The 115,343-nt window shown below is 63.9% G+C and carries 84 protein-coding genes, 3 tRNA genes and 2 pseudogenes (1 of these 89 running past the window's edge); 70 read left to right on the forward strand and 19 right to left on the reverse strand.

Going from position 1 to position 115,343, the window contains the following annotated elements:
* From OU11_RS05970 to OU11_RS05995, 6 genes are all read left to right on the forward strand, one after another.
* The coding region (locus OU11_RS05970; RefSeq protein WP_033515270.1) for a CHAP domain-containing protein at positions 1–730 on the forward strand (730 nt) is incomplete at its 5' end.
* 60 nt (positions 731–790) lie between these two features.
* Entirely contained in the window at positions 791–1,495 is a 705-nt protein-coding gene (locus OU11_RS05975; protein ID WP_152597092.1) for a hypothetical protein, read from the forward strand.
* Between the two features lie 55 nt (positions 1,496–1,550).
* Complete coding sequence (locus tag OU11_RS05980) at positions 1,551–2,687, forward strand: acyltransferase family protein (protein ID WP_081963485.1); 1,137 nt, start codon at positions 1,551–1,553, stop codon at positions 2,685–2,687.
* A 62-nt stretch (positions 2,688–2,749) separates the two neighbouring features.
* A complete protein-coding gene (locus tag OU11_RS05985) occupies positions 2,750–4,621 on the forward strand; it encodes a glycosyltransferase family 2 protein (RefSeq protein ID WP_033515274.1) in 1,872 nt (623 codons plus the stop codon).
* 258 nt (positions 4,622–4,879) lie between these two features.
* Positions 4,880–5,707, forward strand: coding sequence for an ABC transporter permease (locus tag OU11_RS05990; protein ID WP_052122728.1), 828 nt, complete (start codon positions 4,880–4,882; stop codon positions 5,705–5,707).
* Positions 5,707–7,032 carry an ABC transporter ATP-binding protein gene (locus tag OU11_RS05995; protein WP_081963486.1) on the forward strand — a complete coding sequence of 442 codons (1,326 nt, stop codon included), beginning with the start codon at positions 5,707–5,709 and terminating at the stop codon, positions 7,030–7,032. The genes OU11_RS05990 and OU11_RS05995 overlap by 1 nt, the downstream gene beginning before the upstream one ends.
* Here OU11_RS05995 and OU11_RS06000 read toward each other — a convergent pair.
* Positions 7,010–9,061, reverse strand: a complete 2,052-nt coding sequence (locus OU11_RS06000; protein WP_052122729.1) for a glycosyltransferase — start codon at positions 9,059–9,061, stop codon at positions 7,010–7,012. The two genes, OU11_RS05995 and OU11_RS06000, sit on opposite strands and share 23 nt — an antisense overlap.
* Positions 9,062–9,210: 149 nt before the next feature.
* On the opposite strand from OU11_RS06000, the gene OU11_RS06005 reads away from it, so the two are divergent.
* Both OU11_RS06005 and OU11_RS06010 read left to right on the forward strand, forming a co-directional pair.
* Entirely contained in the window at positions 9,211–10,647 is a 1,437-nt protein-coding gene (locus tag OU11_RS06005; protein ID WP_033515278.1) for a DUF2142 domain-containing protein, read from the forward strand.
* Positions 10,648–10,922: 275 nt separating this feature from the next.
* Entirely contained in the window at positions 10,923–11,585 is a 663-nt protein-coding gene (locus OU11_RS06010) for an NUDIX hydrolase (protein WP_033515280.1), read from the forward strand.
* A gap of 92 nt (positions 11,586–11,677) precedes the next feature.
* Here OU11_RS06010 and OU11_RS08845 read toward each other — a convergent pair whose 3' ends face one another.
* On the reverse strand, positions 11,678–14,794 hold the full coding sequence (locus tag OU11_RS08845; protein WP_161782766.1) for a family 43 glycosylhydrolase: 3,117 nt from the start codon (positions 14,792–14,794) through the stop codon (positions 11,678–11,680).
* 479 nt (positions 14,795–15,273) lie between these two features.
* On the opposite strand from OU11_RS08845, the gene OU11_RS06020 reads away from it, so the two are divergent.
* Complete coding sequence (locus OU11_RS06020; protein ID WP_033515282.1) at positions 15,274–16,011, forward strand: hypothetical protein; 738 nt, start codon at positions 15,274–15,276, stop codon at positions 16,009–16,011.
* A gap of 127 nt (positions 16,012–16,138) precedes the next feature.
* Here OU11_RS06020 and OU11_RS06025 read toward each other — a convergent pair whose 3' ends face one another.
* Positions 16,139–18,694, reverse strand: a complete 2,556-nt coding sequence (locus OU11_RS06025) for a sulfatase-like hydrolase/transferase (protein WP_223224104.1) — start codon at positions 18,692–18,694, stop codon at positions 16,139–16,141.
* A gap of 124 nt (positions 18,695–18,818) precedes the next feature.
* Between OU11_RS06025 and OU11_RS06030 the strand changes: the two genes are divergently transcribed.
* Positions 18,819–20,336, forward strand: coding sequence for an amidohydrolase family protein (locus OU11_RS06030; protein ID WP_052122732.1), 1,518 nt, complete (start codon positions 18,819–18,821; stop codon positions 20,334–20,336).
* A 173-nt stretch (positions 20,337–20,509) separates the two neighbouring features.
* Here the strand turns inward: OU11_RS06030 and OU11_RS06035 are convergent, their stop codons facing one another.
* Together OU11_RS06035 and OU11_RS06040 are read right to left on the reverse strand one after the other, a co-directional pair.
* Positions 20,510–21,523 (reverse strand): ribose-phosphate diphosphokinase, encoded by a 1,014-nt coding sequence (locus OU11_RS06035; RefSeq protein WP_033515283.1) that lies wholly within the window; start codon positions 21,521–21,523, stop codon positions 20,510–20,512.
* 248 nt (positions 21,524–21,771) lie between these two features.
* The gene (locus OU11_RS06040; RefSeq protein WP_033515285.1) at positions 21,772–25,254 is read right to left on the reverse strand and encodes a zinc-ribbon domain-containing protein; all 3,483 of its coding nucleotides are present in this window, start codon (positions 25,252–25,254) and stop codon (positions 21,772–21,774) included.
* A gap of 342 nt (positions 25,255–25,596) precedes the next feature.
* Here OU11_RS06040 and rpsF point away from each other — a divergent pair, with 342 nt between their 5' ends.
* From rpsF to rplI, 4 genes are read left to right on the forward strand one after another with little or no spacing between them, the layout of a single operon-like run.
* Complete coding sequence (rpsF, locus tag OU11_RS06045) at positions 25,597–25,893, forward strand: 30S ribosomal protein S6 (protein WP_033515287.1); 297 nt, start codon at positions 25,597–25,599, stop codon at positions 25,891–25,893.
* Between the two features lie 50 nt (positions 25,894–25,943).
* Positions 25,944–26,576: a single-stranded DNA-binding protein gene (locus OU11_RS06050; protein ID WP_033515288.1), complete on the forward strand. Its 633-nt coding sequence runs from the start codon at positions 25,944–25,946 to the stop codon at positions 26,574–26,576.
* 59 nt (positions 26,577–26,635) lie between these two features.
* Complete coding sequence (rpsR, locus tag OU11_RS06055; RefSeq protein WP_003810112.1) at positions 26,636–26,884, forward strand: 30S ribosomal protein S18; 249 nt, start codon at positions 26,636–26,638, stop codon at positions 26,882–26,884.
* Positions 26,885–26,906: 22 nt separating this feature from the next.
* Positions 26,907–27,353, forward strand: coding sequence for a 50S ribosomal protein L9 (rplI, locus tag OU11_RS06060; protein WP_033515289.1), 447 nt, complete (start codon positions 26,907–26,909; stop codon positions 27,351–27,353).
* 166 nt (positions 27,354–27,519) lie between these two features.
* On the opposite strand, the gene OU11_RS09325 is transcribed toward rplI, so the two are convergent.
* Positions 27,520–27,831 carry a hypothetical protein gene (locus tag OU11_RS09325; protein WP_052122734.1) on the reverse strand — a complete coding sequence of 104 codons (312 nt, stop codon included), beginning with the start codon at positions 27,829–27,831 and terminating at the stop codon, positions 27,520–27,522.
* Between the two features lie 590 nt (positions 27,832–28,421).
* Positions 28,422–28,495: transfer RNA gene (locus tag OU11_RS06070), tRNA-Lys, on the reverse strand.
* A gap of 225 nt (positions 28,496–28,720) precedes the next feature.
* Here OU11_RS06070 and OU11_RS06075 point away from each other — a divergent pair.
* The 23 genes and pseudogenes from OU11_RS06075 to OU11_RS06180 all read left to right on the forward strand — a co-directional run bounded on the left by OU11_RS06075 (position 28,721) and on the right by OU11_RS06180 (position 59,690).
* The gene (locus tag OU11_RS06075; protein ID WP_033515290.1) at positions 28,721–29,452 is read left to right on the forward strand and encodes an MIP/aquaporin family protein; all 732 of its coding nucleotides are present in this window, start codon (positions 28,721–28,723) and stop codon (positions 29,450–29,452) included.
* A gap of 381 nt (positions 29,453–29,833) precedes the next feature.
* On the forward strand, positions 29,834–31,252 hold the full coding sequence (locus OU11_RS09535; protein WP_262975274.1) for a DUF3152 domain-containing protein: 1,419 nt from the start codon (positions 29,834–29,836) through the stop codon (positions 31,250–31,252).
* A 59-nt stretch (positions 31,253–31,311) separates the two neighbouring features.
* Positions 31,312–32,346 carry a glutamyl-Q tRNA(Asp) synthetase gene (locus tag OU11_RS06085; protein ID WP_033515408.1) on the forward strand — a complete coding sequence of 345 codons (1,035 nt, stop codon included), beginning with the start codon at positions 31,312–31,314 and terminating at the stop codon, positions 32,344–32,346.
* 264 nt (positions 32,347–32,610) lie between these two features.
* A complete protein-coding gene (locus tag OU11_RS06090; protein WP_033515291.1) occupies positions 32,611–36,924 on the forward strand; it encodes a DUF7604 domain-containing protein in 4,314 nt (1,437 codons plus the stop codon).
* A gap of 189 nt (positions 36,925–37,113) precedes the next feature.
* A complete protein-coding gene (locus OU11_RS06095; protein WP_033515292.1) occupies positions 37,114–38,799 on the forward strand; it encodes a SpaH/EbpB family LPXTG-anchored major pilin in 1,686 nt (561 codons plus the stop codon).
* 260 nt (positions 38,800–39,059) lie between these two features.
* Positions 39,060–39,725 carry a hypothetical protein gene (locus OU11_RS08985; RefSeq protein ID WP_152597093.1) on the forward strand — a complete coding sequence of 222 codons (666 nt, stop codon included), beginning with the start codon at positions 39,060–39,062 and terminating at the stop codon, positions 39,723–39,725.
* 108 nt (positions 39,726–39,833) lie between these two features.
* Positions 39,834–40,640: a YggS family pyridoxal phosphate-dependent enzyme gene (locus OU11_RS06105; protein ID WP_033515293.1), complete on the forward strand. Its 807-nt coding sequence runs from the start codon at positions 39,834–39,836 to the stop codon at positions 40,638–40,640.
* Positions 40,641–40,796: 156 nt separating this feature from the next.
* Positions 40,797–41,612 carry a fumarylacetoacetate hydrolase family protein gene (locus OU11_RS06110; RefSeq protein WP_033515294.1) on the forward strand — a complete coding sequence of 272 codons (816 nt, stop codon included), beginning with the start codon at positions 40,797–40,799 and terminating at the stop codon, positions 41,610–41,612.
* Positions 41,613–42,043: 431 nt separating this feature from the next.
* The gene (gene clpB, locus OU11_RS06115; RefSeq protein ID WP_033515295.1) at positions 42,044–44,713 is read left to right on the forward strand and encodes an ATP-dependent chaperone ClpB; all 2,670 of its coding nucleotides are present in this window, start codon (positions 42,044–42,046) and stop codon (positions 44,711–44,713) included.
* 129 nt (positions 44,714–44,842) lie between these two features.
* A complete protein-coding gene (locus OU11_RS06120; protein WP_033515296.1) occupies positions 44,843–46,183 on the forward strand; it encodes a DNA recombination protein RmuC in 1,341 nt (446 codons plus the stop codon).
* A 94-nt stretch (positions 46,184–46,277) separates the two neighbouring features.
* Positions 46,278–46,847 carry a type I phosphoribosyltransferase gene (locus OU11_RS06125; protein WP_373869300.1) on the forward strand — a complete coding sequence of 190 codons (570 nt, stop codon included), beginning with the start codon at positions 46,278–46,280 and terminating at the stop codon, positions 46,845–46,847.
* Positions 46,848–46,983: 136 nt separating this feature from the next.
* Positions 46,984–47,457 (forward strand): annotated as a pseudogene (locus OU11_RS09600) (RNA methyltransferase); the annotation flags it as partial.
* A gap of 81 nt (positions 47,458–47,538) precedes the next feature.
* The gene (locus OU11_RS09605) at positions 47,539–47,823 is read left to right on the forward strand and encodes a TrmH family RNA methyltransferase (protein WP_373869301.1); all 285 of its coding nucleotides are present in this window, start codon (positions 47,539–47,541) and stop codon (positions 47,821–47,823) included.
* A 188-nt stretch (positions 47,824–48,011) separates the two neighbouring features.
* Positions 48,012–48,968, forward strand: a pseudogene (locus tag OU11_RS06135) (ABC transporter ATP-binding protein); the annotation flags it as partial.
* A 221-nt stretch (positions 48,969–49,189) separates the two neighbouring features.
* Positions 49,190–50,341 carry an ABC transporter permease gene (locus OU11_RS06140; RefSeq protein WP_052122736.1) on the forward strand — a complete coding sequence of 384 codons (1,152 nt, stop codon included), beginning with the start codon at positions 49,190–49,192 and terminating at the stop codon, positions 50,339–50,341.
* 113 nt (positions 50,342–50,454) lie between these two features.
* The gene (gene gatC, locus OU11_RS06145; RefSeq protein ID WP_033515301.1) at positions 50,455–50,751 is read left to right on the forward strand and encodes an Asp-tRNA(Asn)/Glu-tRNA(Gln) amidotransferase subunit GatC; all 297 of its coding nucleotides are present in this window, start codon (positions 50,455–50,457) and stop codon (positions 50,749–50,751) included.
* Position 50,752: 1 nt separating this feature from the next.
* Positions 50,753–52,288, forward strand: a complete 1,536-nt coding sequence (gene gatA, locus OU11_RS06150) for an Asp-tRNA(Asn)/Glu-tRNA(Gln) amidotransferase subunit GatA (RefSeq protein ID WP_033515303.1) — start codon at positions 50,753–50,755, stop codon at positions 52,286–52,288.
* Positions 52,289–52,309: 21 nt separating this feature from the next.
* Complete coding sequence (gene gatB, locus OU11_RS06155) at positions 52,310–53,809, forward strand: Asp-tRNA(Asn)/Glu-tRNA(Gln) amidotransferase subunit GatB (protein ID WP_033515305.1); 1,500 nt, start codon at positions 52,310–52,312, stop codon at positions 53,807–53,809.
* Positions 53,810–53,896: 87 nt separating this feature from the next.
* On the forward strand, positions 53,897–54,982 hold the full coding sequence (locus OU11_RS06160; RefSeq protein ID WP_033515307.1) for a GNAT family N-acetyltransferase: 1,086 nt from the start codon (positions 53,897–53,899) through the stop codon (positions 54,980–54,982).
* Entirely contained in the window at positions 54,982–55,293 is a 312-nt protein-coding gene (locus OU11_RS06165) for a DUF2469 domain-containing protein (protein WP_033515309.1), read from the forward strand. Before OU11_RS06160 ends, OU11_RS06165 begins: the two co-directional genes overlap by 1 nt.
* A gap of 206 nt (positions 55,294–55,499) precedes the next feature.
* Complete coding sequence (locus tag OU11_RS06170; protein ID WP_033515311.1) at positions 55,500–57,086, forward strand: NAD(P)/FAD-dependent oxidoreductase; 1,587 nt, start codon at positions 55,500–55,502, stop codon at positions 57,084–57,086.
* Between the two features lie 269 nt (positions 57,087–57,355).
* Positions 57,356–59,191, forward strand: a complete 1,836-nt coding sequence (rho, locus tag OU11_RS06175; RefSeq protein ID WP_033515312.1) for a transcription termination factor Rho — start codon at positions 57,356–57,358, stop codon at positions 59,189–59,191.
* Positions 59,192–59,327: 136 nt separating this feature from the next.
* Positions 59,328–59,690, forward strand: coding sequence for a chorismate mutase (locus OU11_RS06180; protein WP_033515314.1), 363 nt, complete (start codon positions 59,328–59,330; stop codon positions 59,688–59,690).
* A gap of 282 nt (positions 59,691–59,972) precedes the next feature.
* Here OU11_RS06180 and valS read toward each other — a convergent pair whose 3' ends face one another.
* The 4 genes from valS to OU11_RS06200 are packed head-to-tail and all read right to left on the reverse strand — an operon-like array spanning position 59,973 to position 65,675.
* Complete coding sequence (gene valS, locus OU11_RS06185; protein WP_033515316.1) at positions 59,973–62,696, reverse strand: valine--tRNA ligase; 2,724 nt, start codon at positions 62,694–62,696, stop codon at positions 59,973–59,975.
* A gap of 21 nt (positions 62,697–62,717) precedes the next feature.
* Positions 62,718–64,259 carry an ABC transporter substrate-binding protein gene (locus OU11_RS06190; RefSeq protein ID WP_033515318.1) on the reverse strand — a complete coding sequence of 514 codons (1,542 nt, stop codon included), beginning with the start codon at positions 64,257–64,259 and terminating at the stop codon, positions 62,718–62,720.
* Positions 64,260–64,296: 37 nt separating this feature from the next.
* Positions 64,297–64,956 carry an endonuclease III gene (gene nth, locus OU11_RS06195; protein WP_033515319.1) on the reverse strand — a complete coding sequence of 220 codons (660 nt, stop codon included), beginning with the start codon at positions 64,954–64,956 and terminating at the stop codon, positions 64,297–64,299.
* Positions 64,956–65,675, reverse strand: a complete 720-nt coding sequence (locus OU11_RS06200) for a winged helix-turn-helix domain-containing protein (protein WP_033515416.1) — start codon at positions 65,673–65,675, stop codon at positions 64,956–64,958. The genes nth and OU11_RS06200 overlap by 1 nt, the downstream gene beginning before the upstream one ends.
* Before the next feature lie 190 nt (positions 65,676–65,865).
* Here OU11_RS06200 and OU11_RS06205 point away from each other — a divergent pair, with 190 nt between their 5' ends.
* Positions 65,866–66,618 (forward strand): hypothetical protein, encoded by a 753-nt coding sequence (locus OU11_RS06205; protein WP_081963491.1) that lies wholly within the window; start codon positions 65,866–65,868, stop codon positions 66,616–66,618.
* 125 nt (positions 66,619–66,743) lie between these two features.
* Here the strand turns inward: OU11_RS06205 and OU11_RS06210 are convergent, their stop codons facing one another.
* Together OU11_RS06210 and OU11_RS06215 are read right to left on the reverse strand one after the other, a co-directional pair.
* A complete protein-coding gene (locus OU11_RS06210) occupies positions 66,744–67,238 on the reverse strand; it encodes an inorganic diphosphatase (RefSeq protein WP_033507188.1) in 495 nt (164 codons plus the stop codon).
* A gap of 61 nt (positions 67,239–67,299) precedes the next feature.
* Entirely contained in the window at positions 67,300–69,312 is a 2,013-nt protein-coding gene (locus OU11_RS06215; protein ID WP_373869302.1) for an alpha-1,4-glucan--maltose-1-phosphate maltosyltransferase, read from the reverse strand.
* A gap of 389 nt (positions 69,313–69,701) precedes the next feature.
* Here OU11_RS06215 and OU11_RS06220 point away from each other — a divergent pair, with 389 nt between their 5' ends.
* Both OU11_RS06220 and OU11_RS06225 read left to right on the forward strand, forming a co-directional pair.
* Positions 69,702–71,603: a hypothetical protein gene (locus tag OU11_RS06220; protein WP_033515323.1), complete on the forward strand. Its 1,902-nt coding sequence runs from the start codon at positions 69,702–69,704 to the stop codon at positions 71,601–71,603.
* Between the two features lie 37 nt (positions 71,604–71,640).
* Positions 71,641–71,823, forward strand: a complete 183-nt coding sequence (locus OU11_RS06225) for a MerR family transcriptional regulator (protein WP_033515325.1) — start codon at positions 71,641–71,643, stop codon at positions 71,821–71,823.
* Between the two features lie 184 nt (positions 71,824–72,007).
* On the opposite strand, the gene OU11_RS06230 is transcribed toward OU11_RS06225, so the two are convergent.
* A tRNA-Met gene (locus OU11_RS06230) sits at positions 72,008–72,081 on the reverse strand.
* A 152-nt stretch (positions 72,082–72,233) separates the two neighbouring features.
* Here OU11_RS06230 and OU11_RS06235 point away from each other — a divergent pair.
* The 10 genes from OU11_RS06235 to nucS all read left to right on the forward strand — a co-directional run bounded on the left by OU11_RS06235 (position 72,234) and on the right by nucS (position 81,452).
* The gene (locus OU11_RS06235) at positions 72,234–73,283 is read left to right on the forward strand and encodes a homoserine O-succinyltransferase (RefSeq protein ID WP_033515327.1); all 1,050 of its coding nucleotides are present in this window, start codon (positions 72,234–72,236) and stop codon (positions 73,281–73,283) included.
* 233 nt (positions 73,284–73,516) lie between these two features.
* On the forward strand, positions 73,517–74,326 hold the full coding sequence (atpB, locus tag OU11_RS06240; RefSeq protein WP_033515328.1) for a F0F1 ATP synthase subunit A: 810 nt from the start codon (positions 73,517–73,519) through the stop codon (positions 74,324–74,326).
* A gap of 80 nt (positions 74,327–74,406) precedes the next feature.
* Positions 74,407–74,637, forward strand: a complete 231-nt coding sequence (gene atpE / locus OU11_RS06245) for an ATP synthase F0 subunit C (RefSeq protein ID WP_033507200.1) — start codon at positions 74,407–74,409, stop codon at positions 74,635–74,637.
* Between the two features lie 55 nt (positions 74,638–74,692).
* On the forward strand, positions 74,693–75,223 hold the full coding sequence (locus OU11_RS06250; RefSeq protein ID WP_033507202.1) for a F0F1 ATP synthase subunit B: 531 nt from the start codon (positions 74,693–74,695) through the stop codon (positions 75,221–75,223).
* A gap of 44 nt (positions 75,224–75,267) precedes the next feature.
* Entirely contained in the window at positions 75,268–76,101 is an 834-nt protein-coding gene (locus OU11_RS06255) for a F0F1 ATP synthase subunit delta (RefSeq protein WP_033515330.1), read from the forward strand.
* Positions 76,102–76,145: 44 nt separating this feature from the next.
* Positions 76,146–77,822 (forward strand): F0F1 ATP synthase subunit alpha, encoded by a 1,677-nt coding sequence (atpA, locus tag OU11_RS06260; protein WP_033515332.1) that lies wholly within the window; start codon positions 76,146–76,148, stop codon positions 77,820–77,822.
* 2 nt (positions 77,823–77,824) lie between these two features.
* Positions 77,825–78,745, forward strand: a complete 921-nt coding sequence (locus tag OU11_RS06265) for a F0F1 ATP synthase subunit gamma (RefSeq protein ID WP_033515333.1) — start codon at positions 77,825–77,827, stop codon at positions 78,743–78,745.
* Positions 78,746–78,754: 9 nt separating this feature from the next.
* Entirely contained in the window at positions 78,755–80,239 is a 1,485-nt protein-coding gene (atpD, locus tag OU11_RS06270; protein WP_033515335.1) for a F0F1 ATP synthase subunit beta, read from the forward strand.
* Complete coding sequence (locus tag OU11_RS06275) at positions 80,239–80,535, forward strand: F0F1 ATP synthase subunit epsilon (RefSeq protein ID WP_033515337.1); 297 nt, start codon at positions 80,239–80,241, stop codon at positions 80,533–80,535. The genes atpD and OU11_RS06275 overlap by 1 nt, the downstream gene beginning before the upstream one ends.
* A gap of 212 nt (positions 80,536–80,747) precedes the next feature.
* Positions 80,748–81,452 carry an endonuclease NucS gene (nucS, locus tag OU11_RS06280; protein WP_033515339.1) on the forward strand — a complete coding sequence of 235 codons (705 nt, stop codon included), beginning with the start codon at positions 80,748–80,750 and terminating at the stop codon, positions 81,450–81,452.
* Positions 81,453–81,548: 96 nt separating this feature from the next.
* Here nucS and OU11_RS06285 read toward each other — a convergent pair whose 3' ends face one another.
* Positions 81,549–82,523 (reverse strand): FKBP-type peptidyl-prolyl cis-trans isomerase, encoded by a 975-nt coding sequence (locus OU11_RS06285; protein ID WP_193786875.1) that lies wholly within the window; start codon positions 82,521–82,523, stop codon positions 81,549–81,551.
* Positions 82,524–82,604: 81 nt separating this feature from the next.
* Between OU11_RS06285 and OU11_RS06290 the strand changes: the two genes are divergently transcribed.
* From OU11_RS06290 to OU11_RS06300, 3 genes are all read left to right on the forward strand, one after another.
* On the forward strand, positions 82,605–83,816 hold the full coding sequence (locus OU11_RS06290; RefSeq protein WP_052122738.1) for a hypothetical protein: 1,212 nt from the start codon (positions 82,605–82,607) through the stop codon (positions 83,814–83,816).
* Position 83,817: 1 nt separating this feature from the next.
* Positions 83,818–84,822 (forward strand): DUF8094 domain-containing protein, encoded by a 1,005-nt coding sequence (locus OU11_RS06295; RefSeq protein ID WP_033515341.1) that lies wholly within the window; start codon positions 83,818–83,820, stop codon positions 84,820–84,822.
* Between the two features lie 210 nt (positions 84,823–85,032).
* Positions 85,033–85,989 (forward strand): tetratricopeptide repeat protein, encoded by a 957-nt coding sequence (locus OU11_RS06300; protein WP_033515423.1) that lies wholly within the window; start codon positions 85,033–85,035, stop codon positions 85,987–85,989.
* An 88-nt stretch (positions 85,990–86,077) separates the two neighbouring features.
* Here OU11_RS06300 and OU11_RS06305 read toward each other — a convergent pair whose 3' ends face one another.
* On the reverse strand, positions 86,078–86,704 hold the full coding sequence (locus OU11_RS06305; RefSeq protein WP_033515343.1) for a CYTH domain-containing protein: 627 nt from the start codon (positions 86,702–86,704) through the stop codon (positions 86,078–86,080).
* A 114-nt stretch (positions 86,705–86,818) separates the two neighbouring features.
* Here OU11_RS06305 and OU11_RS06310 point away from each other — a divergent pair.
* From OU11_RS06310 to araA, 11 genes are all read left to right on the forward strand, one after another.
* A tRNA-Arg gene (locus tag OU11_RS06310) sits at positions 86,819–86,894 on the forward strand.
* A 371-nt stretch (positions 86,895–87,265) separates the two neighbouring features.
* On the forward strand, positions 87,266–87,652 hold the full coding sequence (locus tag OU11_RS06315; RefSeq protein WP_033515345.1) for a Rid family detoxifying hydrolase: 387 nt from the start codon (positions 87,266–87,268) through the stop codon (positions 87,650–87,652).
* Between the two features lie 99 nt (positions 87,653–87,751).
* Entirely contained in the window at positions 87,752–89,548 is a 1,797-nt protein-coding gene (argS, locus tag OU11_RS06320) for an arginine--tRNA ligase (RefSeq protein ID WP_033515347.1), read from the forward strand.
* Between the two features lie 148 nt (positions 89,549–89,696).
* A complete protein-coding gene (locus OU11_RS06325) occupies positions 89,697–91,259 on the forward strand; it encodes a diaminopimelate decarboxylase family protein (RefSeq protein ID WP_033515349.1) in 1,563 nt (520 codons plus the stop codon).
* A 165-nt stretch (positions 91,260–91,424) separates the two neighbouring features.
* Complete coding sequence (locus OU11_RS06330) at positions 91,425–92,735, forward strand: homoserine dehydrogenase (RefSeq protein ID WP_033515351.1); 1,311 nt, start codon at positions 91,425–91,427, stop codon at positions 92,733–92,735.
* A 110-nt stretch (positions 92,736–92,845) separates the two neighbouring features.
* Positions 92,846–93,907, forward strand: a complete 1,062-nt coding sequence (gene thrB / locus OU11_RS06335) for a homoserine kinase (protein ID WP_033515353.1) — start codon at positions 92,846–92,848, stop codon at positions 93,905–93,907.
* Between the two features lie 266 nt (positions 93,908–94,173).
* The gene (locus OU11_RS06340) at positions 94,174–95,727 is read left to right on the forward strand and encodes a Maf family protein (protein WP_033515355.1); all 1,554 of its coding nucleotides are present in this window, start codon (positions 94,174–94,176) and stop codon (positions 95,725–95,727) included.
* Between the two features lie 35 nt (positions 95,728–95,762).
* Positions 95,763–96,839, forward strand: a complete 1,077-nt coding sequence (locus OU11_RS06345) for a LacI family DNA-binding transcriptional regulator (protein WP_152597105.1) — start codon at positions 95,763–95,765, stop codon at positions 96,837–96,839.
* A gap of 441 nt (positions 96,840–97,280) precedes the next feature.
* On the forward strand, positions 97,281–98,915 hold the full coding sequence (locus tag OU11_RS06350) for a xylulokinase (RefSeq protein ID WP_033515359.1): 1,635 nt from the start codon (positions 97,281–97,283) through the stop codon (positions 98,913–98,915).
* Between the two features lie 40 nt (positions 98,916–98,955).
* Complete coding sequence (locus OU11_RS06355) at positions 98,956–99,648, forward strand: L-ribulose-5-phosphate 4-epimerase (protein ID WP_033515362.1); 693 nt, start codon at positions 98,956–98,958, stop codon at positions 99,646–99,648.
* A 46-nt stretch (positions 99,649–99,694) separates the two neighbouring features.
* Entirely contained in the window at positions 99,695–101,212 is a 1,518-nt protein-coding gene (araA, locus tag OU11_RS06360) for an L-arabinose isomerase (protein ID WP_033515364.1), read from the forward strand.
* A 196-nt stretch (positions 101,213–101,408) separates the two neighbouring features.
* Here araA and OU11_RS06365 read toward each other — a convergent pair whose 3' ends face one another.
* Positions 101,409–103,226 (reverse strand): AMP-dependent synthetase/ligase, encoded by a 1,818-nt coding sequence (locus OU11_RS06365; protein ID WP_033515366.1) that lies wholly within the window; start codon positions 103,224–103,226, stop codon positions 101,409–101,411.
* Between the two features lie 410 nt (positions 103,227–103,636).
* On the opposite strand from OU11_RS06365, the gene OU11_RS06370 reads away from it, so the two are divergent.
* The 6 genes from OU11_RS06370 to rfbB all read left to right on the forward strand — a co-directional run bounded on the left by OU11_RS06370 (position 103,637) and on the right by rfbB (position 113,085).
* Positions 103,637–107,626: a thiol reductant ABC exporter subunit CydD/CydC gene (locus tag OU11_RS06370; RefSeq protein WP_033515368.1), complete on the forward strand. Its 3,990-nt coding sequence runs from the start codon at positions 103,637–103,639 to the stop codon at positions 107,624–107,626.
* 220 nt (positions 107,627–107,846) lie between these two features.
* Positions 107,847–108,710 carry an aldo/keto reductase gene (locus OU11_RS06375; protein ID WP_033515370.1) on the forward strand — a complete coding sequence of 288 codons (864 nt, stop codon included), beginning with the start codon at positions 107,847–107,849 and terminating at the stop codon, positions 108,708–108,710.
* Positions 108,711–108,837: 127 nt separating this feature from the next.
* Positions 108,838–109,626 (forward strand): HNH endonuclease family protein, encoded by a 789-nt coding sequence (locus OU11_RS06380; protein WP_052122739.1) that lies wholly within the window; start codon positions 108,838–108,840, stop codon positions 109,624–109,626.
* 511 nt (positions 109,627–110,137) lie between these two features.
* Positions 110,138–110,755: an arsenate reductase/protein-tyrosine-phosphatase family protein gene (locus OU11_RS06385; protein WP_033515372.1), complete on the forward strand. Its 618-nt coding sequence runs from the start codon at positions 110,138–110,140 to the stop codon at positions 110,753–110,755.
* A 104-nt stretch (positions 110,756–110,859) separates the two neighbouring features.
* The gene (locus OU11_RS06390; RefSeq protein WP_052122740.1) at positions 110,860–111,951 is read left to right on the forward strand and encodes an endonuclease/exonuclease/phosphatase family protein; all 1,092 of its coding nucleotides are present in this window, start codon (positions 110,860–110,862) and stop codon (positions 111,949–111,951) included.
* A gap of 114 nt (positions 111,952–112,065) precedes the next feature.
* Positions 112,066–113,085 carry a dTDP-glucose 4,6-dehydratase gene (gene rfbB, locus OU11_RS06395; RefSeq protein ID WP_033515374.1) on the forward strand — a complete coding sequence of 340 codons (1,020 nt, stop codon included), beginning with the start codon at positions 112,066–112,068 and terminating at the stop codon, positions 113,083–113,085.
* 116 nt (positions 113,086–113,201) lie between these two features.
* On the opposite strand, the gene OU11_RS08860 is transcribed toward rfbB, so the two are convergent.
* The gene (locus OU11_RS08860) at positions 113,202–113,783 is read right to left on the reverse strand and encodes an NUDIX hydrolase (RefSeq protein ID WP_052122741.1); all 582 of its coding nucleotides are present in this window, start codon (positions 113,781–113,783) and stop codon (positions 113,202–113,204) included.
* A 52-nt stretch (positions 113,784–113,835) separates the two neighbouring features.
* Positions 113,836–115,343: the 3' portion of a hypothetical protein gene (locus OU11_RS06405; RefSeq protein WP_033515376.1), read on the reverse strand. The gene runs 142 nt beyond the window's last position; 1,508 of the gene's 1,650 nt are visible here — the last part of the coding sequence; its start codon lies off the right edge, out of view; the stop codon is at positions 113,836–113,838.

Here is a 115,343-nt window from a genome sequence, read left to right on the forward strand (position 1 = left end):
CGACGAGGCTACCGGCGCCATGTCCCACGGGTTCGTCTACCTGACCGGCGGCAAGAAGTGGGTGTACTACGACGAGGTCACCGGCATCATGCAGTACGGCGAACGCTACATCGACGGCGGCTGGTACTACCTCACCCCCGGAACCGGAGCCGTGGATTATGAGTGGGCGTGGATTCCCGGAAAGAACAAGTGGGTGTATTACGATCCGGTGACCGGTCGCATGGTTTATGGTGGCGTGCTAATCGATGGCAAGCCGTATTACCTTGACAAGCAGACGGGTGCGCGTTGGTCTAAGAGCCAGATTGTGAGCAAGTTGGTCGCAACCGCTCGATCGTATTACGGCAAGCATCCGGATTGCCCCGGAGCGTTGGCCGCCAACGGCGGATTGTTGTGCCCGTTCGGACCGTGTATGTCGTACGTGTGGTACGTGTTCCACCAGGCAGGTCTGGATGTGTTCCTTTGCGACGGGGCAAAAACCGGATGGCCGCACCACAACTATGACTGGTATCGGACTCGCGGACGTGTGAATATGAAGGCCCAGGTTGGCGATATCGCTTTCTACAAATTCCCGGAAACGGCATGGTCCAAAAACTATTCGGCCAGCCACGCCGGCATTGTGGTTCGTGTCGATAACGGAGGCGTGTGGGTGGCAGACGCCATCAATGATGGAATCGGTGAACACTACTCGTATTCGTGCATCCTGGGTTATGCGCATCCGTACTACGGCTGATAGGCGATTACTGTGCGCAGGAAAACGACTGTGGCGCTGTGCGCCCTTGTAATCCTTGCTATGGCGATGACCATTGGCGTATTTGTCGCCAACCGGAATCACGGGGTGCCCGTGGATGAATCGGAATCAGCAGGGGAGCAGACATACGTTACGGGACCGGAAATCTCCTCGATTGTTGATGCTTCGCTGAGAAAGTGTGTGGCTGCGGCGGTCGGGGATGCCGATGCCGGAAGCAATCGTGTTCGAGATGTGCGGACGGTGTCGGATCTGGTGTTTCCTGTGCTGGCTTCGGAGCATTCCGATTCCTGCGACGATTTGTCGGATGTTCGCAGTCTTGAGGGAATTCAGCGATTTACTGGTCTGCAAAATTTGGACATCAGTTCGTTGACCGCGCTGGAGGATGGTGCGCCGATTGCCGAACTTCACCAACTGCAGCAGTTGAATCTGGCTGAAACCCAGATAAGCAACGTGGACTTTCTTGACGGTCTGACGCATCTCTCGCAGGTTGCGTTACCTGCTTCGGCTTGCGACATATCGGTTTTGGCCGATGACGAGTCATTGCAGTCCGTGAGTGTTGGATGTACGACAGCCGACATTTCAGTTTTGGATGGTCGTGGCCTTCAACTGGTCGTTCCCGATGGGTTCCCACGAAAGCAGATAGAGCATTCGGCGCAAAGCGGTAACACTGTGACCGTGATGAATGCGGATGGGAGCATGGATATCTACCAACGGAGTGGTGACGGGATCAAAGAAACGCACATGTAGTCAAAAGAGTCAAAGGTCCGTGTGTTTCTTGGAAGTTGAATCAGGAGTGGGAATAATGCAAGCGAAGCGCGTGCGGTATTTTGATATCGCCAAAGGGATCGCCATACTTTGCGTGGTTCTTGGCCATAGCGCTTTGATTGCCCGGGGATGGGTGCCGTCACGGCTGGCGGATTGGCTGACATCGTTTTGCTTCTCGTTTCATATGCCGTTGTTCTTCTTGCTGTCCGGTTATTTCATGCATCCGGGGCGAGCATTCCGATGGCGCAGGGAATCTACGGAGTTGCTGCTGACATATGCGATTACCGCGTGTGCTGTGGTGGCCGGTGGCGCGATGTTCTCCGCACTGCTCGATGTTGAGCTGCAACCGGAGGCGGGATTGCGCGTTGCGAAGAGCTGGGCTGAAGCTGCGTTCTATGGAGCCGGCGATGTCAGCCCGCTTACCCTGTGGCCTGTGGAAAACAGAATCGGTGCGGTATGGTTTCTGCTGGCGTTGTTCTGGGCGCATCTGCTGTTGCACTGGTGTTGGCGTTTCCGTATGCCGATGATCCCCGTCGTCGCTTGCTTCGTCATCGGTTATGTGAGTTCTCGTATGGTGTGGCTTCCGTGGAGCATTCAGGCGGGCATGTGTGCGGTGCTGTTCCTGTATATCGGCCAGCTTGCCCGTGAGCATCGGGTTCTTGATTGGCTCGATTCGCATCGGTGGATGTGGCTGATGTCTGCCGTGCTGTGGGTTGCGGACATTATATGGGCCAGAGGATTGAGCATGGCCATTAACCAGTATGGCCCGCATCCGGCGCTTGCCGTTGTGGGTAGCCTTGCCGGCACGATATGCATCATCGGCTTGTCCCGTCTGGTCGATACGCATGTGGATGCGCTCGGACGTGTTCTGTCCCTGGCCGGTCGTACCAGTCTGGCAATACTGTGCGTGCACCTGGTCGAGGATGATGTGTTCCCGTGGGGACGGGTGCTTGCTGTGCTCCAGAGCTGGAATGCCTGGGTCCCGATGACGATATCGTTTTTCCTGATACGTCTGGCGTTGGATGTGGCATGTGCGGCTGTGCTGTACCGGATTCCGGTAGTGAACCGGTGGTTTTATCCGCAGCTGAGCAGGGTTGCCGGAAACGGGGACACTGATAAGATGCAGGTTCCGATTCAGGGAAACGGCATCTCGGAAGTTGCCAGTTGCCACTAGTTCGTTAGCGAACGTTTGATACAGTATTGACAGGTCAAACGCTTGTTGAAGGAGCCGTTACCATGCCGACTATGAAGTTTGCCAATATTCTGTTGGAAACAAATCCCCGGTCGCTGAAGTATCCCTCGATGTATTGCGACGCAGATCAGCCCGTCATCTATGATGATGAGGCCCGGGAATGGGTGATGTATGGCAAAGGCGTCTATGATTTTGCCACCTACTTCAACTCATTGTCGGTGATGAAGCTGACGGAATACACCATCGCTACGGGTTTTTCCCTTCACCTTGAGCTCAAAGGTGCTTCCTGCACCGTGACGCAGACCATGGGGGATGCGTTTTCCGCACACCCCCAGGTCGTTGAAGGGGTGACGCGTTCGTTGGAGGCCTCGGATGATTGGCAGACAATCGACATGCCTTTGACTATCACGGATGAGATGGTGATTGTTGGATTCACGATCGAGACCCAGGGGCGAGTCGCGATTCGCAACAGCTATTACGCGGTGGATTATGACGGCGAGTTGCGCGATGTGGAACTGGCGCTTGCCACCACCACGTTCAAGAAAGAAAGTTTTATCGAGCGCAACATCGGTCTGATCAAGGAGCAGATTCTGGCTTCCGGCGAGGACATTGCCGATCATTTCACCATGTACGTGATCGACAACGGCCGTACGCTCGATGCCGAAGGCCTGAGCGACGAGCACGTGCATGTTCGTCCGAATGACAACGTCGGTGGTGCCGGCGGTTTTACCCGCGGCATGATTGAGGCGATGGAGCAGACCCCGCAGGCGACCCACATCCTGCTGATGGATGACGATGTGGCCGTATCCCCGGAAAGCATCAAGCGTACGTACAATCTTCTGCGGTTGGTCAATGATAAGTATGCTGATGCCTTCATCAGCGGTGCGATGCTGAATTATGAGATCGGCGAAGATCAGTGGGAGGACATCGGCTTTATGACCCCGGGGGGTACGTTTGCCCCCACCAAGCCGCCGCTGCGCCTGACCAAGTTCGAGGATCTGGTCTATAACGAGATCTTCCAACCCACCAAGGTGATGCGTAAACAAAGGTATGCCGCGTGGTGGTACTGCTGCATCCCGATCGACACCATCAAGCGCGAGGGATTGCCTTTGCCGGTGTTCGTCCGCTGCGACGATGCCGAGTACGGTATTCGGTGCCGTCCTAAGTTCATGTCGATGAATGGTCTGTGCATTTGGCACATGTCATTCCATGCCCGATATAACGCTGCTGTGGAGCGTTACCAGACCACACGTAACACGATGATCGCCCAGGCCACCACGGGCATGGCGCCGAAGTCGAATTTCATGTATGAGCTGCATAACAACATCAGGCTTGAACTGAAGAAATTCGGCTATGCGAATGCGGAGCTGTGTCTGGACGCTTTCGAGGATTTCCTGAAGGGGCCTGAGTTCATCAAGCAGATGGGTGTGGCCGAAAGCTGTTTCATGCGTGCCAATAAGGTCAAGGAACGTCTGGTATCGTTCGAGGAGCTGCAAAAGCAGGCGGATGCCATTCCTGAGTTGAAGGGCTTCGACCTGAAGAAGATCGACCGTCAGCTGGTGGATGGAGACAAGCCTCGTACCCGTCTGCAGCGCCTGAACGATCTGGTCACCGACAACGGCCAGCGGTTCATCAAGACCGAGGGCGAAGGGTACGCTGTGATTCCGGTGCTGGGTTGGGTGTATCCGGCTGGCGTGATCCGCAACAAGAAGTATCTGATCGTCATCGACTGGTATAACCGTACCGGGGCCATCCGCGTCAAGGATTCCAAGCGTTTCGAGGAGATCATGAAGCGGTATCAGCGCGATCTCCGGTACTACAAGAAGCATGTCAAGCGCCTGCGTGCCGAGTATGCGGCCGCTCGCGACGAGCTGACTTCCATCAAGTACTGGAAACACTACCTGAAGATGGACTGAACTACAGTCTGACTGGCTAGTTTCGTGCTGCAAAATCCCGAAGTACACGCTTGACTTCGGGATTTTGCGGCTTTTCGTCTCGAAATGCTTGTGAGAGTGCATATTCTTCGGTAATAGGGCCATCCCGGATAGCACTTGTCAAGTATGAAAGAGCTGTCGAACGTTATCGAAAAGGTGCTGCCGTCTATCGCATTAGTCGGTCGGCTATGTTTCCGTGCGGTGTGATGTCCCCTTGGTAGGATTGGCGTTGTGACGAAAATGGTGAAGGACTTACAAGCCAAGTATGGCTACGCGTGGGTTGTGCTCCGAGGCCTGGTGAAGACGGATTTCCGTCTGCGCTATCAGGGGTCGTTCCTGGGCATCGCGTGGTCGGTGCTTAAGCCGCTGATGATGTTCTGTGTGATGTACATCGTGTTCGGCAAGTTCCTGCGCATGTCCGACGGCACCCCCACCTATCCGGTGGTGCTGTTGCTGGGTATCAGCTCCTGGCAGTTCGTGACCGAGTCCACGAATGTGGGTCTGCGGTCCGTGGTCGACCGTGGTGATTTGCTGCGCAAGATCCACTTCCCGAACTACATCGTGGTGGTGTCCGCCACCATGGGCGCGCTGATCAGCTATGCGATCAACCTGGTCGTCGTGTTCATCTTCGCGTTGTTCGCACGCGTGGAATTCACTTGGCGGGTGGTGCTGCTGCCGCTGAACATCATCGAGCTGTATGCCATCACCTTGGCATTGACGCTGATCATGGCCACCATGTATGTCTATTTCCGTGACATCGCCCATATCTGGGAGGTGCTGCAGCAGCTCATCTTCTATGCGATGCCGATCATCTACCCGTTGAGCTACGTGACGGAACGTGGCGGTATCCTGGCCACGCTGGCAAGGGCCGAGCTGTTGAACCCGATCGCGCAATCGATTCAGGATATCCGTCACAACTTCATCGCCCCGGCCACGCAGCCGACGGTGTGGAACCAGTTCGACAACTGGGGCGCGAGGTTGTTCCCGATTGCGTTGACCATATTCGCCCTGTGGCTGGGTATCTATCTGTTCCGTCGCAACAGCAGCCGTTTCGCGGAGGTGATGTAATGGAGGGGAAGATCGTACGCGATGAGCGCGAGGTCGCTGCCGAGCAGTTTCAACGTAACTACTTGCAGGCGCCGGTGGTGCTGTCCGCCGAGCATGTATCCAAGTCGTTCAAGCTGCCGACCGAACAGGCGACGGGCCTCAAGCAGGCGGTGATCAACTGGACCCGGGGCATCAAAGGCTACAAGATGCAGCAGGTGCTCAAGGACATCAGCTTCGAGGTGCATCAGGGGGAGTTCTTCGGCATCGTCGGCCGTAACGGCGGCGGCAAGTCCACGCTGCTGAAGCTGATCTCGCAGATCTACTATCCGGAGAACGGCTCAATCAACGTCAAAGGCAAGCTGGTACCGTTCATCGAGTTGGGCGTCGGCTTCAACCCTGAGCTCACCGGACGTGAGAACGTGTACCTGAACGGCGCTTTGCTCGGCTTCACCACCGAGCAGATCGACGCCATGTATGACGACATCGTCAGCTTCGCGGAACTCGAGGAGTTCATGGACCAGAAGCTGAAGAACTACTCGTCCGGCATGCAGGTGCGTCTGGCGTTCTCGGTGGCCATCAAGGCCCAGGGCGACATTCTGGTGCTGGACGAGGTGCTGGCCGTGGGTGATGAGGCGTTCCAGCGCAAGTGCAGTGATTTTTTCGCTGAAATCAAGAAGGACCCCAGCAAGACCGTGATTCTGGTGACTCACGATATGGGGTCGGTGAAAAAATACTGCACGCGGGCAATGATGATAGCCGACGGCGAGGTGGTGGCGATCGGCGATCCCGAATCGGTCTCCCAGAAGTACACGCTGGCTAATCTGGAGGCGGAGCAGAAGCTGGAGGAGGAACGGCAGGAGGCGCGCGGCGGTTATGCGAATGGGCTGAACGAGCGTTGCCCGCTGTTGCGTACGGTTCCGGTCGAGCAAAAGGTTTACACCAGCCGGGACGTGTTCCGTTTCTACGTGGAATACGAATTCAACGAGCCGGGTGATTTCTACCTGGCCATCGCGTTGCACGACATCCGCCGTGGTGGCATCACCTACGATACGGGTGCCAAGGTGTTGCGGATGAAGAAGCACGGGCATCAGAAGGTGTACTTCGAGATGCCGCTGAACTTGTTCAACGATGGCGAATTCAGACTGATCACCTCGTTGCGCACTCCCAGTCCCACTGATCCGAATTTTGCCGATCAGGTGGCGGTAGCCATCGAAGGCAATGCATGCACGTTCGTGATCAGGGATCCGGAGTGCCGGGATTCATACGCGTTGTTGAACGATTCCGCATTGCGTATCCATCCGGAACGCGACGACGTGGAAATCGTCACACCGAAGAAGTCCGCCTGAAAATCTCCTCCCACACCTCAACACTGGCCATATCGTACGCACGATAGGCTTGGGCCAGTCGGTCCCAGTCCTTGAGCATTCTGCGGGACAGGCGGAAGCCTTCCCGCAGCGCTTTGCGGTACAGTTTGCCGTTGCGTCGGCGCCAGGCCACGGAGTTGCCGTCCGGGGCTGTGACCAGCGCGGAGCTCACGTCCACAAAGGATCGCCAGAGCACGGCATCCTTGGCGGTGATCGCCGTGGCTGGCCGGGTGTCCTTGGTGCCGTCGCGGCGGGAGAGTACGGCCTTGAGCACGGCTTTGGTGCCGGCCTTGCGGATGGCCTGCGGCGAGTCCGGTTGTGCGTTGAGCTGGAACTCGCGTTCCGGTTCGGGCAGCGAGTCAAGGTCGGTGATGTCGGTGGAATCGTCGAACCCCTCGCGCGCTTTGCGTACTTCGGCCAGTTTGCCGGGCATCGACTGCACGATGTAGTCGGGGCCCCGCATGATGTCGCGCAGCCCCATATGGCGCAGCCGCAACGCCGAGTAGATGAGTTTCAGGCCCACGTTCACATCGCCGTACATCATTTCGAACATGAAGCGACGCGTCGGCTTGCCCGCGTGCAGCAGCGCGCAGATCCAACGGTTGCGCTGGAAGAAGTATTCCTCCCATGTGCGGGCGGGGTCCTTGTCATGCCAGGCCTGATGCCAGACGGCCACGCCGGGCAGGCAGACCGTACGGTAACCGTGCTCGGCCGCCCGGAGCGAGTATTCGGTGTCGTCGAATTTGATGAACACGGGCAGTGACAGGCCGATCTCGCGGATGATGCTCACCGGGATCAGGCACATCCACCAGCCGTTGAAATCGGTGTCCACGCGCCGGTGGCGTTCCGGGGTGTCGCGCAGTGGCGACGCCGCGAAATCGTGGTTGTATTCCAGGTCCATCGTGTTGCCGTACCACCAGGTGTGGCGGTTGAACCGTTCCCCCTGCGTGTACAGGATCGTGCGATTGTCCAGATGCAGCATGCCGCCGCCCACGATGGTGGGCTTGCGGGTGTAGTCGGCGAACTGCATGGCCCGCAGGATGGCTTCGGGCTCGCTGATGGCATCGTCGTCGAGCAGTTGCACGTAGTCGCTGGATGCGGCCTTCAGCGTTTCATACATGCCGCGGGAGTATCCGCCGGACCCGCCGAGATTGGCCTGCCGCAGATAGGTGAGCTGACCGCCGAGCTCGCGGGCGGTGTCCTCGAAGCCGGGCTGGTCGCGCACCAGATCGGTGCCCTGGTCCACGCAGTAGATGGTGTCGAGCCGCTGCCGCAGATCAGTATCCGCGGCGATCGCCTTGAGCTGGTCATGGCAGTACGGTGCGCGGTTGAACGTGGTGATGGTGATGGACAGTGTGGTAGGTGTGGTGCGCGTCGCCGTGCGCGCCCTGACCGGAACCGCCCACTGCGCGTCCGAAACGGTCAGCGGCGTATCGGCACCGGCTTTGGCGTCGAACCAGAAGTAGCCGCCGTCAACCAGACCGGTCATCGGGATGGACGCGGACACGGTGCGCGGCTCGTCAGCGGCGTCCACGTCGAGCGTCGTAACGGGGGAGAACAGTCCGCGGCCCGTGGAACGGAACAGCGTCACGGTGCCACGCCCCTGCACCGTGGCCGTGAACCGCACCCGGTCGACGCCGGTCCATCGCCGCCAATACCCGGCGGGGAACGCGTTGAAGAACGTGCACAGCGAAACATGGCGGGCGGCGTGGACGGTCATCGAGCGGCGGGAGTCCACGGTGAAGACCTCGTCCGTGCCGGTGGCGGGCCGGGCGTCGGCGCTTTCACGCATCAGGCGCTGGAAACCGGACTTGTTCATGGACGGCAGGTCGATGCGATGCAGGTCCACACGCGGGTCGAACACCTGGTCGGTCAGGTGCGGACGCGTCCATTCAATGGCGTACAGCGGCATGGTCAGGTCTTGGTCCCGGGTCGGGAACACAACCCGGTTGACCGTCTCCCATTCATGCTCGGACGTTTCCTGGCCGTGGCGGATGCTCAGTGATGACATGCTCCCAATTATAGGGAGAAGGCCGGTTTGCCATAATAAGTGAGCGCGAAATCGTTGTTCATACGGCAATGAGGGCGAGTGCGCGCTCACCCTTTACGCCAAACAACGAGACGTTCCATATCGCACGCCGGGTGCCATAATGGGTAACTATGGAGATGAAGGGGTTGACAGTAATAATCCGCAGGCTGATGCCGATGGTAACCGCCATAGGGGTGGTTTTAATCGGCGGCTGGTGCATGTTGGCCACGGCACCTGGCCATATCCCGGATATCTGGTCCCATATCTATCGGATAGCAGGTATCGTCAACGGTGACGTGATGGTGCGGCCGGTTGATTCCGTCAGCTACCTGCATGGTGGAATCGGTAACGTCGGCGGACATGTCGACTGGGAATGGATCGAGTACTCCCAACAGCATTATGACGGTTACGATCCTACTGTCGTTCGTTCTGACTCCATCAAAGTGTTCGACGAATCCGGGGCGGACGTACCGTATAACAACACTGCCACCAATAGCCCTGTCGCGTACTTGCCGCAACTGGTCGTATTCGGCGTCGGCAAGATGCAAGGGTTCCCCGCCGACGTCACGTATCATCTTGCCGAATTGTTGATGCTGCTGATATATGCGGGGTGTGCAGCCGCGTCGGTGGCGCTGCTGCCGCGATGGCGGATTATTGTCGGACTGGCGATGTTGTGTCCGCTTCTGATACGCCGATATGCCTTCGCGATTTCCGCCGATTCGTTGACTCAAGCGTTGGCGTTCCTGTTTTCGTGTATGGTTTTTCGGACTTTATATTGCAAGGTTTCGAACCGATATTGCATAGTTGTGGCTTGTGTGTCGGTGCTGCTGGCGATGTGCAAGTTCATTTATGCGCCTATGGTTGCGCTGGCGTTATTAATACCGTACATGCAGCGTGGTCTGAGTGGTGACGATGCTGGAACCGCTTCTGAGGCAGAGACTGCGCGCCGGCTGGCCGTCTGGCGAGATCCGCGACTATGGATTTGCGCGGCGGGCGATGCACTGGCTTTCCTGTGGCTGGCGGTATGGATGCGAACGACGAATTGGTTCGTGACCACTCCCATGATTGTCTCCTATGACCAGATGTCCGAAAAGAAAGCGGAGCTGCTCTCCGGTCCTGCCGGCATCCTGGATATGCTGCATGCGGTGTGGATCGCAATCGTTCATGGCAAAGCGAATCTCGATTCGCGAGCCGATAGTCTGGTTATTACGATGTTTTGGGCATTGTGGGGGCTGGTGGCCATCGTATTGCTGGCGGCAAGCGTCGCGCGCACTATGTCCAAGCGCAGGCTGGTGTTCTGGTGGTGTGCGGTCGTGGTTTCGACGGGGATCATGCTGTTGACTTATGTGGCGTTGTGGCTGCAATACACGCCGGTGGGCGCAGCCGTGGTCGAGGGCATGCAGCACAGGTATTTCTTCCCGCTGGTTATTCTTATGCTGCTGTGTGGCCTCGAATGTTTGCACGGGCTATGGTATCGCCGTCGAGTGTGTGAAAGCGGACTGGCGCGTACGAACGGAAGTGGATCGGTGGACTCGCGTCAGGCAGAGACGTTGCTTGTGCCCCGGTGACGGACGACGAGTGCGACGACCTGGTCGAGTCGAAACGGGGCGGAAGCCCAATGAGGCACGCGTCAAGAAAGTCAGCGGGCTAGCGGAGTCCGGTGCAATAACGGAAAACCTCGGGCGTTTCCTGGCCGTGGCGGATGCTCAGTGATGACATGCTCCCAATTATAGGGAGAAGGCCGGGGCTTGCCATAAGATACTGGATAATCGAACATCGAGCTTGTTCGGTTGGTAGGATGAACGGTATTGACGGTATCGGTACACGCGAAAGGCAGTGGGGCATGAGCGCGGATGTGAACGCTTCGGAGTTGGGGGAGGACACGGAACGGTCGCTGGTGGGCGATATCCGCACCGGTTTGGAGACGGATTTCGTCGTGCGGGGCGAGCAGGTGGTGTTCCAAGGCGACGACGACGCGCAGTTCGCCGTCATTCGCGCGGACGTATCGCCTGCCGATGACGCCGGGACCGGTGATGCGTCGGAGGACGCCCCGGTCTATCCCGTGTATTTCGCGCAGGTGCGCGGCGGTCAGCCCAGTGTGGTGTGCGTGGCGGTTCGCCCGGACGGGCGCATCCTGCTGGTGCGGCATTGGCGCATCGCCACGGATTCCTACGAATGGGAGTTCCCGCGTAGCTTGGGCGAGCCGGACATGATCGCCGGTGCCACCGCGGAATACGAGCTGATGAAGGAGACGGGCATCCGTCCGCTCTCGCATCGGACCCTGCAGATGATCCACGCCGACACCGGCAAACTGCGCGACTCCATCGCCGTGGTGGAGCTCAGGGTCGCGTCGGACAGGGCCGATGCCGCCATGCTCAACGATCCCCGTCTGCAATGGCTGGAGCCCGCCGAATTCGACGAGATGGTGCGCGCCGGCAACATCATGGATGGCGTGACGCTATCCGCCTACCTCATCTGGAGAACGCGGGCGGAAGGCGGCGCGTAGCCTGTGTTGCGCCCGCAAGGGCAGTGTGAAACGAAAACCGGCGGGATGAATTGAACGTTCGCCCCGCCGGCTTCCATGGTCAGCCGATTTCGTCAGCGACGGTTACGACGCGCAAGAGCGCACGCGCCACCGATAACGATTGCGGCAATGGCGGCAATCAGGACGGGTACCGTCGCCGAGCCGGATTGCGCCAACGGCTTGTTTCCGTTCTGGCCGTCCGCCTGCGTGACGTTATCCTGATCGGACGATCCACCCTGATCGGCGGGCTTGTCCTGGTCGGACGGGGCGTTGGGCTCGTTCTGTCCCGGGGCATCGGGGTCAGCAGGATCCGTCGGGCACGGCACGATTTCAGCGGTCGGCGGGTCGATGGCCTTCGCTCCCCAGAACGCGGCGCGTCCGGTCTGATACTGCGCGTCCGGGCCGGCGTCGGGGAACACGTCGCCGCCAACGCCGGTGAAGAACATCGCGTAATCGCCGGTTTCGGTGGTTTGCGTACCCAGAGTGGCCGTGTAGGAGCCGTGCAGGAGGCTGCCTGCGTCAGCGGTGTCGATGGCAAGGGACACCGCGGTGCCGTCCACACTCCACGAACCGGTGGCTGCTCCGCTGATCGTGCCATCGGCGTTCAGCGTGACAGTGAGGGCATGGTAGATCGCGTTGCTGGCGTCGCCGCCGCCAGCGTAGAACGCGGTCGGGCTATGCACCACGATCTCATAGTCGCCGGCCACCTGCTCGGTGGTATAGGAGTCCTGCTGCCGGACGGTACCGGACTTCTCGTACGGCGCCATGACCAACCATCCGTCGGGGGAAACGACCATGGGTTGCACCCGAACCTGATGCTCCTCGAGGTTGCCTTCGGTGCGCACGAAACGCGTGTGGAACACGTTGTAGATGCTGCCGTCGTCATCGGTCAGGATGGCATTGCCTCCTTGGGCGGTCTTGACGCTTTCCGAGCCGGTCTGATCATACGAGCTCAGGATGCGCAGGCCGCGGTTGAAGGCCTTGTCGTCGGACACGTTCTGGGTGTATACCGCCGAGTTGCCGTTCTGGTCCACATACGGTCCAGTGATGTTCTCGGAACGGAACTCGCGCATCTGATAGCCGCCGGTTTGAGTCAGGCCGCCGTACGAGAGGAACATGTACCAGTAGTCGCCCTGCTTGGTGATCGCCACGCCTTCGCCGGAGTTGCCGTAGCCGCCGGCCAGCTTGTGTCCGTAATAGGCGTCGGAGACATTCGGCACGGTCTCGTAGGTGGTGGTGTAGTCGCGCAGGCCGGTGGCCGGGTCGAGCTTGATCATCCAGATGCCACCGAACCAGGAGCCGAGCGCCATCCACATATCGTCGCCGTCGTACTTCACGCTGGCGTCGATGGCGTTGATGCCGGTGTCCTGCAGACTGTCGTAGCGGCTCAGGTCCGCGCCCTCGCCCAACACCTGGTAAACGTCGGTCTGGTCGGCGTTGCTGGCGTTGAAACCGGAGTAGATGACCGGACCAACGTAGGTCCAGTCGCCCTCGATGTCATCGGCGGTGAGCAGCACCATTACGGTTTTCTGGTATTGCGCGCCGCCGCCGTTGATGCTCAGATACATGCACCACTTGTTCATCGTCGGGTTCCATACCACCTCCGGCGCCCACATGTTGCCTGCGAGGTCGGGATTGGTGTCCTGCTTCGGCCAGGCTTCCCAGATATCGCCAAGCACGGTCTGGTAGTCGGTGACAAGGTTGTTGGTGAAGTATTCCCAGTGCTGCAGGTCGGTGCTCTTAGCGAACGCGCGGTGCGAGCCGAAGATGTAGTACTTGCCGTTGGCCTTGATGATGCCGGGGTCGTGGGAGGTCACGCGGGCGTGCGTCGGATCGTCGCCGGTGGCTGCGGGCTGGACCATCACGTCAATGGCTTTGACGATCGGTTCAGGGAACGTGTCGGAGACGATTGTGGCAGTCAACGTGACAACTTGCGCTTCGCCGCAGGACGGGCGGGTCACAACGGTGGTGTAGGAGGCGGACCCTTCGGTGAGCGGTTCGATTGCCAGAAGATCCGGGTTGGAGGAGGCCCAGGAGACCGTGCCGTCCATGTCGTAGGAGTCGACATGGACCGTGGCGGGCAACAGCAGGCTGCCGCGCACGTCGTCGGGGTTGTCTACGACGACGTTGGCGGCCACGATTTCACGCAGCTCATCTTCGGACACGTCGCGGGGCACCGTGACCGTGAACTCGCGGGTCACCGGTTCGGTCGGGGTCTCCATCTCGCCCAACGGAGTAAGGACGGCGGTCAAGGTGACGACGACGTCCTGGGACTGGGGAACGACGTTCGCGGTTCCAGCGTCATTGATGTGGAGCGCATTTTCGTCGGACGATGTCCATGTGACGGTGGCGTTGCGTGTGGTGGTCGGCAAGGTGAAGTCGGCGTTCGCGTAGCCCGGGACTTCGATGGCTGAAGCCTGGGTGCCGAGCAGGTCGGCGACGCCTTCGGCGGGCAGGGTCTCGGCGATCTGCTGCTGGGTCATTGCGCCGTCGTATACGGTGAACGACTTGATGGCACCGTGATAGTACGCGTCGCCCACGCCCGGGTAGCGGGATTCGCCGATGACGTTGTGGGTGTGGTCACCGAACTGTGCGGGATTGGTGGTGACCGGGCTGCTGCCGACCTCGCGTCCATTGATGTACAAGGTCACGGTGTTGGTCGTGCCGTCAATGGTGGCGGTGAAGGTCTGGAACTGCTCCATCGACAGGTTCTCGGAGGCGGAGAAGAATGTCTCTCCCGCGCCGTTTTCCTTGGAGGTGATGGAGGTGTAGAGCGATGTGTGGGTGGATGCGGCCCAGGAGCCTTTGGCGGTCTGGCCTGTGCCTCCGAGGGACCACAGGTAGGTCCATTGACTGCCGGAGCTGTTGAATTCGTCATTGCGCACCACTGTGGAGATGGTGGCGGAGGCGTGGTCCTTGAGGATATCGTCAGGCAGCTTCACGTAGTAGCTGCCATCCATTTGCAGGGCGCCTTCCTCGTAACGCCCTTCCGTCATACCGTTCGCATCGGTGACGACGGCGTCGCCGAATGGCGAGCTCTCTACATCGTTGGTGACGGTGGCGGTGCCGGTAGTGGCTGTGGAGAAGTCGTAGCTGACGATGGGTTGCGGCGTACTCTCTTCCGCGGAAGCCGAGGACGCGCCGAACCCGGCAATGCCGAGCAGTAGCGCGGCAGCGGTCAGCGCGGCCACCGGTTTGGTTCCGATGGTTCCGTGTGAACCGGAAGACGTCAACGTTCTATAACGTTGTAAATTTCGCATATGACCTTCCTTGTCTCTGATATGCGTGGTGTGCGGATGATGGGAGCACGTTGCCGTCACGCCGGTATGGTGTATCGGAGTGTTGACGTGTGTGGCCCCTCATGCTGCGGCATCGCTGCCGTTGTGGTCCACTGTAGCATTGTTTTCAACGTTGTATATATGCGGTGCGTATACCCAAAGAGGGAACCGTTGGTATTGCAAGGAACTCACGGCGTGCCGCATACGGTGGCCAGGCGGGGTGTCGTCGGGTGTCGCGCCGATGGACGTAAGCATTGCTGGTGTCGATGGACAAGCTATCGGGACTGCGGGATAACGTCGAAACGGATGGGTGCCATGTCGGCGGAACGTCTGCGCGGTACCATCGACGTGGAAGGGATAACCGGCATCCGAGGTGATTGAAGGAGCGGACCATGGATTGGACATGGTGTGATGCGGTGAGCGCCATCGGCAACGTCGTCATGGCGTTGACCGCGCTGGCGGCGCTGATTTTTGCGGGTATTCAGTGTCGTGACTCCCTCAGGCAGCAGCGGCGGGACGAGGAATTGGAACGCAAACAGGATGAGCGTGAGGTGGAAGCCCGCGAACGACATGACCGGGAATTGCGGGAATCACGCAACCGTGAGGTGTTCCGCGACAGGCAACGCGAAATTTCCCATGTGGAGGCATTCGCCGTCATGCAACGGCGCTCCGGAGACTCGGGCAAACCACAGTTTCAGTATGGTATCGAGCTCAGTGTGCCCACCGAAGCTTCGATTTTCGACGTGCGGCTTTGGGTCCGGTGGGTCGAGAGCGAGTTCACCCAGGCGCCCCGATGCCGCGCCGGTGCGGGTGACGACGGGAAGGGGAAATGCTATGCGGTTCCGGGCGTATCCCACCCATGGCGCATGGTTCGTCCCGGCAACTGGCTGATCCGTCCCGCCAGCACATACCCCTGGACCCATCCGCAACCGCTGCCATCCGACTCGGATTGGATATCGATCTACAGCACCAAGGATGAGCATCAGGTCATCGAAATCGAATTCACCGACTGCTACGGCAATACATGGCGGCGCCGATACAATGCGGACGCGGCGGAAACCTATGCGGCGGCCTTCGAACTGACATACGCCAATGAAAAAGAACTGAAGAACTTCGTCGTTGGCGAATAAGCACGTATCTGAGGCCATGGTGTGCGCCGGCAGCATCATGGACGGTGTGACGCCGCCCACCTGCCTTATCTGAAGAACACGGGCGGAAGGCTGCACGTAGGATGATGCGGAACGGCGCACGTCCGACTCAAGGTAAGTCGAAGAAATCCGTCTGGTAGAGGTATCCCTTGCCCGCGGTCAGATCGTACTGCACAAGCCGGTAATCCTCGAGCAACTGACTGGCATCGGACGGTAGTGAATCCACGTCCACCACATTGCCTTGCGCGTCCAAGCACGTGGTCGTGCCTTCGCCGAGGCCGCCCGTCTTCATGATGATGCGGCTGAGTGCGGGAACCTCGTCGTGCGCCATCGTCAGGAACGCCAGATAGGGGGAGACCTTGGCGTTCATGTGCTCCGCCGCGGAAGACATGAAGTAATTCGACGATGTGTAATCGGATGTCTGCGCGGGCAGTTTGACGTCATGGGACTTGGATGCAGCGTTCGACCAGATGAAGTAGTCGGTCTCGTGTAGGGTCACGGCGTTGTTCTCATCGGCGTAGGCCGTCTCGTAGATGCCGGGCAGATGATCGCCATAGAAGATCACGGTGACCGGCTCGTCAAGGGCGTCAAGCTGGCTGAGGAATTCGGCGGTGGCTTGGTCCGTGATACTGATGCCTTTCGTATAGTTGTCGATCTGCCAGCGTTCGCCGTCGGGCAGGTTGGAGATGTCGGCCGCGTGGAACTCGTTGTCAAAGTAGTAGTCGCCGTACGGCACGTGATTCTGCATGGTTACCAGTTGGATGAACTGGGGGTCGTCGGACTGCTCTAGGGCGTCCAACACGTTTCGGTAGGAGGCGGCGTCGCTGACCTGCGGGGAATTGTCGATGCGGTCCTGATGGTCGATTTCAGGGTCGCTGTCCAGCGTGTAGAGGTGGGAGAAACCGAACTTCTTGTAATTCGAATCGCGGAAATACATGCTCTTGTAGTACGGGTGGAACGCGACGGACGCTTCGTCGCCGTACCGTTCCGTCCACAATTGATTGAACGAGTACGCCTGCTTCATCTTGGGCAGCAGCTGCTGGTAAGGGACGATCAGGGAGGGATCGAAATTCGCCAGCGTCAGTCCGGTGAGCGCCTGGTATTCGATGTTGGCGGTGCCGCCGCCGTATCCGGGCGAGAGCATGAGCCCGGAGGTCGTTTGGTTTTTCACCTCCCGGATGTTCGGCATCGGATCGATGGTGAAATCGACTCCGGGCACTCGTGTCGGATCGGAGAGAGTTTCCGAGAGCACCATGATGACGGTGCTGTCGGTCAAATCCGTGGTTCGGGTGTCGTTCAATTCGGAGGCCGCGTCACGGTACCGCCGCGCCACGGCATTCATGGCGTCCTCGCTGTAATCCTCAGGCTTGTCCATTGTGGTGGTGTGCGCCAAACGGAGGAAGGCCATGGCTGGACCGTTGTTCTGCGCATCCATGATGCTGTTCCATAACTCGGGACGGTCGGAGAGACTTTGTGCCCACTGCTGGGCCCAGGAATTGGAGATGCCGAGGTTCCACACCAATGAGAACAGCAGTGTGAAACTGGCTGCGGCCGCTGTGACACGGGTGGCTGCCAGCATAATGTTCTTGATGTTCAGGAAGCGCGAGGGGCGCCACGTGCAGGGAATCAACCCGTTGCGGCGATCAAGGAATTGCAGCAGGACGCAGATCACCACGAACCAGATGATGCCGGTGACGGTGTCGGCGATCAGCTGCTGTCCCTCCTCCGGCACGAATGACATGAGTTCCCCGGTGTTGCCGCCGGAGATGAAACTGAGATCGGCGGGAATGATGGGCTCGTTGCGGAACTGGACCTTGAAATGGTTGGCGACGGCGAACGTGACCATCACGCTGCCGAAGATCGCAGTCGCCACCCAGAAACGGTTGAGCAGCGTGACGACCACCAGATAGATCAGGCCCAACAACAGGAAGTTGAGCAGGAACGTCATCTTCTCTTCGATCCACATCTGGCAGACGAATTTCGTCAGCTGACCGATGATGCCGTTGAGCGCACGCGTCGTATCATCGACCTGGGCGTCTTCGGCGTAGGTCGGCTCCTCACAGACGCTCCACTGCAGAAACAGCACGGCCGCGGCCGTCACCAGCACGAAGATGATTGCGTATAACGCGAACGACAGTTTCGGGCGTTTGCGCCATACGGCACGGATGCCACGGCCTGCAGGCGCAAGAGCGTTCAGCGTGGCGCGGATGCCGTGACCGATGGGCGCGAGAGCCTGTAGCGCGGCGCGGGCTTTGCCTTTCAACGTTTCGTCGGGTTCAGGAGTCCTCTCTGGTTGCAGGTCTTCCTCCGGGCTCTCGGGGTCTGCTGGTTCTTCTTTGATTGTTGGCGGTTCCTCGGAGTTTTCGTTGTTGTCTGAAGTCTTTGCCGATTCCGCGTCGTCTTCGGTTCCGGCCGGTTCGTCGGTTATCTCGAGATTCCCCGACTGAACGGTGTCTTCGTGTTCCGTGGACTCTCCGGTGGCTTCCTCTCCGGCGGTTCCCTCTCCGGCGGTTCCCTCTCCGGTGGTTCCCTCGTCGGTGGTTTCCTCGCCGGCGGTTTCATCCATAGTTCCCTCATCCCCCGGATGAGTCTCCTGGGCGTCCTTGTCCGGGATTTCAGTATCGTCGTTGTTGCACATGTCACCGTTGGTTCTGTTGACGTTCATTCCAGCCGCAACATTCTACACTGTCAAGCTGGACCGGTTCGGTCGGCTGCATCCGGCTTCGAGGACGGTGCGGGTAATCCGGTAAGCTGGGGGTATTGCGAATCATCGGAAACAAGGAGCATCGATGCCTGTCACGACGTCCGCCGAATCCGCCACATCAGCCACAGCCCCCACCGCCGTGGACCTGAGCGCCGTCGCCTTCGCCGTCGAAGGTGCGGCCTACAGCAGCGAGAGCGAAACCCACGTCGCATATCGCCCGCAGTCGCTGTATCTCATCGGCGCGGACGGCGTCATCGCGGCCGTCCTCACGCCGGACAACCTGCAATACCACGCCGTCCGCGCCGAATTGGCCCGGCTCAACCGTCTCACCAGTCTCGCCGACGGACAGTATCTGCTCCCCGGCTTCTCCGACCTGCATCTGCACGCCCCGCAGTGGGCGCAGGCCGGTGCCGCCCTGGACGAGCCGCTCGAACGCTGGCTCGGCCGCTACACGTTCCCCACCGAGGCGCGGTTCAAGGACCTCGCATACGCCGACCGTGCCCATCGTCACCTTGTCCAGGCCACGCTCGCACGTGGCACCACCAGCGTCCTGTACTACGACACCATCGATCGGGCCGCCGCCGTCAACCTGGCACATGTGTGCACCGAACTCGGCCAGCGCGGGTTCATCGGCAAGGTCGTCATGGACGATCCGGCCGCCAACCCCGAGTACTATCGCGAGGACACCGCCACGGCATTGGGCGAAACCGAACGGTTCGTCAACGAGGTGCGCGAGTTCGCAGGCGAGTTTTCAGGCGGTGGCTCCGCGGGCGATCCCGTTCGCCTCTCCGGCTCGGACCGTGATCTATCGGGCAGCGCTGGTCGCAGCCTTGACGCGACACCGTCGCTCGTCCAGCCGGTCATCACCCCACGGTTCATCCCCAGCTGTACCGACGAGGCTCTGGAAGGATTGGGGGCGTTGGCCGCGAAGTACCACTGCTTCACCCAGTCGCACTGTTCGGAAAGCGACTGGGAACACCACACCGTGTTCGAACGCTACGGGCGATCGGACACGGAGGCGCTCGACATGTTCGGGTTGCTGACCGACCGCACGGTCATGCACCACTGCGTATACCTGTCCGAATCCGATGCGGACCTGTTCGCGAGGCGAGGCGCGGCCGTGGCCCACTGCCCATTGTCCAACGCGTATTTCGCGAACGCGGTGGCGCCGGTGCGGCGGTATCGGCGGCAGGGCGTCACGGTCGGGCTCGGCACCGACATCTCCGGCGGATACGATCCGAGCGTGCATGCGATGGTTCGTCTGGCGGCGATCGTGTCGCGCAACCTGGAATCCGGCGTCGACGCTTCCCGTGCGGCGGATGAGCGCGGGGGAGTGGCGGACGCGCTGGTCACTCTTGATCGGGCGTTCTATCTGGCCACCGTCGGCGGTGCGGAGGCGTTGGGCGTGCGCGCCGGACGCTTGGAAGCCGGCTACGCGTGGGACGTGCAGCTCATCGACGTGCATGCGCCGGGCGGCGATCTGCCGATCTTCGAACGTGATGAGGATCCGGCGATCACCTTCCAGAAGATCATGAACCTCTCGACACCGGCGAACATCCGAGCCGTATGGGTGCAGGGGCGTCTGGCCCATGGGGACTGCTAGGTAGCCCTTTTGATGCAGTCTCACGGTGCTTGTGCTTCAGATGGGCCAGTTGCCGGGCTGTAGGTGGCCCTTTTGATGCAGGCTTACGGTGTTGCTGCAACAAAAGGGCCGGCATCGTCTCGATACGACGATGCCGGCCCTTGCGCTGAATGCTTACAAGCTGAGGCGGTGGCTTACGCGTAGATGTTGCGCGGGCGCATATCCTCGGGCAGTCCGTTGAGCAGCGTGCTGACCGAGCCGGATTCAAACACCGAGCGGACGCCGGCCGCCAGCAGCGGCGCCACGGAAAGTACGGTCATATTCGGCAGGCGCTTCTCTTCGGGCACCGGCACGGTATCCATGAGCACGATCTCGCGCGCACCGCACTGGCTCAGGCGCTCCACGGCGGGACCGGAGAGCAGGCCATGCGTGGCCACCAGGGTCACGGAGGCGGCACCGGCGTTGGTCAGGGTGCGCACAGCCTCGCAGATGGTGCCGGCGGTATCGATCATGTCGTCGACGACCACGCAGTCGCGGCCCTTGACTTCGCCGATGATGCCGTGGGCTTCGGCGCAGTTCGGACGCGTGGTGTCGCGGGTCTTGTGGATGAAGGCGAGCGGCAGTCCGCCCAGCTTGGCGGCCCACTGTTCGGAGACCTTGATGCGGCCGGCGTCAGGGGAGACGATGGTGGTGTTTTCCAAAGGCAGATGGCCGCGCACATAGTCGAGCAGCACCGGCATGGCGGTCAGATGGTCGACGGGGCCGTTGAAGAATCCCTGCTCCTGCGCGGCATGCAGGTCGACGGTCATGATGCGGTCCGCGCCGGCGGTGCGGAACAGGTCGAAGATCAGTCGCGCGGTGATCGGCTCGCGGCCCTGGTGCTTCTTGTCCTGGCGCGAATAGCCCATGAAGGGGCAGACGGCGGTGATGGAGCGTGCGGAGGCGCGCTTGAGCGCGTCGATCATGATGAGCTGCTCCATGATCCATGTGTTGATCGGAGCGGTGTGCGACTGCATGACGAACACGTCGGCGCCGCGCACCGGCTCGGTGAAACGGATGTACATCTCGCCGTTCGCGAAGTCGTAGGCGGTGGTTTCCAACACCGTGGTTCCAAGGTATTTGGCGGTTTCCGTGGCTTGTTCGGGGTAGGCGCGTCCCGTTACCAGCGCCAGTCGCTTATCCGGTGTGCCTTCGAGAATCGCCGACATGATCCGCCTTTCCTTGATACCGTGCCGCTTGCATGCCGTTGTATGGCATGGTGCAAACCGTATTCCAATATACAAGCAACCCGCCACCCGAATGCGGATGGCGGGTTGCCTGCGCTGTGTCAGCGTCGTCCGTTGACCGTGACCCTTGCCCGGCACCGCGTAATGTCCGATGCCCGAAGGCGGCGGAACATCATGCGGCGCCGGCTCGGCGCGGCTGCCGATGTGGCCGAGCCGACTGAATCACCGGGTCAGTACTGGTCGATGGTGACCGTCACCTGGTCTCCGTCGATGGTGAATGTGCCATCGAGGTAGAAGAAGTCGGTGCTGTCTTCAGGCTCCCAGGTGTCGTCGTTTATGCGGTACTCGTAGGTGACTTCGGCTTCGCCTATGGAGGTGGAGAACATGCCGGAGCTCAGGTCGACGTAGTCGATCACCGGGCTTTCGGTGATGCTCCATGCGAAGTTGCGGTAGCGATCCTTCAAGTAGACGTACTTGCCGAACGGACATCCTTCAGGCTCCGCCTCGGTGGATGCGGCGCAGACCTGGAGCTGCGCGTCGATCTCCGACTGGATGGCTTCGGTGAGCGCATCGGTAGGCTCCGCATCAATGTAGGCGTAGCTGGTGTCATAGGTGTTCACGGTTATCGGTTCGGTGGCGATGAAGTCCGATTCGGCGGCGGCGACCCGGTAGGTGCCCGGATAGACCTTGAACACGAGGCCCGAATCCAGACTGCCGCTGACCGCATTCTCCTCGGTCACTTCGATGCCGTTGATGGAGATCTCGGAGATGGCGGAATCCGCCGTCACCTGAATCTCCTTGAGCAACGGCGTGGTGACGTTCCAGTCGGGGAAGACCAGGAAGTTCGATCCGGTGGACGCCATGGTGAAGGTGTCGTTGACCGTGTTGCCGCTGATCGTGTAGGACACGCTCACCGACTTGGAACCGTCGGCGTTGTCGGCGATACCCGTGACCCTGGCGTTGGTGATGGTCGCGTTTTCGGCTTGGGCGGCCTGCTTGGTCAGCAGGACTCGCTGTGCCTGATCGATCTGCGGATCGGCGATGTTGTTCGCCTCGTCATAGTTGCCGCTGGCCAGCGCCGCCACATACCGGTCGGCGACCGACTGCGGGTTGAACACGGTGGCGTTCAGCACGGCGTAGGCGATGCCGAGCAGGATGGCCACCCCCGCCACGACGGCGCCGATGATGATGCCGGTCTTCTGCTTGGCGCTCAACGGCTTGCCCTGCGGCGCGGCAGGAGGAATGCTCGGCGGGATGGCCGGCGGGACCTGCGCGTTGCCCGCCGCTGCCTGCTGGTCCGAAACGGACTGGTAGGTCGGCGCGGGCTGCGGCGTGAACGTCTGCTGCACGGCACCGGTCGGCACCTGCGCCGTCTGTGCGAATGGCGCAGGCTGAGGCGTTTGGGAATCCTGCTGGTGTTCGGACGTCTGGACGGCCGTCGGAATCGGCGCGGTCGGGGCCTGCTGGACGGCTGACACGTCAATCGGCGTGGTCGCTGTGTCAACCGAGCTCTGCGTGTTTTCAGCAGGCTGGCCGCCGTTGGCGTTCATGATGGCCGCTCCGGCCACGCCCATGGCGGCCACTCCCGCGGTAGCGCCCACAGCGGCTGCGGAGACTCCGGAGGATGCTGCGTCATTCGGCATCGTATTGGTCGGCATCGTGCCGGGCGTGGCGACATCGGCCGGGCTGGCTACGGCGGCCGGGGCAGCGGGTGCCGCGGGGGCCTTGGCCGAGCAGGCGGCCACATAGTCGCGCACGTTCTGCGGTGTGGCCTGCACGGTGCCTCCGACGAAGCACTTCCACAGCCCGGGCATCGAAACCACCAGCGACGGGCCGAACGTCAGCGCCACCACTTCGATGAGGAACGCCCAGATGGCGGCGACCAGGAAGAACCACATGGCCGGTCCGAAGGTCATGGCGTAGGAACCCTGGGAGGCGATCGCCGCGGTGACGTTCCACGAGACGAAGGACAGGCTCATAATCAGCCAGGCCACCACGGCCACGACCGGCGACTTCCACGAGTGCTTCCAATCGGCGTATGCGCGGTCATACATGTTGCGTGCGGACGCGCGCAGCGCGATATAGAACGTGGCCACCACGAACACGACCACAAGCAGGATGAGCATCCAACGGCCATCGCTCACATTCGGGGCATACGCCGAAATGCTTGCGGTCTGCTGCTGCCCTGTGACCACGACATCCACCGATCCGAGCGCACCGACGACGAAGAACGCGATCGGCAGGAAGGGGAACAGCATCAGGATGAGCAGCAGCGTGCCCGGTGCCTTGTTGGAGATGGCGGAAACGACGAGCGCGATGATTCCGACGGCGGTGAACACCACGGAGTACACCATGACGGATTCGGCCACCGTGCGCACGAAACCACGCGTGCGATGCATCCAGCGCCATACGGCAAGGAACACATTGCTGGAATCGGGGGCATACTGGGCCAGCGCATAGCCCGCCAGCGCGCCGAGACCGGCGATGAGGAAGGTCATCAGGAACGTGCGGAACGTCGCGCCGCTCAGCGAGGCCGATGCGCCGTACCCGCCGCTGGATGCGCTGACGGACAGCGGGAAGATCGCGGCCAGCACCACATACACGATGGCGCACGCCAGACCCACTGCCGCGGCGCTGATGGCGCCGGTCCATGCGAAGCGCACGGCGTGCTTGCGCGCGAACAGGTAGGCGCCGAACGCCGCGCCGATCATGAGCGCAAGACCGGACAACCCCAGCGGGGTGGCCAGGGAGATATGCGCCATCGAATCCAGCGAGATGCCCGCCGCGGAGGCGCCGAGCGAGAATGAGCCGGAGACGCCCATGACCAGCGACATCACCAGCAGCTGCAGGAAGTTCAAACCGGAGAAGAGGGAGGTGAAGCTGCCCATGCCGATGGACGACATCAGCGAGGACACGTCTCCGAGCTCGGAGGAGACCTGCCCCATGGCCGCCGTGCAGATGATGGCGTTGATCAGCGCCAGCACGATCGCGGCACCTACGCCGATGCCCAGGGACACCCCGGCCGTCTGCAGCACCGCCGGGGCCGTGAGCTCGCGGACCATGCGGTTGGAGGTGATGGCCTGGGTATTGATGGTGGGGGTCTGCATGGGCTGTGCCGGAGGCATCTGCGGCGGCACGGCACCGCCCATGGCATTGCCCGCCATCTGCGGTCCGGCGGTCTGCGGTCCGGCATCCGGCGCCGCGACTGGTGCCGTAGCCGGTTTCGCGTCAGTCGGCATGCCGGGGGCGACTTGTTCAGGAGTGACTTGTTCGGGGGTGCCCTGTTCGGGTACGGCCGGTTCTGCGGCCTCCGGCGTGTCTTGCGCAACCTGTTCGGCTGCCGCCTGCGGGGCGTCCTGTTCCGAGGCTACCTGCTCGGGGGCGTCCTGCACCTCCGCGACCGGCTGCATGATGGTCGTCTTCGACTCATCCGGTTCGGCCGGACCCTCCGACTCAACGGACGGGAGTACCGTTGTCGCGGCGTCGTCGACGGTCGTGTCGTCGGCATCCGGGGTGGTGACAAGGGTGGGTGCGGCATCGTCGCCGGCGGGTTCGGGCGCGACAGGTGCCGTGGGCGAGGCGGGCGCAGCCGGCGCATCGGCCACCACGGTCGGCGCCTCGGCGGGGGGAGGCGCCACAGGGAGCTGGGTGCCGCATTGCGCGCAGAACCTGGCTCCTTCTCTCATGTGTGCTCCACATTGAGGACAGAACATAAGGTCTCCATTCAGGGATCGGGTCTACTCTGTTCGTCTCCCATGCTAGACGCATCCTCCGGCAGTCGGTACATATCTACCGACATAAGAGAGGCGTTTTATGCTGAAGACACCAGACGGTCAATCATTGGGCGAAAGGGGAAGCGATGATGCCGTATCGGATGATGCCGTTCCAGCGGTGCGATGCCTCGGGGGTATGTTCGTTTCGCATCCGGATCTCCTCCGGAATGTCGTCGTCGCGGGTTATTCTTTCAAGGTTGCCCGTGGCATGTCCGCGGGCGGCGCGTATACACACTCCTGCCGCGGAAGGTCCGTGGCCGAATAGTCCGAAGGAGGTGGGTGATGTCTGCGCATAAGTACGAACTGATGTTCATTGCCGATCCCGAGCTGGATGAGCGCGGTCTGAAGAAGCTGACCGACCAGTATCTGGAGATCGTCACCAACGAGGGCGGTTCCGTCGAGAACATCGACATCTGGGGCCGTCGCAAGCTCGCCTATGAGATCGCTGGCAAGACCGAGGGCAACTACGTGGTGGTCAACTACACCTGCGAGCCCGCCACGAGCGCCGAGCTCGACCGTGTGCTCAACCTCAACGAATCCGTGATCCGTACGAAGATCCTTCGTAAGGACGTCAAGTAAGTCGTCAATAGAGCGCAAACCAAGATAGGCATTAGGTAAGAAGGTACGACATGGCAGGCGAGACCGTTATCACCGTCATCGGTAATCTCACCGCTGATCCGGAGCTGCGTACTATCGGCAGCGGCGCTTCGGTGGCGAGCTTCACCATTGCGTCGACGCCGCGTACGTTCAATCGCCAGTCGGGCCAGTGGGAGGACGGGCAGGCGCTGTTCCTGCGTTGCTCGGCCTGGCGTGAACTCGCCGACCACTGCGCCCAGTCGCTGAGCAAGGGCATGCGCGTGATCGCGCAGGGCCGTCTGCAGCAGCGCTCGTATCAGGCGAACGACGGCACCAACCGTACCGTCGTGGAGCTGCAGGTCGACGAGATCGGCCCGTCGCTGCGTTACGCCACCGCTCAGGTCAACCGTCAGAGCTCCGGCTTCGCGGGTGGCAACCGTGGCGGCTTCGGCGGCAACAACGGCGGCGGTTTCCAGGGCAATGGCGGATACCAGGGCGGTGCCGGATATTCCGGCGGCGCGTCCTATCAGGGCGGTGGATACCAGGGTGGCGCTTCCGCGGCGCCCGCTCCCGCTCAGTCCGCACCCGTCGTTGACCCGTGGAGCGATGCCGGTTCCGGCTCCTCCTTCTCGTCGTTCGGCGCCACCTCCGATTTCGGCGGCGAGTCCGACGAACCCGAGTTCTAGCCCATCACGCTCACCAGCACTATCGTTGCGCTTATCAGTTGTTTAAGGAGAACATCACAATGTCACGCAAGAGGCCGCAGCCGCCGGTCAAGCCGTTCAAGAAGAAGCCGAACCCGCTGAAGGCTGCCAAGGTTACCGAGATCGATTACAAGGACGTCGCGCTGCTGCGCAAGTTCATCTCCGATCGCGGCAAGATTCGTTCCCGTCGTATCACCGGTGTCACCGTGCAGGAGCAGCGCGAGATCTCGAAGGCGATCAAGAACGCCCGCGAGATGGCTCTGCTGCCGTACGCCACCTCGGGTCGCTGATCTGGATTAGGAGGATTGCATCATGGCTGAAACCAAGGTTATTCTCACCCAGACCGTCGCCAACCTCGGCCACTCCGGTGACGTCGTCGCCGTCAAGGCCGGCTACGCGCGCAACTACCTGATCCCGCAGGGCATGGCCTTCGCGTGGACCAAGGGTGCCGCCGCCCAGATCGAGGCCATGCGTCGCGCCCGTCTGGCCAAGGCCGTCGCCACCCGCGAGGATGCCGTCGCCGCCAAGGCCGCCATCGAGGGCACGACCGTCGAGATCGCCGCCAAGGTGTCCGAGTCCGGCAAGCTGTTCGGTGGCATCTCCGCCGACGCGATCGCCAAGGCTCTGGCCGACAAGGCCGCCGTCGATCCGAAGGCCATCACGGTCGAGGTCATCAAGACCACCGGCGAGTTCCCCGCCACCGTGGCCCTGCACCCGGAGATCACCGCGTCCTTCACCGTGAAGGTCGTGGCCGAGTAAGACCGGTCCTTGCCGGAATCCGCGTCGACGCGGTCACGCTGCATGGCAGTCCCGCCGGTTCGCTGGCGTGTGCGCGTGCACGACGAGACCGTACGACGACGTGAGATTCCGGACCCCAGACTGAAACGAGTCTGAGCTTAAGCATGTGAACCCCGCCGTACACCGGTTACACGGTGTACGGCGGGGTTTCGTCATATGCGCACACGGTCATGCGCCACACGGCCTGTGAATGATTACGTGGCATCGAGGCCGTCGAATACCGGTTGGGAGAGTCGGATAACAAGGCCGTGTCGATCTGCGGGGAGATGCTGACGGACACGGAGGAGCTCGTCTCCGCATGGCAGCTGCTCGGATCCGTCAAGACCGACAACAGGCTCGACGCGCGTGACTCATGGCTGCTCGCCGCGGAATCCTTCGGCTGCGATCTGCAAGCGATATCGGACGCGACGGACGACTGGCTGCTCGTGGACTGGCTCATGCGCAACACCGACCGCCATTACAACAACTTCGGTCTCATCCGGGACGTTGAAACAATGCAGGTGCGTCCGGCACCCCTGTTCGACACCGGGCGTCGCTCTGGTGTGGGAGCTCCGCATCGACTCCGGGGATTACAACGCCAAGCCCTTCTACGCCACCTACAAGACGCCCACCGCGCGCAGGCAACTCGCGCTGGTCAAGAACTGGGACAGATTCGACCTGGGTCTACTCGACGATTGGCCAGACGAAACGGCCCGTAGACTCTTCTCCTATGGCATGTATGCCTCTACGAGGATCGAAGCGATTCGCGACGCCTTGCGGACTAAAGTCGAAGCCGCGAGAATTGCGAAGCAGCAATCGGACCGGAGTCGCGACGCCGATTTTGAGGACAGACGCATTGTCGCCCTGAATACCCTAACCGGAATCGGGCCTCTGGGAGCTGAGCGTGGTGCCTAAGATACTCGCCGGTCCTTGTGGCTGTAGATGTGTCGACATGGTCGTAGCGGATGGGTCATTAGGCGCGACGGTGCCGACGACGCGCTGCCGTAGCCGGATAACAAAAAATCCCGGTCGAAGACCGGGATTGTGGGGTGCCCCCTCAGGGACTCGAACCCTGGACACGCTGATTAAGAGTCAGCTGCTCTAACCAACTGAGCTAAAGGGGCTTGCTCAGCGACTCAATGTTTTCTTGAGCCGAGTGATTACTATACTCGGAATTCATTCACGCGCAACCTTCGGCGTGTCGCGCAAGGTACCCTATTCGAGGTAAGGTAGTGGGGAATCCGTGACCGTTCCGTTTCCGTTGCGAAAGGCCATGGCCAATGAGACCCGGGCGTGCCATCCCAGTGCCCGCCCGGTCGGACTGCAAGAGAGAAGATTAAGGACTCCGTATGGAATACTCGCTCTTTACCAAGCTCGCCGCCGAGTTCGTCGGCACCGCCATCCTGATGGTGTTCGGCAACGGCGCTGTGGCGAACGTCGAGCTGAAGAACACCAAAGGCCACCATGCCGGTTGGCTGACCATCGCGATGGGCTACGGCTTCGGCGTCATGTTCCCCGTGCTCATGTTCGGCGGCGTTTCCGGCGCGCACATCAACCCGGCCATGACCCTGGCCCAGGCCATCAACGGCATGTTCCCGTGGGGTGAGGTGCTGCCCTACATCGTCGCCCAGCTGCTCGGCGCGTTCGTCGGCCAGCTGATCGTGTTCGTCACCTACTATCCGCACTACCGCGACACCGAGGAGCCGGAGGCCATCTTCGGCACGTTCAGCACCACCGACGCCTACAATTCGCGCGTCAACTACTTCGTCAACGAGTTCTTCGGCACCCTGATGCTCGTGCTCGGCGCGCTGAGCTGCCTGAGCCTGCCGTGGGGCGCCGCGAACCCGGCCGCCGCCTCGATCGTGGTCGGCTTCATCGTGTGGGGCCTGGTCACCTCGATGGGTGGCCCGACCGGCCCCGGCCTGAACCCGGCCCGCGACCTGATGCCGCGTCTGCTGCACCAGCTGCTGCCGATTCCGCACAAGGGCTCGTCGCGCTGGGCCGAGGCCTGGATCCCGGTCGTGGCTCCAATCCTCGGCGCCATTGTGGGTGCTTGGCTGTTCTGCACGCTGTTCGCCTGATGCCGCGTGCCGCGCAGACGGCCTGAGCCGCTTGCCGACCGCTGCCTGAGAACGGCGCAATAGGAGAATCGCCCGCTTCGGTCATCCGAGGCGGGCGATTGCCGTATGGGACCGCCCTGATGAGCTCCTGCCCTGATGATCCCCTGCCTGGTGCGCCCTGTCCTGCCCTGCCTGCCCTATCTGTCGCAGTCCATCTGTGCTCATGCGCCAGATGGTTCAGTTGCCACCCCAGATTTGGCCCATCTGCTGCATCTTCACGGCGTTCATGCCGCAAATGGCCCGGTCGCCGCCCCGTCGTGCGACATGGTGATACGCGTGTACGCGTGAGCGCCGCAAAAGATGCACAATAGAAAGGCAGAAAGAGGTACGAAGGGAGGCGTCATGGTGGCTTCGCGCAACTCCGACGGTCATGGCGATGATCGCCGCTCCGATGCGCCGCGTCCCACCGGTGCCCGCCCCTCGGGTGCAGGGCCCGGTACCGATTCCAATGCCGGTGCAAACCCTGACGCCAACGCCAATCCCAACGCCAACTCCACTCCCAACTCCAATCCCGGCCGTCAAGCCGTCGCTGTCGCAAAGCGTCTGATGGCCTCCATGGCCGCGGCATCGCGCTCCGCCGCCCGTTCATTCAGCCGGTTCGTTTCGCGCACCGTGGCCCCGGCCTGCCGTTCCGCCGTCCAAGCAGCCGCCAACATGTTTCACACGGTGTTCCACGGACTGTCGACCGTGTGGGCGCGCTTTGTCGCCGATATGTGCCCCTCGGAGGCCGAGTCCCGCCAGTCCGGTAAACCCCGCACGTCGGCCGAGGGCCGCGCATCGGCCAAGGCCACTCCACGCGTCGGTGCAGCCGCATCCGCCGCGCAATCCGAATCCGCCTCTCGATCCGCGTCGCCGGCCCGTGGCGTCTCGTCCAAAAACGCCGCGCCCTCCCGCGATATGGCCCATGTCTACCTGGTCCGCCGCATTGTGGTGTTCGGTGTCGCGGCCCTGGTATTGCTCGCCGTGATCCTGGGCGTGGTGTTCGGCGTGCGTGCGTTGACCCCCGGCCCCGATGCCGGCGATGGGCCGCAGTCCATCTCCCGGTCCGCTGCTTCCGATGCCGCTGAAACCCCGGACTCTGACACATCTGCCGACTCGGATGCGGAAGCCGACTCCTCCGATTCCTCCGCCGACGGGAAGTCGGACAACAAGGACAGCAAGGCTGACCAGGACGCCGATCCCGCCGATTCCAGCACCACCCCCCTATCCGCCGACCGTCGCGCCGCCATCCTCGCCGAAGCCCAGCAGACCGCCGCCGACAGCGGCAACCCCTTGGTCGAGTTCACCTACTGCGTCGCTTCGAAGGGCGAGGTCGGCGACCTGACCGACTTCGCCAACACGGTGTTCACCACGCTGAACGATTCTCGTGGCTGGCCCCGCGCCGGCGCCACATTCCAGGAGTCCGACGACGCCGACTCCTGCGACATGACCCTGATCTTGGCATCCGCCGACCAGATGACCTCGTTCTCCGCCGACTGCAGCAGCGAGTACAGCTGCCGCGTGGGCAACGACGTGGTCATCAACATCGACCGGTGGAACAACGCCACCGAGGATTGGCTTGACGCCGGCGGCACGGTGCCGCGCTACCGCACGATGGTCATCAATCATGAGGTGGGCCATCGTCTGGGGCATTACGATAACGAGATGACCTGTCCTGCGCGCAACCAGCCCGCTCCGCTGATGCAGCAGCAGTCGATGGATTTGTTGGGGTGCGTGCCGAACGAGTGGCCGTTGGATGACGAATTGTGGGTGGCGCAGTGACAGCCATCGCCTCCTCGGTCTCCGACACCGCTGCCCCCGCCGCCCCCATCCCCGCTCCGGTGGTTGGCCGTTTGGCGCCGTCACCCACGGGTCGCATGCATGTGGGCAACGCGTATGCCGCGTTGGCGGCGTGGCTGGGCGCGCGCGCCGAGGGCGGCCGGGTGCTGCTGCGTATCGAGGATATCGACGCGCCGCGCGTGGTGAAGGATGCGGATCGTTGGATTATGGATGATCTGGCGTGGCTGGGGCTCGATTGGGATGGCGATCCGGTGTATCAGTCGGAGCGTCTGGACCGGTATGAGGCGGCGTTGCGGGGTCTGCGCGAGGTGACGTTGGATGACGGGTCGCCGCTGGTGTTTCCGTGTTTCTGTTCGCGTGCGGATATTCGTGCGGCGTCCGCGCCGAATGAGGGTGACGGGTTCCTGCTGTATCCGGGGACGTGTCGCAGGTTGTCCGAGCCGGTGCGGCGTGAGCGTGTGACTCGGGGGGATAGGCATTCGTGGCGGATTGCGGTGCCGGGTGCGGACGCGCCGGAGTCGGAGCGGATGGTGGGGTTCGTCGACCGCGTGTTTGGGGAGCAGCGGTTTGATCTGACTCGTCAGCTGGGCGACGTGGTGGTGCGCCGGTCGGATGGGTTGTTCGCCTACCAGTTGGCGGTGACGGTAGATGATCTGGCGATGGGGGTGACGCAGGTTGTTCGGGGGCGTGACCTGCTGCGGTCCACGGCGATTCAGTTGTGGATCAGGCGATGGCTGCGTGTCGCGGGCGTCGGGGGAGACGGTTGCGATGGGGTTGGTTGCGACGGCGCCGCGGGCGGCATCGGGGATGCCGGGGTGACGGATGCGTCGGTGGAGTTCGCGCATGTGCCGCTGGTGGATGCGGCGGATGGCCGGCGGATGGCGAAGCGGTTGAATTCGTTGGATCTGGGGACGTTGCGTGAGCGTGGGGCGGATCCGCGCGAGGTGTTGGGGTATTGCGCCTGGCTGTTGCGGGTGATTGATGAACCGCGCCCGGTTGGGGTGGATGAGCTGGTGGAGCGGTTCTCATGGGGACCGATTGCGGCGGATCGTGCCGATCGGGTCGTGTCGTTCTGACGTTTTTGTCTGATCTATGATATTCACAAACCCCTTAAGGGGGCATGTAGTGCAACGATAAAACACGGAATATGCCACCTTTGTACCCCCTTTACGAGGGGGTAAGGGGTTTATTACGGGGGTGTGTGTTGGGTATCGCGTTCCTCTAACGTCTCGTCCCAGAGTGGCCATCAGTGGCTTACTTGGTGACCCGGAAATGGGCGAAAACAGACAAGAGAGACAGTCCGTTTCCCGGTGGAACAGACCTGAACGAGGAGCACTACAATGCGTGGAACGAAGCATGATGCCAGCCAGCATCAGAGAAGGGGCATCCGTTCGCGGCTCATTGCGTCCGTAGCGGCCGTGGCCATGCTGGCCACCTCCATCGCTGCCGGAACCGCCGTGGCGGCCGACATCGACGAAACCGACCCGACCCAGCAGAACACCATCGTCGAGCAGCCGCAGCAGGGGACTGAGAACGCCGGCGACCAGACGGGCGAGCAGAACACCGAATCGGAGGGCGACCAGACGGATCAGCCCCAGGAGTCGGGCGATACCGCCACGGAGACCGAGTCGGACACCACAACCGAGGCCGATTCGACCGAGGAAGCCGACCCGAAGGCGGATGCGGATAAGGCCGATGGCGAACAGTCGTCCGAGAAGCAGTCCGCCGCGGTCCCCGCGCCGTTGGCGGCTGAATCGAGAGCCTCTACACACGTGGATGTTCCCGACATTATTGAGAATGTTGAATCGACGAACGATAAGATTCATGTGAATTTGTTCGACTACGACAAAGGCTCTCAGAATGACGGCGGAGTCAACTACAAGAGAACGGGGGGATATTATACTAGGCGTAATTTCCTCTTTGGCGACGAAACTGGCACTATCAATACGTGGACTAAAGAAAATGGTGGCGTACGTCAGGGGATCGTAGCCGATAATCTTACCCAATCGGGCTATCCGCGATTGGCTGATGAACATGGTAGGGACGATTTGGGCTACCTGTTTAACCCGGAAGGGCAGACCAAGGGCGTGGAGCTCAAGGGGACGGACGTTGACGGATTGTTCCGTCAGGATGAGGATGGCTACTACTATTTCGACAGTGCTGACAATTTCGCCAAGTTCGACAAAGGCAGCAATTCGTTCAAACTGTATGAGAGAGGCCGTTTCGATAACTTCGATGACATCACCGGCGCTGTGGGGCATGGTGCGTTCCTGCCGTTCAACGATTTGAAGCGTGACGGAGACAACTACATCTATTCCGGTAATACGTTTGATGGCTTGCACGGGTATCGTCTGGAAGGCGACAATCGTACCGGCGATAATACGGACAAGAGCAGCGTCGACTATTTCTTCGGTATGACCGTTTCGGCGGACTTCTACATGCCCGATGGACGTCAGGTCGATGGCAAGGACATAGTGTTCGAGTTCGAGGGCGATGACGACGTCTGGGTGTTCGTGGATGGCAAGCTCGTGCTGGATTTGGGCGGCATCCACGATAATTACAGCGGTTCAATCAACTTCACCACCGGTGCGGTGACCGTAACCGACGATAACAATGCTGGAGATCAGGACTCGCTTGAGCATATTTATGGCAGTCTGGATTCGCTTGAGAATAAGACTCATGAGCTGAAGGTGTTCTATCTGGAGCGTGGTGCCGGCGGTTCGAACTGCAAGTTCCGGTTTAACCTGCCTGCGGTCCCGACCTCGGGTGAGGACCTGTCGGTCGCCAAGGCCGTTTCCGGCGACGTTGATTCGGACGCGCCGTACACCATGAACGTGCTGCTCGACGGCACTAGCCTGTATACGGGCAAGTATCAGCTGTACACCCTGTCCGGTCAGAAGGTCGAGGGAGAGCAGACCGCTAACGGCGGCGCGATCGTGGTGAAGGCCGGCCAGTACGCCACACTGACGGATTCGAACATCACGAAGGATACGAAGTACGTGGTCCGTGAGGTCGCTGACAGCGCCAGGGGCTTCCAAGTAACCGCCACCGGTAATGGTACCGGCGACATCACAATGTCTAGCCAACCCGATGACAGTGTCCAGAGCGGTATGTTGACGGTTTCCAAGGATTCGTTCGTCACTGTCGTGAACACCAAGCCGTTGGGCGTGCCTGAGCATTCCAAGAAGATTGGTGACAATGGTGATGGCACGTATACGTTGGCCTTGGATGTGATTGGTAAGAACAGTGAGGAGACCCAGGTCACCACGACTCCGTTGGATATCAGCCTTGTGCTGGACGTGTCCGGGTCGATGGCCGATTACATGGAATACGAGAAGGTCAACGCTTCGCAGGTGAATAGAGATGGAGAGTATTACATTAAGGATGGTGATACGTACCGCAAGCTGACCTACCAAAGCGGTTGGTATAACGGTTGGTATTACAACGGTTGGTATTACAACGGGGATAGATATGATCCTTCCGACACGCAATTCTACAAGGGTTCTGGCGATACGAAGCTCGCGGCTTTGAAGGCGGCTGTGAATTCGTTTGCTTCCGCTACCGCTGAGGAGAACAAGTCCATTCAGGTTGAGGCTGCGAAGCATCGCATCTCCCTGGTCAAGTTCTCTGGAAACACTTATTCGGATGGCGATGATACCTACTGGGAAGGCCAAAACGAGTGGAATCATACGCAGATTCTGCAGGGGCTGACTTCGAACATGAACCAGGTCACTTCTGCGGTCAATGGTTTGCGTGCGGTTGGTGGCACGTATTCCCAGAACGGTTTGCAGAAGGCATCGGAAGCTCTGGCGGGTGCGCGTGAGAACGCGAAGAAGGTGGTGATCTTCTTCACGGATGGCGAACCCGGAAAAAGCGGATGGGATGGCGGCATCGCCGCTCAGGCGATCAATGAGGCCCACGGCTTGAAGAACGAGACCAACGCGACCGTGTATTCAATCGGCGTGTTCGGTGGCGCGAATCCGGATGATACCAGCGGCAATTTCAACAGGTTCATGAATGCGGTGTCGAGCAATTATCCGGACGCCGAATGCACCAACAGGGGCAATCCGTCCAATGATTTCAAGAATCTGAATCTTGGTGACAAGGCTTCGGGTGATGCGGAGTATTATTTCGCGGCCACGAACGCCGAGGAGTTGGACGCCGTGTTCGAGGGTATCCAGTCGTCGATCACGACGGGTGCCTCGTATTCGAACGTGGCGATCGTGGACGAGTTGTCCCAGTGGGCGCAGGTCGACCCGGAGACCGTCAAGTACAAGACGGAAGTCGATGGCGACGGGTTCCACGAAGTGACTTCTGGTGTCACGTTGAAGGTGCAGAAGCCGGGCAACGACGGTGGTTGGGTCACCGTGAATCCTGGGGATGACGGTTATCCGGAGGGTGTGCGGCTCCTGTACAAGCCCGCCGCTGATGGTGCCGCGGATTCGACGGGCACGGTGAAGGCCGTGTTCGGTGCGGATTACAAGCTGCGTCAGGGGTGGAAGTACACGCTCGAGTTCAAGGTCGTCCCGACCGATCAGGCGTACAGCGATTACGCGGACAGCGGCTACGGCAAGGTGAAGGGCGAGGCTGGCACGGACCTGTATACGGATGCGACCAACACCCCGAAGGGTGGTGTGTCGAACACGTCGGTCGGTAAGCCGGGCTTCCGTTCGAACAAGAACGCGTATGTGGAGTACACGTCCGCGGGCAAGCCGGATCAGGCTCCTTATGATCATCCGGTCTTGCAGGTGAAGACCGCGGAGATGACTGTGAGTAAGCAGTGGAAGGGCGGAACTGACCATAAGCCCGTTACTGTTCATCTGTACGACGATGGCACGGACACCGGCAGGAAGTTGATGCTTCAAGCGGACGGCTGGACTGGAACGTTCGATGGGCTGATTCCCGGGCATACGTATACCGTTGTCGAGGATTCGGTCCGTGGCTACACGTCTTCCGTGGCCTATAGCCGGAACGGATCCGACGCTGGTAGCGGCCTAACGATTGTTGATTCAGATGTGTTGGGCGTCTCTCATCCCGATCTCGAGGCGACGGTGACGAATGCACTGGAGACACGTTCCGTGCCGCTTCTGGTGGAGAAGAATCTGATCGGGCGTGACTGGGATGGCAGTGATTCGTTTACCTTCTTGTTGACGCCGATCGGTGAGAATGCGGATAAGGCTCCCGGTCCTAGTGGTAATCAGGTCCCAGAAGCTGAAGATGGATGGCTGTTGACCGTGAAGGCGAGCGACGTTCCTCTTGGCGATGACGTCCGTATGCATAAATTCGAGTTTGATGTCCCCTTCAGCGAAGAGCCATATACATACACGATTCGGGAAGTGACGCCGGATGATCCCGAGCTTGGGATGACGTATTCGGAGGTCGTGTGGAAGCTCACCCTATACGCGAACACTGACACGGGATACAACTTTGGGTCTCCCGAACGTGTGGACGGTTCCGATGATGACTCTGGTGAACGGTCGGAGACCAGAGGGATGGTCCAGACAGTGGAATTCACCAACACGTATGTCGCTCCGGTGTCGTCTCTCCCGTTGACGGGTGGTCGTTCCACGGCTCGCACCCTGTTGCTTGCCGGTGGTGGTGTGCTGCTGGTGGCCGGTGCGGCGTGGTTGTTGGCCCGTCGTCGGCAAGTGTGAGTTGTTCCTCGCGTCCGGGCGGGTTTCGCCCGCCCGGACGCCCCGGGGCCGTCTCGGTCCTTTGGATAACCGAATAGAGTTTCCCGCCTGTCCATTGCTCTCCCGGATGGGTTGGGGATCCTAAATGGGAGGGCGAACCATTGTTCCGATTAGCCCCGGTTGTTTCCGGGGAGGATAGGAGAAGTTATTATGAAGGGCATGTTCAAGCGGGCCCTTGCGGGTGTGGCGGCCGCCGCTCTTGCGGTGACCGGTCTGGCCCTGGGCGCGGGCGCCGCCAACGCGGCCACGGTCGCGGATTCGAATATCACGTTGCATAGTGATACGTCGTTCGTGTCCGGTCGCGTGTTCAACGCGTACAAGATCGGTGATTATTCCGACGTGCGCGCGGAGGGTTCGGACGTGAATCGTGTGGTGACGAATCTGGCCGTGACCACGGATAAAGACTGGGCCTCGACCGATGAAGCTGTCGGCGCTCTGGTGGTCGCGATCCAGAACGCCTCGGTGGCGTTGGAGACCGTGGAGGGGCAGCCCGCTCCTGCTTACGCGAATACGCAGCTGTGGAAGGATTTCCAGAGTGGCGAGTATGCGAACAATCCGGCTGGCTTCGTCGCGAGCCTGGACACCACGGCCGCCGGCGCCAAGCTGCGTGCGATCGCCAGCGCCCTGGCCGATCAGGTCGCAGGCAAGACGGCCGATGCCAATTACACGACCACGACGGGCGATGCGTCGAAGACCTCGGTGTCCCTGACGACCGTTCCGGGCCTGTATCTGGTCACGGACAGCATGGGTTCGCCGATCCTGATCGGCACCGCCGTCCCGGATCCGGACACTGAAAGCCAGTTCATCGACCGGTTCAAGAAGTCGGATGAGGTTCTGGGCACCGCGAATCTGAAGCCTTACGACCCGTCCGAGAAGAAGGAGGCCGTCTCCGCGGAGAACACGGTCGTGGACTTCGACCGTGAGAGCGTTTCCGTGGGCGAGACCGTCACGTATCGGGTGACGAGCAAAATCACCGGTTCCGTCGGCCAGTCCACCTACAACTGGGTGGTCAAGGACGTGTACGGTAAGGCCCTGACCTTCAACGCGATCACCAGGGTGACCGTCGGCGGCACCGAGGTGTACGCCCAGGGAACCGAGGGGCACGAGGACGACCCGATTCACTACACCCTCGACACCGACACGGCGAATACTACGGTCGTCACGATCTCGAATGTCGCGAACATGGACGGCAAGCAGGTCGTGGTCGAGTACACGATGACCGTCAACAGCAACGCGCTCGACAACGCCGTTGCCGGTGGTCTGACGAACACCGCCTATGTGGGCCGTGACGAGGAATCCATGGGCAACGGTGACGAGGTCGAGCTGCACACGTACGGCTTCCAGTTCACCAAGACCAACAAGGCAGGTGACGAGAACCTTGCGGGCGCCGAGTTCACCATCCAGAACGCGAACGGCCAGTACCTGAAGCAGGATGCCGATACGAAGGCGTGGAGCATCGATACGGATGCGACCAAGGACACCGCGCAGAAATTCACGAGCGCCGAGACTTCGGGCGTGGTGAGCTTCCAGGGTCTGCCGGCTGGCGAGTACACGGTCGTGGAGACCAAGGCTCCGGAAGACTACATGACCCCGATCAAGATGGAGCTCACCGTGACGATCGGCAAGGACGGCACGGAGATCACCGGCGGTAATGGCTACCTGTCGGGTGATGCGGAGAACGGTTACAAGGTCTACAACGCGAAGAACGTGGCCGAGCTGCCGCTGACCGGTGCCGCGGGCACGATGCTGTTCACCGTGCTCGGCCTGCTGATCGCGGGCGCCGGCGCTCTGGTCTACATGAAGTCCCGCAGCGTCAAGCACATGCTGCGCGGCTGAACTTCCCACACCGCATGATTGCGCAGCCGCCTGAAACCGGTTCGTCCGGTGCCGCGCAATCCGATTCGTCGGGTTGCGCGGGCGGCCTGCCGCAGTCACAACGGTAACCCGTATAGGCCGATGCCCCGCTCGAAGGGCATCGGCCTATACACATATTCCCGCCGCGTACACTTGAGAACGGGGGGAACAAGAGGTCAGGTTCGGCTATTGCCGGTACAATTCAAAAACTCAAGAACCACAAGCAATGAAAGGGGGTTGACGTGACTCGGAACAGCAGTGCATTGGGGGGAGGCATATTCAGTATTCGCGAAGTGGAATACCTGGAGTCGCTACCCGCCGTCGATCGCGTACGCAACGGGCGCATCATCTACAATGACGCCTTCAAACGCGAATGCATCCGCCGCTACCAAGCCGGAGAATCCCCCGCGGAAATCTTCCGCAGCGCCGGACTCGACTCGTCGCTGATCGGCTACAAACGCATCGAACGCAGCATCGCGCGCTGGAAAGACACCATCGCCGTAGACGACGCGAATCCCGTGGCAGACGCCTCATCCTCACTCTTCACCGTCCGCCCCACCCAACGCTGGACACCCACCTTCCGTCGTCGCATCGCCGCCGCATCCGAAACCACCACCCCTCATTACATCGACGACACCAACGACCAAACCCCCATCACCGAGCAGGACGCCGACAACGCCACCCAGGCGGACGACCGGTCCACCATGCTCAGCCTCATCATCGAGCAGCAGGCCCACTACATCTCCCAGCTCGAATCCAAACTCGGAGAACTCGAACGCATGCAGGAGATGGACATCGAACCCGAGCCGGAACCCGAGCCCGAACCGGAGACGCCGCCCCAAGGCATCCACCGCCCCGAGACGGCGGAAGAACGAGCCGCGGTCAAATCCCTCTCCACCACGGCCTGACCCACAACCGGCCGCGCGAATCTAACGTCCGCGCGGCCCAACCATAGCCGCACGTCCGTCGAACGACTACGATGGACGGGGTATTAAGACAACGGCGGGGAGCAGACAATGGCCGCATACATGGAGCAGAAAAACCTGGCGAACGAGATCATCGACCCGGCGCGGGCGCAGCAGATCGCCGACGGCGTGCACCGCGTGCTCGACCGCATCGCCACGGCCACCGACGCCTCCGGGCGCGAGCAAGGTTCGGTGAAGCTGCTCGCCGCCACCAAAACCCGCGACGTCGGCGAAATCATGGCCGCGCTCGACGCGGGCGTGCGCATGATCGGGGAAAACCGGCCGCAGGAAGTGGCCGCCAAAGCCGAAGGGCTCGCGCGGCACTGTGGCGAACGCGGATGGACGCTCGGCGCTGGCGAACCTGGCGGCGCAACCATCCCCTTCCACCTCATCGGACAGCTGCAAACCAACAAAATCAACAAGGTCCTGCCCGTCGTCGACGTGATCGAATCCGTCGACTCTGTGGAACTCGCGGAGAAAATCGCGCGTCGGGCCGTTGCACGCGGCATCACCGTCGGCGTGCTGCTGGAGGTCAACGAATCCGGGGAAGCATCCAAGTCCGGCTGCGACCCGTCGCACGCCATCGATATCGCCCGGCAGATCGGCGCCATGGGCGGGCTGCACTTGCAAGGTCTCATGACCATCGGCGCGCATGTGAACGACGAGCGGGTCATCCGGGCGGGCTTCGCGCATCTGCGGCGACTGCGCGAACAGATTCTCGAAACGGGTGCGCCGGGCACCGCGGACTGTCGGGAACTATCCATGGGCATGACCCAGGATATGGAACTCGCCATCGCGGAAGGGTCGACCATCGTGCGCGTGGGCACCGCCATCTTCGGGGAGCGGGCATTCAAGTAGCAGGTCATGCCGGGTGTGGTTTCTGGACGAACCGGGTGTTTGAACGTGAAAACCGTGGTGTGAAACATACCGTGAAACATGCCGTGGAACCTTGCGTGAAACAAGCCGTGGCACGTGCGGTGCCGGCGTTCCCGGCCGCGCGTAGACTGGGGAACCATGAGAATCGCACGCTTTTCCCTGAACGATGTTCCACGGTACGCCTTCGTGCAGTATGACGAAGCCGAGGAACGCGACTATCTGGTGGCACTCGACGGATACCCGCTCGGCGGCTCGCGCGTCAATCCCACCGGCGAACGGTACGCGCTCGACGCGGACGGCATCCGGCTGCTGGCGCCGATCATCCCCTCGAAGATCTACGGGCTGGCCAAGAACTACGAGGCGCACACGCAGTTCATGCACGAGGCCGGGCATTCCGACATCGCGCACGCGCCCGAGGACATGATGATCTTCATGAAGCCGTCCACCTCGGTGATTGGGCCGGACGATCCGATCGTCATGCCTGGGGCCTCGCACGACATGGGGTATGAGCCGGAAGTGGCGGTGGTCATCGGGCGAATCGCCAAGAACGTGCCGGTGGAACGGGCCATGGACTACGTGCTCGGATTCACCTGTACCAATGACGTGACGCTGCGCGATCTGCAGAAGCTCGACCCGATGTGGACGCGTGCCAAGGGCTTCGACACGGCCTGCCCGCTCGGCCCGTGGATCCAGACCGAGCTCAACTGGCGGGACGCGCGGATCTCGTTCAGCCTCAACGGCGAGAATGTGCCCGAAGCCAGCGGCACCACGGCCAACCTGATCCACGGCATCCCCGAGCAGATCGCCGCCATTTCCAGCTATGCCACGTTGCTGCCCGGTGACGTGATCCTGACCGGCACGCCGCACGCCTCCGGCTCTCTGAAGCCCGGCGATGAGGCCGTGGTGAGCGTTGAGGGCATTGGCTCGCTGAGGAACGTGGTGGTGCAGGGCTGAAGCCGAGGTTCGCACTACTTCAGGGTTTTGGTGGGCGAGGGTTGATTTTCCGCCATTTGAAATTTCAAACCCGAGGTAGTGCGAACCTCCGTTCCGAAGCATTTGGCCTCGCCGCCTTGTTCGCCACTCGTAACCAGGAAAACCGCATTCCCCCGAAAGCGAAGTGCCGGGGATGCCCCCCGGCGTCTTGAAACCTCGTTCTAGAACCAGGGCGTGCCAATATCTATCGGTTGGCGCGTTGACATGTGAAATGAGTGAGCATCCCTGTTCAGGGCAACGACAGCGACACAAAACGCAAACTTGAGTCACTACCACTCAAGTTTTGGGAATAGAATGGGGTCGTGGTCGGTTGACCATATCAGACAGCGGGAATCGCGCCCGAAGACAGCCCGGCAGCAGGCCGCGGCGGGGCGCGACGCATGGAGGATGATATGGAACAGAAGTTCACGACGATGGCCCAGGAGGCGATCGGCGACGCGATCCAGAGCGCGTCCGCCGCGGGCAACGCGCAGGTCGAAACCCTGCATCTGATGGACGCGTTGCTGCGCCAGGAGAACGGCGTGGTCCCCGGCCTAATCCAGGCCGCCGGCGGCGACCGCCAGCGCATCGGGGCCGAGATCCGCAATGCGCTGGTCTCCTTGCCGAGCGCCAGCGGTTCGAGCACCGCGCAGCCGCAGGCCAGCCGCCAGCTGACCGCCGCGCTCGCCCAGGCCGAGAAGGAGATGCAGGCGATGGACGACGAATACGTCTCCACCGAGCACCTGCTCATCGGCGTCGCCGCGGCCGCCCCGAACCAGAGCGCCGACATCCTCAAGCGCAACGGCATCACCCCCGAGGCGCTGCGCAAGGCCGTGCCCGGCGTGCGTGGCGGTGCGAAGGTCACCAGCCCGGACGCCGAAGGCAACTACAAGGCGCTGGAGAAGTACTCCACCGACCTGACCGCCCAGGCGCGTGACGGCAAACTCGACCCGGTGATCGGCCGCGACCAGGAGATCCGCCGCGTCATCCAGATCCTGAGCCGGCGCACCAAGAACAACCCGGTGCTGATCGGCGAGCCCGGCGTCGGCAAGACCGCCGTCGTCGAGGGGCTGGCGCAGCGCATCGTGGCCGGCGACGTGCCGAGCACCCTGCAGAACAAGCGCCTGATCTCGCTGGACCTCGGCTCCATGGTCGCCGGTTCCAAGTACCGCGGTGAATTCGAGGAGCGCCTGAAGAGCGTGCTCAATGAGATCAAGAACGCGGACGGCCAGATTATCACGTTCATCGACGAGATCCACACGATCGTCGGGGCCGGCGCGGCCGAAGGCTCGATGGACGCGGGCAACATGTTGAAGCCGATGCTCGCGCGCGGCGAACTCCGCCTGATCGGCGCGACCACGCTCGACGAATACCGTGAGAACGTGGAGAAGGATCCGGCGTTGGAGCGCCGTTTCCAGCAGGTGTTCGTGGGCGAGCCGTCCGTGGAGGACACGATCGCGATCCTGCGCGGTCTGAAGCAGCGGTACGAGGCCCATCACAAGGTCACGATCGGCGACGACGCGCTGGTCGCCGCCGCCACGCTGTCCAACCGGTACATCTCCGGCCGTCAACTGCCCGACAAGGCGATCGACCTGGTCGACGAGGCCGCCGCGCACCTGCGCATGGAGCTCGACTCGCAGCCCGAGGAGATCGACGAACTGCAGCGCAAGGTCACCCGTCTGGAAATGGAGGAGATGCAGCTGAAGAAGGCCGAGGACCCGGCGTCCAAGGAGCGCCTCGAGAAGCTGCAGGCCGAACTGGCCGACACCCGCGAGAAGCTGGGCGGCCTGACCGCCCGCTGGGATGCGGAGAAGGCCGGCCACAACAAGGTCGGCGACCTGCGCGCCCAGCTCGACGCCAAGCGGGTGGAAGCCGACAAGGCCGCGCGTGAAGGCGACCTCGAGAAGGCCAGCCGCATCCTGTACGGCGAAATCCCGTCCATCCAGAAGGAACTCGCCGCCGCCGAACGCGCCGCCGACGAGGCGGATGCGGCCGAAGCCTCCAGCGAGCCGATGGTGCCCGACCATGTGGACGCCGACTCCGTGGCGGAGATCGTCTCCGACTGGACCGGCATCCCCGTCGGCCGCCTCATGCAGGGCGAAAACGAGAAGCTTCTGAACATGGAGGAGTACCTCGGCAAGCGGGTGATCGGCCAGAAGGAGGCCATCCAGGCCGTGTCCGACGCGGTGCGCCGCTCGCGCGCCGGCATCTCCGACCCGAACCGCCCGACCGGCTCGTTCCTGTTCCTCGGCCCCACCGGCGTGGGCAAGACCGAGCTCGCCAAGGCGCTCGCCGACTTCCTGTTCGACGACGAGAAGGCCATGGTGCGCATCGATATGAGCGAGTACATGGAGAAGTCCTCCGTGTCCCGCCTGATCGGCGCTGCGCCGGGCTACATCGGCTATGAGGAGGGCGGCCAGCTGACCGAGGCCGTGCGCCGCCGCCCGTATTCGGTGGTGCTGTTCGACGAGGTGGAGAAGGCGAACCCCGAGGTCTTCGACGTGCTCCTGCAGGTGCTCGACGACGGCCGTCTGACCGATGGCCAGGGCCGGACCGTGGACTTCAAGAACACGATCCTGATCATGACCTCGAACCTGGGCTCGCAGTTCCTAGTCCAGCCCGATCTGGACGAGGACGCCAAGCGCAAGGCCGTGATGGACGCCGTGCACATGCAGTTCAAGCCGGAGTTCATCAACCGTCTCGACGAGCTGGTGATCTTCCACCCGCTGACCCGGGACGAGCTCGGCGGCATCGTTGATATCCAGGTGGCGCAGGTGGCCGCGCGTCTGACCGAACGCCGCATCACGCTCGACGTGACAGATTCGGCGCGCGAATGGCTGGCGAACACCGGGTACGATCCGGCGTACGGTGCCCGTCCGCTGCGCCGCTTGGTGCAGAGCGAGGTCGGCGACCAGCTGGCGCGCATGCTGCTGGGCGGTCGCGTGCATGACGGCGACACGGTGCTCGTGGACCACACCGGCGGCGAGCATCTGGAGCTCTCGGCGTGGGCGAGTGACGATCTCGTCGATTCCGATGTGACCGTGGAAGGCGTGAGCGAGGATGGTCCCCATCCCGAGGCCTGATATTTCCTGATATTTCAGGTTGGTGCGGTCCCGTTCGACCCGTTGTCTCGATTCCCCCGTGGGGTGTCGAGGCAGGGTCGGGCGGGACCGTTTGCTTTTTCGTCCACGGCGGACGCTTCAATAGAACATATGTTCGATTCTGTGGTAACGCCACTGGTCATGGTGGCGATGGTGTTGGTCGGCGCGGCGCTGGGGGCGCTCGCCGGTTTTGTGTTGGGGCGTGCCAAAGGCCAGGAGCAGGCGCGCGCGATCAAATCGAACGAACTTGACCGTATCAAGGCGGATCTGGACTCCTCACGCCATGAAATCGTGCTGTTGACCACGCAATCAGCGGAGTATCGCACGCAGGTCGACGGGCTGAATCAGCAGCTTTCGTTCATCAAATCGCAATTGGCCCAGGCGCAGCAGGCCGAACAGGCCCGTATGCAGCATGAGCGTGACCGCGCCGCGGCGGAATCCGAACGCAAGCGGGCGGAGCGGGAGGCGGCTCTGGCGGAGGAAGGCAAGGTGCTCGCGGCCTTGGCGCCGGTGCAGAAGAACCTTGATGCCTTGCAGCAGAAGGTCGCGCAGATCGAGGAGGGGCGCAAGCAGGAGCTGGGCGCGCTGGGCGAGCAACTGCGCGGTCTGGGCGAGCAGCAGGCCAGGCTGGACAAGGAGACCAGCACGCTGTCCGCCGCGTTGCGTGATAACAAGGTGCGCGGCGCATGGGGCGAGGCGCAGCTGCGCAACATCGTGGAATCGGCGGGATTGCTGGAACATGTCGATTTCGATACGCAGGTGGTGGTCTCCGACCCCGAGGGGCGTATCCAGCGCCCCGACATGGTGGTGCATCTGCCTGGCGGCAAATCGATCCCGATTGACGCCAAGGTGCCGTACGCGGATTATCAGCGCGCCTGCGAGATTCCGGAGACCGCTTCGGCCGAGGATCTGGCGCGGCGCAACGAGTTGTTGCGGGCGCACGCCAAGGCGTTGCGCGATCATGTCAAGGCTCTGGGAGACAAGGCGTACTGGCGCGCGTTCGATACGGCACCCGATTTCGTGGTGGCGTTCATCCCCAATGAGGCGCTGCTGCAGGCGGCGTTGGAGGCCGACCCTACGTTGATGGACGATGCCTTCGCCCGTAAGGTGGCGCTCACCTCGCCGGTCACGCTCTGGGCGGTGCTCAAATCCGTGGCGTACGCCTGGAGGCAGCAGGGGCTGACCGAAGACGCCAAGCAGCTGTTCGACCTGTCGCGGGAGCTCTACGGGCGGTTCGTCACATTGGGTGATCATGCCAACAAGCTGGGGGTGGCCATCACGCGAACCGTGGGTGCCTACAACCAGTTCGTATCGTCGCTGGAATCGCGGGTGCTCGTCACCGCGCGCAAGCTGCAGGCGGTCGATGGCAGCAAGGTCATCGCCCCGGTGGACATGCTGGATGCGGACAAGACCAACATCCGCGAACTCACCGCCCCCGAAGTCACCGAATAACTCGATGTTTGGTGGCACGTGGCGATAGGCTGGACACATGACAGAAGAGACCATGAATACCGCTTCCGTTCCCGTTGACGACGCGGCTTTTGCCATGATGACGCCGTACGACCAGATGAAGACGCTGCTGCGCGCCGAAATGGCGGATAAGCCGTTCAGCGAACTGTTCTCCGTAACGTTCGACCACCGCGGGGCGTCGATTGTGGGCCATCTTCTGCTCGATACGCTTGAGGAGCAGGGCTATTCGGTCGACGACTTCGACGCGGTTGGCGCTTTGACCGCGGCGGCGGTGCCGCTGGTCGGCGCGATGGTGCAGGCGGCCGCCTCCCGCGGTGAGGATCTCGACGGTTTCGTCATGGATTTCGTCTACCCGTCCATCAAGGGTCCGAGCATCGCCGGCAAACGTGTCATCCTGCTGGACTCCTGGCTTTCCGAGAAATCGTATGTGCAGACCTCGTCGCTGGTCACGCTGCGCAACGGCAACGAACTGAGCCTGGACTTCGGCGTCGTCGAAGCGCAGGACGCGCAGGTCGTCGCCATCGCCTCCCTGATCGGCGGCGTCGACATGACCGAGCCGACCATCACCGTCATCAACCCGGTCAACGGCGAATCGCACGAACTGCCATTCATCGAGGTCTTCCACGAATCCGAACTCAAGTCGTGACCTCGGGTCGCCGGCACGCCTCGGAATCGTGCGGGATTCCGTCCGTGTCCCCGTCTTTCCGCGAACGGTGACTGTGGAATGAACCGAACCATCGCCGTTGACAGCGCCGACACATTCCCAACAATGCGAGGTCGTCATGCATGAGCCCAATCCCATCTCGCTGGCCGCCAAGGCCTCCGGCGAACCCACCTTCCGCGAGGTCGGCGTCGGGCCGTGGGCGCAGACGCACCCTGGCGAACCACGTCCGGACGATCCGCAGTCGCCGAACTACGACGCCCGCTACGACAGCGACTTGCTGAACGAGGGCGATCGACGCAACGTGCTCGACCGATACCGCTACTGGACGGTCGAGGCCATCAAGGCCGATTTGGATTTGCGTGGGCGTCACGGATTCGAGGTGGCGGTCGAGAATTGGACGCATGATTTCAACATCGGCTCCATGGTGCGCACCGCCAACGCCTTCGCCGCGCGACGCGTGCACATCGTCGGCCCGCACAAGTGGAATCGCAAGGGCGCGTTGATGACCGAACTGTATCAGCACGTCGAATACCATCCGTCCATCGACGAGCTCATCACCACCTGGCGCGCCGGCATCGCCGCCGAAATCGCCGACTGCGAGGCCCAGCTCGCAAGCCTGACCCTCAACCCGTCCCATCCGGACTTTGAATATGAACGCATCCCTGACCTGGCGATGCAGCGGGTTGAGCTTCGCGAGCAATTGCGCGTATTGCGCGAGGCGCGGGTTATCGCGCTCGACATCATTCCAGGCGCGATGCCGATCGAAACCTATCGCTTCCCCGAGCGCTGCCTGATGCTGTTCGGCGCCGAGGGGCCGGGGCTATCCGAAAAGGCCGTATCCATGGCGGATGATGTGGTCTACATCTCCCAGTTCGGTTCTGTGCGTTCCATCAACGCCGGTGCCGCAGCCGCCGTCGCGATGCACTGCTGGATAGCCCAGCGCGCAGGCGTGGCCTAAGCCGTGGCGGCCGTCTAACCGGTTGCATCTGTTCCTTCTGGCGCAGCACTATCGTGTTGCTGCGCCAGAAGGTTCAGTTGGTTGGCGCTAACTGGCCCTTTTGCCGCAGTGGTCTGGTGCTGCCGCGCCAAAAGGTACACATGAACGCTGCCCGCCACCGATGAGCCCTATGGTGTAGGCTCGGAGCCATGATCGAGATTGAGGGTCTCTCCAAACGTTTCGGCGCGAAAACCGTGCTGGACCACGTCAGCTTCACCGCCGAGGACGGCAAGGTCACAGGCTTCCTGGGACCGAACGGCGCCGGCAAGTCCACCACCATGCGTGCCGCGTTGGGCCTGATCGCCCCGGATTCCGGCCGGGCCCTCATCGACGGCCGACCGTTCGCCGAACATCGCGCCCCGCTGCGCACCGTCGGCGCCGTGCTCGACGCCAAATCCGCGCACAAGGGCCGCAGCGCCTACGCCCACCTGCTGAGCATCGCCCTGACCGACGGCATCCCGCGGCGCCGCGTGGATGAGGTCATGGACCTGACCGGCATCGCCGCCGTAAAAAACCGCAACGCCGGTTCGTTCTCGCTGGGCATGAGTCAGCGCCTGTCCATCGCCGCCGCCCTGCTGGGCGAGCCGCACAACCTGGTCCTCGACGAGCCGATCAACGGTCTGGACCCGGAAGGCGTCAAATGGGTGCGCGAGCTGTGCCGCTATTATGCCGCGGAAGGCCGCGCCGTACTGTTGAGCTCGCATCTGATGAGCGAGGTGGCGCTCACCGCCGACAACCTGGTCATCATCGGCCAGGGCCGCATCCTGGAGACCACCACCGTGGCGGACTTCGTGGCCGAGCACTCCACGCATTCGCTGCGCGTCATCACGCCTGAACCGGAGAAACTGCAGGCGATTTTCGCCCACGCGTCCGAGGTCACGGTCGCGCCGATCGAGCGCGAGCCCGGCGACCCGCAGGAAGGCGCGGCGTTCCGTATCACAGGCGCCGATCTGGAGGCGGCCGCCCGCGTGTTCGCCGCCGCGCAGCTGGTCACCTACCTGTTCGTGCAGGAGCACGCCTCGCTGGAGGAGGCGTACATGACGTTGACCCATGCGCGCGCCGAGTATCTGGGCCGTTCGATGCCCGCAACGAGTGCGCCGTCGACGCCTCCCGTCGTCGCCAATGTGTCAGAGTCCATGAATACGTGGCCCGGAAACAATGATGGAAATGTGTCAGAGTCCGTGGAATCGCCGCGGCCCGGGAATACGGAGGCCGGAGACGTGCCGCGGCTCGTGAATACGGGGCCTGAAGACGTGCCGTGGTCCGTGAATACGTGGCCCGCCAATGTGTCAGAGTCCGGGAATACGTCATCCAGGGAGGTGCAGCAATGAGCAGGGGAGCCCACGCCGCACACGCCAATCGTTCCGTCCGCACGGTCAGCTCGACTCGGCAGCCGCAGCAGGCTGCGGAGTCCGTCGCGCCGAGCGCAAATCCCCGTTCGGGTGCTGCGAACAGCCCAATCGGTTCATCAGGCGATCCGGGCTACCGGCGTGGTGCGGATCATGCCGCCGGCCCCCGTCGCCGTGCCTCCGCCGGCGCGACGCGCACCGCCCCACGTCTGACGTTCCTCAACGCCGTCCGTGCCGAACTGTGCAAGGCGTTGAGCCTCAAGTCCACGTATGTACTGTTGGTCATCAACGCGGTTCTGTTGCCGATTGGTTCGGCGCTGCTGGCGTGGGCCATGTCGTTCGTGATGTCCCTCGACCCGCAGACCGGCGAGATCCTGGACACCCAGCAGCCGGTGGCCGAGTCGTTCATGTGGTCCGCGGTGTCCTCGTTCGTGCCGACGTGCCTGCTGGTGACCGGTATCTTCGGCGTGATGGCGGTCACCGTCGAATATTCGTCGTCCACCATCCAATCGTCGTTGGTGGCGAATCCGCGGCGCGTGATGTTCCTGAACGCCAAGACGCTGGTGGTGGCCGCGCTCGCGTTCCTCTCCTCGCTGATCGGTCTGCTGCTGGCGTGGGGCGTGGCCTACGCGCTGCTGTCGCCGGGAGGCCTGACGCCGCTGACCGACGCCGAGCGCGCGCTGCCGTACATGAGCGTGTTCGGCGGGGCGTTGCTGCTGACCGCGATGGCGGTGCTGGCCGTCGGATTGGGCGGCGTCTGCCGTTCCACGATGGGTGGCGTGTTCGCGCTAGTCGGTGTGCTGATCATCGCGCCGTCCGTGCTGTCGATGGCTTCGCTGGTGGGTGACCGGTTCGCGTGGCTGCAGTCGGTGGCGCGTTGCCTGCCCGATCAGGCCGCGTCGAATTTCCTGACGGCGGGTGTCGATGTGGCGGTGTCGTCGTCTTCGACGAACGTGAGCGTCGATGTCGAGGCGATGGATGCCGCCGCGGGCGCGACGGTCGCCATGACCCCGGACGCGAGCGGCCTGTTCGAGCCGACCTGGTGGCAGAGCGGCCTGATTCTGCTGGCGTGGGTGGTTGCGGCGTATGTGATCGGCGTGATGGTGGTCCGCCGCTCCGACGTCAAGTAGGGCCGGAACTGCCCGGGGCGGCCGAAGCGGCCGGACCGTGGCGTACCCGGACGCCGAACGGGTGCCTTCGGCTGGTAACCTGCGTGTCACGCCGCGCTCATATAGTTAGGGGCATGCCAACATTCACACGTGAAGAGATCATGCATTTGGGCGATCTGGCCCGAATCGCGCTGACTGATGAGGAGATCACCCGTCTGCAGGGCGAGCTCAACGTCATCGCCGACGCCATCAACAAGGTGCAGGAGGTCGCTGGCGACGACGTGCCGCCGACCGCCAATCCGGTGCCGCTGGAGACCTACATGCGTCCGGATGTCGCCGAAACGCCGCTGACGCAGGCCGAGGCCATCTCCGGCGCCCCGGTGTCCGAGAGCGGCATGTTCGTGGCGCCGCGCATTCTGGGGGAGGAGTGAGATGACCGAAGAGCTGGTGAAGCTGTCCGCGGCCGAGATGGCCGCCAAGATCAAGTCCGGCGAGGTTTCCAGCCGTGAGCTGGTTGAAGCCCATCTCAAGGTGATCGAGGCCGCCGAGCCGAGCATCAAGGCGTTCCTGCAGGTGTCCGCCGACGAGGCGCTCGCCCAGGCCGACGCGTTCGACGAGAAGACCGCCAAGGGCCAGACCGAGGGCCTGCCCGAGCTGGCCGGTGTGCCGATCGCGATCAAGGACATGATCGTGACCAAGGGCATTGTGACCACCGCCGCCTCGAAGATCCTCGAGGGCTGGGTGCCGCCGTACGATGCCACCGTCATCGAGAAGCTCAAGGCCGCGGGCATGCCGCTGCTGGGCAAGACGAACCTCGACGAGTTCGCGCAGGGCTCGTCCACCGAGCATTCCGCGTACGGCCCGACCCGCAACCCGTGGGACACCGATCGTGTGCCGGGTGGTTCCGGCGGCGGTTCCGCCTCCGCGGTCGCCGCGTTCGAGGCCCCGCTGGCGCTGGGTACCGATACCGGCGGTTCGATCCGTCAGCCGGGCGCCTTGACCGGTACGGTCGGCGTCAAGCCGACGTATGGCGGCGTGAGCCGTTTCGGCGCGATCGCGATGGCGAGCTCGCTCGACCAGATCGGCCCGGTGAGCCGTACCGTGCTGGACTCCGCGCTGCTGCAGGAGGTCATCGGTGGCCATGACCGTCGCGATTCGACCTCCATCCCGGCACCGGTCCGCCCGATGGCGGCGGCCGCCCGCGAGGGTATGAAGCGCGACCTGAAGGGCATGCGCATCGGCCTGGTCAAGGAACTGAGCGGCGAGGGCTTCCAGCCGGGCGTGCAGGCCCGCTTCGAGGAGTCCGTCAAGAAGCTCGAGCAGATGGGCGCCGAGGTCGTGGAGGTCTCCTGCCCGCACTTCCCGTATTCGCTGGGCGCCTACTACATCATCATGCCGTCCGAGGTCAGCTCGAACCTGGCCCGCTACGACGGCATGCGCTACGGCCTGCGCGTCATGCCGCCGGCCGACGTGCCGCAGACCGCCGCCAACATGATGGCCTACACCCGTGAGGCCGGCTTCGGCGACGAGGTCAAGCGCCGCATCATCCTGGGCACCTACGCGCTGTCCGCCGGCTACTATGACGCCTGGTACGGCTCCGCGCAGAAGGTGCGCACGCTGATCATCCAGGACTTCAACAAGGCGTTCGAGCAGGCCGATGTGCTGGTCTCCCCGACCAGCCCGTCCACCGCGTTCAAGTTCGGCGAGAAGATGGACGACCCGCTGGCCATGTACATGAACGACATCGCCACGATTCCGGCGAACCTGGCCGGCACCCCGGCCATGAGCATCCCGTCCGGCCTGTCCGACGACGGCCTGCCCGCCGGCATCCAGTTCATCGCCCCGCAGCAGCGTGACGAGGTCATGTACAAGCCGGCCGCCGCGCTCGAGGCCGCGCTGAACGAGGAATGGGGCGGCCCGATCTGGCAGTCCCTGAAGACCCCGTGGCTCGAGGGCCTGGGCGAGTAAGCATCGGAGGAGCAAGACATTATGGCTGAAAAACTGATGAAGTACGCCGATGCCGTCAAGCAGTTCGACCCGGTCATCGGTCTGGAGACGCACGTCGAGCTGAGCACGAACACCAAGCTGTTCTGCCCGGCGCACGTGGAGTTCGGCGGCGAGCCGAACTCGCAGCTGACCCCGGTCTCCCTCGGTCTGCCCGGCTCGCTGCCGGTGATCAACGAGGCGGCCGTGGACTACGCGATCAAGCTGGGCCTGGCCCTGCACTGCGAGATTGCCGAGTGGAGCCAGTTCTCCCGCAAGAACTACTTCTACCCGGATATGCCGCGCAACTACCAGATCTCCCAGTATGACAAGCCGACCAACGGCAATGGCTACCTGGATGTGGAGCTGGAGGACGGCACGATCTTCCGTGTGCCGATCGAGCGCGCCCACATCGAGGACGACGCCGGCAAGAACACGCATGTCGGCGGCGCCGACGGCCGCATCGAGGGCGCCGATCACTCGCTGGTCGACTACAACCGTGCCGGCGTGCCTCTGATCGAGATCGTCACCAAGCCGATCGAGGGCGTGGGCGACCGCGGCCCGGAGATCGCCGGTGCCTACATGCGTACGCTGCGCGACATCGTGCGTGCCCTGAACATCTCGCACGCCCGCATGGAGCAGGGCAACATGCGCGCCGACGTGAACGTGTCGCTGCGCCGCAATCCGACCGACCCGTTCGGCACCCGTTCCGAGACCAAGAACGTGAACTCGTTCCGTGGCATCGAGAAGACCATCCAGTACGAGATCCGCCGTCAGGCCGCGATCCTGAACGATGGCGGCGAGATCCTGCAGGAGACCCGCCACTGGGACGAGGCCTCGCAGACCACCGCCGGCGGCCGCGTGAAGTCGGATGCGGACGACTACCGCTACTTCCCGGATCCGGATCTGGTGATGCTGCACATCACCAAGGAGCACATCGAGCGCCTGGCCGCGCAGATGCCGGAGATGCCGCGCGAGCGCCGCAACCGTCTGCAGGGCGAGTGGGGCTTCTCCGATCTGGAGATGCGTGACGTGGTCAACGCCGATGCACTCGACCTGATCGAGGCCACCGTGGCTGCCGGCGCCACCGCTGCCGGTGCCAAGAAGTGGTGGCTGGGCGAGCTTTCGCGCGAGGCGAACGCCAAGGGTGTCTCGTTGGAGGAACTGCCGGTGACCCCGGCCGACGTGGCCGAGGTGGAGAAGCTCATCGCCGACGGCAAGCTCAACGACAAGCTGGCCAAGCAGACCGTCTCCGGTGTGCTCGCCGGCGAAGGCACCCCCGCCGAGGTCGTGGCGAAGCACGGCTATCAGGTGGTCTCCGACGACGGCGCGCTGGTCGCCGCCGTGGAGGATGCCATGGCCGCCAACCCGGATGTGGTCGAGAAGCTCAAGGCCGGCAATATGAAGCCGATGGGCGCGATCATCGGTGCGGTCATGCGGGCCACCAAGGGCCAGGCGGACGCCAAGGCGGTCAACAAGATCGTGATGGAGAAGCTCCACGCCTGACGAACAGTGCTTTCAGCGAATCTTGAGCCGGGTACAATACCGTCGATAGATAAGTGAGCGAAAGCGAATGACAAGGGGTGTTTCATCATGGATCAGAACGCTGAACCTCCATTGAACGATACTGATACGGTTTCCCGCGAGCTGCCGTCGCGGATCGTCATCCCCCCGATTCGGGGCGAGATGGTGCATCTGCGTCCGGCGGCCGTGGAGGACCTGCCCCGTATGGACGAACTCGGAGCCTACTGCGGCGCATCCCGCATCACCGGCAAGGACATGCAGGCCGAACGTGCCGTCGTGCACGCGTGGGTCCGTCGTTCCGTGGCCTGGTCCGAGGGGCGCACCGAAACCGGAGTCGACGATCCGGAGTCGCGTCGCACCATCGCCTGGTCGATTCTGACCGACGCGGACCATGACGATGACGGCGTGGTCGACGCCGCCTCCACGGACAACGTGATCGGCATGATCTTCCTGATCGACATCGACGGATGGGCGCGTTCCGCCCGCATCCAGATCGTGCTCGGCAAGGACTACCGCGGCCGCGGCTATTCGCGCGACGCGATGCCGCGCGTCATGACCTTCGGCTTCGCGCCGGAGCCGGCCGGATTGGGGATGCACCGCATCTGGGTCGGCGTGCCGGAGAAGAACACGCGATCGATCTCCGTGTACCAGTCGCTGGGCTTCGTGCCGTCCGGCACCTCTCGCGACGCGCTGTGGGACGCGGAGAACAACAAGTACCAGGACCTGATCGTCATGGACACGCTGGCCGACGAGTACGACCCGATCGCCTCGCTGGACGCCTTCGGCATGCATGTGCTGGAGGATAATCCGGGCGTCAAGGAAGCCTTGAGCATGCGCGAGCATTCCGTCCAGATCCGCAAGCGCAACGCCGAGGCGCAGGACGACGAGCGGATCACCGCCGTCATCCCGCCGGTGGCCGAACCCGCGGAGCATGCCCCGGTCGCCGACCTGGCGGGCAAGGAGAACACGCCCGAGACGCCTGCGGCCCCGGCACCCCAGCGGTATCGCGAGCCCGAAACCGGTGACGTGATCGAATCGCCCGATTCGAGCGAGGAAAGCAACTGGCCGTACGGCGCCGCGGAACGCAAGCCCTCCAAGATCGCCTGGTGGCGCAATCTGGGACGCGGCCGCAAGCGCGACGAGGAAGGTAAGTGATGAGCGCCGAGGATCTCGACAACTACGAAACCGACGCCGAACTCGCCCTGTACAAGGAATACCGCGACGTCATCAAACTGTTCACCTACGTGGTGGAGACGGAACGCCGCTTCTACTTGGCGAACAAGGTTGATTTCAACGTGCGTTCGGCCGGACAGGACGTCTACTTCGACGTGCAGCTGACCGACGCCTGGGTGTGGGATGTGTACCGGTCGTCGCGGTTCGCGAAGAACGTGCGCATCGTGACGTTCAAGGATGTGAACGTCGAAGAGGTGCAGAAATCGGATATCGATATCCCCGACGGCATCTGACGCATCCGCCCACAGCGGGCGAGCGATCGTGAATGGAATGGGCGGGCCGACCTCGGGAACGGGGCGGCCCGTCCGCCGTATGCGGCGCAACGCCGCAACCATGCCGTAATTGCCGTAATCGTGAGGATTTGGCGATAACCCGGCCGGAGTATAGCCGTTTCGGGTAGACTATGCGTGGTTTTATGCATCGACAAGGAGAACGGATCGTGACGCAGAAGCAAACCGTGGTGATCATCGGCGGCGGCCCAGCCGGACTCACCGCTGCATGGGAACTGGTCAAGGACGGTGGCGCCGAGACCTACGATGTGACCGTACTCGAGGCCACCCGCGAATTCGGCGGCATCTCGCGTACCGTCAAGCACAACGGCAACAGGATGGACATCGGCGGGCACCGGTTCTTCTCCAAGGACGACCGCATCATGGCCTGGTGGCGTGAGACCCTGCCGCTGCAGGGCGCGCCCAGCTACGACGACAAGAAGCTCGGCCGCCATCATGATCTGGAACCGGGCGGCCCGGACCCGGAGACCTGCGACAAGGTGATGCTCAAGCGCCATCGCGTCTCCCGCATCTACTGGAACCGGCATTTCTTCGATTACCCGATCAGCCTCAGCCCGAACACGCTGAAGGCCATGGGCCCCAAGCTCACGCTCGAAGCCGGGTTCTCTTATCTGAAATCGATGGTGCACAAGCTGCCGGAAGACAATCTGGAGAACTTCTACATCAACCGGTTCGGACGCAAGCTGTATTCGATGTTCTTCGAGGGGTACACCGAGAAGCTCTGGGGCAGGCATCCCTCGCAGATCTCGGCCGACTGGGGCGCGCAGCGCGTCAAGGGCCTGAGCATCACCGAGGTGCTGAAGAACGCGTTCCTCAAGCTCCTGCCGAAGAAGCAGGACACCTCCAAGGTGGAGACGAGCCTGATCGAGGAGTTCTGGTACCCCAAGCTGGGGCCGGGGCAGCTGTGGGAGACCGTGGAGCACAACTGCGAGCAGGCGGGCGTGCGCGTGATCACCGATGCGCATGTCGTGGAGATCCGTCAGGACGGCGGCCGTATCGGCTCGGTGGTCTACGTTGATTCCGAAGGCAACCGCACGCAGCTGGAGGCCGACCAGTTCATCTCGTCGATGCCGGTCAAGGATCTGGTCAACGCGTTGGACGCGGGCACGTCGGTGCCGGCCGACATGCATGAGATCGCCAACGGCCTGCCGTATCGCGACTTCGTGACCGTGGGCCTGCTGGTCAAGCATCTTAAGCTGCGCAACACCACCGACATCCCCACGCTGGGCAACCCGCCGATCGTGCCGGACTGCTGGATCTACGTGCAGGACCCGGGGTACAAGGTCGGGCGCATCCAGGTGTTCAACAACTGGAGCCCGTACCTGGTCAAGGACGTGGACGACACCGTGTGGATCGGCCTGGAATACTTCTGCGAGGAAGGCGATTCGTTCTGGTCGATGAGCGACGAGGAGACCACGCGCTTCGCCATCCAGGAACTCACCCGCATGCGTGTGATCAACGGTCCGCAGGATGTGCTGGACTCCCATCGCGAACGGGTGAAGAAGGCGTATCCGGCGTATTTCGACACCTACGACCATATGGACGAGCTGGTGGAGTACCTGGATTCGTTCGGCAACCTGTATTGTGTGGGCCGTAACGGCCAGCATCGGTACAACAACATGGACCATTCGATGGCCACGGCCATGGAGGCGGTCGGCAATATCAAGACCGGCAAGACCTCCAAGAAGAACGTGTGGAGCGTGAACACCGAGCAGTCCTACCACGAGTCGAAGTAGCTCGGTCCCGTTCGTCCGGCCCCTTGCAACCGGTCCCTCGCATCCGGTCCGGGTAGCTGACTTGGGTAACAGGCCCTTTTGCCGCAGCGGCACCGCCGTTCTGTGGCAAAAGGGCCAGTTGCATTTGGTCGGCATCGCGTAGTATCGTAAACAACGTCCGTGATGCGTTGTTCATCGGATCGGACGTTTCAACGCGGTTTTCCGCAATCCTGTCACCAGCTGTAGCCGGTCATATTCCATCCCGACACGGCCAAGGAAAGGTACCAACAGTGGCAAATAGCCAGAATCTTGAAGAGATGAAGCTGCCTGAATTGAAGGAGCTCGCCAAGCAGATGGGGCTTCGTGGCACGTCGACGATGCGTAAGCCGGAATTGCTCGCCACCCTGCAGGCCGCTCGCAGCGGGGGAGAGGCACCCGCCGGCGTCACCGTGCGTGCGCCGAAGCGTGAGACCCGAAGCAAGGCCGATCGCCCCATGGAGGCGGCTCAGCCGACCGTCGCCCCGGAGCCGGCGTCCATGGACATCGCGCCGGAGCCTGAGGACCGTCGCCGCACCCGCCGCACGGCGCATGAGGAGCATAAGGCGTCCGCCGACGAATTCGCGTCCTCGCTGCTGGACGAGCTTGACCTTTCCGAGCCGGTGGAATCCCGTGACCTCGGCACCCACGATGACGATAGCTCGATGCAGCAGATGCGCCGCCGTCGCCGTGGCGATCGCGAGCAGAACCGTGGCGGCGACCGTCAGCATGCCCAGGCCGAGAACAATCACGATCTGGACGACATCCTGGCCACGCTGCCCGAGCAGAAGCATGAGGACGACGATGAGGGCCACGAGCTCTCCCGCCGTCGCGGTCGTGGCGACCGCAACGCCAACGCCGGCAACGACCGCCGTCAGCGCCGGATGCGCGGTCGTGACCGCGATGGCGGCACCGAGGAGCGTGAGGAACGCCAGCAGCAGGAGGACCTCGTGCCGGTCGCCGGCATCGTGGACGTGCTGGACTCCTACGCGTTCATCCGCACCTCCGGCTATCTGCCGGGCCCGAACGACGTGTACGTCTCGATGGGGCAGGTCAAGAAGTACGGTCTGCGCAAGGGCGACGCCGTGCACGGCACGATCCGCCCGCCGCGCGAGGGTGACCGCCGCAACCAGCGTCAGAAGTTCGTGCCGCTGCAGGCCATCGACTCGATCAACGGCATGAGCGTGGAGGAGGCGGCCAACCGTCCGCAGTTCGCCAAGCTCACCCCGCTGTACCCGCAGGAGCGCCTCAAGCAGGAGACCACGCCGAACAAGCTCACCGGCCGCCTGATCGACATCGTGGCGCCGATCGGCAAGGGCCAGCGTGGCCTGATCGTCTCGCCGCCGAAGGCCGGCAAGACCATCACGCTGCAGAACATCGCCAACGCCATCTCCACCAACAACCCCGAAGTGCATCTGATGGTGGTGCTGGTGGACGAGCGTCCGGAAGAGGTCACCGACATGGAGCGTACGGTGCAGGGCGAGGTCATCTCCTCCACCTTCGACCGTCCGGCCTCCGACCACACGACCGTGGCCGAGCTGGCCATCGAGCGCGCCAAGCGCCTGGTGGAGCTGGGCCAGGACGTGGTGGTGCTGCTTGATTCGATGACCCGTCTGGCCCGCGCCTACAACATCGCCGCCCCGGCCTCCGGCCGCATCCTGTCCGGCGGCGTGGACGCGCAGGCGCTGTATCCGCCGAAGAAGTTCTTCGGCGCGGCCCGCAACATCGAGAACGGCGGCTCGCTGACCATCATCTCGTCCGCGCTGGTGGAGACCGGCTCCAAGATGGACGAGGTCATCTTCGAGGAGTTCAAGGGCACCGGCAACATGGAGCTCAAGCTCAGCCGCGAGCTGGCCGACAAGCGTCTGTTCCCGGCCATCGACGTCAACTCGTCCGGCACCCGCCGCGAGGAGCTCATCACCCCGCCCGACGAGCTGCCGGTCATCTACCGTCTGCGCCGTCTGCTCGGCGGTCTGGAACCCGAGCAGGCCTACCAGACGCTGGTGCCGAGGCTCAAGAAGACGCCGACGAACCGCGACTTCCTGGCCGCGATCGTCCAGCAGAGCAACGCCGCAGTTAACGGCAACTGAGATCGCGCCCGTATCGCATGACATCATCAACCGCCGCGGCACGCAACGCGCCACGGCGGTTTCGCATAATTGCATACCACCGCATGGCGGGACTCAAGGATGGTGGGCGCCTGTGCGATGCGCTAGGCTGGCGGATATGAGCGATAACGAACAGAGCGGCTGGCGTGATTCCACCATCGACGCCGCCGAAGCACAGACGCACCCCGAGACGGCCGAGGCCGTGCAGGCCATCGAACGGCTGCGCGGGTCGATTGACAATGTGGACACGGCCATTGTGATGCTGCTCGCCGAACGGTTCAAATACACTGAGGAAGTGGGCCGGTGGAAGGCCCAAGCCGGGTTCGCCCCCGCCGATGCCGAACGGGAACATCGCCAGGTTGCTCGCCTGCGCGCGCTGGCCGAGCAGGCCGGGCTTGATCCCGATATCGCGGAGGGATACCACGCCTTCGTGGTGGGAGAATCCAAGACCCGCCATCAGCGTATCGCCGACGCATCGTAACCCACAATCCCGGATTGCCGCATCGTAACCCATAATCCCGGACTGTCGCATCGTACCCCACCGTCCAACACGCCCGGCCTGTACGGACTCTGATCTATCGTGACCGTGATCTAATTCCCAAAACGGCGGAATATCAACGATTGTTAACTTAGATCACGGTCACAATGTCGCAGAGTCCGTACAGGCCGGGCGTGTTGGGATGAGCGGGTGGATACCGGTTAAACAAACGGGGAGGGGTCGTCCGACGGATATCGGACGACCCCTCCCGGAGGAAGATAACGATCAGGCCTTCGGCTTCTTGGCCGGCGGCTCACCGAGCTCGCTGGCGGTGACGGCGACGGTCGCCTCGCCCTCGCCCGTAGCGTCGGCCTCGACCACGGTCAGCGGTCCGGTCACGCGGCCGGCCTCGGCGATGTCGCCGAGAGCCGCATCGATCGCCTCCACGGCTTCGGCCGGCGCGGCCAGCGTGGCGGAGAGAATCGGGGTCTTCATCGAGACCTTGGCCTGCGACTTGAGACCGCGCAGCTCGGCCAGCGCCTTGCCGGCCCAGTCAAGCACGTCGGCGGACACATCGCCCGCGGCCGCCTCATACACGCCGGCCTCAGGCCATGCGGCACGGTGCACGGAGCCCTCGCCCTCGTGCATCCAGCTCCACACTTCTTCGGCGGCGTACGGCAGATACGGGGCCAGCAGACGCGCGAACGCGTCCAGACCCAGTCCCAGCGCGGTGCGTGCCGACAGCACGGCGGTCTCGCTCGGCTCCACGCCGGTCGAATCGGCGGTGCCGTAGGCGCGGTTCTTCACCAGCTCGATGTAGTCGTCGCAGAACTGCCAGAAGAAGCTCTCGATGGCCTCCAGCGCCTTGGAATGCTCGTAGGCGTCAAGCGCCTCGGTGGCCTCGTGCACCACACGGGCCATAGCGGCCATCGCGGCGCGGTCCAGCGGCTCGGTCACGTCGGCCGGGTTCCAGGCGGCGGTGGCGGCGGCGCCCACATGGTGGTTCTCATCCTCGCGGCCGATCGCCAGCGCGAACTTGGTGGCGTTGAGCAGCTTGATGGCGAGCCTGCGGCCGATCTTCATCTGGCCCTCGTCATAGGTGGCGTCCAGGCCCAGGCGCGCGGCGGCGGCCCAGTAGCGCACCGCGTCGGCGCCGAACTTCTCGATCGGCTCGTTCGGCACCACCACGTTGCCCTTGGACTTCGACATCTTCTTGTGGTCCGGGTCCAGAATCCAGCCCGAGAGCGTGGCATGCGCCCACGGCAGGCAGCCGTTCTCCAGATGCGCGCGGTCCACGGTGGAGAACAGCCAGGTGCGGATGATGTCCTGGCCCTGCGGACGCAGATCCATCGGGAACGTGGCGTTGAACAGCGCCTGGTTCTCCTCGCCCGGCTCCTCCCAACGGGTCACGATCTGCGGGGTGAGCGACGAGGTGGCCCAGGTGTCCATGATGTCCGGCTCGGCCGTGAATCCGCCCGGCACGTCGCGCTGCGACTCGTCGTAGCCCTCCGGCACGTCGGTGGTCGGATCGATCGGCAGCAGGTCCTCGCTCGGCGTGATCGGATGATCGTAATCCGGGGTGCCGTCGGCCTTGACCGGGTACCACAGCGGGAACGGCACGCCGAAGAAACGCTGGCGGGAGATCAGCCAGTCGCCGTTCAGACCGTTGACCCAGTTCTCATAGCGCACGCGCATGAAATCGGGGTGGAACTCCAGTTCGCGGCCGCGCTCGATCAGCTCGGCGTTCAGCTTCTGGTCGGTGCCGCCGTTCTTCAGATACCACTGGCGGGAGGTCACGATCTCCAGCGGCTTGTCGCCCTTCTCGTAGAAGTTCGTCATACGCTTGGTCGGGGTCGGCTCGCCGTCCAGATCGCCGGACTCACGCAGCGCGTCCACGATGATCTTGCGGGCGGAGAACGTGGTCTTGCCGGCGATCTGCTGGAACAGCGCGCGGCCGGCCTCGTCCTCGATCCAATCCGGGGTGTCCATCACGATGCGGCCGTTGCGCTGGATGATGGAACGCAGTGGCAGGTTCAGGTCACGCCACCACTCCACGTCGGTCACGTCGCCGAACGTGCAGCACATGGCGATGCCCGCGCCCTTGTCCATCTCGGCGGCCTTGTGCGCCAGGATCGGCACCTTGACCTTGAACAGCGGCGAATACACGGTCTGGCCGAAATACGGCTTGTAGCGCTCGTCGTCCGGATTGGCGATCAGCGAGGTGCAGGCCGCCAGCAGTTCGGGACGGGTGGTTTCGATGTAGATCGGCGTGCCGTCCTCGAAACGGAATGCCACCTTGTGATAGAAACCCGGGTATTCGCGCGATTCGAGCTCGGCCTGGGCCACGGCGGTCTGGAACGTCACGTCCCACAGGCCCGGGGCTTCCTTCTGATAGGCCTCGCCGCGCTTGAGGTTACGCAGGAAGGCGCGCTGCGCCACGCGCTGCGGATGCTCGCCGATGGTGTGATAGGTCTGCGACCAGTCGATCGACAGGCCGAGCTTGCGCCACAGCGCTTCGAACTGCTGCTCGTCCTGCGCGGTGAGCTTCTCGCACAGCTCGATGAAGTTCCTGCGGCTGATCGGCACCTGGTCCTTGGCGTCGATCTTCTTGCCGTCGGTGCCCTCGAACGGGGGCTTGAAGTCCGGATCGTACTTCAGCGAGGTGTCCACGCGCACGCCGTAGTAGTTCTGCACGCGGCGCTCGGTGGGCAGGCCGTTGTCGTCCCAGCCCATCGGGTAGAACACGTCATAGCCGCGCATGCGCTTGAACCGCGCGATCACGTCGGTGTGCGTGTAGGAGAACACATGGCCCACGTGCAGCGAACCGGAGACGGTGGGCGGCGGGGTGTCGATCGAATACACGGCCTTGCGGTCGCGCGTGCCCTGGAACCGGTACGTGCCGTTGTCGTCCCAGACGCCGCGCCACTTGTCCTCGAGACCGTCGACGCCCACCTTGTCGGGAAGGGGCGTCAGATGCGCATTGATGATGGTGTTCTGGCTCTGTGTCATACAGGCCAGTCTAGAAATCCGTTACGACAGCGCGATTTCGGTGAGCGGCAGCCAACGGTCCGCCATATTCGTCACGTATCCGACGAGTCGCGGCTTGGCCGCCACGAACGTATGGCACGAGTACAGCCAGTCGCTGGCGGAGTCCTCGCTGACGGTGCGCGCGAACTGGTGCAGCCCGTCCAGATACGACTGCTCGTCCGTCGCGCTCATCGCCGCCTGGTACTGCTCCTGCGCCTGCGAATCGGTGTATCGGGAGAGCGACTGCGGGTCGGCGTAGCGGGCCGCGGAAAACTCCCCCTCCTCCGTCTGCAGGGTCAGGTCGAACTGGCGTGAGTCGATGCGCACCTGGTATTCGGCGTCGTCCAACGCCTCGACGTTGACGGGCACGCCGCCCTGCTGGATCTGCGAGGCGATGGTGGAGGCGAGCGCGGCGTACCGTTGGCTGACGACGAACCGCAGTCCGCCGCCGTAGTAGGAGGTGCCGAAGTACGAGGCGAGCGACGCCCCCTTGTTCAGATCGTAGGGGAACAGGTCGGTCAGGTTTTCGTAGCCGGGGTCAAGCGGTCCGATCGGCCCGCCGAGTTCCTGCGAGGCCTCCGCGGTCGACTGCGTGATCGCGGTGGTGTCGACCAGATAGCGCACGGCCTGCCGCATCTGCGAGTCCGACATGATCGAGTCGGCGTCGTTATTGAACACCAGCGTGGTCTTGTTCAGGCTCTCCCCGGTCGTCACGGTCAGCGTGGGGTCCTCCGTCAGCGTCTGGGCGGTGTCCGCGTCGAGCGGCAGCGCCATGTCGATCTGGCCGTCGCGCAGCGCGTCGACCATGGCCGTCTCGTCGGCGAAGTACCGGACGGTGATCTGCGAGGATGCCGGCTTGCTGCCCCAGTATGCGTTGTTGCCGCGCAGCGTGATCGACACTCCCGGCCGGAATTCGGCGATGGTGAACGGTCCGGAGCCGGCGGACTGCCGGGCGTAGTCGGTGTCGGCCTCCTCGTCGTAGACGATGCCGGCGCGTCCCGCCAGCCTGCGCGGCAGCGTCGGATCCGGTTCGGACAGGGTGATGGTGACGGTGGTCGCGTCGGGGTTGGACACCTCGGCGATGCCGTCCAGTTGGTCGGCGCCGACGTAGTTCTGCTGGATGATCTGCTGCAGGGACCAGACCACGTCGGATGAGTCCAGGGTGTGTCCGTTGGCGAATTTGAGGTGTTGGCGCAGCGTGAACGTGTAGGTCAGACCGTCCTTGGACGCCTTCCACTCGCTGGCCAGACCCGGCGTCAAGGCGTTGTCCTGATCGCGGGACACGAGCGTTTCGTAGACGTTGCCCAGCAGCACCTGTTCGAGTTCGGCGTTCTCCTCGGTGCGGATGTCCACGGAGGAGGGGCCTCCGGGGATGCCGATGGTGACGGCCGTGTCCGATTGCAGGGTGCCGTCGCCGTTGATGATATGCCGGTCCCGCAGCAGGGTCCACCCCGTCCAGAGCAGCATGCAGAGTGCGGCGGCTACCGCGATGAAGATGAGCCAACGCTTCCATGCGCTGTGCCGGTGGGTGCTGTGGGTACGCATGGTTCCGAGTCTAATCGGAACAATTGAATATCGGCTGTCAGCGGACCGACGGGCAGGTGTCGTTCAGCGGGCAGGTCTCGCAGTCGGGGCGGCGGGCGTGGCAGGTGGCGCGGCCGTGCAAGATGAGTCGGTGCGACAGGTCCGTCCATTCCTCGGGTGGGAAGCAGGCCGTGATTTCGCGTTCGATACGCGCCGGGTCGGGCGTGTCGCCGTTCCAGTCGCTGCGCCAGCGCAAGCGGCCCGTCACTCGGATCACATGCGTGTCCACGGGGAATCCCGGCACGCCGAATGCGTTGCCGAGCACCACGTTCGCCGTTTTGCGGCCGACTCCGGGCAGCGTGACCAGTTCGTCCATCGTGTCGGGCACCTGGCCGTGGAACCGTGACTCCAACTGGGCGGCCAAGGCGATGATGTTGCGGGTCTTGGCATGGTAGAAGCCGATCGGACGGATGATGTCCTCCACCCGTTGGGGGTCCGCGGCGGCCAGCGCGGCGGCGGTGGGATACTGCGCGAACAGCGTGGGCGTCACCGTGTTCACGCGCCGGTCCGTGGTCTGGGCGCTGAGCACCGTGGCCACCACCAGCTGGAACGGGGAGTCGAAATCCAACGCGCATTTCGGTTCAGGGAACACCTGGCACAGCACCGCGTACTCGTCGTGCATGCGCTTGAGTCGCGCGGCTTTGGACTCTCGCGGCATCACGCATCCTCCGCGTCGGTCTCGGGCGGGTCGAATCGGTAGCCCACGTTGCGCACGGTGCCGATCAGATGCTCGTACTCGCCGCCCAGCTTGGCCCGCAGCCGCCGGATATGCACGTCGACGGTGCGGGTGCCGCCGTAATAGTCGTATCCCCACACTTCCTGCAGCAGCTGCGCGCGTGTCAGCACGTGTCCGGGATGCTGCATCAGGTATTTGAGCAGCTCGAACTCCTTGTATGCCAGGTCCAGCGGTTCGCCGCGCAGGCTGGCCGTGTAGCTGTTGACGTCCAACGCCAGATCGCCGTAGCGCAGCATGCCTGAATCGTCGTTCTCCACGGAATCCGGTTCATGGCCGTGCGCTGCGGGAGCGGCGGCGCTGCGTTCGGCGACCAGCCGCAGCCGGCCCTCGACCTCGGCGGGCGAGGCGGAGGCGAGCACCATGTCGGTGATGCCCCATGCGGCGTTGACCACGGGGAATCCGCCTTCGGTCAGGATCAGGATGATCGGCAGCTGGAAGCCCGAGGCGTGGATCATGCGGCAGACGGTCCGTGCGGTCGCCAGGTCGTCGCGGGCGTCGATGAAGAGAATCGTCTGGTCGGGCAGCCGCACGATGTCGGCCACGTCCAGCGGCAGCACGCGGACACGGTGGGAGAGCAGCGCCAGCGACGGCAGCACGGTGGCCGGGTCGGCCGCCACCGTCATCAGCGTCAGATCCATCACTGCCGGCCCCTTCCCTTCCAATCTGTGAACGTAAACGCGGTCCGCGATTGCGCCGCTGGCTTGGATTGTACGTGCGGGTTCGGCCAAAACGGCGGATATGGCGCAGTATGTGGACATCGTCGACTACATTGGTTACACAGGAACGATGCGATCGCCCTGACGGGCAATCACCCTGAGGAAAGGGGCGGCCATGGCCGGAACGCAGGCGTCGACGGCGGGTAACGGCGTGATCCCGTGGTCCCGAGTGGTGCCGGAACAGATCTGCGCCTATGCGGCGTTGTTCGCGGCGTCGATGATCTCCCCGATGCGTGACGCGAGCGGGGCCGTGAGCGTGACGTTCGCGGTGGTTCCCGTGGCGGTGATCATGGTGGTGTTCATCTGGCATTCGCCACTGCGGGATGGTATGGCGGGGCGTCTGATCGCCGGGATCGGCGGCGTGTTGTCGTTGGCGTGCGCGGTGGTGCGGACGTTGGGCCATGTGTTCTTCCCCGCGGTCGCCACCGGGGCCGAAAGCTCGTCGTCGGCCGTGCTGTATCCGCAGGAGACGTGGGCCGCAGGCGTCGTGGGGTTGCTGGTGCTGCTGGTGCTGGTGTCGTTTGGTCGGCAGATGGCCCGTGAGGACCGGTCCCATCTGATCCGGTCGTTGTCTCACGGGGTGACCGACGGGGTGGCGATGATCGCCGCGCCCGGGTGGTGTTTCCTGCCCGACCTGATTGTGGCGTGCCGTGGCGGCGTGTCCGGAAACGCCGCGGTGGCGGCTTGGGCTGGCTGCGCGGTGATTGTGGTGCTGGCGGTGCTGCTGGGGGCCGCCTCCTGCAAGTGGGCGTGCGATGTGAATCCGACGCCGAGGGTCGCGCGGCCGTGGCTGGGTGTCGGGCTGATGCCGGTGCTGTTCATGGGGCCGGTGGTGGCGGTCGCCAGCCTGGTTGTGGAACTGGTGTAATCCGACGCCGGCGGGCCAGCCGTCGCTGGCTTGGGCCGCTACATGCTCGGATGCCGATGCATATACGTGCGGGGGCGCACGGCATGTCACCGTGCGCCCCCGCAATCATCTGGTGGGGAGACGAATCACTCGCCCTGGGCGGCGAGGCGCTCCTTGGCGGCCACGATCTCCTTCTCGGCCTCGGCGACGCCGGCCCAGTAGTCGCCGGGCATGACTTCCTTGCCGGGCTCCAGGGCCTTGTACTGCTCGAAGAAGTGCTTGATTTCGGCCTTGTGGTACTCGGAGACGTCGTCGATGTCCTTGATGTCGTCGAAACGCACGTCGGCGGGCACGCACAGCACCTTGTCGTCGCCGCCGGCCTCGTCGACCATGTGGTACAGGCCCACGGCGCGGCACTCGACCACGCAGCCCGGGAACACCGAGTTCGGGATCATGACCAGGGCGTCGAGCGGATCGCCGTCCTCGCCGAGGGTGCCGTCGATGTAGCCGTAGTCGTCCGGGTAGCCCATCGAGGTGAACAGCGTGCGGTCCAGGAACACGCGGCCGGTCTCATGGTCGACCTCGTACTTGTTCTTGGAACCACGCGGGATCTCCACCACGACGTTGAAGGTTTCTGCCATTGTCTTCCTCCTTAGGAAGGTCAGCTGGATGTTCGTTACCTACGATACCTCAGTGCGGGCTTCAGCCCTGGACGCTGAGGATGTGCGCCACGTCGGCCCACGGGGCGAGCGAGACGAAGTTGTCCCAGCCCCACTGGAACTCGCGGCCGGTCAGCTCGTCGCGCACGGTGACGGCACGGTCGGTCGGCAGACCGAGCTCGGGCAGTTCGATGTGCACGGTGGACTGGTGCGCGTTGTAGCCGTCCAGGTTCACGATCACGATCAGCGTGTCAGCCTGACCGGTGCCGGTCAGTTCGGCCGGCGTGTGGCGGGCGAACGCCAGGATGGACGGATCCGAGGTGGGCAGCACCGTCAGGTTGTGGTAGCTGTGGGTGGCCGGATGGTTGCGGCGAATCTCGTTGAGCGAGCCGAGCAGTTCGGCGATGCCGTACTTGTCCGCCTCCTTCCAGTCACGCACCTTGATCTCGTACTTCTCGTTGTCGATCTGCTCCTCGAAGCCCGGACGCTGGCGGTTCTCGATCAGCTCGTAGCCGTTGTAGATGCCCCACGAGGGCGATCCCATGGCGGCGAGCACCGCGCGCACGGCGTGGCCGGCGATGCCGTTGTCGCGCACGTAGGCGGTCAGGATGTCCGGCGTGGTGGGCCAGAAGGTGTTGTGCTGGTAGTAGCCCTCGTTGCCGTTGGTTTCGAGCAGGTACTCGGCCAGCTCCTCCTTGGTGTTGCGCCACGGGAAGTAGCAGTGCGACTGCGTGAAGCCCACGTAGCTCAACGCACGCATCATGCCCGGGCGGGTGAACGCCTCGGCCAGGAACAGGACCTCCGGATGCTTCTTGGTCACCGCGGCGATGACGTCCTGCCAGAAGCGCACCGGCTTGGTGTGCGGGTTGTCGATGCGGAAGATCGTCACGCCCGCCTCGATCCACAGGTTCATGATGCGCTCGACCTCGCGCTCGATGCCGGGCATGTCCGCGTTGAAGTCGATCGGATAGATGTCCTGGTACTTCTTCGGCGGGTTCTCGGCGAACGCGATCGTGCCGTCCGGCTTGATGCGGAACCAGTTCGGATGCTGCTTGACCCACGGATGGTCGGGGGAGCACTGCAGCGCGAAGTCGAGCGCGATCTCCAGACCCAGCTCGTGGGCGTGGGCCACGAACGCCTTGAAGTCGTCCATCGTACCCAGCAGCGGGTCCACCGTGTCATGGCCGCCGAGCTCGGAGCCGATGCCGAACGGGGAGCCCGGGTCGTGCGGGCCGGCCACAAGCGAATTGTTGCGGCCCTTGCGGTTGGTCACGCCGATCGGGAAGATCGGCGGCAGGTAGACGATGTCGAACCCCTCTTCGGCGGCACGGTCCAGACCGGTGAGCGCGGTCTTGAAATTGCCCTGCACGATTGTGCCGTCCTCGGCACGGTACGCGCCTTCGGAACGCGGGAAGAACTGGTACCAGGCGGCGAAGCTGGACTTCGGACGCTCGACCTTGAAGCGCTGCGGGCGGCTCTCGGAGATGCCGTCGCGCAGCGGGTGCGTCTTATGCAACGCCTCGATGCGCGGGTTGTCGGCCTCGGCGAGCCTGGCGGCGGCCGGACGGTCCTTGTCCGACATGCGCTCGGCGGCCTGCTCCAGATGCTTGCGGTCGCGGGCGGACAGATGCGCGTCCGCGGTGTGCGCCCAACGGTTGAGCATCTCGGCGCCGGTCTCCAGGGCGTTCTCCACGTCGTCGCCGACCTGCACCTTGATGCGGGCGTCGTGCAGCCAGGAGGTGTAGGTGTCCTCCCAGCCCTCGATGGTTACGGTCCACTCGCCCAGCTGGCGCTTGACGGCGGCGTAGTCCTCATCCCAGGGCTTCAGGTCGCTGTGCTCGCCCGCCTTGAGCATGACGGTCCACCGGTCGAGACCGGGGTTCGCGCAGGTCATCGCCGCGCGCTGCATCTCACGTCCGCGCGGATTGCGCAGCACGGCGGTGGCACCGACCTTGGTGCGGCCTTCGATGAACACCTGCGCGGTGACCTCGAACGGCTCGCCGAGCTCGACGCGGGCGGGGAACATGCCCTGCTCGGCGCTCGGGGTCACGTCCATGACCACGATGCGGCCGAACTGTTCGGGCGAAGTGACGGGGATGGTGGGGGCGGGGACCTCGCCGGCGGCCATAGACTTGGCGGCGGTGGAAGTCGCGGCCGATGCCGTCTGGGTCCTCGTCGTGCGCTTGCGTGTGCTCCTCTTGGGAGCGGGTTTCTCACTAGCTGTGCGCTTGGATGCGCTGTTGTTTGTAGCCATAGTGCCCATTGTAGAGGTCGGGTGCCCTAGCGGGGGTCTGCGTCCCACAAGCCGTTCGGATCGGTTATCCACAACACGCCCGAATCCGGAATCGTTCGACCACATCGTCCGGATTCGCCCACCTGCGGAGTCGATCTGTGGCAGGCTCGGAGATAACCCATGGGAGGGATGGGTTGTCGAAAGGAAGATCGATGACATCGAGATTGCGCAGACCGATGGCGGTGGCCTTGGGGATCGTCGCCGCACTGGCGTTGTGCTTCGGGCCGCCGGCCGCGGCGTACGCCGCTACGCTAGCCGCCCCGTCGAAAGGCACGTACCTGACGTATCGCTATGGCGGACAGACCTTATATGTAGGGGCGATCGGCACCTCGGAGCAGGGACACGTCTACTGCATCGAGGCCGGCAAGGCCTCCGACCCCTCATACGAGAGGACGAAGCCCATCCCGGACGGCGACGATTCCCGCCGCATCGCCTGGCTCGCCGAACGATACCGGGATTCGCGGGACCCTCAGGTCCATGCCGGCATCGGCGTGCTCGCCCACCAGCATTTCGACCGCAACCCGCAGATGTGGAGCCGGCATTGGTCCGCAATCCGACAGCAGCACCCGGATCTGGAGGGCGTGGCCGAACGGTTGTGGAACGAGGCCGGGCAGGGCATGCCGGCGGACGTGCAGGCATCATACGCGTATGGTGAGGGCCTGCGATCCGGCACCATCGACGTGTCCGTGGCCAACGGATCCGGCGAGCCCGTGGCCGGCGTGCAGTATCGGGTGACGTTGGACGGCCCCGCCGAGTTCGACGGCGGCGGCCGGAGCATCGAGGGCGTGTCGGTGGAACAGCCGGTGCGCCACGCCTGGCATGCCACCGGCGTCGGGGACGTGACCGTGTCCACCGCATACTCCCGTGCCACGCTGCAGCTGCTGGTGAGCAACCAGGACTACGTCCAGCTTGGCGATTCCACGGAGATTACCGGCACCGGCATCCGGTTCGCCGTGCGCAAGGACTTCACCCCGACCCTGACCACGCAGACGTCCTCCACGATCGTCGATCCGGGCGACCGGATCGTCGACACGGTGACCTCCGGCGTGGCGGGGGAGCAGGATCATTGGAAACCCGGCCTGACGTTGCAGGCCACCGGCTGGTACTTCGACGGCATCCCGTCCGACAGGCTGGACGACGCCATGGCGCCGGAATCCGGCGAAAGCGCCAAGGACTTCCTGAAACGTCTGGAAGCCGCCGGATACCAGCCTTCGGCCCACGGTGAGGCGACCTTCGATGCCCCCGGACGGCAGGTGAACGTGACGGCGCTCGCCGAGGACGGCACGCCCTACGCCGCCCCGGCGGACGGCGGGTTCGGCACCTGGGTGTGGGCGTTCGAACGCAGCCGGCAAAGCGACGAAGCCCGCGCATACCTGTTGCACGACGTGGTCAGCGGCTTCTTGGACGCCACGGAGACCAACGCGAACAGGGCCCAGCCATCCGTATCGTCAACCGTCACCGAACACTCGGCGACGGAAGGCACCGAACTGGACGACACCATCACCGTCACGGGATTCCCCGACGACCACGGATCCTTCGCCGGCAACGACGTCTACGGCGTCGGCGCGGACACCCCGTATGCCCAGGTGCGCGTCTGGTGGGCGGGCGACGCGGACGATCCCACCAAGGACGACGACTACCGCCCGGACAGTGCCCGGGAACCCGAGGAGGACGACCACCACCGGCTCATCGGCACCTGGGACTACCCGGCGGCCAATGGCACCATACGAGTCGGCGGCGGCGAGCCCGACGCCCACGGCAACCCGGTGCACATCACCGCCGAGACCCACGGATGGTACATATTCGTCTACGAATTCGCCGGAGACGACCGCGTCATGCCCGTAATCAGCGCCTATGACGATGCCTGGGAGCGCACCCGGGTGGAACGCGTCGACACGCCGACGCCGCAGATCCACGTCGAACAGCCGGCGATCACGCCAACACCGGACCGATTGCCCGAAGCGGGCGCCGGCGTGCTGACCGTGGCCGGCATCACGGCTGCCGCGCTCGCGGTCGGGGCATTCATGCTGGTGATGATCCGTCGGCGATCATAGCCCACGGTTCCGGTCGCGGTTGGACGAATACGACAGGATGAACGGGCTCGCGCCCATCCCCCCGTTGGTGTCGGTCACCGAGGCCGCCGCCACGCTCGGCGTCACCCGCCAGAGGGTCCTGCAGATGATCCATGAGGGTACCGTCAACGGATGGGCGCTGTCCCACGCCGAGATTGACAATCTGGCGGCGAAAAAGTACGCTATCAATTCGTCTCATTAGACTTAATCACCGAACACATAAGGCATTACACGATAGGGCGCCGCAGTCGATACGCTGCGGCGCCCTATCGTATTGCCTCCCGCCGCGTTTGCGGACGGTGGATTGTCGGCCCATATTGCACGCAAGTTGTTTTGATACGCGAAAGGCCGTCACCTCATGAGGAGATGACGGCCTGCGACACCAGTAGCGGGGCATGGATTTGAACCATGGACCTCTGGGTTATGAGCCCAGCGAGCTACCGAGCTGCTCCACCCCGCGTCGGCTTGCCTTGCGGCAGCTCTATCTACGATAGGAGCTGTCTGCGGAAAGTCAAGTCGGCGTGTCGTGTGAGGGCCGTCGTGTGTGGGCTGTCGTACGCGGCAGGACACCTGCCCCGCCGCGCCGGTCGCCCGTTTGCCATAATGGGAACCATGCCTATCAAGATTCCCAGCGGCCTGCCGGCCAGAGCCATCCTCGATTCGGAACGCATCTTCGCGTTGGAGAAGCCCGAGGCGGAGCGTCAGCGCGTCCGTCCGCTCAGGCTGGTGATCCTGAATCTCATGCCCAAGAAGATCGAGACGGAGACCCAGCTGCTGCGTCTGATCTCCAAGTCGCCGCTGCAGGTGGAGATCGACTTCATGAAGACCTCCACGCATGAGTCCACCCATGTCAGCGCCGACCACTTGGTCAAGTTCTACGAAACGCTCGACGCGTTTCGAGACAACTACTACGACGGTTTCGTGGTCACCGGCGCGCCGGTGGAACACATGGACTTCGAACAGGTCGACTACTGGGATGAGTTCAAGGCGATTCTGGACTGGGCCGGGTCCCACGTATTCTCCACCATGTATCTGTGCTGGGGGGCGATGGCCGCGCTCAATTACCGGTACGGCGTGCGCAAGCGTGACCTGCCGACCAAGCTGTTCGGCGTGTTCCCGCAGTATCTGCAGGATGAGTACTGTTTCCTGACCAACGGGTTCGACGAAATCGCCCTGCAGCCCCACTCGCGTCTGGCGGGCGTGGATGAGGGCGACGTGGCCGCCAACCCCGACCTGCAGGTGCTGACCTGGGGGCCCGAATCCGGCCCCGGACTGATCGCCACGCGCGATTTCTCCGAAGTGTTCGCGCTGGGCCACTGGGAATACGGCAAGACCACGCTCGCCGAGGAGTATGAGCGTGACATGGCCAAGGGGCTGACCAACGTGCCGTTCCCGAAGAACTACTTCCCCCATGACGACCCGTCGCTGGAACCGTTGTTCTCCTGGCGCGCCCACGCCAACCTGCTGTGGCGCAACTGGCTCAATTGGGTATATCAGACCACGCCATACGATGTGACCGAGGTGCCGCGGCTGCGCGCCGAGAAGCGGTTGGGCACCGACCGGTCGATCCGCCATGAGCCGGGCGCCCCTCGCACCGACGGGTTCCGACCCTTCCTCGACGACGGATACGGGGTGGTGCGGGCGGCGGCGACCACGATGTGAACGCCTGGATTGTGAAGAAAATCGATGCCGTCGGCTGGAGTGTCGCGTTGATGGCAGGAAGTCGGGGCCGGTGGTAGTATGCGTATCCAGCCGTTCGGAACCGACTCCGATTCCCCGTGGGGACTGTCGGAGTCACGTTCCGCAACCGGGATGGACGGAAGTAACCGTAACGTCACATTTCGCCCGTTCTGTTGGGTTACACTGACAGCAGACACGAAACAGGAGGCGAGAGTATGGGTTCAGTGAGCGACGCGATGCTGCTGGCGGCCGAATCGGGGCCGCATCTTCCCTCCGTGAGCGACTTCCTGCCTCCGGAGATCCTGTTCGAGGGCACGCCGTTCGCCATCAACCGCATCATTCTGGTACGCCTGGTGGCCACCGTTATCATGCTGACGGTCCTGATCATCACCGCGCGCCGCGCCAAGGTCATTCCCGGCCGTTGGCAGGCTGCGGTCGAATGGCTGCTCGATTACATCCGCGACAACATCATCTATCAGGTCATGGGGCCGATTCGCGGTCGCCGTTACGTGCCGATGATCACCACCATCTTCATGACGGTGTTCATCTTCAATCTGTGCGGCATCATCCCCGGTATGAACATCGCGGCCACCGCTTCGGTGGTGATGCCGCTGGCCTTCGCGCTGTGGGTGTTCGTGCAGTATTGGCGCGCCGGCATCAAGGAGCACGGCTTGGGCGGCTTCCTCAAGGAGGAGCTGTTCCCCGCCGGAGTTCCGTGGCCGATCTACATCATCCTGACTCCTGTGCAGCTGCTTGAGCTCGTGCTGATTCGCCCGATCTCGCTGACGGTGCGACTGTTCGCCAACATGGTCGCCGGACATCTGCTGGTCGCCACCTGTTATGCGTTCACCCAGTTCTATCTGATTGAATCCGCGGGCGCCGCGGTCAAGGTCGGTGGCGCGTTGTGGCTGTGCGGCGGTCTGGTGTTCACCTGCTTCGAGATGTTCGTGGCCGCATTGCAGGCATACGTGTTCGCGATTCTCGCCACGGTCTACATCAACCAGAGCTACCCGGAGGCGGAGTAGCCCGGAATATACAGATTTCGGCCCGTGGAGGTCACGGTGCCGTTCGGAATTGTCAGATTTCGGTAAGAAAGGACAACACCATGGATATCATCACCCTCGCCGAAGTTGCCGGTAACATCAGCCTGATTGGTTACGGCATCGCCGCTCTGGGCCCTGGCCTGGGCATCGGCATCGTGGTCGGCAAGGCTCTTGAGTCCACCGCCCGCCAGCCCGAGGTCGCCGGCCGTCTGCAGACCCTCATGCTGATCGGTGCCGCCATGATCGAGCTTCTGGGCCTGCTGGGCTTCGTTGCGTTCATGCTGGCGATGTGATCCGGAGCTGTTCGCTCATCATTGACGGCAGCCCGGTAAACAGAAAGGAGAAGCCATGCCGCTAGCGGAGGAAGAAGTTTCGGGAATCGCGTTGTTCATTCCCGAGATCTACGACATCGTGTGGTCGCTGGTCGTTCTCATCGTCATCGCCGTGGCGTTCTATGTGGTGATCATGCCGAAGTTCCAGGCCGTGTTCGATGAACGCGCCGCCCGGATCGAAGGTGGCATCGCCAAGGCCGAGCAGGCTCAGCGTGAGGCTGAGGACACAAAGCGCAAGTATGAGGAGCAGCTGAGCCAGGCGCGCGTCGAAGCGTCCAAGATTCGCGACGACGCCCGTAGCGAGGCCTCCCACATCATCGCCGACGCTCGTTCCCGTGCCGAGTCCGAAGCGGAACAGATCACCGCCAACGCGCAGCGAGCCATCGAATCGCAGCAGCAGCAGGCGATGGTCAGCCTTAAGGGCGAGATCGGCACCCTGGCCACCGCGCTTGCCGGCAAGATCCTTGGCGCCAAGTTGCAGGACAACGCCACCCAGTCCGCGATGATCGACCAGATGATCGCCGATCTGGACGATGACAAGCAGTGACCGGCGTATCCGACCACGGGAATATGAGGAAAGGGAGGTGACAGATGCGAGGAGAGGCCTCACGTATCGCCGACCGCGTCTCGCGTGACTCGCTGGCCCCGAAGCTTCGGGCCACGGCTGAGGACGCGTGGCGTATCGGTAACGAGCTGTTCTCGGTCACCAATGTGCTCGATCGCAATATCAGGCTCGAACGCGCCCTCACCGACCCATCGCGTCCGGTGGAGGACAAGGTCGCGCTGCTGAACAAGCTGGTCGGCGACCAGGCCCACGAGATGACGATGGAGATCCTCACCGATCTGGTCGGTCGCCGGTGGAGCCGCGTCTCGGACATCGCGAACGCCGTCGAGGATTTCGGCGTGGACGGCATGATGTACTATGCCGACGCCACCGACGCCACGCTGCAGGTCTCGATCGAGCTGGCCGAGCTGCATTCGGCCTTGCTCAACCTGCCGGTGATCCGCTCCGGCCTGAGCAGCGACCGCGCCCCCGCCGAGGCCCGCATCAAGCTGCTGTACGCGCTGGTCGGGAACAAGGACCTCAACAAGGTCACCATGCGTCTGGCGGAGCACGCCGCATGCAATCCGCGCAACCGCAGGTACCTGTCCACGATTCACTGGCTGATCAACAAGTTCTCCCGTCATATGGGCGAGTCGATGGTCACCGTGACCACCGCCGCGCCGCTGAAGCAGGAGCAGGTCGACAAGTTGATCGCCGTGTATTCGAAGAAGCTCGGACGTCCGGTGCACATCAATTCGAACGTCGACCCCACGGTGATCGGCGGCATGCGCATCGAAATCGGCGACGAGGTGACCGACAACACCGTGGTGGCCCAGCTGCAGCAGCTGCAGCGCCGCGTGACCAACGGGATGCGGACCTGAGAGACGTACCAGACAACATAACAAAGAACCAATAAGGAGTGATCATGGCAGAACTGACCATTGATCCCGCCGCGATACGCAGTGCGCTCGAGGATTTCGTCGAGTCGTACAAGCCGAGCGACACACCCACCCAGGAAGTGGGCTATGTGGCCACGGCCGGCGATGGCATTGCGCACGTGGAGGGACTGCCTGGTTGCATGGCCAACGAGCTGCTGACCTTCGAGGACGGCACCCTCGGCCTGGCGTTCAACCTGGACGCCCGCGAGATCGGCGTGGTCATCCTCGGCGACTTCGCAGGCATCGAGGAAGGCCAGGAGGTCCGTCGTACCGGTGAGGTGCTGTCCGTGCCGGTGGGCGACGGCTACCTTGGCCGCGTGGTGGACCCGCTGGGCAACCCGATCGACGGCCTGGGCGAGATCAAGAGCGAAGGCCGCCGTATCCTGGAGGCGCAGGCGCCCGACGTCATGCACCGCCATCCGGTCGACGAGCCGATGTCCACCGGTCTGAAGGCCATCGACGCGATGACGCCGATCGGCCGCGGCCAGCGCCAGCTCATCATTGGCGACCGCCAGACCGGCAAGACCGCCATCGCGATCGATACGATCATCAACCAGAAGGCGAACTGGGAGAGCGGTGACCCGAAGAAGCAGGTCCGCTGCATCTACGTGGCCATCGGCCAGAAGGGCTCGACCATCGCCTCGGTCAAGCAGAGCCTTGAGGAATCCGGCGCCATGGAGTACACGACGATCGTGGCCTCCCCGGCCTCCGACTCCGCCGGCTTCAAGTACATCGCCCCGTACACCGGCTCGGCCATCGGCCAGCACTGGATGTACAACGGCAAGCACGTGCTCATCGTCTTCGACGACCTGTCGAAGCAGGCTGAAGCCTACCGTTCGATCTCGCTGCTGCTGCGCCGCCCGCCGGGGCGCGAGGCCTACCCGGGCGACGTGTTCTACCTGCACTCCCGTCTGCTGGAACGCTGCGCGAAGCTCTCCGACGATCTGGGCGGCGGTTCGATGACCGGCCTGCCGATCATCGAGACCAAGGCGAACGACGTCTCCGCGTACATCCCGACCAACGTGATCTCCATCACCGACGGCCAGATCTTCCTGCAGTCCGACCTGTTCAACGCCAACCAGCGCCCGGCCGTGGACGTCGGCATCTCGGTGTCCCGAGTCGGCGGCGCGGCGCAGACCAAGGCGCTGAAGAAGGTCTCGGGCACGCTGAAGATCTCGCTGGCGCAGTACCGCTCGCTGGAATCCTTCGCGATGTTCGCCTCCGATCTGGATGCGGCCTCGAAGGCGCAGCTGACGCGCGGCGCCCGACTGACCGAGCTGTTGAAGCAGCCGCAGTTCTCGCCGTACTCGATGGAGCAGGAGGTCGTGTCGGTGTGGGCCGGCACGCACGGCAAGCTCGACGATCTCGAGCTGGACGACGTGCTGCCGTTCGAACGTGGTCTGCTGGACTACCTCGACCACAACACCGACATCCTCAAGACGATCCGTGAGACCGAGGACTTCACGGCCGACACCGAGGCCGCCCTGGACAAGGCGGTCGACGACTTCCGCGCCACGTTCGTGACCGGCGCGGGCAAGCCGCTGATCGAGAAGAAGACGGTTCCGGCCAAGCCGACCCCGGTGGAGCAGGAGCGCATCGTGGCCAAGGCCGAGCGCCCCGAGCATGATCCGGACAAGCATCCGATGGCAGGGGAGAAGAAGTAGGCATGGGATCGCAGCTCGCATTCAAGTCAAGGATCGCCTCCACCGCGTCGCTTGAGAAGATCTTCAACGCGCAGGAGATGATCGCGTCTTCGCACATCGCCAAGGCCCGTCAGGTCGCGATGGACGCGAAGCCGTATGCTGATGCGATCTTCGATGCCGTCCAGGCGGTGGTGGCCCACGGCCATATCTCGCACCCGATCGTGCGCAAGGAGGAGAACAACCCCAAGGTTGCGGTCCTCGCGCTCACCTCGGACCGAGGCATGGCCGGCCCCTATACCTCGTCGATCATCCGCGAGACGGAGTCGTTGCTCGGCCGCCTCGACGCGGCTGGCAAGGAGCCGGAACTCTACGTGTACGGTCGTCGCGGCGTGACGTACTACAAGTACCGCAACCGCGACATCGTGCGGACGTGGGAGGGTGACACCGACAAGCCCGGCGTCGAGGTCGCCGACTCGATCTCCAACGCGCTGATGGACGCCTACATGCGTCCGGCGGCGGAGGGCGGCGTCTCGGAGCTGTACATCGTCTACACCGAGTTCATCAACATGGTGGTGCAGAAGGTGCGCGTGCTGCGCATGCTGCCGGTGGAGCTCATCGAGGCCGAGACCACGCTGGGCGACGACCCGGATCTGGCCGCGGTCGAAGGGGTCTCCCCGCTGTACATCTTCGAGCCCAGCATCGAGGAAGTGCTTGACGTGGTGCTGCCGAAGTACATCCGCTCGCGCATCCACGAGTGCCTGCTCGAGGCCGCGGCCTCGGAGACGGCCAGTCGACAGAACGCCATGCACACCGCCACGGACAACGCGCGGAAGCTGATCGACGACCTGACCCGCAAGCTCAACGCCTCGCGCCAGGCCTCGATCACCCAGGAACTCACCGAAATCATCGGCAGCGCCGACGCGCTGAACACAAAGGAAGAGTAGGAACGCGAAATGGCTGAGAACCAGACCACAGCGGCTCCCCAGGCGACGGACGAGTCGCTGATCACCGGACACGTCACGCGTATCCAGGGATCGGTCATCGACGTCGAATTCCCGGTGGGCCACCTGCCCGACATCTACAACGCCCTGAAGGTGAAGATCAACAGCGTGGGCAGCACCGAAGGTGAGACCCTGCACGAGATCACCCTCGAGGTGGAGCAGCATCTGGGCGATTCCACCGTGCGCGCCGTAGCGCTGAAGCCGACCGACGGCCTCGTGCGCGGCGCCGTCGTCACTGATACCGGCGGCCCGATTCAGGTGCCGGTCGGCGACATCACCAAGGGACACGTCTTCGACGTCTCCGGCAACATCCTGAACAAGAAGGATGACGAGACGATCACCATCACCGAGCGTTGGCCGATTCATCGCAACCCGCCGGCGTTCGACCAGCTGGAGTCCAAGACCCAGATGTTCGAGACCGGCATCAAGGTCATCGATCTGCTCACCCCGTACGTGCAGGGCGGCAAGATCGGCCTGTTCGGCGGCGCGGGCGTCGGCAAGACCGTGCTGATCCAGGAGATGATCCAGCGCGTGGCCCAGAACCACGGCGGCGTCTCCGTGTTCGCCGGCGTCGGCGAGCGCACCCGTGAGGGCAACGACCTGATCGGCGAGATGGAGGAAGCCGGCGTGCTCGAGAAGACCGCGCTGGTCTTCGGCCAGATGGACGAGCCGCCGGGGACCCGTCTGCGCGTCCCGCTGACCGCTCTGACGATGGCGGAGTACTTCCGCGACGTGCAGAACCAGGACGTGCTGCTGTTCATCGACAACATCTTCCGCTTCACCCAGGCGGGTTCCGAGGTCTCCACGCTGCTCGGCCGCATGCCGTCCGCCGTGGGCTACCAGCCGAACCTGGCCGACGAGATGGGCTCCCTGCAGGAGCGCATCACCTCGACGCGCGGCCACTCGATCACCTCGCTGCAGGCCATCTACGTGCCGGCCGACGATTACACCGACCCGGCCCCGGCCACGACCTTCGCCCATCTGGACGCGACCACCGAGTTGTCCCGCGACATCGCGTCCAAGGGCATCTACCCGGCCGTGGACCCGCTGGCCTCCACCTCGCGCATCCTGGACCCGCGCTACGTGGGCCAGGCGCATTACGAGTGCGCGAACCGCGTCAAGGCGATCCTGCAGCGCAACAAGGAGCTGCAGGACATCATCGCCCTGATCGGCATCGACGAGCTCGGCGAGGAGGACAAGACCACCGTCAACCGCGCCCGCAAGATCGAGCAGTTCCTCGGCCAGAACTTCTACGTGGCCGAGAAGTTCACCGGTCGTCCGGGCTCGTACGTGCCGGCCGAGGAGACCATCGAGGCCTTCACCCGCATCTGCGACGGCGTCTATGACGAGGTGCCGGAGCAGGCGTTCTCGGGCATCGGCGGCATCGACGACCTCGAGCGCCGTTGGCACGACATGCAGAAGGAATACGGTGCGTGATGGCTGGTTCGACTATGCAGGTGAACATCGTCGCCGCCGACCATCCGGTATGGGCGGGGCAGGCGAAGTCCGTTGTCATCCCCGCGTATGAGGGTGCGATGGGCATCCTGCCGAACCATCAGCCGGTGCTGACGCTGTTCCAGGAAGGCGTGGTGACGGTCATCGACACCAACGACGAGAAGCACGAGTTCGAAGTCACCGACGGGTTCATCTCGTTCGACTCGAACAAGCTCACCGTCGCCGTGGAACGCGGTCGCGACGTCGTCCGTCGCACCACGGACACGGTCGCGGAGTAACCTTCCCGCCGTTTTGCACTCACCCTCCCGCCCTCCGCGGGAGGGTTTTTCCATTCCTCCCCGCCCCCGTCCTCGTTTCCGGACTCTGATCTATTCACCATAAGGTCAGAATCTCGAAACGTTGGAATATCAACGGTTTTGGAGATAGATCAGGGTCACGATGTGTCAGAGTCCGGGAGAGGGGACCGGGGAATGGGGTATCGTGGTGGCTTGTGCGAATCATAGTTGCCGATTGTTCCGCCGAGTATTCCGGCCGTCTGAACGCGTCCCTGCCCCCCGCCAAACGCGTGCTGCTCATCAAGGCCGACAACAGCCTGCTGATTTTCTCCGAGTTGGGCTCGTACAAGCCGCTGAACTGGATGACCGCCCCGTGCACGATCAAGGAGATCGAGCCCGCCGGCGCGGACGACGACGTGGACACCGCGGTGCCGCAGAAGGTGCTGCGCGTCGCCGCAGACAAATCCAGCGACGTCCTCGAGGTCACGCTGCAGCACATCTACAGCGACGAATCCTATGACCTGGGCGAGGATCCGGGCCTGGTCAAGGACGGCGTCGAGGACCACCTCCAGCGCTATCTGGCCGAGCAGATCGAACGCATCGGCGAAGGCGCCACGCTGGTGCGGCGCGAATACCCCACCGCCATCGGCCCGGTGGACATCATGGCGGTGGACGCCTCCGGCCAGCACGTGGCCATCGAGATTAAACGGCACGGCGGCATCGACGGCGTGGAACAGCTGACCCGGTACTGCGAGCTGCTCAACCGCGATCCGCTGCTGGCCCCGGTGCGCGGCATTTTCGCCGCGCAGACCATCACGCCGCAGGCGCGTGTGCTGGCGCAGGACCGCGGCTTCGAATGCCTGATTCTGGACTATGACGAGATGAAGGGCGTGGAATCGGACGAGATCCGGCTGTTCTGATGCTGGGCGAGGTTCGCACTACCTCGAGGTTCAACACAAAGGCCCGCGGAATTCCGCGGGCCTTGATCTACAACCTTGAGGTAGTGCGAACCCAGGTCAGTAGGTTGCCAGGATATCGACCACGAACACCAGCGTGGCGCCGCCCGGAATCGTGTCTCCGGAGCCGGAATCGCCGTAGCCGAGGTCCGAGGGCACGATCAGCAGCACCTGCGAGCCCACGGTCTGCCCGGCCAGGCCCTGGCTCCATCCCTCGATCACCTGGGTGAGCGAGAAGTCGGAGGGCTCGCCGCGGTCCCAGGAGGAGTCGAACTGGGTGCCGTCCAGCAGCCAGCCGGTGTAGTGGGCGCGCACGTAGCTTCCCTCCTTCACCTCCTTGCCGTCGCCCTTGATGAGGGTCTGCACCACCAGCTCGTCCACGTCGCCCTGGCCGTTCATATCGATCGAAGGCTTGCCGCCCTTGTCGAGCGTGACCTTCGGCAGGTCGGCCGGGATGTCGGTGACGGCCTCGCCTTCGGCGCGGGTCGGGTCGGTGGACTGGGAGATGATCGTCATCACCCAGACATACGGGGTTTCGCCGTCGTTCGAGCCGATGGCGAAGGTGGCGTTGATCTTCTGCTCCGCGATCAGCGCGTACAGCGGCGACTGCGAGATCGCATCCTCGGTCACCAGCGCGGAGCAGTCGGGGGTGTCGTCCTCCCAGGTGCTCGCCATCTCCGAACCATCGTTGAGATTGACGGCGATGCCCTGCATACACACGCGGTTGCCGACCTCGACCTGATCGCCATTACCCTTTTGGAGAACCGCGTACGCGCCGTCCTCCACGCTCATCGGGGCATGGAATTTGACGGTCGGCTTCTGGCCGGGTTCGCCCTCGGCCAGAAGCCCGGCGATCTGCGGCAGGTCTTTCAGCGCGTCGGAGCTGGACTGCGCGGAATCGTTGGCATTGCTGGAATCGCCGGTGTCGTCGGCGCCGTTCTCGCCGCCGCAGGCGGTCAGTGTGGCGCACATGGCCAGTGCGCACAGCACCGCCATCAGCCTGGCGGTCAGGGACGTGGATGTCTTGTTCTGCATGGCACCAACAGTACCGTCCAGCCCTGATTTCCGACTGTTTCCCGGCTCTGGGGGATGGCCTGACGGTAGAATGACGTTGTTATGACTGTTGAAGAACGCGAACAAGAAGAGCCGCAGGTCCCGGCCGCCCCGTCGCGCCGCGCCAGGATCATGCGTTTCGTGGTCACGCCCATCCTCGGCGTGATCGCCGTGGCCTGCATTGTGCTCGGAGTGCTGAACGCCACGATCTGGAAGCCGGATCGTGATATCACCGCCGAAGCGTCCGTTTCCGGCACCCGGTATGTGGTCACCGACCCCGGGGTGTTGGGCCTGGTCGACGATGCGGTGACTATGACTGTGACCGGCGGGAACGCCGAGGCGACGGTATGCACCGCCATCGGTTCGATGAAGGATGTCGCCGGCTGGCTGTCCGGTACCCCGTACGTCCGCGTCACCGGACTGAGCGAATGGACCGTGCTGTCCACCACGGACGCCGAGGCGCAGGGCGAGAGCCTGGCCGGCGACGGCGATGTGGCGTTCGCCGATTCGGATATGTGGACCTCGGTGGCGTGCGACACCGGCGGTGTGACCGTTGAGGCCACCGACGAGGATTCGTCGCGCGTCGCGCTGGTGGATCTGGGCGAGGACGAGGCCAGCGCCGACATCGCCATGCAGTGGGTGCGTCAGTCCCTGCCGAACTATGCGCTGCCGTTCTATATCGGCGGCGGGGTCAGCGCCGTGCTGGCCGTGCTGTCCGCCACGGTGCTCGCGATGCCGTGGGGTGGCCGTCGCAAGCGTGAGACCGAGCCGGAGGAGCAGCCGTCCGACGGGGAGCCGACGATCGTCGACCCCGCCGCGCGCAACCTGGTGGCCGACCAGCTGGAATCCTCCGATACCGCGGAAGCGGCCGCGGACGCCTCGGAGGATGCGTCCGGCGACGTCTCCGACGGCGGGGACGACGCGGATGCCGATGTCTCCGACCAGACGTCCGTGATCTCCCAGGATGAGCTGATGGCGTATTTCGCCCGTTTCGCGCAGGAGGACACCAAGTCCGACGCGGCCGGCACCCAGGACGCGGACGCGTCGGTGTCGACCGATGCCGCCGCCGAGCCTGATGCCGACGACCCCGCGGACGAGACCCCTTCCCCGGAGGGTCTGTCCTTCAGTCCGATGCCGGGCGAGCCGGAGTCGCCGGCCCCTCCCGCCCCGCCGGTCGACATCCCCGAACTCTCGTTCGACGGTCTGGTGACGATGCTCCCGCAGGATGATGAACCGTCCGCCGCGCAATCCGATGATGTCAAGGAAGGGGAATGATATGCGTACCCGTATGACGACGATGCTCGCCGCGGCGCTGGCCGTGGGCCTGACGCTCGGTCTGGGCGCGTGCGACGGGCAGCTCCCCGAGCCGCAGGCCGCCTCCGCGGAGGTGGACCAGATGCCGGATCTGACGCCGGAACAGGAGCAGAAGATCCGTACCGCCGTGCTGGAGACGCTGGACAAGGCGACGCAGGACATGAACGGCGAGGGCCTGGGCGTCCGCGTCACCGGCCCGATGCTGGAGGTGCGCAACAGCGCGATCACGGTCGGCAAGGCCACCGGCGGATTGGACAAGACCAACACGATCCCGACGGATATGATGCAGACCGTCATCCCGACCGATTCGGGCTGGCCGCGCACGATGTACACGATCACCACCACCACCGAGGACCAGCAGTCGCAGCGTCTGCTGGTGTTCACGCAGGATTCGCCGCGCCAGAACTACAAGCTGTGGGGCGTGGCCCGTCTGTTCCCCGGCGCGCAGCTGCCGCGGTTCACCGTGCCGGAGATCGGCACCCAGATGGGTCTGCCGAACGACACGGGTCTGGTCGCCACCCCGCAGGAGGCGGTGGAACGGTATGCGGATGTGCTGCAGAACGGCTCGAACAGCGAGTTCGCCGACCAGTTCGCGGACGATTCGCTGCGCCAGACCATCGCGTCGGTGGCCCAGACCGTGCAGGAGGGCATGGAACGCAACAACGGCACGCAGTCGCAGACGTTCACCGCGGTTCCGGACGCCATCAAGATCATGCGCTCCAGCGACGGCGGCGACCTGGTCGTGGCCCAGATCAACTCCGAGTGGACCCGCGCCGCGGGCGACGGGCGTGAGTCGCTGCCTGCCTCCGACGAGGAGGAGGCCCTGTTCGGCGATGGCACCGCCACCAGCACGATGAAGGTGACCTATGTGAACATCGTGGCGTTGTATGTGCCGCCGGAGGACTCCGGCGAGCAGATCACGGCCGTCGGCGCCGAACGCAAGCCGATCAAGGTCGAGGCGGTCTGATTCCGCCTGCTCCGCAACGGCCGCAACCATGACCGGAACCCCGCCCAGGTGCGGGGTTCCGCCGTTTTCGGGCAGATGGCGCACGGATATGCGTGCAGGCGGTTGCGTGTGGAGCGCGGCGCGGCGCTATGCCGTCGGGGAAGCGCGCTCGCGTTGGCGGCTCGATGGAGTAAGTTGTGAATCAGTATCGTTCTCGAGTTTGGAGGCATGATGGCAGGTCGGCAGCGGCAGTTCAATCCGGGTGTATCCCTGGCGGGCGCGGTGGATCTGGAGGCGTTGAAGCACCAGGTCACGGCGGAGCCGGGCCAGGTCGGCGGCGCGCCGGCGGCCGGCGGCTACGTCATCGACACGACGGAGAACACGTTCCAGGCCATGGTGCAGACCTCGGCCACGTTCCCGATTCTCCTGCTGCTGTGGATCCCGACCGATGACCGTCTGTTCCCGATGGCCAAGGCCCTGGGCGACGCGGTCAATGCGATGAACGGCCAGTTGCAGCTCTCCCGCATCGACATCGCCGCGTTCCCGGCGGTGGCGCAGGCGTTCGGCATCCAGGGCGCGCCGGCGTTGTTCGCCCTGATCAACGGCCGTCCGATGCCGCTGATGCAGGGGGTGCCGTCGGATGCGGAGATGCAGCAGATTGTCGACGAGGTGATGCCGAAGATCGTGCAGGTGGCGCAGCAGGCCGGGGTGACGGGCACGGCGCCGTATGCGGGCGATTCGGATGCCGATGCGGCCCCGGCCCCGGAGCAGATGGTGCCGCCGGCGCACGAGGAGGCGCATCGCCTGGCGATGGAGGGGGACTATTCCGGCGCCGCGGCCGCGTACGACAAGGTGCTGGAGGCCGATCCGAACGACGCGTTGGCCGCCCGCGAACGTGCGAAGGCGCTGCTGCTGGCCCGTTCCGCGAACGCCGACGTGCGTCAGGTGCGTGCCGCCGCGGCCGAGCGTCCCGATGACGTGGAGGCGCAGATGGCCGTGGCCGATATCGACATGATCGGCGGGCAGATCCAGGACGCGTTCGACCGTCTGCTGGATTATCTCGCCGCCGGGCACCGCGATCAGATCGAACCGGTGCGTGTGCGCCTGCTTGAATATTTCGCCATCCCCGACCCGTCCGACGAACGGCTCAGGCGTGCCCGTCGCCGCCTGGCCACCCTGATGTACTGATGCGCCCCTGATGGGACTCTGCCCCTGCTGATGTGGTTGCCGGCGGCCGATGTACGGCCGCCGCATTGCCCGGAGGGCGGAACGGGCGTCAGCGCACCGTGTGGCGGATGCGGTTGCGACCGAAGACCTGCTGGAACTGCGGGCCGTGCTCGGCCAGCTCGCGCTCGAACTCGCCCTCCCACGCCGCATAGGGGTTGGAGGCCAATCCGTCGTTCGAGAATCGCGCCTGGTCGGTCACTTCGGTCACGCAGAACGAGGGAATGGCCAGATTCGTGACCGGGCCGCTGCGTTCCGCCTCGGCGATGACCAGCGGGGCGTTCGAGCCGCCGAATACGTCGATGTTCCACCCGTCCTCGTCGATCCAGGCCGAATAGCGGTTCTTGATGATGATCTCGCCGCCGCGTCTGACGAGTTCGACGGCGACGCGCGTATCGATCTCACGCTCCGCCTCGTAGCGGGTGCCGCCCACGGCGGGGCCTTTGATGGTCACGAACGCCTGGGAGAACAGGTCGCGGCATTGTTCGAGCACGTCGAGCGGATCGGTGTCTCGGGTCATCGGGACGCGGGCCTTGCGGGTCTGCAGGCGGATGCGCAGCGCGTAGTTGTCGGCATGGACGTAATAGCTTTGCGCGATCAGCGTCGGCGCATCACCGTCGTCGAGCTGGGGCGGCATTTCGCGGCAGAAGAAGCGGCGCTCATACTCGAAATCATCCATGTACCCAGTCTAGTGCGAAACGCCGCGGAATTCCGGCAATCTTACGATGTGTCCGGATAGTGGCCGCCTGCTGGCGCGCGCAAAGTCGCGGCAACGTGTAAAGTAGAGGGGCACGGGTCCGTAGCTCAGTGGATAGAGCGTCTGTCTCCGGAACAGAAGGTCGTGAGTTCGAACCTCATCGGGCCCACCATGCAACCCCGGTACGAGTTGATGACAAGTCATCCGCGTACCGGGGTTCTTTGGATTTGGTGGCTCTGCCGGTTTCGCGCGTGTACGTGTTTTGCGGCTGGCTGGTTTGGTTTGGCATGGTTTCGGACTGGAGACAGGCGGAGCCATCTTGGCTCCATCCGTACTCCATCTGTCACCGGCGTGCGACGTGACTCCCAGCCCGCGTCCAATGTGCATCGTGGTCTGCGATTGGGTGGCGTCCGCGCCGACGCCGTGGTGTCCGGAGCGTGAGGCGGAGGCGTCGCGTTCCGGCATCGGGGTGGTATCGTGGCCGCATCCGCCGACCGGAGGCCTTGCCGGTCGGGCCGACCGACATACCGTAAGGAGGGTCATATGACTGCCATCGAAGAGATCGCCACCGCATCCGCCCCCGCCGCGCTCGGCGCATACAGCCAGGCCGTGAAGGCCAATGGTTTCGTGTTCGTGTCCGGCCAGCTGGGCATCGACCCGGCCACCGGCGAGCTGGCCGGCGAGACCGCTGCCGAGCAGGCGGCCCAGTCGCTGAGGAACATCGCCAACATCCTGGCCGCCGCCGGTGCCGACATGACCCATGTGGTGCGCACCACCATCTATCTGAAGAACGTGGGGGATTTCGCCGAGGTCAACGCCCGCTACGCCGAGGTGTTCACCGGCTCGGTCAAGCCGGCCCGCTGCGCGTTCGGCGGCAACGACATCCCCAAGGGCGCGCTCGTCGAGATCGACGCCATCGCCGCCCTGTGACGTTCGGCCTCGACTGCGGGTCCCGGCCCCGAACCGCCCGTGGACGCTCCGCGCCTACGGGCGGTTCCGCTGTCAGGCCGCCCGCTATCCTTGGATAGCATGAGTCCAGAAGCGCTGAGTGAACTGATTTCGACCATCGCCCACGACCTTGTCGCGCAAGGCAAGGCGGGCGACCTGACCGACGACCTGATCCCGCCCGTTGACAAGCTGACCGTGATGCGCCCGAAGGATCGCGCGCACGGCGACTGGGCGTCCAACATCGCCATGCAGCTGGCCAAGAAGGCCGGCATGAAGCCGCGCGACCTGGCCGAGCCGTTCGCGGCCGCGCTCGCGGAGGCCGACGGCGTCAAGTCCGTGGAGGTCGCCGGCCCCGGCTTCATCAACATCACCCTCGACTCCGCCTCCGCCGCGGCCGTGGTCGACAAGGTCCTGGCCGAAGGCGCCGCGTTCGGCCGCAACGACCATCTGGGCGGCGAGACGCTGAACCTGGAGTTCGTCTCCGCCAACCCGACCGGCCCGATCCACATCGGCGGCACCCGCTGGGCCGCCGTAGGCGACTCGATGGCCCGCGTGCTCGAGGCCAACGGCGCCAAGGTGGTGCGCGAATACTACTTCAACGACCACGGCGAGCAGATCAACCGCTTCGCCAAGTCCCTGGTGGCTGCCGCCCACGGCGAGGAGTGCCCGGCCGACGGCTACAAGGGCGCCTACATCGACGAGATCGCCCAGCGTGTGATCGACGAGGCGAAGGCCGACGGCATCGACGTGCTCGAGCTGCCGCGCGTCGACGGCGGTGTGGACGGTGACGGCAACCCGCTCGGCGAGGGGGATTCCGAACAGCGCGAGGAGTTCCGCAAGCGCGCCGTGCCGATGATGTTCGCCGAGATCCGCGAATCGATGAAGAACTTCCGTGTGAAGTTCGATGTGTGGTTCCACGAGAACAGCCTGTACGAGGACGGCGAGGTCGAACGCGCGATCGCCGACCTGCGCGAGCGCGGCGACATCTTCGAGCAGGACGGCGCCACCTGGTTCGCCTCCACCAAGCACGGCGACGACAAGGACCGCGTCATCGTCAAGTCCGACGGCAACTACGCGTATTTCGCCGCCGACATCGCCTACTACCGCAACAAGCGCCACCGCGAGCAGGATCCGGCCGACGTGGCCATCTACATGCTCGGCGCCGACCACCACGGCTATATCGGCCGCATGATGGCCATGTGCGCCGCGTTCGGCGACGAACCGGGCAAGAACATGCAGATCCTCATCGGCCAGCTGGTCAACGTGATGAAGGACGGCAAGCCCGTGCGCATGTCGAAGCGCGCCGGCAACGTGGTCACGATCGACGACCTGGTGGAGGCCGTCGGCGTGGACGCCGCCCGCTACTCGCTGGCCCGCACCGACTACAACACGCCGGTCGACATCGACCTGGACCTGCTGGCCTCGCACACCAATGAGAACCCGGTGTACTACGTGCAGTACGCGCACGCCCGCGGCTGCAATGTGGACCGCAACGCGGCCGACGCCGGCATCACCACCGAGGGCGCGGATCTGGCGCTGCTCGACACCGAGGCGGACGGCGAGGTGCTCGCCGCGCTCGCCCAGTGGCCGGCGCTGCTCGCCCAGGCGGGCGACCTGCGCGCCCCGCACCGCGTGGCCCACTATCTGGAGGACCTGGCCGCCACCTACCACAAGTGGTACAACGTGGAGCGCGTGGTGCCGATGGCGCTGACCGACCCGGAGGAGCGCCAGGACGACGCCGCCCGCGAGGCGCTGCGTATCGCCAAGTGCCCGGAGCCGGCCCGCGCCGCCGCGCGACTGAAGCTCAACGACGCCGTGCGCACCGTGATCGCCGCCGGCCTGGACCTGCTGGGCGTCGAAGCACCGGAGAAGATGTAACGGCATGATGCCCCGCCATCGGACACCGTTCCGAGGCGGGGCATCGCGCATAACGGAGCGAATGGCGCGTAACAGCACGTATACCGGGCCGATGGTACCGGTTCACGCCGGGGATGCGCCCACATGATGATACGAGTTGGAGGACATTATGGCAATCACCCCGATCTGGCCCGAGGCCACGGCCGTCGACGCCGCCGGCGAACTGACGTTCCACGGGCGCACCGCATCGAGTCTGCTCGACGAGTTCGGCTCGCCGCTGTACCTGATCGACACCGATGAGGTGGCGGCACGAGCCCGCCGGTTCGTGAGGGCCGCAGCCGACGCGTTCCACAACACCACCACGCATGTGAGCTTCGCGGGCAAGGCGTTCCTGTCCAAGGAGGTGGTCCGCATCGTGACCGACGCGGGCATGCTCGTGGACACCTGCTCGATGGGCGAGATGCGCATAGCGCTCGCCGCCGGCGCCCCCGGACGCCGCCTGGTGCTGCACGGCAACAACAAGTCGGACGAGGAGATCGCGCTCGCCATCGAACAGGGGTTCGCCAAGATCGTGGTCGATTCGCCGGACGAGCCGGCCCGCATCGCCGCCATCGCCCGTAGGCTCGGCAAACGCGCCCGCGTCATGCTGCGCGTGACCGCCGGCATCCACGCGGGCGGACACGAGTTCATCTCCACCGCGCACGAGGACCAGAAATTCGGCGTGCCGCTGCTGCCTGCCGGCGCCGACGCCGCGGCGCTCGCCGTGCTCGACGATTTGGGGGACATCACCCCGGCCGCGGCCAACGCGCGCGTGGTGCCCTCGGAAGGCGGGGAGTGCGAACTGCGCTACGACGTGCGCTATCCCTACGACCTGAAGGCCGAGGACGTGCCGGAATCCGATCGCGCGCTCGCCGCCGCGATGGAGATGGTGGCCGATGGTCCGGCGCTGGCGGTGCTCAAGGACATCCTCGCCCACGGCGACGAATTGGAACTGGTCGGCATCCACTCGCACATCGGCTCGCAGATCCATGACGCGGACGCGTTCGTGCAGGCCGCCAAGCGCATGATGCTGCTGCGCAAGACCTTCTACGCCACCGACGCCTACACGCTGCCCGAGGTCGATCTCGGCGGCGGCTATTCGGTGGCCTACACCGACGGCGAGGATTCGATGGACATCGACGTGGAACTGCGTCGCCTCTCCGAGGCGGTGAGCGCCGTCAACCGCGCGTTCGGCATGCCGTCGCCGGTCATCTCCTTCGAGCCGGGCCGCTGGATCGTGGCCCCGGCCGGCGTGACGCTGTACCGCGTCGGCACGATCAAGCCCGTGCACCTGCCCGAGGGCACGACCGACGCGGCGGGCGAACCGATCGCCGAACGCGTGTACGTATCGGTCGACGGCGGCATGAGCGACAACATCCGTCCGGCGTTGTACGGCGCGGATTACACGGCGCGTCTGGCGAACCGCGCAGGCGCGGCGCAGACCATGCTCGCGCGCGTGGTCGGCATGCACTGCGAATCCGGCGACATCATCGTGCACGAGTGCCGTCTGCCCTCCGATCTGCGTCGCGGCGACATACTGGCCGTACCGGTCACCGGCGCCTACGGGCGCACGATGGCCAGCAACTACAACCAGGCGCTCATCCCCGCGGTCGCGGCCGTGGCCGAATCCGGCGCACACCTGATGATGCGGCGGCAGACCGTGGACGACCTGCTCGCCCTCGACCTGGGCTGAGTCCGTGACCGTGAGCTCAGCCAACAACCGTATGGACGACCTGCCCGCCCCTCGATCCGGGGCGGGCCAAGCACGCCAAGTATGAGACGGCGGCGGCGCAAATCGCCGTCGTTCCGTACGATGGCAGAGGAAACCGCCGTCATTTTCTCCAAGGGAAGGACACTCGTGGCACAGCACAATGAAGCCCCCATCCGCGTCGGACTGTTGGGCGCGGGCACCGTCGGATCGCAGACCGCACGTCTGCTCGTCGAACAGCGGGACGAGCTCTCCCAGCGCATCGGGCGCGACATCGAACTGGTCGGCGTGGCCTGCCTGGACCCGGACGAGGTGGACTTCCCGTGGATCGACCGGTCCCTGCTGACCTCCGACACCATGGCCGTGGCCACCAACGCGGACATCGTCATCGAACTGATCGGCGGCCTTGAACCGGCGCGCACCTTCGTGCTGGCCGCCATCGAATCCGGCGCGTCGGTGGTGACCGCCAACAAGGCGTTGCTGGCCAAGTACGGGCCCGAAATCTACCAGGCCGCCGCCGCCAAGGGCGTCGACATCTACTTCGAGGCAGCGGTCGGCGGCGCGATCCCGATCGTGCACCCGTTGCGCGAATCGCTGGTCGGCGACAAGATCACCAGCATGCTCGGCATCGTCAACGGCACCACCAACTACATCCTCGACGAGATGACCACCAAGGGTCTCGACTTCGACGTGGCGCTCCGTGACGCCCAGGCCAAGGGATACGCCGAAGCCGATCCGACCGGCGACATCGAGGGGCATGACGCGGCGAACAAGGCCGCCATCATGGCCACGCTTGGCTTCCACACCAACGTGGGCATCGACGACGTGACCGTCGAAGGCATCACCAAGGTCACCGCGGACGACATCGCCGCCGCCACCGCCGAACACAAGGTCGTCAAGCTGCTCGCCGTCGTGGAGAACGGCGAAGCCGGCGTCTCCGCGCGCGTCTACCCGGCCCTGATCGACGAAACCCATCCGCTCGCCTCCGTGCACGGCAGTTTCAACGCCGTGTTCGTCAAGGCCGAGGCCGCCGACGACCTGATGTTCTACGGGCGCGGCGCCGGCGGCGCACCCACCGCCTCCGCCGTGGTCGGCGACGTGGTCACCGTGGCCCGCCACATCACCCAAGGGTGCACCGGCCCGACCATCACGCTGTACAACGACCTGCCCAAGGCCCCGATCGAAGCGTCCAAGGCCGCGTTCGCCGTGCGGTTCGTCATCCACGACAAGCCGGGCGTACTCGCCGCCATCGCGCAGGAGTTCGCCAAGCGCGGCGTGTCGATCAACGGCGTGAACCAGGACCTGAAGCCCACGCTGCACGAGCCGGGGTATTCGGGCGAACTGCAGCAGCTGCGCCTGGTGACCCATCTGACCGACGAGGTCACGCTGCGCGAAACCGTCAAGGCGGTCTGCGAACTCGACTTCGTCACTGGCAAGCCCTCCATCCTGCGCGTGCTGTAACCCACGGCACGGCCGCCCCGCCACGGTCCAGCGAACGGCGCGGAAGCGGGGCGGCCCGTCGAATCCCGAACCGGGCCCTCCCGATACCCAGTCCACGTAAGGAGCACGTCATGAATCCTGTGACACACCGTGTACACGTTCGTGTGCCCGCAACCAGCGCGAACCTCGGGTCGGGGTTCGATACGGTGGGCCTGGCCCTCGACTACCACGATGAGCTCATCTTCACGCTGAGCGATGATCCGGCCGACACCGAAGCACACGTGATCATCGAAGGCGAGGGCGCGGACACGCTGCCGCGCGACGAGACGCATCTGGTCGTCGCCACCTTCCGCCGCGCCTGCCGCACCTTCGGCCTGGGGCGGCTCGGGTTCACGCTCGAGGCGCACAACCACATCCCGCAGGCGCGCGGCATGGGCTCCTCCGCCGAGGCCATCGTGGCCGGCATCGCCGCGGCGGCCGCCTTCGCGCAGGACGGCGAACTCAACCGTTCCGCCATCTTCGACCTGGCCGCCACCATCGAGGGGCATCCCGACAACGTGGCCCCGGCCGTGTTCGGTGGACTGACCGTGTCCTGGGACTTCTCCACGGCCGAGGGCGTCGGCTCCGTGCCGATTCCCGGCGGCGAACCGCTGCACGGCGGGTTCCACACCGTCAACTATCCGGTCGACCCGGCCATCACCGCCGCCGTGTTCGTACCGGACTACGAGCTGTCCACCGAGAAGGCGCGGCAGGCGCTGCCCGCGCAGCTGCCCTACCGCGACGCCGTCTACAACGTCTCGCGCGTTGGCCTGCTGCCCGCGGCCATGAACCCCGGGTCGCTGGCTGCGGCCACCACCTCGGGGGGCACCGTCGACGCGGACGGGAAGGCGCCGGCCATGCCGGGCGCGCTTGCGGCCACGGCGAACACGCTGCTGTACGCGGCCACGCAGGACAAGCTGCATCAGCCATATCGCGCCGCGCTGATGGAACCCTCGTGGAATCTGATCGAACGCTTCCGCTCGCACGGCTACGCGGCCGCCGTCTCCGGCGCCGGACCGTGCGTGCTCGTGCTGCATTACGGTGACGCGCGCGGCCCCATCGACGCCATCGCCGCCGACGACTTGACCTCCGGCCACTGGCGCGTGCTCCATTTGCCGATTGACACCGCCGGCGTCACCGTCGAACGCGGCTGATTCCCCGATTTTCACCTTAGTAGGCACTTTGGGCGTTTAGTAGGCGCATGGGACGCGATGCTGCCGGAGAGAAATCGCGGAATAGCAAGCATGTTGTGTTGTGGAGCATGGCGCAAGGTGCCTACTTTTCAATAAAAGTGCCTACTTAACACGTAGTGTTGCGCAGAGGTTCGCTGCGCAACAGAGCATTGGCCAATGTCGGCATGGTCAACAACGGGTGAAGTCTTCACCAGCGGCCGCCACTCGTGTGCGGTACAGTGGGCGGTATGACGATTCCGCTGATTCTCGCCTCGAAATCCATGCCGCGTCGCAACGTGCTCAATTCGGCCGGCGTCTGCCCGACCATCCGAGTCTCGCATGTCGACGAGCCGGCCGCACTCGAACGTGCCGCCGCACAGGCCGGTGTGACGGTCGATGAGCTGAGTGTGAACCAGCGGGTCATGATTCTGGCCGAGGCCAAGGCCCAGGCCGTGCATCAGGCCTACCGGAACGTGGCCGATACGGCCGCCGCCGCAACCGGCCAACGGGTGACCGCCTATCCGCTCAAAGCCACAGGGGAGGGCGATGCGGGTTCGGGTCCCTCATCACCCGATTCGACCGCTGTCTCGGCTTCCGCGTCCCTGGCGTCCGGCGTTACCGGCGGCAAGGCCTCCGACATCACCCGCGATTTCTCCGGTGTGGATGTGCCCATAACCGTGGAGCCGATTAATGCGCCCGCATGCGGCGCTGAATCCCTTGGCATCACCGCGGATGGCGACGTCGTCCCCGCTGCGGCCGATGGATCCGCAAACGCGGCATCCGCGCCGGTCGCCCCCGGCCTGACCACCGCCGCGGTCGGCCCGCTGATCCTGGGCTGCGATTCGATCTTCCTGTTCAACGGCGAATGCCATGGCAAGCCCCATAGCGTCGAGGTGGCACGTGAGCGGCTCAAGGCCATGCGCGGCCACAGCGGCGAGCTGTGGACCGGGCACTGCCTGATCGACTTCGCCACCGGGCGCGTGACCCGCGGCGCCAGCCACGCCATCGTGCATTTCAGCGACTACTCCGATGATGACATCGAACGCTACATCGCCACCGGCGAACCGTTGGAGGTGGCCGGCTCCTTCACGTTGGAGGGGTTCGGCGGCGCGTTCATCGATGGCATCGAGGGCGATCCGCATGGCATCATCGGCCTGAGCCTGCCGCTGGCGCGCCGTCTGGCCGCCGAGCTGGGCGTGGCCTGGACGGACCTGTGGAACGTGGCGCGCGGCAGCCATGAGCCGGCCGCGAAATCCGAGGGTGTGACCAGCAGCGCCGCCGGGTCGGTGCCGCCCAAGGAGAACGTGCACCAGCCGGGCGACGGCTGGATCGACTGCAACTGCGGCCGCCGGCACTGGGGGCTCAACGGCGCTTCCGGCGTGCTGCTGGCCCGCCGCGACCTCGCCACCGGCAAGGTGACGCATGTGGTGATGCAGCATCGCGCGCTATGGAGCGCGGAGGGCGGCACCTGGGGCATTCCGGGCGGTGCCACGGCCGACGGCGAGAACGCCATCGAGGGCGCGCTGCGCGAAAGCTACGAGGAGGCGAACATCACCCCCGAGGACATCGAGGTGGTCGGCACCTACCGCGAGGACCATGGCAACTGGGCCTACACCACCGTGTTCGCGTTCGAGAAGCCCGGCCACACGGTCACACCGCGGGCCAATGACGACGAGAGCATGGAGATTGAATGGGTGCCGATCGACGAGGTGACCGATCGCAAGCTGCTGACCGCCATGCGCACCGACTGGCCGAACTTCCGCGCGCGGTTGGACGCGATCGCCGAGGAAGCCGCACGATGACGGCGGCCAAGGGCAGGGGCGGCAAACGCCCGTCGATGTTCGAAGTGGCCAAGCTGGCCGGTGTGAGCCACCAGACCGTCTCCCGCGTGATCAACCATTCCCCGGACGTCTCGGAGGCCACGCGCGCCAAGGTGCAGGCCGCCATCGACCGTCTGGGCTACCGTCCGAGCAACTCCGCCCGCGCGCTCGCGTCTCAGCGCTCGCGCACGATCGGCCTGATCGCCGGCGGTCTGCGGTTCTTCGGCCCGATCTCGGCCATCTCCTCGATCGAGACGATGGCCCGCGCCCACGAGCTGTTCATGTCCGTCATGCTGGTGCATGAGGCGTATTGTTCGCAGAAGGATTTCGAGGCGCTGTGCGACACGTTCGACGAGCAGAACGTGGACGCGTTCATATTCCTGGCCCCCACCGACGCCATGTTCTCGGCCGCCTGCCATGCGCCGGTGCAGCAGCCGTGCGTGCTGATCACGTCGACGCATGGTGCGGTGGACATCCGCACGGCCATGTCCGCGATTCGTCCCGCGAGTCAGCGCAAGGTGGCGCTGGTGGGCATCGACCAGTGGGGGGCGATGGCCGAAGTGATGAGGCTGGTGGTGGAATACGGGCATCGCCGCGCGCTGTATTTCGCGGGTCCGCAGGAGTGGCGCGACGCGGGGACGCGACTGGCGGCCTGGCGGCAGCTGTGCGCGGAACACTCCGTGGAGTGCGTGGTCGCGCAGTGCGAGTCCTGGGAATCGACCGAGGCGTACATGCGGATGAACCATGTGCTTGAGGATTTCGGCAGCCGTGGCGCCGCCTTGCCCTCCGTGGTGGTGACGGCGAACGACAGCCAGGCGGTGGGCGTGATGCGCGCGCTGCACGAGCATAGGTTGCGGATCCCGCAGGATGTGAGTTTGGTGGGCTTCGACGATATGCCCGCGATGGATAACATGCTCCCGCCGCTGACCACGGTGCGTCCCGATTTCGAACAGTTGGGCGTGGCCGCGATGAAACAGGTGCTGCATCTGTTGGGCGAGGGGCCGGAGCCGACGTTCACGGCGGCCTCGCATGGCGTGGGGTTGGTACCGGCGAAGGTGATGCTGCGCAATTCGTTGGGGCCGGTCGGGCGCTGAGAACGACGAGGTTCGTTGCCTGTTGGTCGTTGGCCGTTGGTCGTTATGACGACTCGCCTTTATGTCGGCACGCTCTCCGGCGGTCGATGCCTGTCATACGGGTTGCGCGTGTTGTCGCGACCGTGCGACAACACGGCACTGGGGGAGGGTGGATGGAGTATGTGTTGTCGCATGTTGGTCGGACTGTGATGCAACTGCTGCTGGCGGTGTTTGGTGCGTGTCGACAACGGATTCACGGTGTTGGGCCGGTGTCGGAAGAGTTACTTTTACAACGATGAAATAAGACACTCGGACGCTTGAGATTAGCGGGGTTGCCGCGTATAATCTGAACTACAAATTGTGAGCGCTAACAGTGGCCGATGAAGGCGGTTGTTAACGTTCTCGGAAAAGGATTGCAGCGGACGGTACGGGCCGGCCGGGCAGGGTAAGGAGTCCACCACCATGGCAGCTATGCAGCATGATTCCGATCAGGTCGCCGAGATCGCGGAAAAGATCCGCGCGGGCAAGACCTCGTTGGGCATCGAATTCGGTTCCACGCGAATCAAGGCCGTCCTCATCGACGACGAATATCGCACCATCGCCTCCGGCGACTACGGCTGGGCCAGCCATTTGGAGAACGGCCTGTGGAGCTACACCGTCGAGGAGATCTGGAAGGGCCTGCAGTCCGCGTATGCGGAGATGGCCGGAGACGTGGAAGCCGCCTACGGCGAGAAGCTCACCCACATCGGTCACATCGGCTTCTCCGCCATGATGCACGGCTACCTGGCCTTCGACGAGGCCGGCGAGCTGCTCGTGCCGTTCCGCACCTGGCAGAACACCAACACCCACGAGGCGCATGAGAAGCTCTCCGAGCTGTTCCAGTACAACATCCCCGAGCGCTGGTCCATCGCCCACCTGTACCAGTGCGTGCTCAACAACGAGGAGCATATCTCCAAGGTCGCGTTCTTCACCACCCTGGCCGGTTATGTGCACTGGAAGCTCACCGGCAAGAAGGTGCTCGGCGTCGGCGACGCCTCCGGCATGTTCCCGATCGACCCGACCACCCGCACCTGGGAGACCGAATTCATCCAGCAGTTCAACGCGCTGCCCGAAGTGGCCGCCCAGCCGTGGAAGCTCGAGGACCTGCTGCCCGAACCTCTCGTGGCCGGCACCCCGGCCGGCGAACTCACCGAGGAGGGCGCCAAGCTGCTCGACCCGACCGGCACCCTGCAGCCGGGCATCACGCTGGCCCCGCCGGAAGGCGACGCTGGCACCGGCATGATGGCCACCAACTCCGTGCGCAAGCGCACCGGCAACGTCTCCGCCGGCACCTCGATCTTCGCCACCGTCGTGCTCGAAGGCAAGCTCAAGGCCCTGCATCCGGAAGTCGACCTGGTCACCACCCCGGCCGGCGACCTGGCCGGCATGAGCCACGCCAACAACTTCACCTCCGACCTGAACGCGTGGGTGAACCTGTTCGGCCAGTTCGCCGAAGCCCTCGGCCACCCGGTCGACGCCGGCACGCTGTACGGCACGCTGTTCCGCTCGGCCATCGCCGACGACGTGGACGCCAACTGCGGCGGCCTGCTCAACTACCCGTTCCGCTCCGGCGAGTTCCTGGCCGGCCTGCCCGAAGGCCGCCCGCTGTTCGCCCGCAAGCCCGAGGCCCGCATGACCCTCGGCAACTTCATGCGCGCGCAGCTGTTCGGCGCGTTCTCGCCGGTCAAGATCGGCATGGACGTGATGACCAAGGACGAGCATGTCCAGGTCGATTCGCTCGTGGGCCACGGCGGTATCTTCACCACCCCGAAGGTGGCGCAGAAGATCCTCGCCGCCGCGTTCGACACCCCGATCAAGGTCATGGCCACCGCCGCCGAGGGCGGTGCCTGGGGCATGGCCGTGCTCGCCGACTACCTGTGGCATGCCGACGAGGACCTGGCCGACTACCTCGACAACCGCGTGTTCGCGGACGCCGAGTCGGTCACCGAAACCCCGGACGAGAAGGACGTGAAGGGCTTCGAGGACTTCTTCGCCCGCTTCCGCGCCGGCCTGCCGATCGAGCACGCCGCCATCGAGGCGATCCCGCTCGAGGACTGATTCGTTTTCCAGACCAGATCAATTAGAAAGGAAACACAATATGGCAACATTGGCTGATTACGGTCCCGAAGTCCGGGCCGAAGTCAAGCAGGTGCGCGAGGTCGTCGCGACGCTGCACGACCAGCTCATCAAGTGGAATCTGGTCGTGTGGACCGCGGGCAACGTCTCCCAGCGTCTGCACACCGCCGACCTCATGGTGATCAAGCCGTCCGGTCTGCGCTACGAGTACCTGACCCCGAGCTCGATGGTCGTCTGCGACCTCGACGGCAACGTGGTCGACGGCTCCGAGGCCCCGTCCTCCGACACCGCCTCCCACTGCTACATCTACCGCAACATGCCGGACGTCTACGGCGTCGTGCACACGCACTCCACCTACGCCACCGCGTGGGCTGCCACCGGCCAGAACGTGCCGTGCGGCCTGACGATGATGGGCGACGAGTTCGGCGGTGAGATCCCGATCGGCCCGTTCCGCCTCATCGGTTCCGAAGCCATCGGCGAGGGCGTCGTCGAGACGCTCAAGAAGTACCCGAAGTCCCCGGCCGTGCTCATGCAGAACCACGGTCCGTTCACCATCGGTAAGGACGCCGAGGCCGCCGTCAAGGCCGCCGCGATGACCGAGGAGGTCGCCCATACCATGTGGGCCGCCCGCCAGCTCGGCGATATCATCCCGATCCCGCAGGAGGATATCGACAAGCTGAATGACCGCTACCAGAACGTCTACGGACAGCACTGACAGCAATCGAAATAACCCAACCAATACAACAAAGGAACATATCACTATGGTTATGGCAAACCCGTTCGAGGGTAAGGAAGTCTGGTTCGGCGTCGGCTCGCAGGACCTGTACGGCGAGGAGGCCCTGCGTCAGGTCGCCGAGCAGTCCACCGAGATCGTCGACTACCTGAACTCCACCGGCACCATCCCGGTCAAGATCGTCCTCAAGCCCACGCTGAAGTCCTCCGACGGCGTCAAGCAGTTCATGGTCGAGGCCTCGGCCAACCCGAACGTCATCGGCGTGATCACCTGGTGCCACACCTTCTCCCCGGCCAAGATGTGGATCCGCGGCCTGGAGGTCCTCACCAAGCCGATGCTGCAGCTGAACACCCAGCATCACATGGAGATCCCGTGGGAGACCATCGACATGGACTTCATGAACCTGAACCAGGCCGCCCATGGCGACCGTGAGTTCGGCTACATCGTCTCCCGTCTGGGTATCAACCGCAAGATCGTGGTCGGCCACTACACCGACCCCGAGGTCGCCGAGAAGATCGCCACCTGGACCCGCGCCTGCGCCGGCTGGGACGCCTCCAACACCATGAAGGTCATGCGTTGGGGCGACAACATGCGCAACGTGGCCGTCACCGAGGGCGACAAGACCGAGGCCGAGCGCGTGTTCGGCGCCTCGATCAACACCTGGGCCGTCAACGAGCTGGTCGCCGCCTACGAGGCCGTCAAGGACGACCAGGTCAAGGACATCATCGAGGACTACAAGGCCAAGTACGACGTGGCCCCCGAGCTGCTCGACGCCAAGTACGACTCGCTGTTCATCGCCGCCAAGGAAGAGGCCGCGATGATCAACATGATGAACGCCAACGGCTGCACCGCCGGCGTCGACAACTTCGAGGACCTGGGCGCCCTGCCGCAGCTGCCGGGCGTGGGCCCGCAGCGCTTCCCGTCCGAGTACGGCTTCGGCTTCTCCGCCGAAGGCGACTGGAAGACCGCCGTGCTCGTGCGCATCGGCGCCGTGATGGGCTACGGCCTCGAGGGTGGCGCCTCCCTGATGGAGGACTACTCCTACAACTTCGTGCCCGGCCATGAGATGAACATGGGCGCGCACATGCTGGAAGTCTCCCCGTCCATCGGCACCATCGCCAAGCCGCGTCTGGAGATCCACCCGCTCGGCATCGGCGGCAAGGCCGATCCGGTGCGCCTGGTGTTCACCGCCGCCCCGAAGAAGGACGTGGTCGTGGTCTCCATGGCCGACATGCGTGAGCGTTTCCGCCTGCTGATGAACGTGGTCGACGTGGTCGAGCCGGAAGGCTCCCTGAAGGCCCTGCCGTGCGCCCGTGCCCTGTGGCAGCCGCGCCCGAGCCTCAAGGATTCGGCCGAGTGCTGGCTGCGCGCCGGCGGTTCGCACCACACCTGCATGACTACCTCGGTCGGTCGTGAGGCGTGGGAGGACTTCGCCCGCATGGCCGGCGTCGAACTCGCCGTCATCGACGAGAACACCACCCCGCGCGAGTTCGAGCGCGAGCTCCAGCTCAGTGAGATGGTGCACCGCCTCAACAACCGCCACTGAGCGGCGGAACATGCATCGCCGTCCGGCTGTCATCCCTCAGCCGGACGGCTTTTTTGGACTCTGACACATTTGTGACTCTGATGCAAGTGAGGAACGTTGGAAAATCAACGTTTTCGTGAATAGATCACGGTCACGATGTGTCAGGGTCCGGAGAAGCCGGGCGTGTCCGGGAAGGTGACCTCCCGGACACGCCCGACTAGCGTCCGCCGTAGATTTCGTGGTCGATCACATCAGCGAAGACCGTGTTCACCTTCGGACGCACCACCTTGAGCGACGGGGTCAGGCAGGCGTTCTCCTGCGAGAACTGCTCCGGCAGGATCGCGAACTTGCGCACCGACTCGGCACGGGAGACCGTCTCGTTCGCCTTGTTCACATACGTCTGCACCAGTTCGCGCACGGCCGTCAGCTCCGCCGCCTCGGCCAGCGGCATGTCGGCCGCCAGCCCCTGCGTGGGCAGCCACGAGGCCAGTCCCTCCGGGTCGAGCGTGATCAGCGCAGCGATGAACGGGCGGTTGTCGCCCACCACCACCGCATGCTCCACGATCGGGCAATCCATGATTGTGTGCTCCAGCGGAATCGGGGAGACGTTCTTGCCGCCCGCGGTGATGATGATGTCCTTCTTGCGTCCGGTGATCGTGATCCGTCCCTCATCGTCGATCGACCCCAGGTCGCCGGTCATGAACCAACCGTCCTCGGTGAACACTTCGGCCGTCTTATCGGGCAGGTTATGGTAGCCGCGGAATACGTTCGCGCCCCTGAGCTGCAGCTCGCCGTCCTCCGAGATGCGCACCGAGCAGCCGGGCGCCGGCTGGCCGACCGTACCGATCACGTTGTCGTTCACGCGGTTCACGGTGAAGGGCGCCGCGGTCTCCGTCAGACCGTAGCCCTGGATCATCGGCAGGCCGATGCCGCAGTAGAAATGCGCCAGATCCACGTTCAACGGCGCGCCGCCGCAGGCCACGTACCGGATGTTCGGGCCGAGCGCGCCGCGCACCGTGCGGTACACCGACGCCTCGTAGCCCAGATGCTCGGCCACCTGCTTGGCCGTCGGCTTGACGCCGGCCTGCTGCATTCGCGACCAGGCGCGCGCCGACTCGGCCGCCTTGAGGAACACGCGCCCCTTGAACCCCATGCCGGCCTTGCGCGAGGCCGCGTTGTACACCTTCTCGAACACGCGCGGCACACCCAGCAGATAGGTCGGCTTGAACGAGCGCAGGTCCGGCAGCAGCGACTTGGTGTCCGGCAGGAACCCGACCACGCCGTCGTCCGACCCGATCGAGCAGTATTCGATGAACCGCGCGAAGCAGTGCGCCAGCGGCAGGAACAGCAGCAGCCGCGGATGGTCGTCCCAGATGACCTCCGGCAGGCATTCGAATCCGGCGCGCACGATGCTCAGGAAGTTGCGGTGCGTCAGCTCCGCGCCCTTGGGCGCGCCCGTGGACCCGGACGTGTACACGATGGTGGCCAGATCGTCCGCCTTGACCGATGCGATGCGCGCCTCCAGCTCCTCGTCCGACACGGAGACGCCCAGGCCTTCGAGCGCGCCGAGCGCGTTGCCGTCGAGCATGAGCACGCGCTGCAGCGTGGGGCAGTCGCCGATGATCGAATCAAGCCGGTCGAAGCGTTCACGGTTGTCGGTGATCGCCAGTTTGACCGCGGAATCGTTGATGATTCGCTCTGCCTGCGGTGCGGAATCGGTGTCGTAGATCGGCACGTTCACCGCGCCGACGGCCGCCAGCGCAAAGTCGAGCACGCCCCATTCCCAGCGGGTGGGGGAGAAGATGGAGACCGCGTCTCCCTTCTTTATGCCGAAGGCGATGAAGCCCTTGGCGGCGGCCAGCACCATGCGGTGGAATTCGCCTGTGGTGATCTGTTCCCAACGGCCGGGGCTGGTTTTGCGCGCGGCGATGACCGTGTCCTCGCCGGTGCGTTCGATGCGCTGCGGAAGCAGCGAGTACAGGGTTTCGTCGTCGCGGACCTCGATGGATCCGGGGGTGGTGTATTCGGTGAGCATATGCGGTCCTTGATCGAATCCTTGGTTGATTTTTGGCTGTGGTGCGCGGCCCCTGCCGTTGCGGCCGGAAGCGTGCGGTGCGGCTGCGATGCCGCGTCGGAGCGGTAGACACGGTTGCATGGAATGTTGGGTTATATACGTTCCATGTTACGCGAGCGTAACCATATTGGTTTGGTGGGAACCGACAGTTTTTTCGCGCGTTTTTTGCCGACGGATGACAAAGCGCCGCCGTTGCGTGGGTGCTGTCGAAGTTGGTCCTGAGCGGGATGTCCGCGCCAGTCACCTTATGCTTGACGATTGTCAAGTAAAAGGTGATGGAAGAAGACAAGCATCCGCCGAAGGAAATCAGGTCTGGCGCGTACCCGCGGTTTCCGTTAGGGTGACAAGGAGTTGCAGAAATGAGGTGCGTAGTGTTCGACAAACGCCTGTTCTCCCTGGCGCCGGGTATCGGCAAGCTGGTGGCCGCCAAAGTGGTGGCCCTGTGGCTGTCGCTGCTGGCCGACGTGCTGTTCGCGTTCATGATGGCGCATATGCTGGTCAGCGTGCTCCAATGCGCGATCTGGACCGTGCAGGGGCTGTCGGTCGAGTTGCCGACCCGCAATCTGTTGTTGGTGTTGTTGGTGCTGGCGGCGGTCTGCGTGGTGAAGTATCTGACCGCGCGCTCCGCCGCGTCGTTCGGCACGGAGGCCGCCGAACGGGTGAAAATCGCGTTGCGTGAGCGTTTGTACCGCAAGATGCTGGCGTTGGGTCCGTCGCACGCTTCGCGGGTGCGCACGGCCGACGTGGTGCAGTCGGCGGGCGAGGGCATCGACCAGATCCAGAGTTTCTTCGACATGTTTCTGCCGCAGCTGTTCTACGCGGTGTTGGCGCCGGTGACGCTGTTCGCGGTGCTGCTGCCGGTGAACGTGCCGGCCGCCGTGGTGCTGCTGGCATGCGCGCCGCTGATCGTGCTGGTGGTGGGCGTGGTGGCGATGAGCGCCGCCCGCGCGTTCAGGAAGTACTGGGGCAAATACACGGATATGGGTGCCGCGTTCCTGGACGGTATGCAGGGTATGGAGACGTTGAAGGCCTTCGACGCCGATGACCGTGCCGCCGCCGACATGGATGAGAAGGCCGAGGCGTTCCGTGTGATGACGATGCGCGTGCTGCAGATCCAGTTGCGCTCGCTGACGGCGATGGATGCCGTGGCGTATGGCGGTACCGCCGCCGGTATCGGCGTGGCCGTCTGGCAGTTCCTGGACGGCGGCATCGACATGGCCGGGGCGATGGCGGTGGTGTTCCTCTCCGCCAGCTTCTTCCTGCCGTTGCGGCAGCTGGGCTCGTATTTCCATGTGGCGATGAACGGCATGACCTCGACCAAGCGGATTTTCGCGCTGCTGGATACGCCGGAGCCGGAACGCGGCCATAGTGGTCTTCCGGGGGATGGCCATGGACTGACCGTGACGTTCGATGCGGTGGGGTACCGGTACGACGATGAATCGGATCCGCTGCGCGACGGTGGTGCTTCGCTGCGGCTCGAGGACGTCGAACCCGGTGGCACCCCCGCGTTGGACCATGTGTCGTTCGTCGCGCGCCCGGGCATCCTGACCGCCATCGTGGGCGAATCCGGCTCGGGCAAGTCGACGACCGCCGCGCTGCTGGATGGTTCGCTCGCCGGGTACACGGGAACGATCACCCTGTCCGCCGATGACGCCTCCGTGGAATTGGGCGACCTGACCGCCGAGGCGATGAGCGCCGCGGTCACGTTGGTCTCGTCGCGCAGCCACCTGTTCACGGGAACGCTGCGTGACAACCTGCTGATGGCCAATCCGTTCGCCGACGACGACACGCTGTGGCGCGCGCTCATGATGGCGCACGTCGACGACTTCGTGCGGTCGCAGCCGGAGGGGTTGGACATGCCGATCGCTCCGGACGCGTCGAACCTGTCCGGCGGGCAGCGCCAGCGCATCGCGATCGCCCGCGCGCTGCTGCGCGACTGTCCGATCTACATCTTCGACGAGGCGACGAGCAGCGTGGACGCCGAAAGCGAGGCGCTGATCCTCGACGTGATTCGCGACTTGGCCCGTCAGGCCACGGTGATCATGATCACGCACCGCATGGCGAACGCGGTGCAGGCCGATCAGGTGGTGGTCTTCGACCACGGCCGTGTGGCCGAAACCGGCACCCATGTGGGGCTGATGGCCGACAACGGCGTGTACGCCCGACTGTTCCGGGCGCAACAGACCATCGAGCAGGTCGGGCACCGCTCCCTTGCCGTCGGGGCGCGGACGGCTCTCACCGTGCCGGCACCCCCGACGCCTCCGGTCCCACCAGTCCCGCCGACGACTCTCTTGGACTCTGATGCATCGGGCTCAACCTCGCCGGGCTCCTCGCTGGACGCTGACACATTCATCTCGGGCTCAATCACATCGGGCTCAATCACATCGGGCTCAACCACGTCGGACTCCTCCCCGGACGCTGCCAACGCCGCTCCCGGCACCGCGTCCGGTACCGGCGGCCTGATCCGCAGACTGCTGCGCGAAGTCGGCCCGCTGCGCCCCGTGATGATCGCCGCCTGCGTGTGCGGCACGCTCGGCCACCTGGCCGCCGCGCTCCTGCCCGTGTTCGGCGTGTTCGCGCTGTTCGCCACATTGGAGGAACCTGTCTGGGGCGTGAGCATGACCGCGGGCATCGCGGCGATGGCGGTCTGCGCCGTGGTTCGTGGGCTGATGCGGTATGCGGAGCAGTACATGAACCATAACGTGGCGTTCAGGCTGCTGGCGCTGTTCCGGTCGAAGGCGTTCGCTGCCATGCGCCGTCTGGCGCCGGCCAAGCTCGACGGTCGGGGCAAGGGCGATCTGATCGCGCTGATCACCACGGATGTGGAGCTGCTAGAGATCTTCTTCGCCCACACGATCTCGCCTGTGGTCATCGCCGTGGTGACCACCGTGGGGTTCGCCGTGGTGTTGGGGGTGCTCAACCCCTGGTTCGTGCCGCTCCTGGTGGTGATGCACCTGATCGTCGGCGTGCTGCTGCCTCGCCTGTTCTCGACGGGCGTGCGGTATCTGGGACCGAATCTGCGCCGCGACGCGGCATCGCTGGACGACGCGATGCTGGACGATATGCGCGGTCTGGACGAGATCATCCGTTTCGGGGCGGGCGAACGCCGGTTGTCCGCGATTCTCAACAAGTCACGGGAGCTGTGGCGGCAGCGGGTCGAGCTGAGCGCAAGCAACGGCCGCTTCAGCGGCATCGGCGGAGTGGCGGTGGTGCTGGCCACCGTGCTCGCCGGCGCGTTGGGTCTGGCATTGGCATGGTATGGATTCACCACCGTGGAAGGTGTGGGCGCCACCTTCGCCGCCGTGGTGCTGATCGCCAGCTCCTTCGGCCCCACGTTGGCGCTGAGCGCGCTGCCGGCGAGTCTGACCCAGACGTTCGCCTCGGCGCGGCGACTGTTCGCGCTGATGGACGAGGCGCCGGTGGTGGAGGAAACCGGCACGGCGACGCCCGCCTATACCGGTATGGCGCTGGAACATGTGCGCTTCGCCTATCCCGATCGGGAACGTCGCGGGGATGCGGCTCACGACGGCAGCCTTACGTCTGACGATCGGCAAGCGTCTGACCGCAGTCACGCAAACGAAGGCGCGTCGGGACAACGCTCCGATGGCGGCGTGTTCTCCGACCTGTCGCTGGATATTCCGGCGCATGGCATCCTGGGCGTGCAGGGACCGTCCGGGCGCGGCAAATCCACGATGCTCAAGCTGCTGATGCGCTACTGGGATCCGCAATCCGGACGCGTGACGATGTCCGGCGAGGACCTGCGTGCGGTTGACGCGCACCATCGCCGGCGTGTGCAGGCCCTGCTCGCGCAGGAAACCTATCTGTTCGACGGCACGATTCGGGAGAACCTGATGCTCGCATTCAGCGGCCGGGATGCGGGTACTGCGACTGATGCCGCGTCCGGTGCGGGGACTGCTAGCGCGACCGGTGCCGAGGATATGGCGGCTTTGGGTTCCGGCGCCTCGGGCACGCAGGACCCGTTTGCCGTGGACGCCCTGCTGCGCGACGCGCTCGCCAAGGCTTCGGCGCTGCAGTTGGTCGACTCGCTGCCTGACGGATTGGACACCCCGGTCGGCGAATTGGGTGGGCGTCTGTCCGAAGGCGAACGCCAGCGCATCGGCCTGGCCCGTGTGTTCCTGCGCCAGGCGGATCTGGTGCTGCTCGATGAACCCACCAGCCGTCTCGACGCGTTCAACGAGGCCGTGATCCTTCAATCGATCAACGCCTTGGCCGGTGATACCAGCGGTGCTGCGGCTGACGGCATTGATCCGCATGGGAGCCGGACCAAGGGGGCGGCGATCGTGCTGGTCTCCCATCGGGATTCCACCATGCGCGTGGCCGATAGCGTCATCCACGTATGAGGGCGCTGCATTTTGGCCGTCGGCTCGGCTTATTGGGGTCTTCACACGTGGAGGGTCCGATCGTTCTCTGAGGGAGGTTCGCACTACTTCGGGTTTGGGAATCAGGAAGGTTGATTTTCCGCCAATTGAATTTTCAAACCCGAGGTAGTGCGAACCTCCTTTTCCGTGACTGCGGTCGGGGCTATAGTCATTAGCAGATTCTCAGCGTGAAGGAGCCCCTATGAGCGAGCAGCATACGTCCCCCGTTCCGATGATCCGCCTGCACGACGGCGCCGAAATCCCCCAGGTGGGACTTGGCGTGCTTCGCATCGATGATGAGGGTGTGACCCCGGTGGTGGAGTCGGCGCTCGCCGCCGGATACCGGCATATCGACGGCGCGGCCGGCTACAACAACGAGGGCGGCGTGGGCCGCGCGCTGGTCAACACCGGCTACGCTACGGGGGAGCGCCGCCGCGAGCTGTGGGTTACGACCAAGCTGCGTGACTCCGAGCAGGGGTACGACAGCGCACTGAAGGCCTTCGATCGTCAGATCGGGCTGTTGCAGCTCGAGTACGTGGACATGTACATGATCCATTGGCCCACCCCGTTCGACTGGCGTTCCGCCGAGACGTGGAAAGCGTTCGTGCGTCTGCGCGAGGAGGGGCGTGTGCGCACGCTGGGCGTGTGCAACTTCCTGCCCGAGCATCTGGAACGGCTGCATGAGGAGACCGGCGAATGGCCGACCGTGAACCAGATCGAGCTGCATCCCACCTGGCAGCAGCGTGAGGTCACCGCGTTCTGCCGGGAGCACGGCATCGCGGTGGAGGCATACTCCCCGATGGCGCGCGGCGCCGACCTGAATGCCGGAAACGGCGCCATCGAGCGCATCGCGGCGGCCCATGGCGTGAGCCCGGCGCAGGCCATCCTGCGCTGGCACATCGAGAACGGCACGATCATCATCCCCAAGTCGGTGCACGCCGAGCGCCAGCGTGAGAACCTCGACCTGTTCGGCTTCGCCCTCACGCCCGAGGAGCATGCCACCATCGACGCGCTCGACGGCCCCACCCGCGCCGGCCACGATCCGCTCACCTTCTCGTACGCGTGAGCGGTCGGAGAGAACATACCGAAGCGCCGCTCACCTTCCAGTGCAGGTGAGCGGCCGGGGGCGTATGGGGACATTATTCGCCGTGGGATGAGCGGCGATAGCGCCCATACGCTACAGTGGACACGCTATGTCTAAGAACACCGATCGCAACTCGCGCCGCAGCCAGGCAGAATTCACCCGTAACGCCGCCAACTATGTGACCAAGCGGTTCAACGTGTCCAATCCGTTGGAACGCGTGCTGATCCTGCTGGTCGTCGCCGCCGTGGTCGGGATCGGCGCCGGCGTGCTTCTGCCGAAGATCAGCCCGGAGGTCGGCGAGCTGACCGGCGAGTATGTGGCGTCCGGCGATGCCGCAGACACCTTGGAGACGTTGCGGGTGGACGACAATCAGAGCGGCGAGGGGTACGAGCGTGACCTGTTCGGCTTCCGCGAGACCGACGATGACGGCGACGGCTGCGATGTACGCGAGGCCGTGCTGGCCCGCGACATGGAGGACGTGACCTATACGTATCCGGGTGGTTGCAAGGTGAAGACCGGCGTGCTGCACGACCTGTACACCGGCAAGACGATCCATTTCGTGCGTGGGCCGCAGACCAGTAAGGCCGTGCAGATCGAGCATGTGGTGGCGTTGGAGAACGCCTGGCGTTCGGGCGCGCGCGACTGGTCGACCGCCGAACGCTACGAGTTCGGCAACGACATGTACAACCTGCTGGCCGCCGATGGCGCCGCCAACCAGGACAAGGGGTCGGCCTCCGCCGCCTACTGGCTGCCGACCAACGAGGATTTCCGCTGCGAGTACGTTGCTCGTCAGATCGGGGTCAAGGACAAGTACGATTTGAGCGTGACCACCAAGGAGAAGCAGGCCATGCTGTCCGTGCTGCGTTCGTGCCCCGGCCAGGAGGTCCCGGCCGAATAGTTGCGTCCCGGCCGCCGTCGGCTGTGTGCTGGCCGGGTGGCCGTGTTTTGCCCGCCGTTAGTTGTGTTTCGGCTGAATGGCTGTGTTTCGGACGAGTGATCGTGCTTCGACCGAATGGCCGTATCTGGTCTGCTGTTGGTCTGGCCGGCCGGATACCGGTCACGGATGATATGTACGGTCCTTGCGGGTCCCCTCCCGAAGGGGCCCCTGCTGCGACACTCGTTCAACTGTTGCCTTCTTGGCGCAAAAGCCACGTTTTTCCGCCAGGTTTTCTATAGGGCCATCTATTCAACTGTCGGTTACTGTGCGTTGGCGGGTGGTTTTCCGCCAGGTTTTCTACAGGGCCACCTTTCCAACTGTTGGTTACTGTGCGCGGGTGGGTGGCTCTCCGCCAGGTTTTCTACAGGGCGCCGAGAGGGCGTTCTTCCGCGCATGGAGTAGACTTGATGAGTCATGATAACGCCGTGTCCGGCCGGATACGGCGGATATACGAGAGCAAGGATTCCCGCGCATGCACATCATGTTCGTATGTACCGGAAACATCTGCCGTTCGCCCATGGGCGAGCTGCTGTTGAGCCGCTACCTGGCCAACACGACGGTGCAGGTGACCAGCGCCGGGACCCGTGGTCTTCACATGCATCAGATTGATCCGTCCAGCGCGCGGATGCTGGACAGCGTCGGCATCGATTCCAGCGGGTTCCGCTCCCGGCGTCTGACCCGCGAGATGGCCGAATCGGCCGACCTGATCCTGTGCTTCGAGACGGCGCAGCGCAACCAGATCGTGACGTTGGCGCCGGCCGCGGTACGTTACACGTTCCAGCTGAACGATTTCGCGAATATGTGCGAGTATGCCGCGCGGAATGGTCTGGTCCGGGGGCTGACGATTCAGGATCGTCTGCAGTCGGTGATCGACGCGTCGTCGTATATCCGTCCGCTGGTGGAGGCCCCGAAGGATATCGCCGATCCGATTGGCCGTGATATTTCGGCGTTCCGCCAGGCCGCCGAGGAGACGAACCGTGCGTTGCGCACGATGCTGGCCAGCATGCGCAAGCATTACCGCGTGGAGGCCGCTCCGGAGCGCCCGCAGCTCGTCCGCCCCGATTTCGATTCCCTCATCAGCGCCAACTGAGTTTCCGCGCGAGGGGCGCGGCGGGCGTTCTTGATATCGGTTACGCGTGGGGCGGAACGGCGGCTGATAGTATTGCTCATGCTTATTTTGAGTAGGGGGCAGAAATGGGCAGTCAGGATCATTATGACTACCGTGAGCTTGCATATGACTTGAACAAGGCTGCGGTCAAAGGACCACACACCCGGTACCGTTGGCTGGCGGCACTGCTGTGGGCGGCGACGTTGAGCATCATGCTGGTGATGGTGTTGCGGATGTCGCCGAACGGCGTGGACGGTAAGCGTTACATTCCGCTTGTGGTGGCGTTTGTGCCGTGGATGGCGGCTCCTTCCGCCGTGATTCTGCTGGTGGCGTTGGTGATCCGCCGCCGTGCGCTGGTCGTGGTCAGCGTGTTGTGTCTGGCGGTTCAGCTGGTGTGGCATGTGGGGTTCCTGTATCCGCGAGCGTCGCTGTCCGCCGCGGCGCGGTCGGCTGTGGCGCAGGCGAGCGTGGTCACCGATGACCGGTATGCGCGCATCATGACGTTGAATACGCGCAACGGCTTGGCTGACGCGGCCGCAATTGTGCGGACCGTGCGCGAGCAGCATGTGGAGGTGCTGGCGCTGCAGGAGTTGAATCCGGCGTTGATTTCCCGCCTGAATGATGCCGGCTTGCGCGAGCTGCTGCCGTATGCGGTGGTGGCGGACGCCTCCCCGTCCGACAATGGCGGGGTGAACGGGGTGTGGAGCGCCGCCCCGATGAGCGAGCCGACGAAGGATCTGATTCCGATCGAAGCGTCGAGCATTCCCGCTGCGAGCATCGATTTCGGGGGTACGGTGATTTGTTTCGGCTCCGTGCACCCGTTTTCGCCGCGGCCGAGCAATCAGGGGCTGTGGGACCGCGGCTTGGGTGCGATTAGTCAGCTGCAAAGGGATGATTACACGTTTGTGTTGATGGGTGATTTCAATGCGACGTGGGACCATGCGAGTTTCCGCTGCCTGCTGGGTGGCCGTTTCGTGGATTCGGCGGAGAACGCGGGCGAGTGGTTCCATATGACATATCCGGCGAACAAGAGGCTGTTCGGCCGAATTCCGGTGCCTGCCGCCGTGGAGATTGACCATATCGTGCACGACCGCGGTGTGATGGTCGGCGATTTGGATACGGTGGTGGTTCCGGGAACCGACCACAAGGCCCTGCTGGGTACGCTGGAGGTGCGGTAGCCGGTCCGGGGCAGTGCCGGCGATCAGTTTTCGCGCAACCTGTGGCCGGGCCGCGACCGAGACGGCAACCCCAACAGACGCCACCACCGCCGTGTTCACGGTATTCTGGGAGCCATGACTGAGACGTGCGCGCCCAAGAACATCCTGGTGACCGGTGGTTGTGGGTTTATCGGTTCGAATTTCGTGCATTACGTGGTGAACAACCATCCTGAAACGCATGTGACGGTGCTGGATGCGCTGACGTATGCGGGTAATCCGGCGAACATCGCGGGGTTGCCGGCTGATCGCGTGCAGTTCGTGCATGGGGATATCTGTGACGCCGAGCTGTTGGACCGCCTGGTGCCGGGACATGACGCGATTGTGCATTACGCTGCCGAGTCGCATAACGACAACAGCATCGCGAACCCGGAGCCGTTCCTGCGGACGAATGTGGAGGGCACCTACCGTCTGCTGGAGGCGGTCCGCAAGTATGACGTGCGCTACCACCACATCAGCACCGACGAGGTGTATGGCGACCTAGCGCTGGACGACCCGAACCGGTTCACGGAGCAGACCCCGTACCATCCTTCCAGCCCGTACAGCTCCACCAAGGCGGCTTCCGACCTGTTGGTGCGCGCCTGGCACCGCACCTATGGAGTGCGCGCCACGATCAGCAACTGCAGCAACAACTATGGTCCGTACCAGCATGTGGAGAAGTTCATCCCGCGCCAGATCACGAACATCCTGACGGGTATTCGCCCGAAGCTGTACGGCGACGGCCTGAACGTGCGTGACTGGATTCACACGGATGACCATTCCTCCGCCGTTTGGACGATTCTGACGAAGGGCCGGATCGGCGAGACCTATCTGATCGGTGCGGACGGCGAGCAGAACAACATCACGGTGTTGCGCGACATTCTGGAGGTCATGGGTCAGCCGGCCGACGCGTTCGACTGGGTGAAGGACCGCCCCGGCCACGACCGCCGCTATGCGATCGATTCGACCAAGCTCAGGACCGAACTGGGGTGGACCCCGGAGCATACGGACTTCCGCAAGGGACTGGAACGGACGATCGCGTGGTACACGGAGCATCGCGACTGGTGGGAGCCCGCCAAGGCCGCCACCGAAGCCCGGTACCAGCAGCAGGGCCAGTGAACTGCCGGGAAGGAGCGCTGCCGGCAGATCCGCTCCCGCGATGACGCGGAACATGTCGGAACGCGTCGGAACACCGTGATATCGCGGCGATGGGGTGCAACCGCGCTCGCCGCCCGCTACCGCCGATGCCGCCAGATGGTGTATGCCGCCAAGGTGATGCCGTCGGCGATCTCCCCGCGTTCGATCATGCCGTCGATTTGTTCCGGGGTGCACCAGGTCTGCTCCGTCAGCTCCCAGTCGGTCTCCGTGACCGTCGGGTCGTCATTACCCGTCAAAGCGATGCGTACCACGGCGATATCGTCCTGCAACACCCCGGCGTCCGCGTGCATGTGCTGCAGGCATGTCGCCTGTGCGGACGAGGCGCTGAGTCCGGTTTCCTCCTTGAGCTCGCGTATCGCGGTGCGCGCGGGGTCCTCCCCGGCCTCGCCCATGCCGCGCGGGAACTCCCACTCCCATGCGTTGATGGCGAGACGCCAGTGCCGTGCCAGGAGCAGCCGACCGTTGCGTTCCGCGACGCATACCGCGCCGGTGCGGCCCTGCTTGACCGAGACATAGTGCATCGGGAGCCGTTGACCTGTGCGGATGTCGCGCACGTCGGCGCGTGCCACGGTGAAGTCGACGCCGCCCTGTTCCCGGTACACGATGGCCGTATCCATGATGTCGAGCGGTGTGGCCGGATCCTGCGGTGCCTTACCCATGGCGTCTCCTCGATTGTTCCTGTGATTGTTCCATTATGCGGCAACAGTGGCGTTAGGCGGATGGTTCCGCCAGGTAGACCACCGTTTTGGAGGCGGACCGCACGCCCCACATCCACTGGCATACGTCCACGATGTTCGGTGCCACTGCGATGGCCCACGCCACGAACACGATGAGCGCGATTGGCGCGTTACCGTTCAGCCAGACGTTATCGGATACGGCGGAGAGCAAGGCCAAAGCCAGCGTGAAGATCAGGCCCCACAGCAGGTTCATCGCGTCATGCTGCAGGCTCCGTTCCTGGGCGGCCTGTTCCACCGCGTAGGCGATATCACGCGTGCGGATGCCGCGCTTGCGGTTGGATATCGCGTCGGTGCCGCATTCGCGCCATTGGCTGATGGCGTTGCGTGACTCGTAGCAGAATTGGGCAAAACGGACGAATGGCATCTGCCCCAGTTGATCGGTGATTGAGCCATCCAGCATCAGGACGTTGCGGCGGTCGTCCCGCCCGACCATCTGGGCGAACGAGTTGCCGGATGCGGCGACCGCGATGAGCCGCGTACCCAGATGGTTGGCCATGGTCTGCTGGTAGACGAACTGGTACCAGTCCCGCAGCATGCGTTTGGTCAGCAAGCGTGCTTCGTGGCGGTCATCGGGTGGTTGGGCGGGATCTTCCGCGTGCCCGTCGGGCAGGTCTGCGCCCGCAATGATACGGAACGCGTCGGAACGCCGTGATACTGCGGCGATGGCGTTCAGTGTGGCGACGAAGGTGTGCTCCTGATTGGTGATGCCGTGGGCTTGCGCCAAGTCGTTTGGTAGACGGTATTGGTTGAGCAGCAGTGTTCTGCACCGTTCGGCGTTGGCGGCGAAATAGTGGTCGAATCCCGGGCTATGTACACGGGCCGCGAACTCGGGGGAGTTCTGGTTCTCATACAGGATGAGTCCCTGGCGTTCCGCGTCGATCCACTCCTGCCAACGCTGCCCCAGGAAACGGAATCGGTCGGCGGTACGGGTGTCGCCATCATCCGGGAACAGGTGGGCGAAGGCTTCGGCGATGACGGCGGCCTTGCCGGTGCCGTTGGCTTCAGCTTCGGCGAGTCGGTTGGTGAATGTTGTGTAGAACGATGCCGGCAGACTGAGCGCCTCCTGCTCGGTGACGGTGCGGTCGAGAGCTGAGTATTCCAGCGGGCGGATGGTGTACTGGTCGGGACGGCCCGCACAGGGGAGATCTTGGCTGTCGGCGTTGGGATTGGCTGTTTGTACCTTCTCCTGCACGGTGACGATGGTGCTCACCGTGAAGGCGACCAGACATTGCTCCAATGTCGGTTGACGGCCCGAGACGATGATGGAAGGGCCATCCTTATAGGACTTGCCGAGGATGCCGTTCACCGTGGCCGGGCCGAGCGCCAGGAAGAAGATACCGTCGAACAGTTCGGCATCGGTCAGCAGAATGCGGGGGCAATACAGGTACGCGGTGCGAATCACTCCCGCGAAATGCGTGGCGAACTGCACATGGTCGTTGAGCAGGCGCTCGCAGCGCCGCTCAAGGCCGTTCTTGAACCATA

The organism is Bifidobacterium pullorum DSM 20433 (assembly GCF_000771405.1).
GTDB classification, from domain to species: Bacteria; Actinomycetota; Actinomycetes; order Actinomycetales; family Bifidobacteriaceae; genus Bifidobacterium; species Bifidobacterium pullorum.

Bases quoted from the DNA above. Each gene is read 5' to 3' on its own strand.
- OU11_RS05975 (WP_152597092.1), top strand. From the start codon at position 791: ATGGCGATGACCATTGGCGTATTTGTCGCCAACCGGAATCACGGGGTG.
- OU11_RS05980 (WP_081963485.1), top strand. From the start codon at position 1,551: ATGCAAGCGAAGCGCGTGCGGTATTTTGATATCGCCAAAGGGATCGCC.
- OU11_RS05985 (WP_033515274.1), top strand. From the start codon at position 2,750: ATGCCGACTATGAAGTTTGCCAATATTCTGTTGGAAACAAATCCCCGG.
- OU11_RS05990 (WP_052122728.1), top strand. From the start codon at position 4,880: ATGGTGAAGGACTTACAAGCCAAGTATGGCTACGCGTGGGTTGTGCTC.
- OU11_RS05995 (WP_081963486.1), top strand. From the start codon at position 5,707: ATGGAGGGGAAGATCGTACGCGATGAGCGCGAGGTCGCTGCCGAGCAG.
- OU11_RS06000 (WP_052122729.1), bottom strand. From the start codon at position 9,061: ATGTCATCACTGAGCATCCGCCACGGCCAGGAAACGTCCGAGCATGAA.
- OU11_RS06005 (WP_033515278.1), top strand. From the start codon at position 9,211: ATGGAGATGAAGGGGTTGACAGTAATAATCCGCAGGCTGATGCCGATG.
- OU11_RS06010 (WP_033515280.1), top strand. From the start codon at position 10,923: ATGAGCGCGGATGTGAACGCTTCGGAGTTGGGGGAGGACACGGAACGG.
- OU11_RS06020 (WP_033515282.1), top strand. From the start codon at position 15,274: ATGGATTGGACATGGTGTGATGCGGTGAGCGCCATCGGCAACGTCGTC.
- OU11_RS06025 (WP_223224104.1), bottom strand. From the start codon at position 18,694: ATGAACGTCAACAGAACCAACGGTGACATGTGCAACAACGACGATACT.
- OU11_RS06030 (WP_052122732.1), top strand. From the start codon at position 18,819: ATGCCTGTCACGACGTCCGCCGAATCCGCCACATCAGCCACAGCCCCC.
- OU11_RS06035 (WP_033515283.1), bottom strand. From the start codon at position 21,523: ATGTCGGCGATTCTCGAAGGCACACCGGATAAGCGACTGGCGCTGGTA.
- OU11_RS06040 (WP_033515285.1), bottom strand. From the start codon at position 25,254: ATGTTCTGTCCTCAATGTGGAGCACACATGAGAGAAGGAGCCAGGTTC.
- rpsF (WP_033515287.1), top strand. From the start codon at position 25,597: ATGTCTGCGCATAAGTACGAACTGATGTTCATTGCCGATCCCGAGCTG.
- OU11_RS06050 (WP_033515288.1), top strand. From the start codon at position 25,944: ATGGCAGGCGAGACCGTTATCACCGTCATCGGTAATCTCACCGCTGAT.
- rpsR (WP_003810112.1), top strand. From the start codon at position 26,636: ATGTCACGCAAGAGGCCGCAGCCGCCGGTCAAGCCGTTCAAGAAGAAG.
- rplI (WP_033515289.1), top strand. From the start codon at position 26,907: ATGGCTGAAACCAAGGTTATTCTCACCCAGACCGTCGCCAACCTCGGC.
- OU11_RS09325 (WP_052122734.1), bottom strand. From the start codon at position 27,831: ATGAGCCAGTCCACGAGCAGCCAGTCGTCCGTCGCGTCCGATATCGCT.
- OU11_RS06075 (WP_033515290.1), top strand. From the start codon at position 28,721: ATGGAATACTCGCTCTTTACCAAGCTCGCCGCCGAGTTCGTCGGCACC.
- OU11_RS09535 (WP_262975274.1), top strand. From the start codon at position 29,834: ATGGTGGCTTCGCGCAACTCCGACGGTCATGGCGATGATCGCCGCTCC.
- OU11_RS06090 (WP_033515291.1), top strand. From the start codon at position 32,611: ATGCGTGGAACGAAGCATGATGCCAGCCAGCATCAGAGAAGGGGCATC.
- OU11_RS06095 (WP_033515292.1), top strand. From the start codon at position 37,114: ATGAAGGGCATGTTCAAGCGGGCCCTTGCGGGTGTGGCGGCCGCCGCT.
- OU11_RS06105 (WP_033515293.1), top strand. From the start codon at position 39,834: ATGGCCGCATACATGGAGCAGAAAAACCTGGCGAACGAGATCATCGAC.
- OU11_RS06110 (WP_033515294.1), top strand. From the start codon at position 40,797: ATGAGAATCGCACGCTTTTCCCTGAACGATGTTCCACGGTACGCCTTC.
- clpB (WP_033515295.1), top strand. From the start codon at position 42,044: ATGGAACAGAAGTTCACGACGATGGCCCAGGAGGCGATCGGCGACGCG.
- OU11_RS06120 (WP_033515296.1), top strand. From the start codon at position 44,843: ATGTTCGATTCTGTGGTAACGCCACTGGTCATGGTGGCGATGGTGTTG.
- OU11_RS06125 (WP_373869300.1), top strand. From the start codon at position 46,278: ATGATGACGCCGTACGACCAGATGAAGACGCTGCTGCGCGCCGAAATG.
- OU11_RS09605 (WP_373869301.1), top strand. From the start codon at position 47,539: ATGCAGCGGGTTGAGCTTCGCGAGCAATTGCGCGTATTGCGCGAGGCG.
- OU11_RS06140 (WP_052122736.1), top strand. From the start codon at position 49,190: ATGAGCAGGGGAGCCCACGCCGCACACGCCAATCGTTCCGTCCGCACG.
- gatC (WP_033515301.1), top strand. From the start codon at position 50,455: ATGCCAACATTCACACGTGAAGAGATCATGCATTTGGGCGATCTGGCC.
- gatA (WP_033515303.1), top strand. From the start codon at position 50,753: ATGACCGAAGAGCTGGTGAAGCTGTCCGCGGCCGAGATGGCCGCCAAG.
- gatB (WP_033515305.1), top strand. From the start codon at position 52,310: ATGGCTGAAAAACTGATGAAGTACGCCGATGCCGTCAAGCAGTTCGAC.
- OU11_RS06160 (WP_033515307.1), top strand. From the start codon at position 53,897: ATGGATCAGAACGCTGAACCTCCATTGAACGATACTGATACGGTTTCC.
- OU11_RS06165 (WP_033515309.1), top strand. From the start codon at position 54,982: ATGAGCGCCGAGGATCTCGACAACTACGAAACCGACGCCGAACTCGCC.
- OU11_RS06180 (WP_033515314.1), top strand. From the start codon at position 59,328: ATGAGCGATAACGAACAGAGCGGCTGGCGTGATTCCACCATCGACGCC.
- valS (WP_033515316.1), bottom strand. From the start codon at position 62,696: ATGACACAGAGCCAGAACACCATCATCAATGCGCATCTGACGCCCCTT.
- OU11_RS06190 (WP_033515318.1), bottom strand. From the start codon at position 64,259: ATGCGTACCCACAGCACCCACCGGCACAGCGCATGGAAGCGTTGGCTC.
- nth (WP_033515319.1), bottom strand. From the start codon at position 64,956: ATGCCGCGAGAGTCCAAAGCCGCGCGACTCAAGCGCATGCACGACGAG.
- OU11_RS06205 (WP_081963491.1), top strand. From the start codon at position 65,866: ATGGCCGGAACGCAGGCGTCGACGGCGGGTAACGGCGTGATCCCGTGG.
- OU11_RS06210 (WP_033507188.1), bottom strand. From the start codon at position 67,238: ATGGCAGAAACCTTCAACGTCGTGGTGGAGATCCCGCGTGGTTCCAAG.
- OU11_RS06215 (WP_373869302.1), bottom strand. From the start codon at position 69,312: ATGGACGTGACCCCGAGCGCCGAGCAGGGCATGTTCCCCGCCCGCGTC.
- OU11_RS06220 (WP_033515323.1), top strand. From the start codon at position 69,702: ATGACATCGAGATTGCGCAGACCGATGGCGGTGGCCTTGGGGATCGTC.
- OU11_RS06225 (WP_033515325.1), top strand. From the start codon at position 71,641: ATGAACGGGCTCGCGCCCATCCCCCCGTTGGTGTCGGTCACCGAGGCC.
- OU11_RS06235 (WP_033515327.1), top strand. From the start codon at position 72,234: ATGCCTATCAAGATTCCCAGCGGCCTGCCGGCCAGAGCCATCCTCGAT.
- atpB (WP_033515328.1), top strand. From the start codon at position 73,517: ATGGGTTCAGTGAGCGACGCGATGCTGCTGGCGGCCGAATCGGGGCCG.
- atpE (WP_033507200.1), top strand. From the start codon at position 74,407: ATGGATATCATCACCCTCGCCGAAGTTGCCGGTAACATCAGCCTGATT.
- OU11_RS06250 (WP_033507202.1), top strand. From the start codon at position 74,693: ATGCCGCTAGCGGAGGAAGAAGTTTCGGGAATCGCGTTGTTCATTCCC.
- OU11_RS06255 (WP_033515330.1), top strand. From the start codon at position 75,268: ATGCGAGGAGAGGCCTCACGTATCGCCGACCGCGTCTCGCGTGACTCG.
- atpA (WP_033515332.1), top strand. From the start codon at position 76,146: ATGGCAGAACTGACCATTGATCCCGCCGCGATACGCAGTGCGCTCGAG.
- OU11_RS06265 (WP_033515333.1), top strand. From the start codon at position 77,825: ATGGGATCGCAGCTCGCATTCAAGTCAAGGATCGCCTCCACCGCGTCG.
- atpD (WP_033515335.1), top strand. From the start codon at position 78,755: ATGGCTGAGAACCAGACCACAGCGGCTCCCCAGGCGACGGACGAGTCG.
- OU11_RS06275 (WP_033515337.1), top strand. From the start codon at position 80,239: ATGGCTGGTTCGACTATGCAGGTGAACATCGTCGCCGCCGACCATCCG.
- OU11_RS06285 (WP_193786875.1), bottom strand. From the start codon at position 82,523: ATGCAGAACAAGACATCCACGTCCCTGACCGCCAGGCTGATGGCGGTG.
- OU11_RS06290 (WP_052122738.1), top strand. From the start codon at position 82,605: ATGACTGTTGAAGAACGCGAACAAGAAGAGCCGCAGGTCCCGGCCGCC.
- OU11_RS06295 (WP_033515341.1), top strand. From the start codon at position 83,818: ATGCGTACCCGTATGACGACGATGCTCGCCGCGGCGCTGGCCGTGGGC.
- OU11_RS06300 (WP_033515423.1), top strand. From the start codon at position 85,033: ATGGCAGGTCGGCAGCGGCAGTTCAATCCGGGTGTATCCCTGGCGGGC.
- OU11_RS06305 (WP_033515343.1), bottom strand. From the start codon at position 86,704: ATGGATGATTTCGAGTATGAGCGCCGCTTCTTCTGCCGCGAAATGCCG.
- OU11_RS06315 (WP_033515345.1), top strand. From the start codon at position 87,266: ATGACTGCCATCGAAGAGATCGCCACCGCATCCGCCCCCGCCGCGCTC.
- argS (WP_033515347.1), top strand. From the start codon at position 87,752: ATGAGTCCAGAAGCGCTGAGTGAACTGATTTCGACCATCGCCCACGAC.
- OU11_RS06325 (WP_033515349.1), top strand. From the start codon at position 89,697: ATGGCAATCACCCCGATCTGGCCCGAGGCCACGGCCGTCGACGCCGCC.
- thrB (WP_033515353.1), top strand. From the start codon at position 92,846: ATGAATCCTGTGACACACCGTGTACACGTTCGTGTGCCCGCAACCAGC.
- OU11_RS06340 (WP_033515355.1), top strand. From the start codon at position 94,174: ATGACGATTCCGCTGATTCTCGCCTCGAAATCCATGCCGCGTCGCAAC.
- OU11_RS06345 (WP_152597105.1), top strand. From the start codon at position 95,763: ATGTTCGAAGTGGCCAAGCTGGCCGGTGTGAGCCACCAGACCGTCTCC.
- OU11_RS06350 (WP_033515359.1), top strand. From the start codon at position 97,281: ATGGCAGCTATGCAGCATGATTCCGATCAGGTCGCCGAGATCGCGGAA.
- OU11_RS06355 (WP_033515362.1), top strand. From the start codon at position 98,956: ATGGCAACATTGGCTGATTACGGTCCCGAAGTCCGGGCCGAAGTCAAG.
- araA (WP_033515364.1), top strand. From the start codon at position 99,695: ATGGTTATGGCAAACCCGTTCGAGGGTAAGGAAGTCTGGTTCGGCGTC.
- OU11_RS06365 (WP_033515366.1), bottom strand. From the start codon at position 103,226: ATGCTCACCGAATACACCACCCCCGGATCCATCGAGGTCCGCGACGAC.
- OU11_RS06375 (WP_033515370.1), top strand. From the start codon at position 107,847: ATGAGCGAGCAGCATACGTCCCCCGTTCCGATGATCCGCCTGCACGAC.
- OU11_RS06380 (WP_052122739.1), top strand. From the start codon at position 108,838: ATGTCTAAGAACACCGATCGCAACTCGCGCCGCAGCCAGGCAGAATTC.
- OU11_RS06385 (WP_033515372.1), top strand. From the start codon at position 110,138: ATGCACATCATGTTCGTATGTACCGGAAACATCTGCCGTTCGCCCATG.
- OU11_RS06390 (WP_052122740.1), top strand. From the start codon at position 110,860: ATGGGCAGTCAGGATCATTATGACTACCGTGAGCTTGCATATGACTTG.
- rfbB (WP_033515374.1), top strand. From the start codon at position 112,066: ATGACTGAGACGTGCGCGCCCAAGAACATCCTGGTGACCGGTGGTTGT.
- OU11_RS08860 (WP_052122741.1), bottom strand. From the start codon at position 113,783: ATGGGTAAGGCACCGCAGGATCCGGCCACACCGCTCGACATCATGGAT.